The sequence below is a fragment of the Photorhabdus kayaii genome (assembly GCF_025384895.1).
Taxonomy (GTDB): Bacteria; Pseudomonadota; Gammaproteobacteria; order Enterobacterales; family Enterobacteriaceae; genus Photorhabdus; species Photorhabdus kayaii.
On record NZ_JAJAFZ010000003.1, the window covers coordinates 57,672 to 148,719 of the forward strand.

The 91,048-nt window shown below is 44.1% G+C and carries 72 protein-coding genes, 3 tRNA genes and 1 riboswitch (1 of these 76 running past the window's edge); of the genes, 44 read left to right on the forward strand and 31 right to left on the reverse strand.

The genetic code is table 11. The features are described 5' to 3' along the window. Nucleotides 1–571, forward strand: the 3' portion of a protein-coding gene (gene nhaR / locus LGZ98_RS02100; protein ID WP_112876440.1) for a transcriptional activator NhaR. 344 nt of this gene lie to the left of the window's left edge; only the last 571 of its 915 coding nucleotides appear in the window; the start codon falls outside the window, past its left edge; the stop codon is at nt 569–571. 74 nt (nt 572–645) lie between these two features. Here the strand turns inward: nhaR and rpsT are convergent, their stop codons facing one another. Beyond that, complete coding sequence (gene rpsT / locus LGZ98_RS02105; protein ID WP_112876441.1) at nt 646–906, reverse strand: 30S ribosomal protein S20; 261 nt, start codon at nt 904–906, stop codon at nt 646–648. A gap of 350 nt (nt 907–1,256) precedes the next feature. Here rpsT and ribF point away from each other — a divergent pair, with 350 nt between their 5' ends. The 8 genes from ribF to carB all read left to right on the forward strand — a co-directional run bounded on the left by ribF (nt 1,257) and on the right by carB (nt 12,862). Then, nucleotides 1,257–2,201, forward strand: coding sequence for a bifunctional riboflavin kinase/FAD synthetase (gene ribF / locus LGZ98_RS02110; protein ID WP_112876442.1), 945 nt, complete (start codon nt 1,257–1,259; stop codon nt 2,199–2,201). A 24-nt stretch (nt 2,202–2,225) separates the two neighbouring features. Beyond that, the gene (gene ileS / locus LGZ98_RS02115) at nt 2,226–5,039 is read left to right on the forward strand and encodes an isoleucine--tRNA ligase (protein WP_262977633.1); all 2,814 of its coding nucleotides are present in this window, start codon (nt 2,226–2,228) and stop codon (nt 5,037–5,039) included. Beyond that, entirely contained in the window at nt 5,039–5,542 is a 504-nt protein-coding gene (gene lspA, locus LGZ98_RS02120; RefSeq protein WP_011144971.1) for a signal peptidase II, read from the forward strand. Before ileS ends, lspA begins: the two co-directional genes overlap by 1 nt. A gap of 5 nt (nt 5,543–5,547) precedes the next feature. Further along, a complete protein-coding gene (gene fkpB / locus LGZ98_RS02125) occupies nt 5,548–6,018 on the forward strand; it encodes an FKBP-type peptidyl-prolyl cis-trans isomerase (RefSeq protein WP_113041532.1) in 471 nt (156 codons plus the stop codon). Then, on the forward strand, nt 5,999–6,952 hold the full coding sequence (ispH, locus tag LGZ98_RS02130; protein ID WP_113041533.1) for a 4-hydroxy-3-methylbut-2-enyl diphosphate reductase: 954 nt from the start codon (nt 5,999–6,001) through the stop codon (nt 6,950–6,952). Before fkpB ends, ispH begins: the two co-directional genes overlap by 20 nt. A 250-nt stretch (nt 6,953–7,202) precedes the next feature. Further along, entirely contained in the window at nt 7,203–8,024 is an 822-nt protein-coding gene (dapB, locus tag LGZ98_RS02135; RefSeq protein WP_113041534.1) for a 4-hydroxy-tetrahydrodipicolinate reductase, read from the forward strand. Between the two features lie 434 nt (nt 8,025–8,458). Continuing rightward, entirely contained in the window at nt 8,459–9,622 is a 1,164-nt protein-coding gene (gene carA, locus LGZ98_RS02140) for a glutamine-hydrolyzing carbamoyl-phosphate synthase small subunit (protein WP_112894956.1), read from the forward strand. A gap of 15 nt (nt 9,623–9,637) precedes the next feature. Next, on the forward strand, nt 9,638–12,862 hold the full coding sequence (gene carB, locus LGZ98_RS02145) for a carbamoyl-phosphate synthase large subunit (protein ID WP_112894955.1): 3,225 nt from the start codon (nt 9,638–9,640) through the stop codon (nt 12,860–12,862). A 41-nt stretch (nt 12,863–12,903) separates the two neighbouring features. Here carB and LGZ98_RS02150 read toward each other — a convergent pair whose 3' ends face one another. Beyond that, nucleotides 12,904–13,518: a LysE family translocator gene (locus LGZ98_RS02150; RefSeq protein WP_262977634.1), complete on the reverse strand. Its 615-nt coding sequence runs from the start codon at nt 13,516–13,518 to the stop codon at nt 12,904–12,906. Nucleotides 13,519–13,697: 179 nt separating this feature from the next. Here LGZ98_RS02150 and folA point away from each other — a divergent pair, with 179 nt between their 5' ends. After that, the gene (gene folA / locus LGZ98_RS02155) at nt 13,698–14,183 is read left to right on the forward strand and encodes a type 3 dihydrofolate reductase (RefSeq protein WP_262977635.1); all 486 of its coding nucleotides are present in this window, start codon (nt 13,698–13,700) and stop codon (nt 14,181–14,183) included. A 43-nt stretch (nt 14,184–14,226) separates the two neighbouring features. On the opposite strand, the gene apaH is transcribed toward folA, so the two are convergent. From apaH to LGZ98_RS02190, 7 genes are all read right to left on the reverse strand, one after another. Beyond that, complete coding sequence (gene apaH / locus LGZ98_RS02160; protein ID WP_262977636.1) at nt 14,227–15,054, reverse strand: bis(5'-nucleosyl)-tetraphosphatase (symmetrical) ApaH; 828 nt, start codon at nt 15,052–15,054, stop codon at nt 14,227–14,229. A 2-nt stretch (nt 15,055–15,056) separates the two neighbouring features. After that, nucleotides 15,057–15,434: a Co2+/Mg2+ efflux facilitator ApaG/CorD gene (gene apaG, locus LGZ98_RS02165; protein ID WP_113041537.1), complete on the reverse strand. Its 378-nt coding sequence runs from the start codon at nt 15,432–15,434 to the stop codon at nt 15,057–15,059. A gap of 12 nt (nt 15,435–15,446) precedes the next feature. Continuing rightward, nucleotides 15,447–16,265, reverse strand: coding sequence for a 16S rRNA (adenine(1518)-N(6)/adenine(1519)-N(6))-dimethyltransferase RsmA (gene rsmA / locus LGZ98_RS02170; protein WP_113041538.1), 819 nt, complete (start codon nt 16,263–16,265; stop codon nt 15,447–15,449). Then, nucleotides 16,258–17,250: a 4-hydroxythreonine-4-phosphate dehydrogenase PdxA gene (gene pdxA / locus LGZ98_RS02175; RefSeq protein WP_191214786.1), complete on the reverse strand. Its 993-nt coding sequence runs from the start codon at nt 17,248–17,250 to the stop codon at nt 16,258–16,260. Before pdxA ends, rsmA begins: the two co-directional genes overlap by 8 nt. Continuing rightward, entirely contained in the window at nt 17,237–18,538 is a 1,302-nt protein-coding gene (gene surA, locus LGZ98_RS02180) for a peptidylprolyl isomerase SurA (protein ID WP_262977637.1), read from the reverse strand. Before surA ends, pdxA begins: the two co-directional genes overlap by 14 nt. Before the next feature lie 79 nt (nt 18,539–18,617). Further along, nucleotides 18,618–20,942, reverse strand: a complete 2,325-nt coding sequence (gene lptD / locus LGZ98_RS02185; protein WP_262977638.1) for an LPS assembly protein LptD — start codon at nt 20,940–20,942, stop codon at nt 18,618–18,620. A 6-nt stretch (nt 20,943–20,948) separates the two neighbouring features. Further along, a complete protein-coding gene (locus tag LGZ98_RS02190; RefSeq protein WP_262977639.1) occupies nt 20,949–21,215 on the reverse strand; it encodes a hypothetical protein in 267 nt (88 codons plus the stop codon). 35 nt (nt 21,216–21,250) lie between these two features. On the opposite strand from LGZ98_RS02190, the gene djlA reads away from it, so the two are divergent. Then, entirely contained in the window at nt 21,251–22,072 is an 822-nt protein-coding gene (gene djlA, locus LGZ98_RS02195; RefSeq protein WP_113025553.1) for a co-chaperone DjlA, read from the forward strand. A gap of 235 nt (nt 22,073–22,307) precedes the next feature. Here the strand turns inward: djlA and rluA are convergent, their stop codons facing one another. The 10 genes from rluA to thiB all read right to left on the reverse strand — a co-directional run bounded on the left by rluA (nt 22,308) and on the right by thiB (nt 34,646). Continuing rightward, nucleotides 22,308–22,958 carry a bifunctional tRNA pseudouridine(32) synthase/23S rRNA pseudouridine(746) synthase RluA gene (rluA, locus tag LGZ98_RS02200; RefSeq protein WP_112876462.1) on the reverse strand — a complete coding sequence of 217 codons (651 nt, stop codon included), beginning with the start codon at nt 22,956–22,958 and terminating at the stop codon, nt 22,308–22,310. A 96-nt stretch (nt 22,959–23,054) separates the two neighbouring features. Then, complete coding sequence (rapA, locus tag LGZ98_RS02205; RefSeq protein WP_262977640.1) at nt 23,055–25,967, reverse strand: RNA polymerase-associated protein RapA; 2,913 nt, start codon at nt 25,965–25,967, stop codon at nt 23,055–23,057. 195 nt (nt 25,968–26,162) lie between these two features. Next, nucleotides 26,163–28,511, reverse strand: coding sequence for a DNA polymerase II (locus LGZ98_RS02210; protein ID WP_262977641.1), 2,349 nt, complete (start codon nt 28,509–28,511; stop codon nt 26,163–26,165). A 14-nt stretch (nt 28,512–28,525) separates the two neighbouring features. Then, the gene (locus tag LGZ98_RS02215) at nt 28,526–28,675 is read right to left on the reverse strand and encodes a hypothetical protein (protein WP_228899896.1); all 150 of its coding nucleotides are present in this window, start codon (nt 28,673–28,675) and stop codon (nt 28,526–28,528) included. 546 nt (nt 28,676–29,221) lie between these two features. Then, on the reverse strand, nt 29,222–29,407 hold the full coding sequence (locus LGZ98_RS02220) for a hypothetical protein (RefSeq protein WP_229015745.1): 186 nt from the start codon (nt 29,405–29,407) through the stop codon (nt 29,222–29,224). Between the two features lie 451 nt (nt 29,408–29,858). After that, the gene (locus tag LGZ98_RS02225; protein ID WP_228899913.1) at nt 29,859–30,602 is read right to left on the reverse strand and encodes a hypothetical protein; all 744 of its coding nucleotides are present in this window, start codon (nt 30,600–30,602) and stop codon (nt 29,859–29,861) included. Between the two features lie 2 nt (nt 30,603–30,604). Further along, nucleotides 30,605–31,084: an Hcp family type VI secretion system effector gene (locus tag LGZ98_RS02230; protein ID WP_113041546.1), complete on the reverse strand. Its 480-nt coding sequence runs from the start codon at nt 31,082–31,084 to the stop codon at nt 30,605–30,607. 295 nt (nt 31,085–31,379) lie between these two features. After that, entirely contained in the window at nt 31,380–32,087 is a 708-nt protein-coding gene (gene thiQ, locus LGZ98_RS02235; RefSeq protein WP_113041547.1) for a thiamine ABC transporter ATP-binding protein ThiQ, read from the reverse strand. Further along, a complete protein-coding gene (thiP, locus tag LGZ98_RS02240) occupies nt 32,074–33,684 on the reverse strand; it encodes a thiamine/thiamine pyrophosphate ABC transporter permease ThiP (protein WP_262977642.1) in 1,611 nt (536 codons plus the stop codon). Before thiP ends, thiQ begins: the two co-directional genes overlap by 14 nt. Next, nucleotides 33,660–34,646, reverse strand: a complete 987-nt coding sequence (thiB, locus tag LGZ98_RS02245) for a thiamine ABC transporter substrate binding subunit (RefSeq protein ID WP_387490450.1) — start codon at nt 34,644–34,646, stop codon at nt 33,660–33,662. The genes thiP and thiB overlap by 25 nt, the downstream gene beginning before the upstream one ends. A 99-nt stretch (nt 34,647–34,745) precedes the next feature. After that, nucleotides 34,746–34,850, reverse strand: a riboswitch (TPP riboswitch). A 113-nt stretch (nt 34,851–34,963) separates the two neighbouring features. Here thiB and rppH point away from each other — a divergent pair. The 21 genes from rppH to LGZ98_RS02350 all read left to right on the forward strand — a co-directional run bounded on the left by rppH (nt 34,964) and on the right by LGZ98_RS02350 (nt 67,832). Further along, nucleotides 34,964–35,494, forward strand: a complete 531-nt coding sequence (gene rppH / locus LGZ98_RS02250; RefSeq protein WP_112876470.1) for an RNA pyrophosphohydrolase — start codon at nt 34,964–34,966, stop codon at nt 35,492–35,494. Nucleotides 35,495–35,503: 9 nt separating this feature from the next. Then, entirely contained in the window at nt 35,504–37,750 is a 2,247-nt protein-coding gene (gene ptsP / locus LGZ98_RS02255) for a phosphoenolpyruvate--protein phosphotransferase (protein WP_262977643.1), read from the forward strand. 75 nt (nt 37,751–37,825) lie between these two features. Then, nucleotides 37,826–38,701: a prolipoprotein diacylglyceryl transferase gene (gene lgt, locus LGZ98_RS02260; protein ID WP_262977644.1), complete on the forward strand. Its 876-nt coding sequence runs from the start codon at nt 37,826–37,828 to the stop codon at nt 38,699–38,701. Further along, nucleotides 38,698–39,492: a thymidylate synthase gene (gene thyA / locus LGZ98_RS02265; RefSeq protein WP_262977645.1), complete on the forward strand. Its 795-nt coding sequence runs from the start codon at nt 38,698–38,700 to the stop codon at nt 39,490–39,492. The genes lgt and thyA overlap by 4 nt, the downstream gene beginning before the upstream one ends. A 127-nt stretch (nt 39,493–39,619) precedes the next feature. After that, on the forward strand, nt 39,620–39,886 hold the full coding sequence (locus tag LGZ98_RS02270; protein ID WP_011145000.1) for a hypothetical protein: 267 nt from the start codon (nt 39,620–39,622) through the stop codon (nt 39,884–39,886). Continuing rightward, the gene (locus LGZ98_RS02275; RefSeq protein WP_262977646.1) at nt 39,883–40,215 is read left to right on the forward strand and encodes a type II toxin-antitoxin system RelE/ParE family toxin; all 333 of its coding nucleotides are present in this window, start codon (nt 39,883–39,885) and stop codon (nt 40,213–40,215) included. The genes LGZ98_RS02270 and LGZ98_RS02275 overlap by 4 nt, the downstream gene beginning before the upstream one ends. A 680-nt stretch (nt 40,216–40,895) precedes the next feature. Continuing rightward, nucleotides 40,896–41,399, forward strand: coding sequence for a prepilin peptidase-dependent protein (locus tag LGZ98_RS02280; protein ID WP_262977647.1), 504 nt, complete (start codon nt 40,896–40,898; stop codon nt 41,397–41,399). Nucleotides 41,400–41,441: 42 nt separating this feature from the next. Beyond that, nucleotides 41,442–42,029, forward strand: a complete 588-nt coding sequence (locus LGZ98_RS02285; RefSeq protein ID WP_113041555.1) for a prepilin peptidase-dependent protein — start codon at nt 41,442–41,444, stop codon at nt 42,027–42,029. A 5-nt stretch (nt 42,030–42,034) separates the two neighbouring features. After that, nucleotides 42,035–42,502: a YgdB family protein gene (locus LGZ98_RS02290; RefSeq protein WP_262977648.1), complete on the forward strand. Its 468-nt coding sequence runs from the start codon at nt 42,035–42,037 to the stop codon at nt 42,500–42,502. Further along, nucleotides 42,499–42,870: a prepilin-type N-terminal cleavage/methylation domain-containing protein gene (locus LGZ98_RS02295; protein ID WP_113041556.1), complete on the forward strand. Its 372-nt coding sequence runs from the start codon at nt 42,499–42,501 to the stop codon at nt 42,868–42,870. The genes LGZ98_RS02290 and LGZ98_RS02295 overlap by 4 nt, the downstream gene beginning before the upstream one ends. Further along, entirely contained in the window at nt 42,863–46,252 is a 3,390-nt protein-coding gene (recC, locus tag LGZ98_RS02300; RefSeq protein WP_262977649.1) for an exodeoxyribonuclease V subunit gamma, read from the forward strand. The genes LGZ98_RS02295 and recC overlap by 8 nt, the downstream gene beginning before the upstream one ends. Before the next feature lie 15 nt (nt 46,253–46,267). Continuing rightward, nucleotides 46,268–49,162, forward strand: a complete 2,895-nt coding sequence (gene ptrA, locus LGZ98_RS02305; RefSeq protein WP_262977650.1) for a pitrilysin — start codon at nt 46,268–46,270, stop codon at nt 49,160–49,162. Beyond that, the gene (gene recB, locus LGZ98_RS02310; RefSeq protein WP_262977661.1) at nt 49,162–52,767 is read left to right on the forward strand and encodes an exodeoxyribonuclease V subunit beta; all 3,606 of its coding nucleotides are present in this window, start codon (nt 49,162–49,164) and stop codon (nt 52,765–52,767) included. The genes ptrA and recB overlap by 1 nt, the downstream gene beginning before the upstream one ends. Next, entirely contained in the window at nt 52,767–54,620 is a 1,854-nt protein-coding gene (recD, locus tag LGZ98_RS02315; RefSeq protein ID WP_262977651.1) for an exodeoxyribonuclease V subunit alpha, read from the forward strand. Before recB ends, recD begins: the two co-directional genes overlap by 1 nt. A 748-nt stretch (nt 54,621–55,368) precedes the next feature. Continuing rightward, nucleotides 55,369–57,504 (forward strand): type I secretion system permease/ATPase, encoded by a 2,136-nt coding sequence (locus tag LGZ98_RS02320; RefSeq protein ID WP_262977652.1) that lies wholly within the window; start codon nt 55,369–55,371, stop codon nt 57,502–57,504. A gap of 141 nt (nt 57,505–57,645) precedes the next feature. Beyond that, nucleotides 57,646–59,061, forward strand: a complete 1,416-nt coding sequence (locus LGZ98_RS02325) for an HlyD family type I secretion periplasmic adaptor subunit (RefSeq protein ID WP_262977653.1) — start codon at nt 57,646–57,648, stop codon at nt 59,059–59,061. Between the two features lie 109 nt (nt 59,062–59,170). Beyond that, nucleotides 59,171–59,692: a DUF5625 family protein gene (locus LGZ98_RS02330; protein WP_262977654.1), complete on the forward strand. Its 522-nt coding sequence runs from the start codon at nt 59,171–59,173 to the stop codon at nt 59,690–59,692. Between the two features lie 48 nt (nt 59,693–59,740). After that, entirely contained in the window at nt 59,741–60,262 is a 522-nt protein-coding gene (locus tag LGZ98_RS02335; RefSeq protein ID WP_262977655.1) for a DUF5625 family protein, read from the forward strand. 48 nt (nt 60,263–60,310) lie between these two features. Then, on the forward strand, nt 60,311–60,829 hold the full coding sequence (locus LGZ98_RS02340; RefSeq protein WP_262977656.1) for a DUF5625 family protein: 519 nt from the start codon (nt 60,311–60,313) through the stop codon (nt 60,827–60,829). 48 nt (nt 60,830–60,877) lie between these two features. Next, on the forward strand, nt 60,878–61,399 hold the full coding sequence (locus LGZ98_RS02345; RefSeq protein ID WP_262977657.1) for a DUF5625 family protein: 522 nt from the start codon (nt 60,878–60,880) through the stop codon (nt 61,397–61,399). 49 nt (nt 61,400–61,448) lie between these two features. Then, nucleotides 61,449–67,832, forward strand: a complete 6,384-nt coding sequence (locus tag LGZ98_RS02350; RefSeq protein WP_262977658.1) for an SPM autocatalytic domain-containing protein — start codon at nt 61,449–61,451, stop codon at nt 67,830–67,832. Between the two features lie 219 nt (nt 67,833–68,051). Here the strand turns inward: LGZ98_RS02350 and argA are convergent, their stop codons facing one another. Then, a complete protein-coding gene (argA, locus tag LGZ98_RS02355; RefSeq protein WP_113041569.1) occupies nt 68,052–69,386 on the reverse strand; it encodes an amino-acid N-acetyltransferase in 1,335 nt (444 codons plus the stop codon). Nucleotides 69,387–69,630: 244 nt separating this feature from the next. On the opposite strand from argA, the gene amiC reads away from it, so the two are divergent. Beyond that, nucleotides 69,631–70,875: an N-acetylmuramoyl-L-alanine amidase AmiC gene (amiC, locus tag LGZ98_RS02360; RefSeq protein ID WP_262977659.1), complete on the forward strand. Its 1,245-nt coding sequence runs from the start codon at nt 69,631–69,633 to the stop codon at nt 70,873–70,875. A 76-nt stretch (nt 70,876–70,951) separates the two neighbouring features. Here the strand turns inward: amiC and LGZ98_RS02365 are convergent, their stop codons facing one another. From LGZ98_RS02365 to LGZ98_RS02385, 5 genes are all read right to left on the reverse strand, one after another. Next, a complete protein-coding gene (locus LGZ98_RS02365) occupies nt 70,952–71,251 on the reverse strand; it encodes a helix-turn-helix domain-containing transcriptional regulator (protein ID WP_113041571.1) in 300 nt (99 codons plus the stop codon). An 11-nt stretch (nt 71,252–71,262) separates the two neighbouring features. Next, entirely contained in the window at nt 71,263–71,565 is a 303-nt protein-coding gene (locus tag LGZ98_RS02370) for a type II toxin-antitoxin system RelE/ParE family toxin (RefSeq protein WP_262977662.1), read from the reverse strand. 194 nt (nt 71,566–71,759) lie between these two features. Beyond that, a tRNA-Met gene (locus LGZ98_RS02375) sits at nt 71,760–71,836 on the reverse strand. A 29-nt stretch (nt 71,837–71,865) separates the two neighbouring features. Next, nucleotides 71,866–71,942: transfer RNA gene (locus LGZ98_RS02380), tRNA-Met, on the reverse strand. A 90-nt stretch (nt 71,943–72,032) separates the two neighbouring features. Then, nucleotides 72,033–72,109 (reverse strand) — tRNA-Met (locus LGZ98_RS02385). 223 nt (nt 72,110–72,332) lie between these two features. On the opposite strand from LGZ98_RS02385, the gene mltA reads away from it, so the two are divergent. Continuing rightward, the gene (gene mltA / locus LGZ98_RS02390; protein ID WP_113041573.1) at nt 72,333–73,430 is read left to right on the forward strand and encodes a murein transglycosylase A; all 1,098 of its coding nucleotides are present in this window, start codon (nt 72,333–72,335) and stop codon (nt 73,428–73,430) included. Between the two features lie 48 nt (nt 73,431–73,478). Further along, nucleotides 73,479–74,291, forward strand: a complete 813-nt coding sequence (gene tcdA, locus LGZ98_RS02395; RefSeq protein WP_228899950.1) for a tRNA cyclic N6-threonylcarbamoyladenosine(37) synthase TcdA — start codon at nt 73,479–73,481, stop codon at nt 74,289–74,291. A 66-nt stretch (nt 74,292–74,357) separates the two neighbouring features. On the opposite strand, the gene csdE is transcribed toward tcdA, so the two are convergent. Together csdE and csdA are read right to left on the reverse strand one after the other, a co-directional pair. Further along, nucleotides 74,358–74,867 (reverse strand): cysteine desulfurase sulfur acceptor subunit CsdE, encoded by a 510-nt coding sequence (gene csdE, locus LGZ98_RS02400; RefSeq protein ID WP_262977660.1) that lies wholly within the window; start codon nt 74,865–74,867, stop codon nt 74,358–74,360. 20 nt (nt 74,868–74,887) lie between these two features. Continuing rightward, the gene (gene csdA / locus LGZ98_RS02405; protein ID WP_262977663.1) at nt 74,888–76,126 is read right to left on the reverse strand and encodes a cysteine desulfurase CsdA; all 1,239 of its coding nucleotides are present in this window, start codon (nt 76,124–76,126) and stop codon (nt 74,888–74,890) included. Between the two features lie 428 nt (nt 76,127–76,554). Between csdA and LGZ98_RS02410 the strand changes: the two genes are divergently transcribed. Genes LGZ98_RS02410 through rlmM form a run of 3 tightly spaced genes read left to right on the forward strand, consistent with a single transcriptional unit; the run spans nt 76,555 to nt 79,024 of the window. Further along, nucleotides 76,555–77,475: a transcriptional regulator GcvA gene (locus LGZ98_RS02410; RefSeq protein ID WP_112876495.1), complete on the forward strand. Its 921-nt coding sequence runs from the start codon at nt 76,555–76,557 to the stop codon at nt 77,473–77,475. A gap of 60 nt (nt 77,476–77,535) precedes the next feature. Next, nucleotides 77,536–77,931, forward strand: a complete 396-nt coding sequence (locus LGZ98_RS02415; RefSeq protein WP_112876496.1) for a DUF423 domain-containing protein — start codon at nt 77,536–77,538, stop codon at nt 77,929–77,931. Then, entirely contained in the window at nt 77,924–79,024 is a 1,101-nt protein-coding gene (gene rlmM, locus LGZ98_RS02420; RefSeq protein ID WP_113041575.1) for a 23S rRNA (cytidine(2498)-2'-O)-methyltransferase RlmM, read from the forward strand. The genes LGZ98_RS02415 and rlmM overlap by 8 nt, the downstream gene beginning before the upstream one ends. Nucleotides 79,025–79,414: 390 nt before the next feature. Here the strand turns inward: rlmM and LGZ98_RS02425 are convergent, their stop codons facing one another. Beyond that, complete coding sequence (locus LGZ98_RS02425; RefSeq protein ID WP_158536512.1) at nt 79,415–79,552, reverse strand: hypothetical protein; 138 nt, start codon at nt 79,550–79,552, stop codon at nt 79,415–79,417. A 752-nt stretch (nt 79,553–80,304) separates the two neighbouring features. Between LGZ98_RS02425 and prtA the strand changes: the two genes are divergently transcribed. The 5 genes from prtA (at nt 80,305) to LGZ98_RS02450 (ending at nt 86,779) form a co-directional block, all read left to right on the forward strand. Beyond that, nucleotides 80,305–81,759 carry a serralysin gene (prtA, locus tag LGZ98_RS02430; RefSeq protein ID WP_267483517.1) on the forward strand — a complete coding sequence of 485 codons (1,455 nt, stop codon included), beginning with the start codon at nt 80,305–80,307 and terminating at the stop codon, nt 81,757–81,759. Nucleotides 81,760–81,812: 53 nt separating this feature from the next. After that, nucleotides 81,813–82,217 carry a protease inhibitor Inh/omp19 family protein gene (locus LGZ98_RS02435; RefSeq protein WP_113041577.1) on the forward strand — a complete coding sequence of 135 codons (405 nt, stop codon included), beginning with the start codon at nt 81,813–81,815 and terminating at the stop codon, nt 82,215–82,217. A gap of 60 nt (nt 82,218–82,277) precedes the next feature. After that, entirely contained in the window at nt 82,278–84,008 is a 1,731-nt protein-coding gene (locus LGZ98_RS02440) for a type I secretion system permease/ATPase (RefSeq protein WP_113041578.1), read from the forward strand. A gap of 66 nt (nt 84,009–84,074) precedes the next feature. Further along, the gene (locus LGZ98_RS02445) at nt 84,075–85,403 is read left to right on the forward strand and encodes an HlyD family type I secretion periplasmic adaptor subunit (protein WP_191214784.1); all 1,329 of its coding nucleotides are present in this window, start codon (nt 84,075–84,077) and stop codon (nt 85,401–85,403) included. Beyond that, complete coding sequence (locus LGZ98_RS02450; RefSeq protein ID WP_113041580.1) at nt 85,403–86,779, forward strand: TolC family outer membrane protein; 1,377 nt, start codon at nt 85,403–85,405, stop codon at nt 86,777–86,779. Before LGZ98_RS02445 ends, LGZ98_RS02450 begins: the two co-directional genes overlap by 1 nt. Here the strand turns inward: LGZ98_RS02450 and xni are convergent. The 3 genes from xni to queF all read right to left on the reverse strand — a co-directional run bounded on the left by xni (nt 86,776) and on the right by queF (nt 89,936). After that, on the reverse strand, nt 86,776–87,534 hold the full coding sequence (gene xni / locus LGZ98_RS02455; protein ID WP_113041581.1) for a flap endonuclease Xni: 759 nt from the start codon (nt 87,532–87,534) through the stop codon (nt 86,776–86,778). The genes LGZ98_RS02450 and xni overlap by 4 nt on opposite strands. Nucleotides 87,535–87,597: 63 nt before the next feature. After that, complete coding sequence (gene ppnN, locus LGZ98_RS02460; protein ID WP_113041582.1) at nt 87,598–88,965, reverse strand: nucleotide 5'-monophosphate nucleosidase PpnN; 1,368 nt, start codon at nt 88,963–88,965, stop codon at nt 87,598–87,600. Between the two features lie 122 nt (nt 88,966–89,087). Further along, nucleotides 89,088–89,936: an NADPH-dependent 7-cyano-7-deazaguanine reductase QueF gene (gene queF / locus LGZ98_RS02465; RefSeq protein ID WP_113041583.1), complete on the reverse strand. Its 849-nt coding sequence runs from the start codon at nt 89,934–89,936 to the stop codon at nt 89,088–89,090. 139 nt (nt 89,937–90,075) lie between these two features. Here queF and syd point away from each other — a divergent pair, with 139 nt between their 5' ends. Beyond that, complete coding sequence (gene syd, locus LGZ98_RS02470) at nt 90,076–90,630, forward strand: SecY-interacting protein (protein WP_113041584.1); 555 nt, start codon at nt 90,076–90,078, stop codon at nt 90,628–90,630. Nucleotides 90,631–91,048 lie beyond the last annotated feature (418 nt).

A 91,048-nucleotide genomic window follows, 5' to 3' on the forward strand; every position in this document is an offset into this window, starting at 1 on the left:
AACGGCGGTTGTGGAACATGAGCAGATTCATCTACGTTGTTTTGAATCAACCCATGAGTTGTTGCTGGAACAACTCAGCCAGCACAAACTCGATATGATATTGTCTGATTGCCCGGTGGATTCTTCCCAACAGGAAGGGTTGTTCTCGGTAAAACTGGGTGAATGTGATGTGAGTTTCTTCTGCCGACAACCTATCCCGGAAAAACCTTTCCCCGAATGTTTGGAGGAACGTCGTTTATTGGTTCCAGGGCGTCGCTCTATGTTGGGGCGTAAGTTGTTGACTTGGATACGTAATAAAAATCTTCAGGTTGAAGTATTAGGTGAGTTTGATGATGCTGCGTTAATGAAAGCGTTTGGTATGTATCATAATGCGATTTTCGTGGCGCCATCTTTGTATACCAATGATATTTTTACAGATAATGATATTGCCGAGATTGGTCGGTTGGATGCCGTGCAGGAAGAGTATTATGTGATTTTTGCTGAGCGAATGATTCAACACCCGGCTGTTCAAAGGGTATGTAATAAAGATTTTTCTGCGTTGTTTAATGTGCTATCTAAGAAGCGTACTTAAAAAATAATTGATAGTAACTGCAAACACAAAAAAACCGGCGCAGGCCGGTTTTTCAGTAACTCAAACGCAAATTATTACATTGCGTTGATTTGCGCTGTCAGATTAGATTTATGACGTGCTGCTTTGTTTTTGTGGATCAGACCCTTACAGGCGTGGCGATCGACAATAGGTTGCATGTCATGAAATGCTTTCTGCGCAGCTTCTTTATCGCCAGTAGCGATAGCAGCATATACCTTCTTGATAAAGGTACGCACCATAGAACGACGGCTAGCGTTATGCTGACGACGTTTTTCAGACTGTATGGCGCGTTTCTTAGCTGATTTGATATTAGCCAAGGTCCAACTCCCAAATATATTCTATCGAGGACAATTCAAAGGCCGAGGAATATGCCTGTTCAACCTTCTTTTGTCAATGGATTTGTGCAAATAAGCGCCGTTGTACCGCGGCAACTTGTTTCGTTGTGATGGCGCAGGATTTTATCAGTTTACTTAGTGGGAATACAGTCTTTCACAATAAAAATCTCATTGAATAGTCCAGATAGAAATAAAATGAATATTTTTCGGGATTCCTGCTCGTTTTTGTTGTATGAATCAGGGCTATTGATTTAAATCATCTTATGATGGTGGGTTAACCTTGAGCTTTGTACAAGGTATAATTTGGTAATTTCCAGGGTATTGAGCCAGCTATGGAGCTAATTCGCGGTATACGTAATATCCGGACATGTCACCGCGGTTGCGTGTTGACGATTGGTAATTTTGATGGTGTCCACAGAGGTCATCAGGCACTACTGAAACACTTAAAACACGAAGGGCAGCGTCTGGGATTACCAGTAATGGTCATGATTTTTGAACCACAACCTTTGGAGTTTTTTGCTAAGGGTAATGCTCCTGCGCGTCTAACGAGATTGAGGGATAAAGCCAAATATCTCGCCCAATGTGGAGTGGATTATTTATTATGCGTGAAATTTGATAGAAATTTTGCGGCAAATACGCCAGAAGCCTTTGTTTCACGGTTGCTGGTGGAAAAATTGGGTGTTAAGTTTCTCGCTGTAGGAGACGACTTTCGTTTTGGTCAATCTCGCAGTGGTGATTTTGCCTTTTTGCAGCGAGCCGGTGAGACATACGGCTTTGATGTGACCAGCAGTGAAAGTTTTTGTGATGATGGTTTACGGATTAGCAGCACAGCTATCCGTCAAGCACTGCAAGATGATGATTTGGTATTAGCCGAAACATTATTGGGACATCCATACAGCATTTGTGGCCGGGTCGTTCATGGTAAGCGACTAGGGAGCACTATTGGTTTTCCAACAGCAAATTTGCCGTTAAAACGATTAGTGGTTCCGGTACACGGCGTTTATGTTGTTGAAGTCTATGGTTTGGGAGACCAGCCTTTACCGGGTGTTGCCAATATTGGTACACGTCCAACAGTCTCTGGTCAGGGTCAACAACTTGAAGTACATCTAATTGATACCCAAATGGATCTCTATGGGCGTTATATTGATGTGGTGTTACGCAAAAAATTGCGTAATGAACAGCGGTTTGCTTCCCTTGATGCACTCAAGCAGCAAATTGCGAATGATTTGGTTGCTGCGAAGGAATTTTTTAAGCAGCTACCTGTGTCATGTATCTAGCGGAAAATTGGAATTGAGAATCGAATGAGTGACTATAAAAACACCCTGAATCTGCCAGAAACAGGGTTTCCAATGCGCGGAGATTTAGCAAAGCGCGAACCAGATATGTTAAAACGTTGGTACAAAGATGAGTTGTATCAGGTAATTCGTAAAGCAAAAGCCGGTAAAAAAACATTTATTCTGCATGACGGCCCTCCTTATGCGAATGGCAGTATTCATATTGGTCACTCAGTCAATAAGATTCTCAAAGATATTATTATTAAATCCAAAGGAATGGCGGGATATGATTCGCCATATATCCCTGGTTGGGATTGCCACGGTTTACCCATTGAGCTTAAGGTTGAGCAGATTATTGGTAAGCCGGGGGAAAAATTTTCCGCCGCTGAATTTCGTGCCGAGTGCCGCAAATATGCCAAAGAGCAAATCGAAGGTCAGAAGAAAGACTTTATCCGTCTGGGCATATTAGGTGATTGGGAACGGCCATATTTGACTATGGATTTTAAGACCGAAGCTGACATTATTCGCGCATTGAGCCGTATTATCGCTAATGGTCATTTGTTGAAAGGTGCCAAGCCTGTTCACTGGTGTACCGATTGCCGTTCATCACTGGCCGAAGCTGAAGTTGAGTATTACGACAAAATTTCGCCATCGATTGACGTGCGTTTTAATGCGGTTAATGCAGCTGCCGTTTGTGAGAAATTTGGTGTGCAGGCACCAGATCAACCGGTCTCTTTGGTTATCTGGACAACCACGCCGTGGACGTTGCCGGCTAACCGAGCGATCGCTTTGCATGCTGAATTTAGCTATCAATTAGTACAGATTGAGGGTGAATGCCTGATCCTGGCTGCTGATTTGGTAGAAAGTGTGATGCAGCGTGCGGGTATAACCTCGTGGACAGTGCTAGGGAATTGTGCGGGTGCTGCGTTGGAGTTATTGCGCTTTAAACATCCATTTATGGGTTTTGATTCACCGGTTGTACTGGGTGATCACGTGACTTTGGATGCAGGTACCGGTGCTGTGCATACGGCCCCAGGTCACGGCCCGGACGACTTTGTTCTCGGTCAGAAATATGATTTGGAAGTTGCAAATCCGGTTGGACCTAATGGTTGTTATCTACCCGGTACTTATCCTTCTCTGGATGGCATGTTTGTCTTTAAGGCGAATGATATTGTGCTGAATATCCTGAGTGAAAACAATGCATTGTTGCATTTGGAAAAATTACAGCATAGTTACCCCTGCTGCTGGCGTCACAAGACACCTATCATTTTCCGTGCTACGCCGCAGTGGTTTGTCAGCATGGATCAAAATGGTCTGCGTAAACAATCGTTGCAAGAGATCAAAGGGGTTCAGTGGATACCGGGTTGGGGTCAGGCCCGTATTGAGGCAATGGTTGAAAACCGTCCTGACTGGTGTATTTCACGTCAACGTACTTGGGGTACGCCGATGTCTCTTTTTGTCCATAAAGAGACGGAAGAGCTTCATCCACGTACTATCGAATTGATGGAAGAAGTTGCAAAACGTGTTGAAGTTGACGGTATTCAGGCGTGGTGGGATCTGGAGCCAGCCGAACTGTTAGGTGATGATGCGGCTAACTATGTCAAAATTTTTGATACGTTGGATGTCTGGTTCGATTCGGGATCAACCCACGCATCGGTGGTTGATGTTCGCCCTGAATTCCAAGGTAATGCTGCGGATATCTATCTTGAAGGCTCAGATCAGCACCGTGGCTGGTTTATGTCTTCCCTGATGATCTCAACGGCAATAAAAGGTAAAGCACCTTACCGTCAGGTGTTAACGCATGGTTTCACTGTGGATGGTCAGGGCCGTAAGATGTCTAAATCTATCGGTAATACCATCAGTCCGCAGGATGTCATGGATAAATTAGGGGCAGATATTCTGCGTCTATGGGTTGCTTCTACCGATTACACCGGTGAAATTGCGGTATCCGATGAGATCTTGAAACGCTCTGCTGATGCATATCGTCGTATCCGTAACACGGCGCGTTTCCTGCTGGCAAACCTGAATGGTTTCGATCCTGAACAGCATAGGGTTAAACCAGAAGAGATGGCTGTGTTGGATCGTTGGGCTGTGGGGCGTGCTCAAGCGGCGCAGGCGGACATTACCAAATGTTACGATAGATATGATTTCCACACCGTTGTTCAACGTATGATGCAATTCTGTTCGGTGGAGATGGGATCGTTCTATCTCGATATCATTAAAGACCGTCAATACACCGCTAAGAGCGATAGTTTGGCTCGTCGCAGTTGTCAGACTGCGCTGTATCATATTGCGGAAGCATTGGTTCGCTGGATGGCACCTATCCTCTCCTTTACTGCTGATGAAGTTTGGAATGAGTTGCCTGGCAAACGTGCTCAATATGTATTTACCGAAGAGTGGTACGACGGTTTGTTTGGTCTGGCCGCAGGAGAACCAATGAATGATGTTTTCTGGGCTGATTTGTTGGCTGTGCGTGGTGAGGTTAACAAAGTGCTGGAGCAGGCACGTGCAGACAAACATATCCGTAGTTCACTGGAAGCCGCAGTGACGCTGTACGCCGATAATGAATTGGCGGACAAACTGAATAGCCTCGGAGATGAATTGCGTTTTGTTCTGCTAACATCTCAGGTTGTTGTTGCAGATTATGAGCAGGCTGGTGAAGATGCGCAACAAAGCGAAATCGGTAGTCTGAAAATTGCTTTCCGCAAAGCGGATGGCGAAAAATGTCCTCGTTGCTGGCATTACGCTAAAGATGTGGGATTGGTGGCGGAACAAGCAGAACTTTGTGGCCGCTGTGTAACTAATGTTGCCGGTAACGGCGAAGAGCGTAAGTTTGCCTGATGAATAAACCCATTTGCTCCACCGGCCTTCGCTGGCTTTGGTTAGTTGTTGTGGTATTGATTTTGGATCTGGGTAGTAAGCAGCTAGTGTTGCAACACTTTCATCTGTATGAATCCGTTCCATTGATACCTTATTTTAATCTGACTTATGCCCAGAATTTTGGGGCGGCTTTCAGTTTCCTTGCAGAGAAAGATGGTTGGCAGCGTTGGTTCTTTGCATTCATTGCCGTTGCTATTTCAGTTGTACTGATGGTGATGATGTATCGTGCCAGTGCAAAGAAGAAACTGAGTAATATCGCTTATGCCCTGATTATTGGTGGAGCATTGGGTAATCTGTTTGACCGGTTGGTTCATGGTTTTGTCATCGATTTTATTGATTTTTATGTCGGTGATTGGCACTTTCCAACTTTTAATATCGCTGATATGGCGATATGCATCGGGGCTGGATTGGTTATCATTGATAGCTTTCTAAGCCCGGATGAAAAGACCATCAAAGTGGGATAAGTAATATGTCAAACCAGGTGCAGGCGAATAGTGCAGTTTTACTGCACTTCACTTTAAAACTGCAAGATGGCTCTATTGTCGATTCCACTCACACTCAGGGCAAACCTGCATTATTTCGTTTAGGTGATGGAACCCTTTCTTCACCTTTGGAACAGCAGCTTACTGGGCTAAAAGACGGAGATAAACATACCTTTACTCTGGCTGGTGAGAATGTATTTGGTAAACCAAATCCTGATCTGATCCAATATTTTACTCCGCGTGATTTTGCTGAAACGGGTATTCCTGAAATTGGCACTATAATGTTATTTACGGCAATGAATGGCAGTGAAATGCCGGGCATAGTCAAAGCCGTAACAGAAGAATCTGTGACTGTTGATTTCAATCACCCGTTAGCTGAGCAGAACGTCACGTTTGAAATTGAAGTGTTGGAAATTGATCCACGATTGGAGGAAAACCATGCAGATATTGCTGGCTAACCCCCGCGGTTTTTGTGCCGGTGTTGACCGTGCTATCAGTATTGTAGAGCGCGCACTGGAATTATATGGTGCGCCGATCTACGTTCGTCATGAAGTTGTGCATAACCGTTATGTTGTAGATAACCTGCGCAAGCGGGGTGCTATCTTTATTGAAGAAATTTCAGAAGTACCGGATGATGCGATTCTGATTTTTTCGGCACATGGTGTTTCACAGGCTATTCGTGCTGAAGCGCGTTCTCGCAATTTGACAATGTTGTTCGATGCGACTTGTCCTCTAGTGACTAAAGTCCATATGGAGGTAGCAAGAGCCAGCCGCAAGGGCAAAGAAGCTATTCTGATTGGTCACGCTGGACATCCCGAAGTTGAAGGTACAATGGGTCAGTACAACAATGCGGAAGGTGGAATGTATCTGGTTGAATCTCCGGAAGATGTATGGAACTTGAAAGTCAAAGATGAAGACAACATATGTTTTATGACTCAAACCACATTATCTGTTGATGATACTTCAGAAGTGATTGATGCACTTAATGCACGATTCCCAAACATCGTTGGTCCCCGTAAAGATGATATCTGCTATGCGACGACTAACCGCCAGGAAGCGGTACGGGATCTGGCGTCTGACGCCGATGTTGTCTTGGTTGTGGGTTCGAAGAATTCATCTAACTCTAATCGCCTTGCTGAGTTAGCTCAGCGGGTTGGTAAACCTGCTTACCTGATAGATTCCGCTGAGGATATTAAAGAAGAGTGGATTACCGGCATCTCTTTGGTTGGCGTAACTGCGGGCGCTTCGGCACCGGATATTTTAGTTCAGCAAGTTATTGAACGCCTGAAATATCTTGGTGCTGATTCCGTCCAAGAATTACACGGTAGAGAAGAAAATATTGTATTTGAAGTGCCAAAAGAGTTACGTGTTGAAGTTAAAGAAATTAGCTAAATTATCAATATATACCCTATGGATTTCAAGATGGATCGCGACGGCAAGGGAGTGAATCCCCGGGAGCATAGATAACGATGTGACCGGGGTGAGCGAGTGCAGCCAACAAAGAGGCAACTTGAAAGATGACGGGTATAAATAAGGATAAAGTATTGCAAATATTCTTTATTTAAAACATTTTATTTAAAATATTCATCTGACTGATCATTGTGTTAAATCAGGAAAAGGACTAACTTCATAGTGAGGGCTTATGGCTGATACAGATATTCGTGTTGCTATTGTTGGCGCTGGTGGGCGTATGGGACGTCAGTTGATTCAGGCCATATATCAAATAGATGGTGTTGCTCTTGGTGCAGCTTTGGAACGCTCCGGTTCTTCTCTGATTGGCGCAGATGCCGGAGAGTTGGCGGGTATTGGTCATACCGGTGTGACTGTTTGTGATGACCTGAAAAGTATCGTTGATGATTTTGATATCCTTATCGATTTTACCCGCCCGGAAGGAACGTTGACTCATCTTGAAATTTGTCGCCAGAACGGTAAAGCGATAGTGATCGGTACAACTGGCTTTGATGAGGCTGGTAAACAGGCAATTAAAGAGGCTTCTGCTGATATCCCGATTGTATTTGCCGCGAATTTCAGTGTTGGTGTAAATCTGGTGCTTAAATTATTGGAAAAAGCAGCGAAAGTGATGGGCGAGTATAGTGATATCGAAATTATTGAAGCACATCACCGCCATAAAGTGGATGCACCATCAGGAACAGCTTTAGCAATGGGGGAGTCCATTGCTCATGCTTTGGGGCGGGATCTTAAAGCGTGTGCTGTCTATGCCCGTGAAGGTTATACCGGTGAACGTGATCCGAAAAGTATTGGTTTTGCGACTATCCGTGCCGGGGATATCGTGGGTGAGCATACCGCTATGTTTGCAGATATTGGGGAGAGAGTAGAGATAACTCATAAGGCTTCCAGTCGGATGACGTTTGCAAATGGCGCGGTAAAGGCTGCTCTATGGCTAAGTGGTAAAAATAGTGGCCTTTTTGATATGAAAGATGTACTAAATCTCGATTTACTTTAAAAAGCTATTTTTGTAACTTATTGATATCGCATAATTAAATATTTTATTGTGCGATTTTTAATTTCTTTGTTTAATCCTATTGTTTTTTGGTTTATTTCTTCTATTTTTGTCTTATTTATAACCTTAACTTTCTGCTTTCTTCTCCTTTTTGTGATTATTTTCAACTTTTCATCTGAAAATCAAATCTTCTATGCTAATTACCATTTTATAAATTAACTTTATTGCTATTTTCAGTCTTATTTCATTGGTCTGTCTGGCGAAGTGTGCAAAAAAATAAGAAAAGTAACATTTTTTGTAGACAACTCTCCCTCTCATCATTAGAATGCGCGCAATTTGCCAAAATTTTGCCTAAAAAGCAGCTTTTGCATTGATTTTGAGGAATAAATCTGAATTAATATGCACTAATTGCGAGTAATTATTCTTTGGAGGGTGTTTTGATTAAGTCAGCTATATTGGTTCTGGAAGATGGAACCCAATTCCACGGTCGTGCCATAGGTGCGGAAGGGGCGGCAGTTGGGGAAGTGGTTTTCAATACCTCGATGACCGGATATCAAGAAATTCTCACAGACCCTTCCTATTCCCGCCAAATTGTCACTCTTACTTATCCCCATATTGGTAATGTCGGTGTTAACTCAGTCGATAAAGAATCACTAAAAGTACAAGCCCAAGGGCTAGTGATTCGTGATCTACCACTGTTGACCAGTAACTTCCGCTGCGAAGAAACGCTTTCCGATTACCTTAAACGTCATAATATTGTTGCGATAGCAGATATCGATACCCGTAAACTGACGCGTTTGTTAAGAGAAAAGGGTTCACTGAATGGTTGTATTATAGCAGGTAAACAGATTGACGCTCAGGTTGCACTGGAAAAAGCACAAGCGTTTCCGGGGCTGGAGGGGATGGATTTAGCAAAAGAGGTGACAACTAAACAGATTTATCCGTGGTTACAGGGGAGCTGGAAGCTGGCGGGGGGATTACCGGAAGATAAGCAAGAACAGGATCTGCCTTATCATGTTGTTGCTTATGACTTTGGTGCAAAACGTAATATCTTGCGAATGTTGGTGGATCGTGGCTGCCGCCTGACAGTTGTTCCTGCCCAGACATCGGCGGAAGATGTACTGAAACTGAATCCGGATGGTATTTTCTTGTCCAATGGGCCAGGAGATCCGGCGCCTTGTGGTTATGCAATCGACGCAATCAAAACCCTGCTTGAGACAGAAATTCCGATTTTTGGTATCTGTCTTGGACACCAATTGTTGGCGTTAGCCAGTGGCGCTGAAACGATGAAAATGAAATTCGGCCATCATGGTGGTAACCATCCGGTGAAAGATCTTGAATGTAATGTTGTAATGATTACTGCACAAAACCACGGCTTTGCCGTGGATGAAAAATCACTGCCGTCAAATTTGCGCGTTACTCATAAATCTCTGTTTGATGGCACGTTGCAAGGGATTCATCATACCGATAAACCTGCATTTAGCTTCCAGGGGCACCCAGAAGCTAGCCCCGGTCCACATGAGACTGCATCGTTATTTGATCACTTTATTGAACTCATTGAGCAGTATTGTCAGAAAAATAATCGTCATAACACCAAGTAATCAGGAGAAAATAAAATGGCAAAACGTACTGATATTAAAAGTATCCTGATCCTGGGAGCGGGTCCAATTGTTATTGGTCAGGCTTGTGAATTCGACTACTCAGGAGCACAAGCTTGTAAAGCGTTACGGGAAGAAGGTTATCGTGTCGTTCTGGTGAACTCGAACCCTGCTACTATTATGACTGATCCAGAAATGGCCGATGCCACTTACATTGAGCCGATCCACTGGGAAGTGGTACGTAAAATCATTGAAAAAGAGCGTCCCGATGCGATTCTGCCAACAATGGGCGGACAAACTGCACTCAACTGTGCGCTAGAACTAGAGCGTCAGGGAGTACTGGAAGAGTTTGGCGTTACCATGATTGGCGCTACCGCAGATGCGATTGACAAAGCGGAAGATCGCCGCCGTTTCGATATAGCAATGAAAAAGATTGGCTTGGAAACTCCGCGTTCTGGTATCGCTCATTCAATGGAAGAAGCGCTGGCAGTTGCTGATCAAGTCGGTTTTCCTTGTATTATCCGTCCTTCCTTTACTATGGGCGGAAGCGGTGGTGGTATTGCCTATAACCGCGAAGAATTCGAGGAAATTTGTGAGCGTGGCCTGGATCTTTCACCAACCAACGAACTCTTGATTGATGAATCTCTGATTGGTTGGAAAGAGTATGAAATGGAAGTTGTGCGGGATAAAAACGATAACTGCATTATCGTCTGCTCTATTGAAAACTTTGATGCAATGGGGATTCACACCGGTGATTCCATCACGGTCGCCCCGGCGCAAACGCTGACGGATAAAGAGTATCAAATCATGCGTAACGCTTCGATGGCGGTATTGCGTGAAATCGGTGTAGAAACTGGGGGATCTAACGTACAGTTTGCGGTGAACCCAAAAAATGGCCGTTTAGTTATCATCGAAATGAATCCACGCGTTTCTCGCTCTTCTGCGCTGGCTTCGAAAGCGACAGGTTTCCCGATCGCTAAAATTGCCGCTAAATTGGCTGTGGGCTATACCCTTGATGAATTGATGAATGATATCACTGGTGGTCGCACGCCAGCTTCCTTTGAACCTTCTATCGACTACGTAGTGACTAAAGTTCCTCGCTTTAATTTCGAGAAATTTGCTGGAGCCAATGATCGTCTGACAACCCAGATGAAATCTGTTGGTGAGGTGATGGCGATTGGTCGCACTCAGCAAGAATCTCTGCAAAAAGCATTGCGTGGTTTGGAAGTGGGGGCAACCGGTTTTGACCCGAAAGTCAGTTTAGATGATCCAGAAGCATTGACTAAAATTCGTCGCGAATTAAAAGATGCAGGTGCTGAGCGTATCTGGTATATCGCGGATGCTTTCCGTGCGGGTATGTCTGTTGATGGTGTTTTTAACCTGACTGATATTGATCGCTGGTTCTTAGTGCAAATTGAAGAACTCGTGCGATTGGAAGAGCAAGTAGCAGAGCAGGGCATTAACAGCTTGACGGCCGACTTCCTGCGCCATCTGAAGCGTAAAGGTTTTGCTGATGCACGTTTGGCGAAACTGGTCGGTGTGGCCGAAAAAGAGATCCGCAAACTGCGCCACAAATATAATCTGTATCCGGTTTACAAGCGAGTTGATACCTGTGCGGCAGAATTTGCCACTGATACTGCATACATGTATTCCACTTATGAAGATGAGTGTGAGGCTAATCCGAATAGTGACAAGCCAAAAATCATGGTATTGGGTGGTGGCCCTAATCGTATTGGGCAGGGGATTGAATTCGACTATTGTTGTGTTCATGCGGCCTTGGCACTGCGTGAAGATGGGTATGAAACCATCATGGTGAACTGTAACCCGGAAACCGTTTCAACAGATTACGATACTTCGGACCGTCTCTATTTCGAACCGGTGACTTTGGAAGATGTTCTTGAGATTGTGCGTGTTGAGCAGCCAAAAGGGGTGATTGTTCAATATGGTGGGCAGACTCCGCTGAAATTAGCTCGTGAACTGGAAATTGCCGGTGTTCCCATTATTGGTACCAGCCCGGATGCGATTGATCGTGCGGAAGACCGTGAACGTTTCAAACAGGCGGTAAATCGCCTCGGCCTGAAACAACCCGAAAATGCCACAGTGACCACGATAGAACGGGCAGTTGAGAAGGCAAATATTCTGGGTTATCCGTTGGTGGTTCGTCCATCCTATGTTTTGGGTGGCCGTGCGATGGAAATCGTATATGACGAAGTTGACCTACGTCGTTACTTCCAGACGGCGGTCAATGTCTCTAATGATGCCCCAGTATTGCTTGATTGTTTCCTTGATGATGCAGTAGAAGTGGATGTTGACGCTATCTGTGATGGTGAGCGTGTATTAATCGGCGGCATTATGGAACATATTGAACAGGCCGGTGTGCATTCCGGCGACTCAGCTTGTTCACTGCCTGCTTACACCCTAAGTCAGGAAATCCAGGATGTCATGCGTCAGCAGGTAGAAGAACTGGCGTTTGAATTGGGTGTACGTGGCTTGATGAATGTCCAGTTTGCTGTCAAGAATGACGAAGTTTATCTGATTGAAGTCAATCCGCGTGCGGCTCGTACTGTGCCATTTGTTTCTAAAGCGACCGGTTTACCACTGGCGAAAGTTGCGGCTCGTGTGATGGTTGGTCAATCTCTGGTTGAGCAAGATGCAACTCAGGAGATCATTCCACCATACTATTCAGTGAAAGAAGTTGTATTGCCTTTCAACAAATTCCCTGGTGTGGATCCGATTCTTGGGCCTGAAATGCGGTCAACTGGAGAAGTGATGGGGGTTGGGCGTACATTTGCCGAAGCTTTCTCAAAGGCACTATTGGGATGTAACGCCAGAATGCCGCAAAATGGTAGAGCACTTTTGTCCGTGCGTGAAGGTGATAAAGGCCGGGTTGTGGATTTGGCCGCTAAGTTGCTGAAACAGGGCTTTGAACTGGATGCGACTCACGGTACTGCGGTTGTGCTAGGTGAAGCGGGGATTAACCCTCGTCTGGTGAATAAAGTTCACGAAGGGCGTCCGCATATTCAGGATAGAACCAAAAATGGTGAATATAGCTATATTGTAAACACGACTGCGGGTCGTCAGGCGATTGAGGATTCCAAACTTATTCGCCGTAGTGCACTGCAATATAAAGTGCATTATGACACCACATTAAATGGTGGATTTGCTACAACAATGGCACTGAGTGCCGATCCAACTGAGCAGGTGATTTCTGTACAGGAAATGCATGCGATGATTAATAGTTAGTCTCTGACCAGACCCCAGCAGTGGCTGGGGTTATGATTTATTTATCCCAGTGCCACTTTGACACCTAAACCAATCAAAACAATGCCAAGTAGTTTATCGATGATCTTCTGAGCCTTAGCTAATCTGCGGCGTACCGGTGTGCTTTGGATCAATATGACTAACAGTGGCCAATAGATGACCGACAATCCCCAGATAATAGAGGCATACCACAATTTTTCGTTAACACCAGAATTGATATTTAGCAACTGAGTAAATATTGCCAGGAAGAACAACGTTGCTTTGGGATTGAGCAAATTACATAAAAACCCCTGCATAAACGCTTTTTTGAAAGTGATAATCTGTCGTGGCTGATTGTCTAGGAGAATGCTATTGCCTCCGCGAGAAAGCAAGCTATTGATCCCGATCCAAATAAGATAAGCCGCTCCGGCATATTTCATCAGATTAAATAGCCACGGCGTTGTGGTGATAACAATAGCCAACCCGGCGACACAGTAAGCCATATGACAAGTGATAGCGGCGATTAAGCCCGCAACTGTCATCATGGCGGCAGAACGTTGATAACGTATGGCATTTTTGACTACCAGAAAGAAATCGGGGCCGGGAGAGAGCATACCCAACGTTGAGATAATGATGACGACTAGTGATGTTTCCAGCATAATGTACCCTATGGTTAATATTAGCTTTGTTATTATTTTGATCAATAAATGTCTTAAGTAATAAACCAAGTATAAATTAATCTTTTGTACTTAAGAAAGCGTTGAGCCTATCGACTGGGTACATCCCTTTCCGTATAGTGTCATCAATTTTTATACTATTTGCCTATTAAGGTGGCTTAATGAATATCAGCTTGATCGCTGCTTTAGCTATGGATCGGGTTATCGGCATGGAGAATAAAATGCCGTGGAATCTACCGGGGGATCTAGACTGGTTTAAACGTAATACATTGAATAAACCCGTTATTATGGGGAGGGTGACTTATGAATCCATAGGTCGCCCGTTACCCGGCCGACTCAATATTGTATTGAGTAGTCAGCTGGGTAATGACGAGCGTGTAACTTGGGTCAGTTCAGTTGATGAAGCACTGGCTGTAGCAGGTGATGCAGAAGAGGTTATGGTCATGGGTGGTGGTAAAGTTTATGGCCAATTTATTTCACGAGCGAGTCGTATGTACCTGACTCACATCGATGCAGAAGTGATAGGTGATACACATTTTCCTGACTATGAACCGGATGAATGGGATTCTGTATTTACTGAGTACCATGATGCCGATGAATTAAATTCTCACAGCTACTGTTTTGAGATTTTGCAACGTCGTCTCTAATTGATAGAACACGCCGATGAGCTTTTTTCACGGCGTGTCTGGCTTAATGCTGTTTTACTGCCGGTAACGATGATTGTGTAAAATATTGCTTATCTTCCCAACGCAACATCGTCAGTTGTCCTCCCCAACAACAGCCTGTATCTAATGCATAAAACCTTTCGGGTGTTCCCTGGCCTTCCAATGATGCCCAGTGACCAAAAACGATGGCATACTCTGATGGGATCTGACGTTCCAGTTCAAACCAAGGTCTTAGCGGCGCAGGCGCGTTTTCGGGCTTATCTTTGCACAACATGTCTAACTGACCATTTGGAAAACAGTAACGCATACGTGTCAATGCATTAGTACTGAAACGTAAACGTGCCAGCCCAGAGAGTTCTGGTGACCAGTTGTTTGGCATATCCCCATACATGGAATTGAGAAACAGAGGGTAACAGCTACTGTTGAGCATGGTTTCAACTTCGCTGGCACACATTTTGGCTGTTTCCAAATCCCATTGAGGCGTAATACCGGCATGTGTCATGAGCAGTTTTAGATCATCATCGAACTGTAGTAATGGTTGTTTACGTAGCCAATTAATTAATTCATCGGCATCTGGTGCAGATAGTAACGTATCAATTTTATCTTTAGGTTTATTACGGCTGATCCCGGCATAAACGCCCAATAAATGGAGATCGTGATTACCTAATACCATTCTTACGGCTGAACCTAACTGTTTAACATATCGGAGAACTTTAAGAGAGTTTGGGCCTCGGGCAACTAAATCCCCTGTTAACCACAATGTATCCTTTTTAGGATCAAAATTAGCATTCGTTAATAAAGCACGTAATTCACGGTAGCAGCCATGAATATCACCAATGAGATATGTAGGCATAATCAATTAATTAGCGTTGGGATAGCCAGACGGAAAACCGGAATGGCAACGCGAAATGGTTCGCCATTGTGGTCAACCATTTCATAATGGCCTTCCATAGTACCCAAGGGTGTTTCCAATATCGCGCCGCTGGTGTAACGGTATTCGGTACCTGGCTGGATTATGGGTTGCTCACCAACAACACCTTCCCCTTGAACTTCCGTTTGATGGCTATCGCTATTGGTAATCAGCCAGTAACGATTAATTAACTGAACCAGTTCACGCCCAAGATTTCGAATAGTAATTGTATAGGCAAAAACGAAACGCTGTTGATCGGGACACGATTGGCTTTCTACATAAACACTTTGTACCTGAATAGAAACCCTGGGCGTATTAATCATAATTGACTCCTGTTATGACTGCATTTCAGGTTGTTCTGATAGCCAGTTTGCCATTTTACAGTACTGCTCAACAGAAATATTCTCTGCACGAGTACTTGGATCGATACCAAGTTCTGTTAGCTGCTCTACAGTAAAAAGATCACCGAGGCTGTTACGGATAGTTTTACGCCGTTGGTTGAAAGCTTGAGTCGTGATCCGGCTCAGCATACGAATATTTTTGACGGGGTGAGGTATGCTTTTGTGCGGTATCAGACGTACAACGGCTGAATCGATTTTAGGTGCGGGAGTAAACGCGGTTGGCGGTACTTCCAGCACAGGGATAACCTGACAATAATATTGGGCCATGACACTCAAACGCCCGAAAGCTTTACTTCCGGGGCCAGATACCAGACGGTTTACCACCTCTTTTTGTAACATAAAATGCATATCATCAATAGCATCAGTATAGCTGAAAAGGTGGAACATTAACGGCGTGGAAATATTATAAGGTAAATTACCAAAGACGCGTAGCGGCTTCCCTCTTTGCTGAGACAATTCGCCAAAATTAACCGTCATGGCGTCTTGCTGGATGATGGTCAGTTTATCTTTTAATTGTGGATGAACTTGTAGACGTGCGGCTAAATCGCGGTCGAGTTCAACCACGGTCATTTTATCCATACGTTCGCCGACCGGTTCTGTCAATGCACCAAGACCGGGGCCAATTTCTAACACTGCTTGGCCGGGTTGTGGATTGATAGCGGCAACAATACTATCAATGACAAATTGATCGGTTAAGAAGTTCTGCCCGAAACGTTTACGGGCAAAGTGCCCTTGGTGGACTCTGTTATTCATTACTGTTTTGTATCATTTTAATTGCTAAATTTAATGCGGTGATAAAGCTTCCCACATCAGCTTGACCTGTCCCGGCCAGTTCCAGTGCTGTGCCATGATCGACCGAAGTCCGGATGAACGGCAGGCCCAATGTAATATTCACTGCTCTGCCAAAACCTTGGTATTTTAACACGGGTAATCCCTGGTCGTGATACATCGAGAGTACGGCGTCTGCATGTTGAAGATATTTAGGTTGAAACAAAGTATCTGCCGGTAAAGGGCCTTCCAGCACGATGCCTTCTGCTCTCAGACTGGCTAACGCAGGAATAATAACATCAATCTCTTCCCGTCCCATATGGCCGCCTTCTCCCGCATGAGGATTCAGACCGCAAACATAAATACAGGGTTTTGCCAGGCCAAACTTTGTTTTTAAGTCATGGTTAAGAATAGTAATCACTTCTCGCAGACTATCGAAAGTGATGGACTTTGGTACATCAACAATGGGTAGATGCGTGGTTGCCAGGGCAACTCGAAGTTCTTCTGTCGCAAGCATCATGACGACTCGTTGGCATCCGCTGCGATCGGCAAAGAATTCGGTATGGCCGATAAAAGGCACGCCGGCATCATTGATATTCCCTTTATGAACTGGTCCTGTGACTAATGCTGAAAATTCCCCGTTTAAACAACCGTCACAAGCTTGTGCCAGTGTTTCGGTGACATATCTACCGTTTTCTTGATTCAATTCGCCAGCGATTGCGGGTACATGAAGAGGAACTGGCAGTATTGTCAACGTCCCGGCAGCCTGTGGTTCGGGGGTTTTGTCAGCAGAATATTCTTGTAGTTGCAAAGGTAAATTAAGTTGTCTGGCTCTGTCGAGAAGCAGGTTGGGGTCTGCGCAAGCGACCAATTGCATTGGCCAACTTTGTTGAGCAAGAGCCACTGTTAAATCAGGCCCAATCCCGGCAGGCTCGCCGGGGGTAATAACAATCGGTTTATTGTTGTGCATCGCTGCCATCTAAAATTTTCACATAAGCTGAGGCGCGTTGTTCCTGCATCCAGCTTTGTGCTTCTTCGGTGAATTTACGGTTGAACAACATACGGTAAGCACGATCTTTCTGAGCGACATCTGTTTTATCAACTTTGTGAGTGTCCAGCAGTTGGATCAGATGCCAACCAAAAGATGAGTGAACTGGCTGGCTGATTTCACCTTTGTTCAGTCGCATTAATGCGTCACGGAAAGCAGGATCGTAGATATCAGGGGTAGTCCAGCCGAGATCACCACCACGCAGGGCGGAGCCTGGATCATCTGAAAACTCTTTGGCGGCATCGGCAAAATCAGTTTTTCCACTGCGAATATCACTGGCGATTTGCTGCAACTTGGTACGCGCTTGATCATCGGTCATGACAGGAGAAGTTCTTAATAGAATATGGCGGGCATGAACTTCAGTGACGGCGATGGTTGGATTACCGCCACGGATGTCATTAACTTTGAGAATATGGAAGCCAACACCGGAACGAATTGGGCCAACAACGGCACCTTTCTGAGCTAATTGCAGTTGTTCAGCAAACAGAGTTGGTAACTCCTGAAGCCTACTCCAACCCATATTACCGCCTTTCAGCGCTTGTGGATCGGCAGAATAGGCGATAGCCAATTTACCGAAATCAACACCATGTTTAAGTTCAGACATAATTTTCTGCACTACCGTCATGGCTTTTTCCATTTGTGCCTGATCAGGATTTTCTGGCAATGGGATCAGAATGTGACTGATATTCAGTTCAGTATCGTTAGTATTCTGGCTGCTAATTTGTTTAACTAAGGCATCGATCTCTTGAGGCAAAATGGTGACACGACGGCGGACTTCATTATTGCGCACTTCTGCTATCAGCATCTCTTTACGGATCTGATCACGGTAAGTATCGAAACTCATTCCGTCAGCAGCAATGCGATGTTTCATTTGATCCACTGTGATGTGGTTCTGGGCTGCAATATTGGCAATTGTAGAATCCAATGCTTGATCAGGAATGGTGATCCCCATCTGTTTTGCCATTTGTAGCAGGATATTATCTATAATCAGACGCTCAAGGATCTGATGACGTAGCGTTTGTTCATCTGGTATTTGCTGGCCAGCATGTTGCGCATCCAGTTTGACAGATTGTAAGCGGTTATTGATGTCGCTCTCCAGTACCACCCCGTTATTAACGACCGCAGCAATTTTATCCATTTGCTGAGGCGCAGCGAAGGCAGTACTCACTGAAAACATCAATCCGAAAATGAGAGTTCTCCAGTTCTTCATACTTTTCCCATCATATGTAGGTTCCGCAATAGCGGATTTATCATGTTTAATATCAAAATGAAATCCATAGGGTATAGCATCAGAATGCACGTTGGTATGGCATGATGCCAGACTGCAACATTTTTTTGCTACCCAAACTATGATTGTTACTTAAGCCACGAAGTTCAAAGTTAAATGACCATTTGTTGTCATATTCGCTATTGTTGTCTTTCCAACCAACGATCTTACGTTCATAGCCAACGTTAATTGCCCAGCAACAAGTGTTGTACTGCAAACCCACTAACTGACTTGCTGGTTGCTGTTCTTTAGTATCGTAATAGTAAGCACCTACTAAACCCCAGCGATCACTTAACGGCCAACTTGCAACCAGACCAACTTGAGAAATCCCTTGCTGGAAAGCCGGAGCACTCTTAGCTGTAGCTTGGATATAATCTCTGTCAACAAAACGATAGTTCAACTGTACAAGTCGGTCTTCATCACGGCGATATTCTAGTACTGCATTTCCCATCGTTACGCTACTCAGGCGAGTATCGTACTGCATACCCCCTTTCAAGCCCCAGGAATCATTAATTTTCCAGTAAGTATCACCTGCCCAGGTCATCATGCCGGTACTATCTTTACTGTTGATGATGGTTTCTTTACCGGTGCGTGGACGTTCAAAGTAATAGATTTGACCTAATGACAGGTTAAAACGTTCAACCAAACCTTCATCATAAATACGGGTAGTGAGACCGGTAGTCACTTGATTGGCCGATGAAATACGGTCCAGGCCACCATAAAAGCGGTCACGGAACAGGCCGCTGTAGTCAGTTTGCAGTAAAGATGAGTCGAAGTTATTGATATTATCTTGGTCTTTGTATGGCACATACAGATACTGAACCTGCGGTTCTAGCGTTTGGGTGTAATTGTTGTTCAGATACGTTGAACGCTCAAATACCATTTTGGCTTCGCTTTTGAACTGTGGCAGAACCCGGTTAACAGATTCTTTATATTCAGCATTCTCGGTAGCTTTGGGAATATCCTGCTGATAGTGAGTCGCCATCAGCTTAACTTCATTATTCATACTGGCCCAGCCATTGGAGAGTGGCAGGTTAATGGAGGGTTCCAGATGCCAGCGGGTTGCTTCCGGGTTATTTTTACCTACACTGGTAAATTTCGCCGCCTGACCATAAACTTTAAGGTCAAATGGCCCCAGATCGTTTTTGTAATAATTCAAATCTAACTGAGGTTCTGCTCTGTAAGCTTTTCTACTGGTATCTTTAGAAAAAATTTGGAACTGTTTAGTTGATAGCGTGGCATTCCAGTTTTGTTGAGCATAGCCCAGACTGAATTTTTGTGTGGCATAGCCATCGGTGGTGGAACCATATTGAGAGCTGAAATCAGAAAAATATTCGGGATCACTGACTTTGGTATAGTCGATATTAAAACGCCATACCCTATCCATCACACCACTGTGTCTCCAATAAAATAACCAGCGATTATCACTTTCTCTGGCGGTACGTGTGTTTGCCTTTTTGTCTTTGACATACTGTTCGTCGTTATTCAGCCAGTCGAGAGCAAGGGTTCCTGTGCCTGCTTTGGTCAAGTAACGGAATTCATTATCCAGTTTTAAACCACGTTTACTGATATAGTGCGGTGTAATCGTGGCATCATAATTTGGTGCAATATTCCAATAATAAGGCAGCAGAAATTCAAAGCCGTCATTTTTGGAATAGCTGGCGTTAGGAATAAGAAAACCGGAACGGCGTTTATTACCGATCGGTAATTGAAGATACGGACTGTAAAATACGGGAACGTTAGCCACTCTGAAACGGGCATTCCATATTTCTGCCACTTCTTCTTCGCGATCAAGAATGACTTCGGAGCCGACAACGCTCCAGCTATTATTACCCGGCAGGCAGGAAGTAAAAGTACCGTTATCCAGAATGGCATAACGGTTTTCACCACGCAGTTTCATTTTGTCTGCGGTGCCGCGTCCTTGACGCCCGACCATCTGATAATCACCTTGATACATATCGGTATCTTTATTATTTAAATTAGACCAAGCGCGTGGACCTTTCAGAATAATCAGGGGATCATCATAATGGACATTGCCCGTTGCAGTTACGGTTCTTAACGGAACTTTATCTTCTGTTTGATCAAGTTGTACCTGATCGGCGGTCAGGGTTTTATTACCCTGTTTAATATTAACATTACCGATAAATTTAGCAGAACGCGGATAATCTGCGCGTGAATCATCTGCCAGAATATTGATAGGAAGTTGATTTAAATCGCCATTAATGATTGGCTGATCATAAACAGGTATCCCCAACATACACTGCGCTGCGAGATCAGCATGTGCATGCTGACCATAAAGTGCGGCCCATACCGTTGTGGCCAGCAAAGTTGGATAACATTTCTTCATAGATATTTATGCGGTTCCGTCATCAGTGGCATTATGCCGGGCAAACCTCAAGAGACTAGCGTACTCGATGAATATACGCCAGTGTAAAGTCATACCTTTACTTATCCCGTCATCTTTCAAGTTGCCTCTTTGTTGGCTGCACTTACTCACCCCGGTCACATAGTTACCTATGCTCCCGGGGATTCGCTCTTTTGCCGTCGCGATGCATCTTGAAATCCATAGGGTATATCTTGCCGTTAGGCACAGAGCTGAATGAATAGTATGATAATGCAAAACTACACTCAGAGCATTGGTGAATTGAGGAGTATATGCATTATTGGGGAAAATTGCTTGGGCTGATCTTTGGTGTTGTGTCTGGAGCAGGCTTCTGGGGTATTGTCATTGGTCTATTTATTGGCCATATGCTTGATAGGGCCAGTGTACGGAGAAACCAAGGTTTTTTTGCAAATAATCAGTCTCGCCAACTGCTATTTTTCAGCAGTACTTTTCAGGTGATGGGCCATATTACTAAATCAAAAGGGCGGGTGACTGAAACAGATATCCGGCTTGCGAGCCAGTTAATGGAACGAATGCAACTTCACGGGCAAGCCAGGATTGCGGCACAGCAGGCTTTTCGTGAAGGTAAAGAGCCCAATTTTCCTTTGCGTGAGACACTAAGACAATTGCGTCGAGCCTGTTTTGGCCGGTCTGACTTAATTCGCATGTTTTTGGAGATCCAGTTACAGGCGGCATTTTCTGATGGTCAATTGCATCCGAACGAGAGGACGGTGTTGTTTATTATTGCTGATGAACTTGGGATCTCTCGTAACCAATTCGAACAATTCCTTGCCATGATGGAAGGTGGCCGCAATTTCGGTGATGGAGGCGAGTGGCAGCAACGGCAGTATGGCGGTTATCAGAAGGCTGCGCAGGGGCCAACACTCGCGGACGCCTGTAAGGTGTTGGGGGTGCGTGAAAAGGATGATGCGACGACAATTAAACGTGCCTATCGTAGATTGATGAGTGAACATCATCCGGATAAGCTGGTAGCAAAAGGTTTACCACCGGAAATGATGGAGATTGCTAAACAAAAGGCCCAGTCAATTCAGGCTGCCTATGATCTCATTAAAAAAGAGAAGGGTTTTAAATAGCCCATTTTTTATTTTTAAAAACATGCCACTAAATGTATAGGGGAATAACATCCCCTACGGCTGTTGAGTTTATTTTTTATTCCTCTAAAATATTAGAATATTTTATGTTTTATTTTGTTTTAACTTAGGAGGAATGCAAAAAATGGCAAATATCCGTGTTCTTTTGGCTTGTTGTGGCTTGGCCTTGTGTCTGATATTGGCTTCATTGGATTCGGTTACTGTATTTGTCTATTAATTAAAAATCGGCTTTACACTGAAAATGCATTGGCGTTCCATAGACCGGATGTGTGATATATAACTCTTGTGCATGTAATTGCAGGCGAGGTGCCATTGCTCTTGCCTGCTGATGAGCGTAAAACCGGTCTCCCAAAATTGGGTGTTCAAGTGCTAGCATATGCACCCTGAGCTGATGTGAACGACCCGTTATCGGTGAGAGTTTTATGCGAGTTGCCTCATCTTCGTAAGCGAGTACTTCGTATTCAGTCTGGGCTGATTTCCCGGTTTCAAAACACACTTTCTGCTTTGGCCGGTTCGGCCAGTCACAAATCAGCGGTAAATCGACAAGACCCGTTTCTGGTTCCAGACGTCCCCAAACCCGCGCAATATAGGTTTTTTCCGGTTCTCGTTCACGGAACTGACGTTTCAGTTCACGCTCTGCATCTTTGGTCAGTGCAACTACCATTACGCCGCTGGTTGCCATATCCAGCCGATGAACAGATTCTGCCGCTGGAAACTGTTGTTGTATCCGCGTCATAATGCTGTCTTTATGTTCTTCTGCCCGACCGGGAACAGATAGTAGCCCACTGGGTTTATTGACCACAATGATATATTGATCCTGATAGAGCACATGTAACCAGGGATCGGTAGGAGGATTATAAGCTTCCATTAAGGCTCCGGTAGCTGAATATCAGGGGAGGTGCGGGAATGGGGTTCTTAGTAAAGGTTACCCTATCCCGGACCAGCCTCCAGGTATTGCTAATATTTACTGGTGTGTAACGACAACAAGGCGAATAGCATCCAGACGCCAACTTGCCTGATTTAAGTTAAGCAGTGACTGTTGGCGATTGGTTTCAATGGCTTCCAATTCATCATCACGAATATTTGGATTGACCGCCTTCAATGCTTCCAAACGGGAAAGTTCAGCAGCAAGATTTTCATCTGCTTCCTGTTTTGCTTGTTTAATCAATGATTTTGCCTGAGTTTCTACTAAACCTTCGGCCTGTTGCAAAATAGCGTGAACTTCTTTTTGTACCGCATTGACCAGTTTACTTGCAGTATGACGATTCACTGCATTAAGCTGGCGGTTAAAGCTTTCAAACTCCACTTGACCCGCCAGATTATTGCCTTTTAGGTCCATCAGTATCCGCAATGGCGTTGGTGGAAGGAAACGGGTCAATTGCAGGCGTTTAGGGGCTTGTGCTTCAACTACATAGATCAGCTCTACCAGCAGAGTTCCAACAGGTAATGCTTTATTTTTCAAAAGGGATACCGCACAGCTACCTGTATCACCGGAAAGGATCAGATCCAACCCATTACGGATAATTGGGTGCTCCCAACTGATAAACTGGGCATCTTCACGGGACAGTGACTGTTCACGATCAAAAGTGATAGTACAACCATCTTTTGGTAATCCAGGAAAATCTGGGACCAGCATATGATCGGATGGTGTCAGCACTATCATATTGTCATTGCGATCTTCCTGATTGATACCAACGATATCAAATAGATTGAGAGAGAAGTTCACCAAATCAGTATCATTGTCATACTCTGAAATTTTTTCTGCCAGCCGCAAACCATGCTCGCCGCCATTGGAGTTCATTTCCAGCAGCCGGTCACGGCCTTGCTCCAGTTGCTGTTTGAGTTGCTCATGTTGCTGACGGCACTGATCAATAAATTCACCAAATTTTTCCTGCTCCTGGTTATTGGGTTTGGCAAGATAGTTCAGCAGAGTTTCATAATAGTGATCGTAAATAGTACGACCCGTTGGGCAGGTATGCTCGAATGCATCCAAACCTTCGTGATACCAGCGAATCAGGACTGCTTGGGCGGTATTTTCCAGATAAGGCACACTAATTTGGATATCACGGCTTTGGCCGATACGATCCAGACGTCCGATACGCTGTTCCAGTAAATCCGGATTGAATGGTAAATCGAACATCACTAATTGGTTGGCGAACTGGAAGTTGCGGCCTTCTGAGCCAATTTCGGAGCATAGTAATACCTGAGCGCCTTCTTCTTCGGAAGCAAAATAGGCTGCGGCGCGATCACGTTCAATCAGTGATAGACCTTCATGGAAAACAGCACCACGAATCCCTTCTCGCTCACGTAGTACCTGTCCCAATTGCAGAGCAGTGGTTGCTTTCGCACAAATTACCAGCACTTTTTCATGGCGATTTGCCATCAAAAAACCGAGTAGCCATTCTACGCGGGGATCAAAGTTCCACCAGGTAGCGTTTTCGCCTTCAAACTCTTGATAAATTTGTTCTGGATAGAGCATATCCCATGCGCGTGCTTCCAGCGATTTTTTAGCGCCCATAATATCGGAGACTTTAATGGCGGTCTGATATTGGGATGGCAGAGGCAACTTTATCTGGTGCAATTCCCGATGGGGGAAGCCTTTCACACCATTACGGGTATTACGGAACAGAATACGACTGGTGCCGTGGCGATCCATCAGCATGGAAATCAGTTCACGTCGTGCAGTTTCACTTTCATCACTATTACTATTGGCGGCTTGCAACAGCGGCTCAATATCCTGCTCACTAATCAACTCACCCATTAGGTTTAATTGATTATTATTAAGTTGTTCACCTGATAACAGCAGTGTGACAGCATCGGCAACTGGACGATATTTTTGTTGTTCGTCAATAAAAGTTTGATAATCGTGGAAACGGTTTGGATCAAGTAGGCGTAGACGGGCAAAATGACTTTCCTGTCCTAGCTGCTCTGGTGTTGCAGTCAATAGCAGTACACTTGGGATCTGTTCAGCTAATTGTTCGACAACCTGATATTCACGGCTAGGTGCATCCTCGCTCCAGGCCAGATGGTGAGCTTCGTCCACCACCATCAAATCCCAGCTGGCTTCAAGCATATGCTCAAAACGCTGTTTATTACGGCGGGCAAAATCCAGTGAACAGAGTACTAATTGTTCTGTTTCAAATGGATTGTCACTGTCATGCCGTGCTTCGATATAGCGGCTATCGTCAAACAGGGCAAAGCGCAGATTGAAACGGCGCAGCATTTCTACCAGCCATTGATGTTGAAGGCTATCCGGCACAATCACCAGAACACGTTCAGCACGACCGGCCAGCAATTGCTGGTGGATGATCATCCCGGCTTCGATGGTTTTACCCAAACCGACTTCATCGGCCAATAGAACTCTTGGTGCGTAGCGCTTGCCGACTTCATTTGCGATGTGAAGTTGGTGAGGTATCAAGCTTGCGCGGATACCCCGCAAACCACTTTCAGCCAGTTTAAATTGTTCGCTTTGGTATTTACGGGCGCGAAAACGTAAGGCAAAGCGGTCCATACGGTCAATTTGACCAGCAAACAGGCGATCCTGTGGTTTGTTGAAGGTAAGTTTACTGTCAAGTAACACTTCGCGCAGACTGATATTTTCTTCCAGAGTATCAAGTCGTGTGCCTGTATAAATCAGCAGGCCATTTTCTTGTTGGATTTCATCTACTTTGAGTTGCCAGCCTTCATGGCTGGTGACAACATCCCCCGAGTTAAACATAACACGGGTAATAGGAGAATCATTGCGTGCATAGAGGCGGTTTTCACCGCTGGCAGGAAAGAGCAAAGTGACCATTCGTGCGTCCAGTGCAACAACGGTTCCTAATCCAAGTTCGCTTTCTGTATCGCTGATCCAGCGTTGACCGAGGGTAAATGGCATAAATTTTAACTCAGTTTCTGTTAGATAATGTTATTCATAGGTGGAGGACGACAGCTTTTTATTTGATCTAACGGAGATAATGGGTAGACAACAAGACACCCCGTCAATCCCCTTATCACTCGTCAAAGGGGCGATATGTTAATGGAAGCAAAGCCGGTCGTCACCTGCAAAAAATAGTAATTAGCCAAATAGTAATTAGCCAAAAGGCATTACCATCTGTCCGGTGAGTAAAGTTATAAAATCATCCTGTAAAAACGGCAGGATAGCATCAGCGATAGGCTGAAGTTGCTTATTGATATAGTGATCATAGTCTGGTGATGAATGCAGATTTTCCAGTGGTTCCGGCCCGGATTGTGTCATGACATAGCTTATCCACCCCCCATTTTGGTACTGCAAGGGCCGGTTATGTTGCAGATTGTATTCATCTGCCAGCCTTGCTGCCCTCACATGGGGTGGTACATTGCGCTGATAGTCAGACAACTTACGGCCCAACCTTTTACGGTAGATTAGTTTATCATCAAATTTTCCTTTTAGGGTACTGGTAACATAACCACGGATAAACTCTTGATAAGGCTGTTCATGAAAAATCAGTGAATACAGTTGCTTCTGGAAATTTTGCGCCAGAGGTGTCCAGTCAGTGCGTACTGTTTCCAGACCTTTATAGACCATGCGGTCACCACTCAGACCGGCATAACGCTTTTTACTGCCTTGTTCAGCCCCACGGATGGTTGGCATCAGAAAACGGCGATAGTGAGTTTCAAATTCCAACTCAAGGGTGCTTTTAAGCCCAAAATGTTCTTGCAGGTGTTTTTGCCACCATTGGTTAACGAATCGCGCAAGTTTTTTGCCGATACTGAGAGCCAGTTCTTCTTCATGCGCCTGTTTCAGCCATATAAAGATAGAATCTGTATCACCGTAGATAACTTGATAGTTTTGAGATTCAATCAGCTTTCTGGTCTGGAGCATAATTTCGTGGCCGCGCATAGTAATGGAAGACGTCAGGCGTGGGTCGAAGAAACGACAGCCCTCTGCCCCAAGAACGCCGTAGAAAGCGTTCATGATGATCTTCAATGCTTGTGACAATGAGGCGTTATGCTGTTTTTTTGCTGCGTCACGTTCATGCCAGATTTGCGTCACGATATCAGGCAGACAGTGCTGAGTACGGGAAAAGAAGGCATTGCGAAAACCGGGAACCGCATGCTCGCTGTCCGGCTGTGCCAGACCTTCCACCATACCGACAGGATCGATAAGAAAAGTGCGGATAATCGAGGGATACAGACTTTTATAATCCAGCACTAGCACTGAATCATACAAGCCGGGGCGAGAATCCATCACGAAACCACCGGGGCTGTTATCTTCAGACTTCCCGCCTGGATTTGGGGCAACATAACCGATGCGGTGCATTTTTGGCATGTAAAGATGGGTGAAAGCGGTGACTGAACCGCCACTGCGATCTACGGCGAGACCGGTAACTGTTGCCCTTTCCAACAGGAACTTCATTAAGTGGGTTTTATCGAAAATCTGGTTTACCAGAATACAGTCTTGCAGATTATATTGTGCCAGTGCGGGCTTATCTTGCTGGAAACGGCGGTCAATCTCATCCATACGCTGATAGGGTGTATCAATGGCTTTGCCTTCGCCCAATAGTTCTTGCGAGACATATTCCAGACTGAAATAAGGAAAATTCCAGGTGGCGGTTTTCAGTGCTTCAATACCATCAATAATCAACCGACCGGCCGTGGAAGCGAAAAAGTGCCCCGGTTTAAAGCCGTGCTCCCGCCACTCTAGTAACCCTCCGGCCCGTCCAAATTTCAGTGGAACACCGTAACGTTCAGCATGTTTTTGTAAAATCCGCAGATCGAACTGAATCAGGTTCCAGCCAATAATGGCGTCAGGGTCATATTTTTCCAGCCACTCGTTGAGTCTTTCCAGCATTTGCGGACGACTTGTTACATATTCCAAATCAAAATTTACCGGGTGCTCATTACCGTTAGCAGGGCCAAGCATAAATACTTTTTGCTGATCACATCCTGCTAATCCAATGGAATAAAGTTCTCCATGCTGGCTGGTTTCAATATCCAAGGATACCCATTTCAATGTTGGGCGATAAGCCGGGTTAGGTTTTATCTGATAGCTACCATTAGGTGCCTGACTGAACCAGATGGGAGCAGTGATAAAACGTTCCATCATAAACCTGTCTGGTGGACGGATATCTGCTTCATAAACCTGAATTTCCTGTTGCTGTAGCACTTTCTCAATCCGTTGTAATTGGCGATATTGCTGGCAATAAAGCGCGGCAACAGGCTGGCGATTGAAATCTTTCAATGAAAGTGGGCGGAGATGGTAGTTGCGCTCTTGCGCCAGAATTTTTTCCACCTGCGGCATATTAGCTTGCAAGATAAAAGCAACAGCTTGTTGGTGAAGAATTTTTATATGACGTGGCCCCTGATCTGTCACCAGCCAGTATTCCACCTCAATACCCGAGGGAGTATCCCGCCAATGGCGTGTCAGTATAAAACCTTGTTCAGCATGGTTCTGTTGCATATAGAGGCAGGCGCTTATATTTGTTGAAAATAACTATATCCGTCATCTTTCAAGTTGCCTCTTTGTTGGCTGCACTCACTCACCCCGGTTTCATAGTTATCTATGCTCCCGGGGATTCGCTCCCTTGCCGTCGCGATGCATCTTGAAATCCATAGAGTATACAATTATAGCATTAAATCATGGTTATTTATACAGTTGCCTAATCTCACTATATTGTGATGTAGCGCATAAATGATAATCGAAACATTGCCGAAACTATCTCTTTATTGCAAAGAATGGAAAATAAAATAGCTCTAATGAGATAGGCAGGTATTATTGAATATATCTATAAGAGTATAGTCGTAGAAAACGTATTTCATTCGTTATTAGTAATATGTTTTTAATATTATCTAGCTTTATTCTTAATTGTATTTATATAATTACATACTACCAAGAATTAAAGTTACAGTAATGATGGATAATAACGTAGTCCATGTGATAATAGATGCCATTGCCTCATGGTCACCACCCATTTGTCTAGCTAATATATAAGCATTGCCGGCATAAGGTACGGTGGAATATAGAATAGTAATATTCGCAGGCATGCCTGACGAACCTAAATATTTAATACTCTAAATAACTATTTATTTAAATTGTTAAAAATCATGGTTATTAAAATGTGGTTATTATTAGTAGAAAAATTGTTTGGGAATATTTATACCCTATGGATTTCAAGATGCATCGCGGCGGCAAGGGAGTGAATCCCCGGGAGCATAGATAACTATGTGACCGGGGTGAGTGCAGCCAACAAAGAGGCAACTTGAAAGATGACGGGTATAGATCTTATCTGACGAGTAACCCATCCGGTAACGTTCGAGAGAGTGGCTGGCTTTATGGGTAGGAATAAAGTGTTCCATTTTACGAAAATTCGTCAGAGATGAGTTATGGATGATAATCTACTATGGATAATTCCTATTGAGATAGGTTTTTATATTTCATAACTTAACCAGAGCTATTTTTCTTATCTTATCTAACAATAAAACATAAATCTAGCGTAGTAAGTATAGAACCAATAAAGAACAAAGACAGCGGAAAAAACGAAGTAAATCACAGATCTGACTTTGTTTTTTTTAAATAAAACGAATGACTTGTAGAAACATGCAATATAAAAAGGGAGAAGCGGAGTTAAAATAAATAAAGGAGTTATTATATCAATGCCGCCTTCTTTATATTGCCAAAGTTCACAATCAACATAACCAAAATCGAAATAAGGCTCCTTAATATTAAAGGCAAATCCGTTAATAATAAGAAAAGATAAGAATGACAATACTACGAATGTTATAATGTCTGTAAATTTTATTTTCATTTTTATCTATTTAATAAATTATCTATATGATCTAGTCGATTATATACAGCTTCTCCGTATGAGACCCATTCATCTTCAGCTAATGTCCTTTGCTCTTTTGATTTGTAAATTGCTTTAATAAAATCGTCTTTTTTTCTTGTTATTCCTCGATTATATCTAGAACCCACCATAATATACTGTTCTTTTGTTAAGTTTCTAGTATCTGCATTAGGATAATCATAGAGAATTAAATCTTTTAAATGTCGAGCGACCATTTTAATATTAAATTCATCAAGTTGTAGGCAAGTTGCAATTTCTAACTGATCCCTAGTGGTTAATGTGTTTGAATCAAACCCCATCATATCGGCTACATGTCTTATCTGCATTGCAACTATACCAGTAGAGGTTTCATTTGAACCTTTATGGCGAGTTTTATTAATATTAAAAACCTGCTCGTTCCATTGCCTCATTGCAATAGTATTTAATTTCCACATATCCGGTTTACCGCCTGCTTCTATTCTAGAAACAGCAGCCAAAAGATTCGTTGGTATTTGTTCTAAATGAGAATATTTTAAAATAAGTTGCTGATTATATTTAACGTATGCATCTTTATAACTGTCTATATATCTATTTTTGTTTCTTAGAAGATGTTTATCGACTTGCCACATAACAAGATCAAGTTCATCCCATCGCCTAAAAGATGGCCTGGAACTTGGGTTATATGTACAAAAATTATTACTTAATACCCTGTCACGCAATTTATTCATTCTTAATAAACCTCATCATCTCTGATGCTATAAGCAGAAGTACCAGCAATGTGATGACTCCACGTTATATTTTGATAAATGACAGAGATACTCTCTTCTGGCTGATTTTCTGCATGAGTTAAAGAGTGGGGGTAATTAGTATTAAAAGCATTTATTTTTGCTTTTGTTAATTCTATTGAATAAAACTTTTCTTGAGCACCTTCTGATGAAGTTCTATAAAAATCTAACAGGATATGAAGTTCTTCGTTGTTTGAAATTGCTAGTCCAAGTAAAGGAGAGGATTTATCGATGGGTTTTATGATATTAAAAGGATGATGGCTTACATGTTGTATTCGAGTTAAAGAATGTGTAGCGGAGTAAACTAGTATTTGATCCCTGTGGTTCTCTTGATATTTATTACCAATAGAATCAAAAGTAGAACAGCCTGCTGAAATTAACCCTTGGTTCTTTCCTTTTATGGTCGCATAAATCAAATTAGACATTATTAAATCCTTTATGGAAAATTAACACATAAAAAACACTTATAACAAAAAAGATTTATATTGCCCAGTTTTATTTTTAAAATATAGACTTTGGTCACAGAAGGAAATAATCGAAATACTAAGCTATATCCTATGGATTTCAAGATGCATCGCGACGGCAAGGGAGTGAATCCCCGGGAGCATGGATAACTATGTGACCGGGGTGAACGAGTGCAGCCAACAAAGAGGCAACTTGAAAGATGACGGGTATATATCCTGTTCCCGTTTATTTTGATAGCGATGACATTAATAACACTTAAATAGAAGCGACTTTCCTCCCCAAAATAGCAGCTTCAGAAACAGTACCGGCAACCAGTGCATTTGTTGAACCGTCATAATGAATATTGCCATCAACAATTAATAAAGCGCGATCAGCTATACGAGCGGCATCATCCAGATTATGGGAAACCATCAGTAATGTAAGTTGGCGTTCATGGCAAACTTGTTCCAGTAATACCAGCATTTCATTACGCAGTGCCGGATCTAGGGCTGAAAAAGGCTCATCAAGTAATAAAATCGGTTGCTGGCGTACTAGGCAACGAGCTAATGCTGCCCGCTGCCGTTGTCCACCAGAAAGTTGAGCTGGCAGACGTGTTAGACAATTTTCCAACGAAACTTGAGAGACTATTTGCTGTAGTGTCTGTTTCTGCATGCTATTAAGGCGTAATCCAGGATGTAAACCTAGCCCGATATTTTGCTCAATTGTCAAATGAGAGAAGAGATTATTTTCTTGAAATAACATGGAAACCGGGCGTTGAGCAGGTGACGTACTGGTATGATTTTCCCCGTTCAGCCATAGGGAGCCTTTTTCTGCTGTTTGAAAGCCGGCGATTAAGTTCAGGAGTGTACTTTTACCCGCCCCACTAGGGCCTAGGATTGCGATACGTTCTCCGGCCTGAATTTGCAAGTCAAAGCGCATCACCAGATGTTCATAGCGGTAAGTCAGATTTTCAAGTTTGAGCATTACGTGGTCTCGGTAAGCGTTCAAGTAAACTAAACAGCATAAAACATAACAATAACAGCAATAAAGCAGTGATCGCGCCATCCTGACTACGATAAGCCCCAATTTGCTGATAGAGGTAGAAGGGCAGGGTACGGAAATCTTCATTACCAAACAGCGCGACAACGCCAAAATCTCCAATGGAAAGGACACAAGCAAAGGCCAGCGCTTGTGCCAGCGGAACTTTTAGTGCTTTTAGTTCAATCCAGCGCAGTCGGTTAATACCTTGAATATTCAGGGAGCGACACAGTGGATTATAGCGAGCCGCCAGATCTTTCATTGGATTATCCAGAACTTTCAGTGCATAGGGAATTGCCATCAGTGCGTTGGTTAAAATCACTAAACCGTAGGGTGAACGGGGCAGGCCGACGGTATCATTGAGCAACAGAAAGAATCCTGTTGCCAATACAATGCCTGGCATAGAGAGGATTAACAAACCACTCATCTCCATTGCTTGTCCCCAGTGAGGAGAATAACGCAGGTACAGCTCACGGCTGCTCCACAGCAGCATCATAGTGAATAAAACACATAATAACCCCGCGCCTAAAGCAATCACCGCTGAGGTGATAAATGCTTGCCACAATGCAGGCTGGCGCAATACGTTAAGCAACCCGCTGTTAAGGCCATCCACGACAACCGCCAGCAATGGTGGCACGAGTAGTAATAATGCTGTGATAATTAACAGGCTGTCGCAGATTTTTCTCAACAAAGTATCCTGTGGATTACGCCATTGCTGTTGGTTGCTGTAGCCGACAGATAGAGCGCTGCTAAGTTTCTGACTGAGGAGCACAAGGCCAAGGCAGCAGGTAATCTGAATTAACGCCAGTAACGCGGCACGGTTAAGATCGTAGTCATAGCTTAACGCTTGATAGATTGCCAGTTCGACAGTTGTTGCAGCAGGTCCTCCACCTAACGCCAGCACAGTAGCAAAACTGGCGAAACAGAGCATAAAAATCAGTGCGCCAGTGGGCAGGATCTGGCGGCGTAGATAAGGCCATTCAACAAAACGGAAATGTTGCCATTCATTCATACCTAGCTGCGCCGCTAATTGCCGTTGTTCCACTGCAATGTTTTCCAGCGATTGCAGTAAAAGCCGTGTTGCCAGCGGCATATTAAAGAAAATATGTGCCAGCAAAATGCCTGGTAAACCGTAAGGGATGAAATGGTAATCGATGTCGATCCATTGGCAGAACTGAGCCAGCCAGCCGGCTCTGCCATAAACCGTCAGAATGCCGAATAGAGCGACTAGCACGGGCAAAACCAGCGTCATAGCGCACAGGCGCAGAAAGAGGGTTCGGCCTGGAAAATGACGGCGATAGAGTGCCCTGGAAAGAAAAATAGCCGGAATAACAGAAAATAGTGCTGATAAAAAGGCTTGCCAGAATGTGAAGCGTACCACGTGCCACAAATAGCGATCTTCTATCAATAAATGCCAGTCACTTGCAGGTGAATTAAACCAGAGCGTTCCGAATGCCAGTAAGGCGACCAACAGTAAAAAACCGGCGGCAATCGCCCCCGGTAACAGCCATCCGGCTATCAGCGGCTGACAGCGCTTTGCCATGTACGAATCCATTGGTTACGGTATTTTGCGACTTCTTCCGCGCGATATTGAAGAGATTTTGCGGGTATGGAAAGCTGCAAATATACTTCCGGGAGTGGGATATCAATGACCGGATACATCCAGTTGGTGGTTGGAATTTCCTGTTGGAAAGTTGGAGTCAGCATAAACTGCATAAATTTCTGGGCAAGTTCCGGTTGCTTGCTGGAGGCCAGTTGTGCGGCCACTTCGATTTGAAGGTAATGACCTTCACTGAATGTAGCCGCAGCGTAATTGTCATTCTTCTCAGATAACAGGTGGTAACCCGGTGAAGTGGTGTAACTCAGCACTAAATCGCCTTCTCCTTTGAGGAACAGGCCATAAGCTTCGCTCCAGCCCTTGGTAACGGTCAGCGTTTTCTTGGCCAGTTTTTGCCAGGCTTGTGGGGCATCATCACCGTAAATTTTCTGCATCCATAACAGCAAACCTTGCCCCGGTGTGCTGGTGCGAGGATCTTGGTAGATCACTTTCCAGTTATTGTGGCTGTTGATTAGCTCATCCATGCTTTTTGGCGGGTTTGGTAAAGTCTTTTTGTTGTAAATGAAGGCAAAATAGCCATAGTCATAAGGAATGAATACCTTGTTATTCCATGACACCGGCAGTGTCAGTTTGCTGGTATCCACTTGACTTTCGGTAAACAGCCCCGTTTGTTGGGCTGCTTGAATCAAGTTGTTATCCAACCCAAGAATAATATCGGCAGCAGTACGCTTGCCCTCCATTCTTAGGCGATTGAGCAAGGAAACACCGTCTTCCAGAGCAACCAGTTTCAGTTCACAGTGACATTCAGCTTCAAACGCTTTTTTAATTGCGGGTCCGGGTCCCCATTCAGTGGCAAAAGAATCATAGGTATAGACCGTTAATACTGGCTTGGCCTGTACAATTTGACTTAATAGCAACGCAGGAGCTGATAGGACTGTCAGTACGATTAATTTGGAAAATAACGTCTTAAACACTTTGCTCTCCTTAAATTAAGAGGATTGGCAAAGGATTTGAGGAAGCGCTAAACGGCGAGATAACGTCTGTGAAATAGTTAGCAGCTCAAATCCCTACGCCGGTATTAGCCGGATCAGGTTCGGCGGGTTTACTCTCAGCAAGGCTGTTTTAAACAGCCAGCACCCCGTTGAGATGGCGCTATTGTAGAGATTTAGCTAGCGACTGCAAAGTCCAATGATAGAGGTTTACCACTTGAGGGTAGTGTGAAACAATTAGTCATCTTTCAAATTTAGTTTATCGAGGTAGTCTGGTGATCGATGATGATGGCTACCGCCCGAATGTAGGAATTGTAATTTGTAATCGGCAAGGCCAGGTTTTGTGGGCCCGGCGTTATGGGCAGCATTCCTGGCAATTTCCTCAAGGGGGAATTAATCCGGGGGAATCACCAGAACAGGCTATGTACCGGGAACTGTATGAAGAAGTGGGGTTAGGTCGGAAAGATGTACGCATTCTGGCCTCTACTCGTAATTGGTTACGTTACAAATTACCCAAGCGTTTGGTGCGTTGGGATACACGACCTGTCTGTATTGGTCAAAAGCAGCGATGGTTTTTATTACAACTGCTCTGTAATGAAGAAGATATTAATGTGCAACACAGTAATACCCCGGAGTTCGATGGTTGGCGTTGGGTCAGCTATTGGTATCCTGTTCGGCAGGTAGTCTCTTTTAAGCGTGATGTTTATCGGCGCGTGATGAAAGAGTTTGCTTCGGTTGTAATGCCAATGCAGGAAAGCGTATCTCTGCCACGTTCTTCGTATTTTTACCGTCGCAAAAGAAGTTAGGTGAGTTCCATGCTCATGCGTTTACGGGAAATTGTTGAAAAAGTTGCTATGGCAACCAATCTGGCCGAAGCGCTTGAGCTATTGGTGAACGAGACCTGTCTGGCAATGAGCACGGATGTCTGTTCTATCTATCTTGCTGATCATCAACGGCGGTGTTATTACCTGATGGCAACCCGAGGGTTGAGAAAACCCCGAGGAAGGACTATCAGTTTGGCTTTTGGTGAAGGAGTTGTCGGGCAAGTTGGTCAATTGTCTGAACTGATTAATCTGGCGGATGTCCGCAGCCATCCAAGTTTCAAATATTTGCCTCAAGTTAAAGAGGATAGCTTTCGCGCTTTTTTGGGCGTTCCCGTGGTTTACCACCGTCAGTTGCAAGGTGTTTTGGTCGTTCAGCAGCAGGAACAACGCTTGTTTAATGAAACCGAAGAGTCCTTTATGGTGACGCTTGCGACACAACTCGCGGTGATCCTTGCTCAAGCTCAGACTAAAGGCTTGTTTGGTCGATATCGGCAGACCAGAATTAAAGCATTGGCCATTTCCAATGGCATCGTGATGGCTCAGGGATGGCAAGATTGCTCCCAACCCTCACTTGACCAAATTTTTGAAGCCTCAACCCTTGATCATGCAGCAGAACGTTCTCGTTTAATTCAGGCACTGGAAGATGCAACAGCAGAATGTCGTCGGCTCAGTAAACGTTTTACCGCGGGTTCTCAAAAAGAGAGCGCCGCGATTTTTGATCTTTATTCCTACCTTTTGAATGATCCCCAGTTGAAACAAGATCTGTTCTCCTGTGTTGAACAGGGCTCTGTTGCGCAATGGGCTGTTAAACAAGTTATTGAGAAATACGCAGAACAATTTTCCTGCTTGCAGGATGCTTATATGCGGGAAAGAGCATCAGATTTACGGGCACTTGGACAGCGATTATTATTTCATCTGGATGATTCACTTACTGCCAGCCATCAATGGCCTGAATGGTTCATTCTGGTTGCAGATGAACTGAGTGCTAACCTATTGGCAGAAATGCCGCAGGAAAGATTAGCAGGGGTTATTGTTCGTGATGGCGCCACTCATTCACACTCTGCCATATTGGTTCGAGCAATGGGTATTCCGGCCATTATGGGGGCGGATATCCAGCCGGAACTCCTGAACAATCGTATGCTAATTCTTGATGGTTTCCGTGGGGAAGTTTTCATTGAACCTGAGCCACTGATTTCGCAGGAATATAAACAGATTATCGAAGAAGAAAAAGCACTTAGCAGACTGGCTGAGGGAGATGTTGAGCAGGAAGCACGGTTAAAAAGTGGCGAGCGCATTTTGGTTCAGCTTAATGCGGGTTTGAGCCTGAAATATGAGTTGCGGATCAGTAATAGTATTGATGGTGTTGGACTCTATCGCACCGAAATACCCTTTATGCTGCACTGTGGTTTCCCATCAGAAGATGAACAAAAAGCGCGTTATCAGGAGATGTTACAATTATTTCCCGATAAGCCAGTGGTATTGCGTACACTTGATATTGGTGCGGATAAACAACTGCCTTATATGCCGATCAGCGAAGAGAACCCTTGTTTGGGATGGCGTGGTATACGAGTGACGCTGGATCAACCGGAGATTTTTCTTATCCAACTGCGGGCAATGCTCCGAGCTAACGCTGATATGGGTAATCTGAAAATCCTGCTGCCAATGGTAACAAGTGTAGAAGAAATTGATGAAGCTAAGCGATTGGTAGACAGAGCGAAAGAGGAAGTCGAGCAAATGTTGGCGCGCCAAATATCTATGCCTCAGCTCGGTGTCATGATTGAGGTTCCTTCGATGATTTTTCTGTTGCCACAACTCAAAAACAGAGTCGATTTTGTGTCTATTGGCACCAATGACCTAACACAATATCTATTGGCAGTGGATCGGAATAACACTCACGTCGCTTCTCTTTATGATTGCTTACATCCGGCGGTGATTCGAGCATTAAAACTGGTATTTGAAAATAGCCAGCGGGCAGGTCTTACGATCAGCATTTGTGGTGAAATGGCAAGTTTCCCTATGGGAGCGCTATTATTGATTGGTCTTGGCTATCGCAGTTTGAGTATGAGTGGTTGTAGTGTGCCAAGAATTAAGTATTTATTACGTCATCTGGAGTTGGCTCAGGTTGAAAAATTAATGACCGAAATACTACAAGTTGAAACCAGCCTAAGAGTAAAGGAGCTGTCAGCAACGTTTATGGAGCAGCATGGGGTGGGCGGTTTGGTCAGAGGTGGCATTTAATCCGTTTAACGGCCTGTGCTATGATTCTCAATCACTTGCCTTAGGGCATTAACGCTAAATATTAAGTGGGGAAAGATGAGTAACAGCTACCTGGCATTTCCTAATATTGACCCGGTCATTTTTTCAATAGGTCCAATAGCCCTCCATTGGTATGGTTTCATGTACCTGGTTGGGTTTGTATTCGCCATGTGGCTAGCGACACGCAGGGCAGCGAAACCCAATAGTGGTTGGACAAAAAACGAAGTAGAGAACTTGCTTTATGCGGGGTTTGCTGGCGTATTTGTCGGTGGCCGTCTAGGTTACGTCCTGTTTTATAATTTCCCGGCATTTCTCGATAACCCCCTTTATTTGTTTAAAGTTTGGGATGGTGGGATGTCTTTCCACGGTGGTTTAGTGGGGGTTATCTGCGCAATGTGGTGGTTTGGCCGCAGAACGAAACGCCATTTCTTACAAGTTGCTGACTTCATTGCCCCGTTAGTCCCTTTTGGTTTAGGCATGGGGAGAATCGGTAATTTTATTAATGGCGAGTTGTGGGGACGTGTCACATTGGATACGCCGTGGGCGATGTTATTCCCAAGCTCCCGTGCTGAAGATATTGCACTGGCTGCAACAGATCCCTCACTGTTATCAGTACTTGAACAATATGGTGTTCTGCCACGTCACCCTTCACAGCTTTATGAAATGGCGTTGGAAGGGATCATTCTGTTCATTATTTTGAATTTATATATCCGTAAACCTCGCCCGATGGGCAGTGTTTCCGGTTTATTCTTAATTGGCTACGGTATTTTCCGAGTGATAGTCGAGTTCTTCCGCCAACCAGATGCACAACTGGGCTTATTCGACGGGATCAGTATGGGGCAAATTCTTTCTATACCAATGATTTTGGCGGGAATATTAATGATGATATGGGCATACAAACACCAAGGTAATAAGGTACAAGAGGTAAAATGAAACAGTATCTGGACTTAATGAAAAGAGTGCTTGCAGAGGGCACTCCGAAAGCAGACCGCACTGGGACGGGAACACTCTCGATTTTCGGGCATCAGATGCGTTTCAATTTACAGGATGGTTTTCCGCTGGTCACAACTAAACGTTGCCATATCCGCTCAATTATTCATGAACTTCTCTGGTTCCTGAATGGTGATACCAATATTAAATATCTGCATGAAAATGGAGTGACTATTTGGGATGAATGGGCGGATGAAAACGGTGATTTAGGGCCGGTATATGGTAAGCAATGGCGTTCATGGGGAGCCGCAGATGGTCGCCAGATTGACCAATTGAAAACCGTATTGGAACAGCTTAAAAGCGATCCAGATTCACGTAGAATCATCGTTTCGGCTTGGAACGTTGGTGAATTGGATAAGATGGCATTAGCGCCATGCCACGCTTTCTTCCAGTTTTATGTTGCGGATGGCAAACTTTCCTGTCAGCTTTACCAGCGCTCCTGTGACGTATTCCTTGGCTTACCGTTCAATATTGCCAGCTATGCATTGCTAGTTCATATGATGGCGCAACAGTGTGATTTGGAAGTAGGCGATTTTGTCTGGACCGGTGGTGATACGCACCTTTATAGCAACCATATGGAGCAGACAAAATTACAACTCAGCCGTGAACCGCGTTCACTACCAAAACTGGTGATAAAGCGTAAACCGGCATCACTTTTTGATTATAAATTTGATGACTTTGAAATAGTTGATTATGACCCACATCCAGGAATAAAGGCCCCGGTTGCTATTTAGCGGTTGCGGTTAAAATAGTGCTTCTATGTTCGTCGACAATCTGGAGGAACAATTTATAATAAATTGTTCCTCTTTTCATTTTGATGATATAATATACAGATACGTAGAAATTAAGAGGAAAAAGACCATGAATACTATTTCCCAAAAAAAAGCTAGGGATCTGCTTAGTAATCCAAAGCATTTCGAGGGTGGTGTGTTTATTACCAAAAACGGGATATCTGAATTGTTTATTCAACCAATGGCAGAACGTGAGAGAGAGTTGGCCGAAAGAGGCGTAGAACGACAGGCGATAGCATTGCTTAAAATCGCGATGTTGTCTAAGAAAGATACTATAGAAGGTAGAAAAATGACACTTGAAGAAGCACTTCGTAGGCGCAAGGAACGTCGGGTGTGATATATAAAGTTCAAATTACCGAAACAGCCTACCAGACACTTTCTATTATTGAAGACTACAAGGCTAATACTATAGGGTTGGAAGCAGCTCAGAATTTGGTGGATGATTTATTAATTGAATCATCGGAACGGATAGGGGAGAACCTGTTAGCATACGGTTATTGTTCAATGTTGCTGGATAAAGGAATGCAATTTCACCAATGGCTTTCCAAAGATCGGCAATTTCGTTTTATTTATGATGTAGTTGGGGATGAAATTCAAATATTGGCATACGCAAGCACAAACCAAGATTTAATTGCCCTCTTGTACCAACTACTGATCATACACTGATATACCCGTCATCTTTCAAATTGCCTCTTTGTTGACTGCGCTCACTTACCCCGGTCACATCGTTATCTATGCTCCCGCGGATTCGCTCCCTTGCCGTCGCGATGCATCTTGAAATCCATAGGGTATATATTTAAAACATTGAACGCTATACTTACTGCCTATCCCAATAGGGCTATTTTATTTGCCATTCTTTGCCATAAAGAGCGAACCTGGGCAGTGCTCAAAATCCTCACGTACTACGTGTACGCTCCGGTTTTTCCGCGCTGTCCGTGTTCTCTGTTCATTGATAAGAATGGCCTGCAACAATTACGCTTATTGGGATAAGCTCTTAATAAAATATTCTCAATTAATTATTTTCTGGTCTGATATTATTTATCTTTATAGAATAAATTAATAGTAATAACATCCTCATGTCAAGCACTCAATCTTTTCTTTATTATGTTCATGAAGATTCTTCCTCATAGCCATATAATCTTACAATGCATGACAATAATAATAAATAAAAATCGCTATTCTTATTGGTTTTTGCGAAGTTCTACGCAATTTAAATGTAATAATGATAAACTATTATTTTTTTATTGATGCACTCTCGCATAAAATTCAATTATGTATTTACTCTGTGTTTAAAATGAATAAAATGTTTTACGAAAGGAAATAAGTAATTATCAATGGTAAATAATATGAATATAATCGGTCATTATAATATTGATAATCAATCAGGTTTTTCTTTATTGGAATTGATGATCGTTATTGTTTTGGTTTCAATATTTTCCTTATGGGGTGTGCAGGAATGGGGCGATCACCAGGAAAGAGCCAGGTTACAGGAATCAGCGCAGAAGATATTGACATTTATATCCAGACAACAATCTTTGGCAAATTATTTGAACAAAAGGGTGATATTGTGGTTGAAAACTGGAAAAAACTGGTGCATAGCGCTCTCTAATTCGGTATTGGCTAATTGTGATTTAGAAAATGTTGAGGGAATAAGTTCCCCCTATCAGGATGTTATTATTAGTTCAGCAACTAAGGATCAGATAGAGTTTCATGGAATAAGAAACACCATGATACCTGCGAGTTTTACTTTGGCGAATTCCGCAGGTGAAATATCCATTATTTTTTCTTCACGAGGTAGGATGAGATCATGTAGTAATAATAAGTTTAATCAAATTCCAGCTTGTGATTAATTATACTTTTTCTACTAAAATAATTGATACTTTATTGGAATAATGAAAAATAAAAACCAATCTGGAATGACATTATTAGAGGTTATTGTAGCAATGGCTATTGGTAGTATTATCTTACTAGCGATTGCTAAAAGTTATCCTATTTTAACTAAACAAGTCATGGAGTTATATCAGAGATATCGTTTAGGTTATTTTATTAAACAAACATTACATATTATAGAAAAGGATATTCGCCGTGCTGGATATTGTCAGCATTATTGTGATGGAAAGCCAATATTCATCGATAATAAAAGTGATGAGAGTGAGGATTCATGCCTGATTATTGCATACGATCTTAATATAAATAACCAATGGGAGCCGCCAGAGCACGGTGAATCAGAATTCTTTGGCTATCGTCTTAGCAATAAGTCAGTAGAGTGGAAAAGGGGGGCGGGTAACTGTCAGGAAAATGGTTGGGAAAGGCTGTTTGATCCAAATGAAATAGTGGTAGATTCCTTTAAAGCTGAAAAATTACCGGCAAAAGATGGCTTAGTTTTTATTAAATTGGTGCTTATTGCACATTGGTTTAAACATCCATCGATAAACTACCAATATCAGTCAGTAATACGTTTGCGCAATATCAGGGGATAAGTACCGTGGCTGAGCATTCTCCACATGTCTGTTTTCAATATCAGCAAGGTAATGTATTGCTCATTTCAGTGCTGATATTACTGGCCATTAGCCTGATGATGTTAAAGGCTTTGCATCATCATCTGGATAACGCTTTAATCATGATGGTCGATGAACGCAGATATCTAAAAGCTTTTCAGCAAGCAGAATCTTCATTGGCATGGGGAATTGCTCAGTCATGGTCACTTGATAGTAATAAAACAGAAGAGTGGTATTGCCAGCAACAACAAGAATTTCATTTGACCAGTTGTTTAAAAAGGCAATCGAGTCATTTTTTTCTACTGAAAGGTATGGCTGATGTGGCATCCGGGCAATCTGTTGGATTATATCAATGGATGAAATTACACTCATCTGGTGGAAGTGATTCCCTTATTCCGGTAGAGAGTGGTTGGCTGGATTTTTGTCCTGAGGTAGATGTGGGATTTTGTTCATGAAGTCAGAGCCTTTTTATGAGCATCAAGCAGGCATGAGTTTGCCCGAAGTAATGATTGCTGTTATGGTCTTTTCGGTCTCTTTATTGGGATTAATGCGTTATCATCAGGCGTTATTATTTGGGTTTCAGCAACATTGGCAGCAATCAAAGGCGGATAAATTATCTTATGGATATCTGGAACAATATGAATTAATTGCAGGTCAAAATGCTTTACCAGAAATAACATTGCCACCGGGATGGCATGCTGAATTTCAGACGGCCTATCCGTTGTCTAGCTGCTATCAGATTACAGTTATAGTGACAACGCCTTATAATCAGCAAAGTAAAGCAAGCCGATTGATTTGTTCAAATGGGAGTTCTGATGTTTAAGGTTTATCATTCTAATCAATTAGATCTTCTTAAGGAATTGATAGCAATATTGATCGGGGGTAACCCACTGACTGATCCATTTGCGCAGGAAGTCATTTTGGTACAAAGCCCAGGTATGTCACAGTGGCTGCAAATCCAACTGGCCGAAAGAATAGGCATATCAGCTAATATTTCATTTCCGCTTCCCGCTACGTTTATTTGGGATATGTTTACCAAAGTATTGCCTGATATTCCTAAAGAGAGTGCTTTTAGTAAAGATGCCATGACATGGAAATTGATGGCGTTATTGCCTCAATTGCTGCCGGAAGCGGAGTTTGTCGCACTCAGGCACTATCTTGATCAAGATTTTGATAAACGGAAAATTCATCAATTAGCTGGACGGGTTGCTGATCTGTTTGACCAATATCTCGTTTATCGTCCGCAATGGTTGGAAAGTTGGCAGCAAGGTCAGCTGATTGATGGCTTGAGTGATAATCAGTTGTGGCAGAAAAGATTATGGCTGGAACTGACGAAATATACTCATCAGTTACAACAACCCCAATGGCATCGTGCTAATTTGTATCAGCGTTTTATTTCGATACTGGAAAATAGTACTGAACTGGAAAATAGTACTGACTTTTCAGTTTGTTTACCGAAACGGGTATTTATCTGTGGTATTTCTGCCTTACCACCAGTCTATTTACAAGCTTTACAGGCATTGGCACGGCACATTGATATTCACCTGATGTTTACCAATCCATGTAAATATTATTGGGGAGATATTCAGAATTATGCTTTTTTGGCAAAACTGAGTAGCCGTAAACCACGTCATTATAAGAGCGAACAGGAGTTGGAATATTTTAAAGATCCTGGTAATGCTCAATCATTGTTTAACGGTGACGGTGAACAAGATGTAAGTAATCCCTTGTTGGCATCGTGGGGACGGTTGGGCCGTGATAATCTCTATTTATTGTCGCAGCTTGAGCAGAGTTCGGATATTCACGCTTTTGTTGAATTAGAACAGGATAATCTATTACATCAATTGCAAAGGGATATTCTCTATCTGGAAGATCATGCCCAAATTGGTTCAACAAAAGAAACATTTGAAAACAGTTTGAAAAAAAGAGTACTTGATCCGTTGGATCGTTCTTTATCTTTCCATGTTTGCCATAGCCCTCAACGTGAAGTGGAAGTTTTACAGGATCAGCTATTGAGATTATTGGAAGATAATCCATCGCTGACGCCAAGGGATATTATTGTGATGGTCGCGGATATTGACAGTTATACTCCCTATGTTCAGGCAGTATTTGGTAATGTCTCTGTTGAACGCTATATTCCATTTGCTATTTCTGATCGTAAGGCCCTCCAGGCACATTCGATTTTACAGGCATTTATTACACTGCTTGATTTACCTCAAAGCCGTTTTACGACAGAACAGGTTTTAGCATTGTTGGAAGTACCCGCGCTGGCGAATAAATTTGACATACATGAAAATGGTTTGCGTTTATTAAGACGTTGGGTTGAAGAATCAGGCGTTCGTTGGGGGTTGGATGACGATAATGTCGAAGAGCTATCTTTACCGGTGACAGGCCAGCATACATGGCGTTTTGGACTGACTCGAATGTTATTGGGTTATGCAATGGATAGCCGATCGGGCCCTTGGAAAGAGGTATTGCCTTATGATGAATCCAGTGGTTTAGCCGCGGAGCTTGCCGGCCAATTGGCTGAATTTTTAATGCAATTAAGCTACTGGCGCAAAATTCTTGCTGAGAGCCGGACATTAACGGGTTGGTTACCTGTCTGCCAGCAGTTGCTGGAAACATTTTTTGTATCAGATAATGAGACTGAATTAGTACTGGCAATGATAGAACAGCAATGGCAGAAAGTCATAGTCAATGGCTTGAATGCCCGTTATCAGGAAAGTGTGCCATTGGTTTTATTGCGAGATGAATTGGCACTTCAGTTTGATAATGAAAAAATCAGTCAGCGTTTTCTCGCCGGATCTGTCAATTTTTGCACTCTAATGCCGATGCGTTCTATTCCCTTTAAGGTTGTCTGTTTATTGGGAATGAATGATGGTATCTACCCCCGTTCAATTCCACCGCTTGGATTTGATCTGATGGCGGAAAAAGGTCAGAGGGGAGACAGAAAACGGCGGGATGATGACCGTTATCTATTCCTCGAAGCCTTGATATCTGCCGAACGGTTTCTCTATATCAGCTATATTGGTAAGTCTATTCGTGATGATACGGAATGTAATCCTTCTGTGTTGGTGAATGAATTACTGGATTATGTTTGCCAAAGTTTTTGTTTACCGGGAAATGAAAAACTGAATGTTGATGAAAGTGCTACCCATGTTAGAAAACATCTGTTGTATCTTCATGCCCGCGTTCCATTTGCACCGGAAAATTTTATACCGGGCAGTTATCAGCAAAGCTATGCCGGAGAGTGGTTCCCGGCGGCAACTGAGCAAGGTGCAGCATACGCTGAATTTTGCCAATCTATTGAAATGGCGCAAATTCAAGAAATTACACTTGATAATTTGAGCAGTTTTTACCGCCATCCCGTTCGGTTTTTTTTCCAACGTTGCTTGAAAGTAAATTTCGTTATTGAAGAAACGGAATTACCAGAGGAAGAACCTTTCGTTTTAGATAATCTTCAACGTTATCAGTTTAATCAGTTATTGTTGAATGCGTTAATTGAACAGCAATCGCCTGAACCCCTTTTCAATCGGCTGCGTGCTGCTGGAGGATTACCTTTTGGTGCTTTTGGTGAGGTTTATTGGTTAAGACAGCAAAAAGAGATGCAGCCTTTGGCGGATAAAATTCGTGAACAACAAATGGAAACTTTATCTGTCGATTTACATCATGATTTAGGCCAGGTGATTCTGATGGGGCGTATTAATAAGGTGCAACCGGATGGTTTGCTACGTTGGCGGCCTGCCAGTTTGACAGCCAATGATGGTATGCAATTGTGGATTGAGCATCTGGCTTATTGTCTGACAGGTGGTGAAGGTGAAAGTCGCAGCTATGGGCGTGATGGCAACGAATGGCGTTTTGCTCCTGTACCTTCAGATCAAGCTAAAGATTATCTGAATCAATTGATTGAAGGCTATCAGCGAGGAATATCTGCGCCTTTGCCGCTGTTTTGTAAAAGTGGTTGGGCGTGGCTTTCAGCATGTATGAATAAAGAGACTGGTGAGATTGATGATAGTGATGAAATTCAATCAAAAGCTGAAAGCCAGTTATTGAAAGCATGGCTTGGAGATCAAGGACGCAGAGGCGAAGGGGATGATCCTTATATTCAACGAGCTTTCAGGCAAGTGGATAAATCATTTTTGGCAAAACTTAAACAGGAAGCGCTCAGTTATTTATTACCGATAGCGCGATATCAGAATACATAGGGAGAATATCAGATAATGCATAAACATTTTGTTCGCATGATTACTGTGATGTTCCTGCTTTTTTGGGGAACGACGAGTTATGCGCAATCACCACAACTACAGTGGCAGCTACTGCAAGAGACAATTTATAAAAGCGAGAGTGATCATCGTCAGTATCAGGGAATCAAACTGGCAAACAATATGACGGTCTTGCTGGTATCTGATGAGAAAGCAACCAAATCTCTGGCAGCGGTAGCAATTCCGGTTGGTAGTATGGAAAACCCTGACAGCCAGCTCGGGCTTGCACATTATCTGGAACATATGGTTCTAATGGGATCTGAACATTATCCACAATCAGGTGATTTATCTGAATTTTTGCAAAAACATGGTGGTAGCTATAATGCCAGCACGGCTTCTTACCGCACGGCTTTTTATCTTGAAGTAGAAAATGAAGCGTTAGCTCAAGCCACAGATCGTCTGGCTGATGCACTGGCTGAGCCGTTACTTGACCCAGTGAATGCAGATCGGGAGCGAAACGCTGTTAATGCAGAGCTGACAATGGCGCGTTCGCGTGATGGGATGCGGGTTGCTCAAATACGGGCAGAAACCTTGAATCCTAAGCATCCCAATGCTCGTTTTTCTGGTGGTAATCTAGAAACATTAAAAGATAAACCGGGGAGTAAATTACAGACAGAACTGGTGGATTTTTATCAACGCTATTATTCAGCCAACCTGATGAAAGGTGTCATTTACGGTAATCAGCCTATCGATAAACTGACTCAAATTGCCGTTGATACTTTTGGTCGGATACCGGATAGAAAAGCGAGTGTGCCGGTGATTACTGTGCCGGCAGTAACGGAAAAAGAGAAAGGGATTATCATCCATTATGTTCCTGCCCAACCGCAAAAGGCATTGCAATTGGAATTCAGTATTGACAATAACAGTGCTGATTTCCGCAGTAAAACCGATGAATATCTCGGTTATATAATAGGCAATCGTAGCCTGAATACATTATCAGATTGGCTACAAACTCAAGGACTAGCAGAAAGTATCAGTGCCGGTGCGGAGCCTATGGTTGATCGCAACAAAGGTATCTTTTTTATTTATGTGACGTTGACAGACAAAGGGCTTGCACAACGGGATCAGATTGTTGCGGCTATTTTTGCTTATATTAATTTATTGAAACAGAAAGGTATTCAGAAAAGTTATTTTGATGAAATCGCGAAGGTTTTGAATCTATCGTTCCAGTATGGCTCTATTGTTCGTAATATGCATTATATCGAATGGTTATCGGATGCTATGTTGCGGGTTCCTGTTTCCAATGTACTTAATGCCGGTTATCTGGCTGATGACTATAACCCGCAAGCTATTGCCAGCCGACTTGATGAGTTGACTCCTGAAAATGCGCGTATCTGGTATATCAGCCCAAAAGAGCCGCACAATAAACAGGCTTATTTTGTTCAGGCGCCTTATCAGGTTGATCGAATTACATTGCAGCAACGAGTTAAATGGCTGCAATTAGAGGAGCAGATGAGCTTTTCTCTGCCCGCACCAAATCCTTATATTCCTGATGATTTGAAGCTGATAAAAGCCGGTAAAAGTCAAAAACATCCAGAAATGATCCTTGAACAGCAGAATGTCCGCCTGTTCTACATGCCGAGCCAATATTTTGCTGATGAGCCTAAAGCCAGCATTACGCTTGATTTGCACAACGCAGAAGGTTTGAATAGCGCTCGTGAGCAGGTCACTTCCTCTTTACTTGATTATTTGGCAGGGCTTTCCCTTGACCAGCTTAGTTATCAGGCTTCTGTTGCAGGAATGAATATTTCTACGGGTTCATCCCAGAGGCTGCAATTGGGAGTAAGTGGTTACACTCAGAATCTGCCAGCGCTTTTAACCTCTTTAATCAGTAATTACATGACATTCACGCCAACTGAGGAGCAACTGGCACAGGCTAAGTCCTGGTATCGTGAGCAGATAGCGGTTTCTAATAACGCTAAAGCTTATGACATGGCTATGCAGCCATTGAAGCGCCTTTCTGTGGTGCCTTACACTGAACAATCCACTCGCCTGGAAGCGCTGGAGACTATCACGGTTCAGGATATTGTTACGTATCGTCATGAAATGATAAAAAACGCTGCCTTGCAGATGATGATCATTGGGAACTTGACCGAACAGCAGAGCAAAGTGATTGCTGAATCTGCCCATAACCAACTGGCTAATCAAGGAACAGGCTGGTGGATTGGGAATAAGGTGGTGATTGATAAAAATTACCCGGTTAATTTCCAGCGTGTTGGCAGCAGCACAGATGGTGCTTTAGCAGAGGTTTATATTCCGACAGGTTATAACCGTATAGAAGGTTATGTTTATTCTAGTTTGTTGAGCAATATGCTCCAACCGTGGTTCTATGATCAATTAAGAACAACAGAGCAACTGGGGTATGCGGTGTTTGCTTTCAATACCAGTGTGGGGGAACAGTGGGGGTTGGGGTTCCTGTTACAAAGTAATAGTAAGCAACCAAAATATTTGAATCAGCGTTATCAAGATTTCTATCAGAACGCTGGTAATAAATTGAAAGCAATGTCTCAAGCTGATTTTGAACAGTACAAGAATGCGCTGATTAATGAAAAGCAGCAACCGCCACAAACTTTCTATGCCGAAGTTGCTCGCTTCTCTGGTGATTTCAGTCGCAATAACTTTAATTTTGATAGCAGAGATAAAATGCTTGAGATTCTAAAGAAAACTACACAGCAGCAACTGATTAATTTCTATCGGAATGCGGTAATCAAACATCGGGGGCTGTCATTAATTTCACAAGTGATTGGTAAATCAGGAAACTTGGATGGATATGCGAAATTGAAAGGTTGGAAAACCTATCAGAATGTGACTGAATTTCAGAAACGGTTACCTGTTGAGGTAAGAGAGCAGTGATCACAGAGATATCTGTTCACAGGCTTAATGTATTAACTCTGCCGCTGAATGGTCAGCGGCTGATCGAAGCATCGGCCGGGACGGGTAAAACCTACACCATTGGCATTTTATATCTGCGTCTTCTACTTGGACTGGGGAAAGATGCCGCTTTTTCACGACCTTTGAGCGTGGAAGAGATTCTGGTGGTTACTTTTACTGAGGCAGCAACAAATGAGTTACGTGGGCGTATCCGTGAAAATATTCATAAACTTCGCCTCGCTTGTATTCGAAACGAAGTAGAAGATGCAGAACCAGCCTATCAACAGCTATTGGATGAAATCCCAGATAAAGGGAGGGCGGCTATCTGGTTACTGGCCGCAGAGCGGCAAATGGATGAAGCCGCGATTTATACCATTCATGGTTTTTGTCAGAGGATGTTGGCGCATAATGCTTTTGAAGCTGGGATCTTGTTTGAACAGACATTAATTCAGGATCAACATCCATTAGAACGACAGGGGTGTGCCGATTTCTGGCGGCGCCATTGTTATCCATTGCCGTTATCAATGGCACAGGTAATCAGTCAGGAGTGGAGTGGGCCGGAAGCTCTGATGGCTGAATTACATCCTTATTTACAAGGGGATATTCCATATATTGTTAATGCGCCGGACAGTGATGAAACGTTGTTAAGTCGCCATGAAAAAATTATCCAGTTGATCAGCGATGTTAAATACCAATGGAATGAAGTTGCTGGAGAATTGCACGATTTAATTGCGGGCTCTGGTGTTGATAAAAGAAGTTACAGTAGTAAGCACTTACCAAATTGGTTGAATAGTGTCTCGGATTGGGCTCAAGCGCCTACAGAGGATTATCTGTTGCCAAAAGCATTGGAAAAATTCCGACAGTCGGTATTGGCAGAAAAGACAAAAAAAGGTGAGGTGCCTGAACATTCACTTTTTGTTGCGATAGATGATTTATATAAGCAACCACTTACTTTACGTGATTTGATTATCTCCAAGGCTATTATTGAGATTCGCCAATCAATCTGTCAGGAAAAATTAACGCGTGGTCAGATGGGATTTGATGATTTATTAACCCGCCTAGATGATGCTCTGAGAGGCCCTGGCAGTGATTTGCTTGCTGAGACAATTCGCCGACGCTATCCGGTTGCGTTGATCGACGAATTTCAGGATACCGACCCACAGCAATATCGGATTTTTCATACCATCTATGGCAGTCAGTCTGAAAATGGGTTGCTGTTTATCGGCGATCCTAAACAAGCTATTTATGCATTTCGCGGCGCAGATATTTTCACTTATATTCGTGCCCGTTCTCAGGTAAGTGCTCACTATACTCTGGAAACAAACTGGCGCTCAGCCTATTCAATGGTACAGGCAGTAAATAAGCTATTTATGCGTTCGGAAAACCCATTTTTGTTTGAGCAGATCCCTTTTATTGAGGTTTCCGCGGCAGAGAAAAATCGAGGACTCTCTTTTCGTTATGACGGCGAAGGACAGGCTGCATTAAATTTCTGGTTACAACCAGGAGAAGGTGTTTCTACTGGAGATTATGAGCAAACGATGTCACGGCTCTGTGCTGCGCAAATTCGTGATTGGTTGCAGGCAGGTAATGAAGGGCGGGCTTTATTACATAAAAGTGAAGGTTCTCGACCTGTGACGGCTGCTGATATTACGGTTTTGGTGCGTAGCAGAAAGGAAGCTACACTGATCCGTAATGCACTTAACCTGTTGTCTATTCCTTCTGTATTTCTTTCTAACCGAGAAAGTGTATTTGCTACCGCGGAAGCCAAGGATATTCTCTGGTTATTACAAGCGGTGTTATCACCGGAAAAAGAACGGGTTTTGAGAAGTGCGTTGGCGAGTGGTTTATTTGGTCTAACTGCCAGGCAGATAGACATGTTGAATCATGATGAAAAGACATGGGATCAGTTAGTTGATGAATTTGATGGTTACTTCCGTCTGTGGCAACGCCGTGGTGTGTTACCTATGTTACGAGCGGTAATCGCCAACCATCATATTGCTGAGAATTTGCTTGCCAGTTATGACGGTGAACGGCGTTTGACGGATGTGATGCATATTGGTGAGTTGTTGCAGGAAATATCTTTACAACTTGATAGTGAACATGCAGTCACCCGCTGGCTGGCTCAGCAAATTTCTCATCCTGATCCACAATCTGAAAGCCAGCAGATGCGGCTGGAAAGCGATCGTCATTTGGTGAAAATTTGCACTATCCATAAATCTAAAGGTCTGGAATATCCGCTGGTATGGCTGCCATTTGTCTGTAATTTCCGGGAGCAGAAGCAGGCGATATATCATGATCGGACAAGCTTTAATGCTTGCCTCAATATCTTTCCTGACGACGAGGCGATTGAGCTGGCAGAACAAGAGCGATTGGCAGAGGATTTGCGTTTACTCTATGTCGCATTGACGCGTTCTGTTTACCATTGCAGTGTCGGCGTGGCTCCGCTGATAAAAGGCAATAAGAAAAAGGCCGGGGATACTGATCTGCATCAGTGTGCTCTGGGTTACCTGTTGCAAAAGGGAGTTAAAGGGGATGCTGATTTTCTGGCGACATCACTTAAAGAATTAAGCGGGGATGGCATCGTTGTATCGTTAATCAATGATACTGACGATCATCCTTGGCAGTCGCCAAGTAAAAATGATTTAGTCCTGTCGGCCAGGCAATTTAAACGCAGAGTCCAGGATGATTGGCGTATTACCAGTTATTCTAGTTTACGGAACTCTATGGTTCATCGTGGCAGTGCTTCCGCTTATTTTGCTGGAGAAGAATCTATTGACGTAATTGTCCAGTCTATTGCGCCAAAGCTTGATGTTGATGCTAGTGGTGAAAAGCAGTTAGCAGAACAACCTGAAATGACACCCCATACATTCCCTCGGGGAGCTTCCGCGGGGACTTTTTTACACGCTATTTTAGAAGAACTTAGTTTCAGCCAATTACCTGATGAGAAATGGTTGGCAGAACAACTGCAATCAGCCGGATTTGATGAACGCTGGAGTGGGACATTACAGCAATGGATGGTCGATATTTTTACTATTCCATTGAATGATGAAGGAGTGCAATTGGCAAAAATTCCGCTACATCATCAACAGGATGAAATGCAATTTTATCTGCCGGTTGAACAACTTTTGCGATCTCAGATGTTGGATACACTGATACGTCGTTATGATCCAATTTCTGCTCGCTGCCCCCAACTGGAATTTCAGCAGGTGAAAGGAGTGTTGAAAGGGTTTATTGATTTGGTCTTCTGTTGGCAAGGTAAATTCTACCTGCTGGATTACAAATCAAACTGGTTGGGAGAGGAGAGTCGGTTTTATACTCGCCAGGCAATGGAAATAGCTATGATTGAGCATCGTTATGATCTGCAATATCAACTTTATACACTGGCATTGCATCGTTACTTGCGTCACAGGCTGGCTAATTATGATTACCAACAACATTTCGGCGGCGTGATTTATCTGTTTCTGAGGGGAATAGATAAACAACAGCCGGGGAATGGTATTTTCAATTGTCGGCCATCGGCTGAATTTGTTGATGCTTTGGATCTGCTTTTCAGTGGTAGTGAACAGCTTGAGAAAGAGAAAAATTGATGATTTCGTTATTACAACAAGCAGTAAACCTCAGGCTTTTGCGTTCATTGGACTTACAGTTTGCTCATGTATTGATTGAGGATAAAGATCCTGTTTTGTTGTTGGTGATGGCGCTGTTAAGCGCTGAAACCGGTACCGGCCATGTTTGCCTGCCGGTTAATCGGATAACGCCTGAATATTTTTTTGATGGGCGACATCGTGAATTTGCCGAACAGTTATGGCAGGTTGCGGGAAAACCTGATGAGCAGCGTTTGCGGATAGCACTGGAAAATTGTGCTGCGGTTAGTGATGGATTTCAACCCACGCCTGTTGTGCTTTCCCATGATCGGCTTTATTTGCAGAGAATGTGGCAAAGTGAATGTCAGGTGGCGGCTTTTTTTTCCGGCAATCAACCAATCGATAATATTCAGGAACAGCAACTGAGAGTTGTTTTAGATGAATTATTCATGCTATCTGAGGAAATGGTGGACTGGCAAAAAATGGCTGCGGCTGTCGCGGTGACTAGCAGAATTTCGGTTATCTCTGGCGGACCAGGAACCGGGAAAACTACCACCGTTGCTAAGCTGTTGGCTACCTTAATTAAACTTGAACCTGATAAAAAGCGGGTTATCCAACTGGCGGCTCCGACCGGAAAGGCGGCCGCCAGATTGACCGAATCTCTTAATAGTGCGGTCAGAAAATTGCCTCTGACGGAGGAACAATTTGCATGTATGCCGGATCAGGCGCAGACGATTCATCGCTTGCTAGGAGCGCAGCCTGATAGCCAGCGCTTGCGCTATGATCGAGATAATCCACTGAACCTGGATGTGCTGGTGGTGGATGAAGCTTCAATGGTGGATTTACCCATGATGGCTAGGTTGATTGATGCATTGCCACCGAAAGCGAAAATTGTTCTGCTTGGTGACCGAGATCAATTGGCATCAGTGGAAGCAGGCGCGGTGTTGGGTGATATTTGCCGTTTTGCCGAACTCGGATATAGCGTAACGAGGGCGCAACGGCTAAGCAGATTGACGGGATGCCGGTTAGTTGCGGGTGATCAGCAAAATATCCCAGAGGTTCGTGATCGTTTGTGTCTTTTACGTAAAAGTTATCGTTTTAATGTGGATTCGGGGATTGGTCAATTGGCGACGGCCGTTAATCAGGGAAAGAGTCGACAAGCTCTCGCTATTTTGCAGCAACCGTTGAAGGATATCTGTTTTTACCCATTGTCTGACGATGAAGATTATCAGCGGTTGTTGGCAGAAACGGTATCGGGTTATTACCTTTACTTGCATCTGGTGGCAAAACAGGCACCAGTCAAAGAGATTTTAGATGAATTTAACCGCTATCGTTTGTTGTGTGCACTTAGAGAAGGGCCGTTTGGTGTCAGTGGGCTTAATGAGCGTATAGAACAGCTATTACATCGTCAGGGGCTTATTCGTCGTCCAGTCGGGACTTTCAGCCGTGGTTATGCAGGGCGGCCCATCATGATATCGCGTAACGACAGCACATTGGGCCTATTTAATGGTGATATTGGTATTATGCTCAGAGACGAAAATCATGAACTGCGTGCTTATTTTCAACTGCCTGACGGGCAGATTAAGGGAATCCAGCCAAGTCGTTTACCACAACATGAAACTGCGTATGTGATGACCGTACATAAATCGCAGGGCTCAGAATTTGAACATACCGCTTTGGTATTGCCAACGCAATTTGTGCCGGTTGTCAGCCGTGAACTGGTTTATACAGCGATAACCCGTGCCAGAGAAAAACTGACTCTTTATGCACATGAAGCGGTATTGCGTCAGGCAATCCAGACGCCAACTCAAAGGCGAAGCGGGTTAGCAGAGCGGCTTAGCTTACAGGTGGATTAGCGCTTATTCTGATAGACTAACTTGTGCAAAAAAATTTATATATTAATGATGTTGCCATATCTTCTCTGACATTTTTTTGATCGTTATTTGTTCGGTTGTTGGATGGGCTTTTAAGCCCGACAATCAGATCATTAATCCCTTTAATGAGATTTCTGATTTGCCGTGCTGACTTCGGTAAATATCCCTTTTCAGTTTTGTAAAAAGTTCTCGATTGGGTGATTGAAAAATTCTCGTACAGTGAGTTATATATTATATTGATATATGCAAGATAAATTTATATTAAAACTGCCCATATGCCAAATTTTGGTTATTTTACAATTGAAATATCTTTTCTTAGTCCTTCATGTTGATTGATTGTGAGCCGTAATCGTTCAGTCAGCAATGCCGAGTAGTTTCATCGTGGTGGCTACATACTGATCGATATCTTAATTTCACCGATTCAAAAGATTCAAAAATAGTTGCAATGACTGAATCAAATTGTTGATGTTTATATTTTGTTATAAATGTAAACAATAAAATTATAAATTTAATAAATTTTAATATTATTGTGTGGTTAATGTCACACTTTGTGAATATATTAAATGAAATTTATTATTATTTGATGATATAAACGCCTAATTATATGAATTGTGATTTGTTTACTAAACGGATTGCGGAATTGCGGATATGTCTGGATAGCTTGCTAGGGGTGAGATGAATATCCAGATTTTTGATTTAAGGATTAAGTTGTCTGATGCAGGATAATGAAATGAGTACTGAGTCACCCCATTCTTCCCCGGAGCTGGACACCGGCCTGATTTGCCTGGCTATGTTGGCTAGGTTTCACAACATCGCTATATCGACTGAACAACTTTCACACGAATTTTCCACTTCCAGCCAAGGTCTTACCCTGAAAGAGCTGCTGCTGGCTGCTCGTCATTCAGGGCTAAAAGCCAAGGCTGTACACACAACACTTGCCAGACTTGAACATACTCCCTTGCCCGCTATTGCTATTGACCGAGATGGGAAGTTTTTTATTTTGGCTAAGCTGGATAAAGAGCAGGCTCTGATTCAGGACCCACGTTCGGCTCGCCCAGAAGTTATCAGCTTCGAGCAACTTGAGCAGCGTTGGACAGGGCAATTGGTGCTCGTGCGTTCCAGTAACAGTCTGTCTGGAGAGACTTCTCGTTTTGACTTCACTTGGTTTATCCCGGCTATCGTCAAATACCGCAAGTTGTTGGGTGAAGTTTTGCTGGGGTCTTTTGCCTTGCAGTTGTTTGCCTTGGTGACTCCGCTGTTCTTTCAGGTGGTCATGGACAAAGTACTGGTGCACCACGGCCTAACCACACTGGATGTGGTCGCGGCGGGATTGCTGGGCATCATGCTGTTCGAGTCGGCTCTGAGCGGTCTGCGTAGCTATGTGTTTGCCCATACGACCAGCCGTATTGATGTGCAGTTGGGATCGAGTCTGTTTCGGCACTTGATTAATCTGCCGCTGGCTTACTTCCAGGCCAGGAGAGTCGGTGATTCTGTGGCTCGTGTACGCGAACTGGAAAACATCCGCAGTTTTCTTACCGGCAACGCCATTACCCTGATGCTCGACGTGCTTTTTTCTCTGGTGTTCATCCTCGTGATGTTCTATTACAGCGGCTGGTTGACCCTCGTTGTGGTGTTATCATTGCCGCTCTATGCACTCGTCTCGGTGTTGGTTACGCCTCTCTTGCGTAAGCGATTACAGGATAGCTTCACACGCAATGCCGAGAACCAAGCATTCCTTGTCGAAACGGTAAATGGAATCGATACCCTAAAGTCAATGGCGGTTGAACCGCAGGCTATCCGCAAGTGGGACAACCAACTGGCGGCTTATGTTGCCGCAGGTTTCAAAACACAGACCTTATCCACCCTCGCCAATGAAAGCGTCTCGCTTATCGGCAAGTTAGTGACGGTTGCCACACTCTGGCTCGGTGCCCGCCTCGTGATAGACGGGCAGCTATCGGTGGGGGAACTGATAGCATTCAATATGCTGGCTGGCCGTGTCAGCGGCCCTATCATGCGTTTGGCGCAACTGTGGACCAGCTTCCAGCAGACCGGGGTCTCAGTGCAGCGCCTGGGAGATATCCTCAATTCCCGTACGGAATTGTCTCAGGCTACACGTAGCACAGTACCGCCGCTCAAGGGGCAGGTAGAGTTCGAACAGGTGCATTTTCGTTATCGGGCTGATGGTTCTGAGGTGCTGCGCGGCGTCAATCTGGTCATTGGCGCGGGAGAAATCATTGGTGTGGTGGGCCGCTCCGGTTCCGGCAAAAGCACTCTGACCCGCTTGTTGCAGCGGCTCTATGTTCCGGAGCGCGGACGGGTCATGGTCGATGGCATGGACTTGGCATTGGCTGATGTGTCCTCGCTGCGCCGGCAGATCGGCGTGGTGTTGCAGGACAATATGCTATTCAACCGCAGCATTCGCGAAAACATTGCCTTGAGCGATCCGGGTGCGCCGCTCGAAGTGGTCATGCACGCCGCCCGCATGGCTGGAGCTCATGAATTCATCCTTGAACTGCCCGAAGGTTACGACACCATTGTGGGAGAACACGGCGCGTCACTTTCAGGCGGTCAACGGCAACGGGTAGCCATTGCCCGCGCCTTGATCGGCAATCCTCGCATTTTGATTTTCGACGAAGCGACCAGTGCGCTGGACTACGAGTCTGAGCGGGTGGTTCAGCAGAACATGCAAAGCATTTGCAAGGGGCGCACGGTCATCATTATCGCTCATCGGTTGTCCGCTGTACGCGACGCGCATCGTATCCTTGTAATGGATCGCGGGCAGATCGTTGAACAGGGCGCCCACGCCGAGTTACTGGCACGTCAGGACGGCCACTATTCACGACTGCATCGAATGCAGCAGGGATGACAGGCTTCCATTTCTGGAAAGTACGATCAAAACGGCTAATCACGCAATCAATGGTTAATAACATAATCAATGGTTAATAACACCATCAGAGGCAGATGTGACCAAGATAAACATACTCCGATTCAAGGAAAATAATTTCAAATGAGCGCTACCCTTTCGTTATTGCAGCGTTATCGTCACGCGTGGCGTGAGTCTTGGCACCAACGTAAAAACATGGACGTGTCGCCGCGACTGGCTCATGAATTACAGTTTTTACCGACGGCTTTGGAGTTGCAGGAAACACCGGTTCACCCAGCACCGAGAATTTTCACCTGGACCATTCTGGGTTTTGCTGTATTGGCGTTGCTCTGGGCCTACATCGGCAAAATCGAGGTAGTGGCTATCGCCCCGGGAAAGGTCGTTCCCAATGGCAAGACCAAGTTGATTCAATCCAGTGAAACGGCGGTGGTCAGAGCGATCCACGTCAATGACGGCCAGTCGGTGAAAGTTGGCGAGTTGTTGGTTGAGCTCGACCCGACGGCGGCGAGCGCCGATGTCAGCCGGATCCAGAGCGAGCTGCTGGCTGCTCGTATCGACAGTGCGCGGAGTGCCGCCATGCTCGACGCGATCAATCAACAAAAGTCGCCGGCGTCGCTGGTAGGAACGATTGACAACGCCAACCCTGAGCAGGTACTCAGTGCCCAACGCTGGCTTCAAGGACAATATCAGGAATACCGCAGCAATCTGGAGTTGGTGGATGCAGAAATCCTCCAACGCAGCGCCGAAATCCAGTCAGCCCAGGCCCAGGTGGCTAGCCTGCGAAAAACGCTACCGATTGCGACACGATTGGCCGAGGATTACCAACGGTTATTGAAGAAACAGTATGTGTCGCGGCATGAATATCTGGAAAAAGAGCAGACGCGATTGGATCTGCAACGTCAGTTAAGCGTACAGCAGGCCAGTGTCTTGCAGCACGCCGCCGCTCAGGACGAGGCGCGACGTCGGCGTGAGGCTGTTGTTGCGCAGAATCGCCGCGCCATGCTCGACCTGCAACAGGAAGCCAACAAAAAGGCAGCGACCCTGCTTCAGGAGCTGGCGAAGGCCCGTTATCAAGAAACTTTGACCAGCCTCAAAGCCCCGGTGGCCGGCACAGTTCAGCAACTTGCTATCCATACTGTCGGTGGTGTGGTGACACCCGCTCAGCCGCTGATGGTCATCGTCCCCGCAGACCAATCGGTAGAAGTGGAGGCAAGGCTGGAAAACAAGGATGTGGGTTTTGTCCATGTTGGTCAACCGGTCACCGTCAAAGTGGAAACTTTTACTTTTACCAAGTACGGCACCGTTGACGGCGAAGTGCTCAACGTATCGAACGACGCCATCGAGGACGAAAAGCATGGGCTCATCTATAGCAGCCGTATTCGTTTGAAGTCTGATCACGTTCTGGTCAATGGTCAGCGAGTTGCGCTGTCTCCGGGCATGTCGATCACGGCAGAAATAAAAACCGATCAACGTCGAGTGATCGATTACTTCTTGAGCCCATTACAGCAACATATGGATGAAAGTCTGAGAGAGCGGTAGGTTGTGAGGGCAGCTCTGTGAACTCGGCTCGCCATACTCACCGTTTTCCGGGTTTGAGATAAATGACCGTTAATGTTTTTCGCCGCCTTACTTTATTTGGAGTGATGAAATGAAAGTATTACGTATACATGAAAGGTTTAAAAACTGGCGCAATATGATTATTTTCATGAGCTGTACATTATTAATGGCCTGCTCTAAGTACATTGATATATACAGACCGATTGACGTATCGAAGTCTGGTCAATCAGTCAAAATTGATTTTGAAATCAGCAAGGAAGGAAATTATCAGTTTGCCTTACTGTTTGAAACTGGGGAGGGTTATGATGAAATGGAAAAGCGGTTTAAGTTTTTTGGGAGAGCTGATAAAGATGGAGTAATAATCCCTGTTTCACTCTATATCGTTAAAGATGGCAAGATTTTTTTTGATAAGAAAATAAACGCTTCAGGGTCCGAAGGAGGGCGTGTCTTCAATTACGAAGAGAGAAGTATAAATACGGCTGTGAGAGAAATTAAAACATTTTCATTACCTCCCGGACGCTACTCTGCGGTAATTACCACCCTGGAGGATGTACCTGTTTTTAATGATATTGAGAGTTTTGTTGAATTCACCTATTACGATCCGAAGATTTAAAATGGTATCAGTATAAACAAAGGAAATATAAAAATTTGGAGTGACGAAATGAAATTATTACGTATACATGAAAGATTTAAAAACTGGCAAAGCATTATTGTTTTTATGAGTTGTACCTTATTAATGGCATGCTCTAAGTTCATTGATATATACAGACCGATTGACGTATCGAAGTCTGGTCAATCAGTCAAAATTGATTTTGAAATCAGCAAGGAAGGCAATTATCAGTTTGTCCTGCTGTTTGCTACTACGGATGATTACGATGAAATGGCAAGGAGGTTTGAGTTGTTTGGGAGAGTTTATAAAAACGGAGTAATAACCCCCGTTTCACTCCATATCGTTAAAGATGGCAAGATTTTTTTTGACAAGAAAATAAACGCTGCGGGATCTGAAGGAGGGCGTGCTGTCAATTACGAAGAGAGAAGTATAAATACGGCTGTGAGAGAAATTAAAACATTTTCGTTACCTCCCGGACGTTACTCTGCGGTAATTACCACCTTGGAAGATGTCCCTGCTTTTAATGGTATTGAGAGTTTTGTTGAATTCAATCATTACGATCCAAAGATTTAAAATGGTATCAGTATAAACAAAGGAAATATAAAAATTTGGAGTGACAAAATGAAAGTATTACGTATATATGAAAGGTTTAAAAATTGGCGAAATATTATTATTTTTATGAGCTGTGCCTTATTAATGGCCTGCTCTAAGCACATTGATATATACAAACCGATTGATGTGTCTAAGTCTGGTCAATCAGTCAAAATTGATTTTGAAATCAGCAAGGTTGGAGATTATCAGTTTGCTCTGCTGTTTGATAAAGGGGATGACGATGAAATGAAAAGGCGGCTTGAATTATTCGGTTATATTGATAAGGACGGAGTTATAACCTCCGTTTCGCTTCATTTGGTTAGAAACGGCGAGGTTTTTTTTGACGAGAAAATAAACGCAGGGGGACGTAGCTGGGGACGTAGCTTTGATTTCGAAGGGAGAAGGATAACTACGGCTGTGCGAGAAATTAAAACACTTTCGTTACCTCCTGGGCGTTATTCTGCTGTCATTACCACCTTGGAGGATGTCCCCGCTTTTAATGGCATTGAGAGTTTTGTAGAGCTCACTTATTTCAAGCCGAAGATTTAAACGGGTATTAATATAAACAAAGGAAATATAAAAATTTGGAGTGAAGAAATGAAAGTATTACAGGTACACGAAAGATTCAAAAACTGGCGCAACATTATTATTTTTATGAGCTGTGCCTTATTAATGGCCTGCTCTAAGTTCATTGATATATACAGACCGATTGACGTATCGAAGTCTGGTCAATCAGTCAAAATTGATTTTGAACTCAGCAAGGAAGGTAATTATCAGTTTGCCTTACTGTTTGAAACTGGGGAGGGTCATGATGAAATGGCAAGGCGGTTTAAGTTTTTTGGGAGAGCTGATAAAGATGGAGTAATAATCCCTGTTTCACTCCATATCGTTAAAGATGGCGAGATTTTTTTTGACAAGAAAATAAACGCTTCAGGGTCCGAAGGAGGGCGTGTCTTCAATTACGAAGAGAGAAGTATAAATACGGCTGTGAGAGAAATTAAAACATTTTCATTACCTCCCGGACGCTACTCTGCGGTAATTACCACCCTGGAGGATGTCCCTGTTTTTAATGATATTGAGAGTTTTGTCGAATTCACCTATTACGATCCAAAGATTTGATTTATGTAGAAAAAACAAAGAGAAATAACAACTGGAGGAAATAATAAGTATGGAAAAGAAATACACTGTAACCTATAAAGTTGCTCCGATGGGGGCTAAGTATGTTTATCAGGAAGATAAGGGAAAGAGCAAAGCGGGGGACATACACAAGTCGTCCGGCGGTCATATGTGGTATGTGATAAATGACGGTAACGGAAATGAAAGAAGTGTCGGTTTCGAGTCAAAGGAAGGTGTGCCGGTTGGAGCAGGAAATATAACTCGTCATGATAATGCGGCCTACCAAGAGACCACTTATGAAGTCACCATCGCGTTGACTGAGAAACAGTACAACGCGTTAAGCGACTTCTCAGATGATCCAAAGTCAGGTGGATTTAATCCTGAAACCTATTGGGTGAATTCCAACAGTTGCGTAGATTTCGTGTATTACTCATTACAATCTATTGGGTACAATCGAAAGAATTTCCTAGGAAAGATTTTTGAAGGAAATGTGGTTCCCAATACTAATCGTGCTATGTTGAAAGCTATGCTTACATCTAATGGAGCTCAAATCATTCGGGACGACCTCATGCGTAATGGTGATCATTATGAAAAAAGAGTTGCTCCATGGTCTACCCCTGAATGGCTTAAACCGGTAGGTACCGAGGGTACACTTCCCAGCCCACCAAAAAGCTTAATTAATATTGATATCAATTCCTCCCCACAACCGCAGAAGCATATTCAGGGCGAAAACAAAGCGCAGCAGGATGTTGCTAACGGGTTTATACAAAATTCTGCAACACATAAAATATCTGCCGTTGGGGATATGCTCAATAAAACAGACTTCGCCTCCACCCAGATGGTGGGTCTTGCCACCGGTGGTATTCGTCCCGGTGAAATGCAGCTCGACCCCAATGTCCGACCTAACACTTATCTGTCGGAGTTCTACAAGCCTTTCTACCAACCCGGAGACACTAGCAAGCTGGACTTCGGCCTGCGCAACGCCGTGACGTTGAACGGCTTATCGGCAATGACGACGTTCAACACCTATGTTGACCCGCTGTTATTGGATCTGAGCGGCAATGGTGTGCATATGACTGATATCCGTGACGGCGTGCTGTTCGACATGGACAACAGTGGCACGCTTAAGCGCAGCGGCTGGGCGGATCGCAATACCGGAATATTGGTGATCGACGATGGTAGCGGTCAGATAAAAAATGCCGGCCAGATGTTTTCCGAATACTACGGTGGTAAGGCCGGAATAAACGGATCCGCGGGCGAAAAAAAATTCAATAATGGCTTCGGTGCTTTAGCCAGTGAAGATGCCAACAAGGATGGAGTGATTGATCCGACTGACCCGATCTGGAGCAAGCTGCGGGTCTGGGTCGACAGCACACACGATGCAAAAGTTGATGCGGGCGAACTCAAGACACTGGCGGAATTGGGTATTACTCAGATAAGCGTCCGAGCTTCGAACAAAACAGACGTCCGTGATGGGAATAAAGTTGTTGCCAGTGGGTCGTTTACTATCAATGGTAAAGCTCAGGAAGTGCTGGCCGTCGACTTTCTTGGTGACCCCGTTAGTAATACCTTGAGTACTCAGGGAGCAGGCACACGAGTGACCTCCACTCACAACGATATCACAACCACGGCTTACGCCAGCCAGAGTGAAACAGATGAAACCTTAGATGCGGGGCAACTGGGGGTGAGCAATCTGTATGGTGGCAGCGGCAATGATACGTTGATTGCGGCAAAAACTGGTAGTTGGCTGGTCGGGGGCGCAGGGAGCAATACCTATGTCGGTGGTACCGGCGATGATGTTTTTGTTATCAGCGCTTCTGACGATACGAAAAATATTCACGGCAATGGCGGGCACGATACGGCGATCATTGTCGGTAACCAAGGCGTGGCACTGGACATGGATCGGGCAGGTTTAACTATTGCCCAAGGCGGGAGTGGCAACGATACTATCATAAGTGGCGGTGTCAACGGTGTCTTTATCAAGGGCGGTTCCGGCAATTCGACTCTGATAGGTGGCATGGGTAACGACGTCTTGGTCGGCGGCAGTGGGCACAACACCATCGTTGGTGGCACTGGTAAGTCGGTTATCTATGCCGGTCCTCAGGGCGACACAATTTACGCCTCCAAGGACGGCAGCATCATTCACGCTGGCGGCGGCGATGATAAGATTTTTGGCGGCTTTGGTGACGACGTGATCGAAGTGGGTCACGGCAATGCTACGATTGATGGCGACGGAGGGGTCAATATCGTCAGCCTGCACGGTAACCACGGCGACTATCGAATCACCCGTACCGACAGTGGGTATGTGGTGGCCGATAAGGTCGCCGGGCGTGACGGCACGGTTACGCTGAAAAATATCCAAAAACTCAATTTTTCAGATATTTCGGCGGTTGATTTACAAACACCCAATGCGATGCCTGTCGAGGATGTCCTTACCCACGACAAGGACGGCAAGGTTTTTGATCGTACTCAGCCACATCTGATTGCCGCAGAAAGTCTGCTGGCTAACGATCAACACCTTAACAGTCAGGGTGCCCTGCGCATTGCCAATGTTGGGGATGCGATAGGCGGTACGGTCAAACTCACAGCCCAGGGCGATGTCTTGTTTACGCCGGATGCAGATTACACAGGTGTAATTAGCTTTAAATATGGTGTAACTGACGCAGCTGGTAATCCGTCAGCATCGGTAGTCGATCTGAGTAGTGGGGAAACAGCGCCGATGCGCGCCGTTGCTACATTATTGACCCCGGAAGTCCCGCTCGATCCATTGGCTGCTCAACAATGGTATCTGAGCGATGCCAACATTCTGCCGGTCTGGAAGGACTACACCGGCAAAGGGGTACGCATTGGTCAGTTCGAGCCGGGCGGTAAGTTTGCTACCGCGCCTGAAATATTTGATGTCAATCACCCCGACCTTGCGGCGAATGTTGACAAAGCTTGGTTGCAGACTCAACAAACCAATGGCACTTTGCCGAACGTGGTGTCGAACCACGCGACAATGGTGGCGGGTGTGATGGTCGCGGCGAAAAATAATAGAGGTGGCGTCGGGGTTGCCCATGATGCTACGTTGGGCGGCTATTATCTGGCCAATGACGGTGCCGATCTTGCGGGACTGGGACATATGGTCAGTTTTGACGTTGCCAACAATAGCTGGGGATTTGCCAACGATTTCGTACTCAGCAGCTTTCAGGACGGCTCTATAGATACTGCCGCGTCGCTGAGCATGAATGCGCAGTACGCGGCGGCCAATGGTCGTGGCGGATTGGGTACCGTCATCGTGGCGGCGGGCGGCAACCACCGTGCAGAAGGCGGCAATGCCCAAGGGTCACTGACCAATAACAACCGCTTTTCGGTGGAAGTCGGTGCAATCAACGCACAGGGCGATTTGTCGACGTTGCAGATTGGCTCCTCTCCGTTCTCCAACCCGGGAGCCAGCTTGTTGGTTTCGGCACCGGGCAGCAATGTCGTGTCTACCAGCTATATGCTGAAAACCGAACGTGGTTCAACTTTCGGCAATGACTACACCAGCATGCAAGGCACCAGCTTTGCCGCTCCGATAGTCTCCGGTGTTGTTGCGTTGATGCTTGAGGCCAACCCGAACTTAGGCTATCGGGATGTGCAGCAGATCCTTGCTCTATCCGCTCGCAAGATCAATGACCCCTCTACCGCATGGAGCGATAATAACAGCCATAGCTGGAATGGCGGCGGCATGCATACCAGCAACGATTACGGTTTCGGTCAAATCGATGCGCGAGCCGCTGTTCGCTTGGCTGAGTCTTGGATGACTCAAAGCACCGCTGCCAACGAGTTCGTCTATAGCGCATCCAGCGGCCCTTTGGGGAAAACCTTGGCAGCAGGTGAAACGCTGACGTCATCCATCGCCATGAATGCCGGTCTGAATGTCGAACATGTCGAGATCGATTTTGACGCTCAGGTAGGCCGTCTTGGCGATCTGACGCTCAAACTGATCTCTCCTGATGGCACTCAGAGCATATTGCTCAATCGTCAGGGTAAGGTTCCAGACGGCATGCCGGGCGCGAGTGCGACTGATCTAGGTAGTAGCCAGTCGGGGACGTTCAAATACAGCTTTATGTCGACCCATGATTTTGGTGAACGCTCGGCTGGCAACTGGACCCTACAGGTGAGCGATGCGAATTCCGGCCTGCCGGTCACATTAAATGCCTGGTCGCTACGTTTGTACGGCAGCAAGAGCACCTCGGATGACACTTACTTTTACACCGACGAATATATCCAATCGGTGGTCGGGCAGGCCAACCGCGCGGTGTTGGATGATGCGGCGAATGGCGTGGCGGGAGGGCGTAATACTCTCAATGCGGCGGCTGTTTCGCGGGATACCTCGGTCAACTTGCTGACTGGCGTTGCCAACATTGGCGGCACAGCGTTGACAATAAAGAATCCGTCGGGCATTCAGAACATTGTCACCGGCGATGGCAACGATACGTTAGTCGCTGGTAATACCGACGCATTGCTTGATGGCGGGCGTGGAAACAATACACTGGCAGGCGGTGCGGGCAAGGACTTCTTTGTGGTCCACCGCCGTGAGGCGGGTAGCGATATCATTAGCAACTTCGAGGCGGCTCATGGCGAGATCATCGATCTGGTCGGATTTCGTGGAAAAACGTTTGCCGATCTGTTGCTGACGCAGCAGGGGGCGGATGTTAAGGTCGATCTGGGTAAGGGGCAGAGCATTGTCCTGAAAAATCAGACACTCGCCGGGATCGGTGCGGCGAACTTCAAGTTCCAGGACACCTTTATCGCCCCGGTGGCTTATACGAGTAGCGACGCCTCAACGCTCCAGCCACAAGAAGGCTTGGGAACCGTGATCCTTAAGGGCGGCGGCAAGGGCGTCATGCTCACTAGCGATGCTCAGGGTCAGATGAAATTTAGCTTGAATGGGACGATCTATAGTCATGACAGTGCGGCGTCAGACGTTTTTGTGGTGGCAGCCCAATTGGGCGTCAAGGACTACAAGAATGCATTACGTGGGTTCCGTCACGGCATTGATAAAATTGATTTGAGTCAAACCGGAGTCACTGATTTCAGCCAACTCACAATTGCTAAGAGTCATCGTGGCACGATCAACGGCCTGTCACAAATTCATGGCGTTGAAGTTATCTTTAATGGGGCCAGCGGTACTGATTCAAACGTGAAGTTGCTGTATCTCGATACCCTGGATATTTCGCAGGTCGATGCGGCCGACTTCCTTTTTGCGGAGCTTACGCCGGATTTGGTCCCAACGGTCAAGCCAGTGGTGACGCAATCTCTTGATAAACCGACGGTGACTGTACCGGGTTCATTGACACCAATTGTCGACCCTCTTGGCGTTGATAAGCCTTTACCACTTTCCCCTATCGACCTGAAGCCGATTAGTATTCCCCCAAGGAAGCCGGTTAGCATTCCCCTTATTGACTGGAATCTGACTAAAATTTCTTCTATTGATATTGACCGGGATATGATTAAAGTTACCCCTGTTGAGCTGAATCCGACCAGAATTAACACTGGCCTTGTCGACCTGAGGTCGCGTTTTGACCAGAATGTTGACCGGATGTCACTGATTGACCGGAAGCCGATTAGCACTCCTCCTGTTGAGCCGCGCACAACGCTTAACGTTCCGAAAATTGAGCCAGCAGTGGAACCTACACCGGTGACCACTGACCCTAATTCCATTACGGTCCAAAAAACTTTTGGCGAGGTTACCTTGGGGGACGAGAGTAAGACTGTCAATGTGAAAGCCGTGGGCGTCAAAATGGTTGCGGGTAACGGTGACAATACAGTCAATGTGGCAGAATCGATGTCAAATATTACGCTGGGTAATGGTAATAACGTCATTGTCGGAGATATCGACAAACTAACAGTCGGACATGGTAACAATAGTATCACTGATACAGGAGGGAGGGCGACAATGAAGGTAGGGGACGGTAATAACCATATAGTGTCTAGTGGTACTATGTCGCGAGTGGAAGTAGGGAATGGTGATAACCATATCGTGACCAGCGGTACTATGTCGAAAGTGAAAGTCGGGGATGGTAATAACCATATTGTGACCAGTGGTACTATGTCGACGGTAGAAGTCGGGCATGGGGACAACGATTTGGAATTTAGTGGTAAGATGGGGAATTTAGTGTTCGGAAAGGACATCAGCCCTGAGCGTCTGTGGTTCCAGCATGAAGGGCAGGATCTGCAAATTTCGGTCATTGGCAGCAAGCAGGAGGTCACACTGCATAATTGGTATGCCAGTTCTTCCGAACGACTAGGTAGCATCATGGCGGGTGACGATCATCGGTTGACGGACCGTAATGTCGAAAATCTTGTCCAGGCGATGGCTGCCTTCGCGCCGCCGACACCTGCGACCACAATGCTCGGCGATGTCGAGCAACAGCGGCTGCAACCTGTGCTGGCAGCCAACTGGCACTGATCGGTAACAAGGCCCGCGATGGTTATCGCGGGCCTTTATAATAAATAGGTGAATCGCGCCGTTTAAATGTAAGCGCCCCAGATGAGGACGCCTGTCTTTCGACGGGCAAAATGTTCAACTTTTGGGGCGCACTTCAATTGGGCTAGGGTTTACGGGGTAATTGTTAAAAACAGATGGACGTCGGGTAATTGATTATTTTATCAGTCCGTTGCAGGTTTATCACTGTGGTTCCAAATTCAGCATAAGAATCTTAGAACGGCGCTGATAGTTATATAACACTTGTTTCTGAATCGGTAGCATTGAGAGTTCTGCGGGTTCAAAACCTCGCTCTTGGAACCAATGAATGCTGCGGGTAGTCAGAACAAACAGTTTTTCTAGTCCGAACTGTTTGGCGTGTTCCGCAATGCGATTCAGTAATACTTCACCTCTTAAAGAGCTGCGGTATTTAGGATGAACCGCTAAACAAGCCATTTCGCCAATTTTCTCCTCAGGATAAGGGTAGAGCGCAGCACAGGCGATAGTCAGGTTGTCGCGTTCGATAATGATGAATTTATCAATTTCTCTCTCAAGTTGTTCTCTTGAACGGCGAACCAGAATACCTTGTTGTTCCAGTGGGCGAATAAGTTCGAGAATACCACCAATATCATTGATGTTAGCGCGGCGTATTTGTTCTGCACTTTCCATCACTATTTGAGTGCCAATACCATCTCGGGAGAATAATTCTTGAAGTAGAGAACCATCTGCCTGATAACTTAATAAATGGCTGCGACGAACGCCACGACGGCAAGCTTTTACTGCACTTCGTAAAAAACGGACTGTACCTGAATAGTAGTCACCTTTGACTTCTTGCTCTTTAATCAGTTCCGGTGCTTGATTAAGAAAAATTTCCGATAGAATTTTTCCGTCTTTGTCTTGTACGCCTTGAGTAGAACAGAAACCAATCAGTTTTTCAGCCTGTAGTTTGATAGCCAACTGAGTAGCAACATCTTCAAATGCCAGATTAAAACTCTCTCCGGTAACAGAAACCGCAACAGGGCCAATTAGCACGATTGCGCCATTGTCTAATTGGCGATTTATGGCATGTTCATCGATACGGCGAATTTTTCCGCTGTGGCAATAATCCACACCATCATCAACGCCAAGAGGTTGAGCAATAATGAAGTTACCGCTGACAACACTAATATTGGCTCCTTGTAACGGGGTATTATTCAGGTTCATAGAAAGACGTGCGGTAATATCCAGTTGCAGCAAACCAGCAGATTGTTTGACTAATTCTAATGTTTTATTATCGGTTACACGGGTATGTTTGTGGTAAATCGGTTTGTAATGATGGTCTGCAAGATTTTGTTCAATTTGAGGTCTGGCGCCATAAACGACGACCAGGCGGATACCCAAACTATGCAGTAACCCTATGTCGTTGATAATATTGGTAAAATTTTCATGAGCAATAGCCTCTCCACCAAGCATAATAACAAAGGTTTTACCACGATGTGCATTGATGTACGGAACAGAATGACGAAATCCTTCAACTAATTCGGTGCTGCGTTCTTTCATAACAGACTCTCGATTGAATTTTTATTCGTAATTTATGCTTTTTTATTCCTTTTGAGAGAAAATGGCAAGAGGCAATTCAGATAAAAACATTTTCATATACCTGTAGACGTTAATAATTTGCAAAATATAAGATGCTGTTTATTGATGACAGCATAATGCCGATTGGTTAAAGTTTTTAATTCGATCGTTTCTTTGGTGAATATCACCCTGAGTGTTTGTATTTTATGAATGGAATATTAAGTAGATGAGTCATTCAGATCATAATCTGTCACGACGTCGTTTGTTGCAGGGAGCCGCAGCGATGTGGTTACTTAATGTTAGCCAGGTGGGTTACGCAGCGTCAGCAAATGTTATAGCGGTACGTATTTGGCCAGCATCCAGTTATACCCGTGTGACTCTTGAATCCAATATTCCACTCAAATATCGCCAGTTTGTGTTAAAAAATCCAAATAGAATTGTGGTTGATCTTGAAGGTGTACAACTGAATCATACTCTAAGCGGGATGGGGGAGCAGATTCAATCCCGTGATCCTTATCTTAAACTGGTGAGGGTAGGGCAGTTTAATCCTAAAACTGTTCGCTTGGTGTTCGAAGTTAAGCAATCGGTCAACCCACATATGTTTACGTTGAAACCAGTGGCGAAATTTAAACATCGTTTGGTATTGGATATTTATCCGGCAGCGAGGGTTAATACGGATGATGATCCATTACTTGCTCTACTTGAAGAGTACAATAAAGGTCATTTAGCAGAAGATTTACCAGTGGAAAAGCCAAAGTCAGGTAAAGCAGGTAAAGACAGGCCGATCATTATCATGCTTGACCCTGGACATGGCGGGGAAGATCCTGGCGCTATTGGCAAATATAAAACTCGTGAAAAAGACGTTGTTTTGCAAATTGCCCGTCGATTAAAAACGCTTATTCAGCGTGAACCGGGTATGAAAGTTTATATGACCCGTAATGAAGATGTGTTTATCCCGCTAAAAGTCCGGGTGGCAAAAGCGCGTAAAATGCGAGCTGATCTCTTTGTTTCTATTCATGCTGATGCCGTTACTAACCGAGTTGCCCGTGGTTCTTCGGTTTTTGCACTCTCGACTAAAGGTGCAACCAGTAATACCGCACGTTTTCTAGCCCAGACGCAAAACGAAGCTGACCAAATTGGCGGAGTAAGTAAAAGCGGTGATAAGTATCTGGATCATACGATGTTTGATTTGTTACAAACTGCGACAATCAATGACAGCCTTAAATTTGGTAGCGAAGTGCTTAAGCGTATGGGCAAAGTGAATAAATTGCATAAAAATCGGGTGGATCAAGCTGGATTTGCGGTACTGAAAGCACCAGATATCCCTTCGATTCTGGTAGAGACTGCGTTTATTAGCAATTTGGAAGAGGAGCGGAAACTGAGAACCGCACGTTTCCAGCAGCAAGTCGCAGAGTCAATTTTTGCGGGTATCAAAGCTTATTTCAAGAATGGTGGTAATTTGGCAATTTGAGCTTGCCGCTATGGGTAATTTTTGCTGTTAAACAGGGAAGGAGGCTATTTTCCTTTAGCCTATACTCCCCCCCTATTTAGTGGGTAGTGATAGGTTGAACTGCCAGGCGCAAGCCCATGACACGCAGAATCGCGCTTAGACTTCTAACTTCCGGGTTGCCCTCGGCTGACAAGGTGCGATAGAGCTGGTTCGGATTCAACTCAGCTTCCTTGGCCACGTTACGAACTCCGCCGAAAGCCTTGGTCATTTGGCGAAGGGCAATCAGTAACTCGGCTTGTTCGCCATCTTCAAGGATGCTGTTTAGTAGCTCAATCGCGTAAGCCGGGTCTTTGCGGAACACCTCGGCCATTGTGTCGTCGTGTGATCTATCTTTCATTACTTGTTCTCCTATCTGTTTCTACTCTTCCATTCACGCCAGTATTCACATGCTTTGGCTATGTCTGCGTTTTGCTTACGTTTGTCGCCGCCACAGAGCAGAAGAACTACAGTTAAGCCAGATTTGGCGTAATAGACACGATACCCCGGCCCTATGTCAATGCGCAGTTCCCAGACACCTTCGGACAAGGGGTTGTGATCGCCAAAGTTACCCAGTTCCATGCGCATAATGCGTCGGTCAATGGCAATTTGAGCCTTGGTGTCACGTACTTGTTCTCGCCATTCTTCAAAGACATCACGTCCGTTGTTGTCGATATGTTGTTGTCGATATAGTGTCGTATCTCATTCATGGCTTTGTTATCGTTTATAAACGATAAATCTGTCAAGCCAGAAATGACTATATGTGGATATTTATCATTAAACTGAGAGCAGATACGATGGCGACAAAATTATCTAAAAGTCATTATGAAGTTGCTTTTGGAGTTTGTATGCTGAAATGCATAAAGAATTGGTTGCGGGGGCCGGATTTGAACCGACGACCTTCGGGTTATGAGCCCGACGAGCTACCAAGCTGCTCCACCCCGCGTCCGTATAGATATTCTGAGTAGCGAAAATTGGTTGCGGGAGCCGGATTTGAACCGACGACCTTCGGGTTATGAGCCCGACGAGCTACCAAGCTGCTCCATCCCGCGTCCGTATTAGAACCTACTTTGTATTTTCCTGCATCACTAGCGCCTGCTGGAATCGGTTCCATTCGCAAATATTGAACTACTTTATAGTATTGGTTGCGGGAGCCGGATTTGAACCGACGACCTTCGGGTTATGAGCCCGACGAGCTACCAGGCTGCTCCATCCCGCGTCCGATGCGGGCACTATACTCAGGATAAGATCTGTTGCAAGTTTTTTTATTAATTATTGTTTGTTTCGTTACGTTTTTGATTAGTTACTCTGCGTATTGATGTTTTTCTATTCGTTTGTGTCGTTGTTTTGTTAAGTTATTTTTTTTATGGTAAGTTTCATCGTTTCTATTGGTTTAGTATTTTGTTCGCCACAGAGTTATGTTGGTAAGAGAGAAAACAACAATGAAATACTGGGGTAAGTATCTGTTGTGTGGAACCGTGATTTCACTGTTGGTTGGATGTCATTCTCGCCCAACAGAACAGGGCCAACAATATAGAGATGGTCATATTGCTCAGGATTTACGGCTGGTTAATCAACCTAATGCGCAGGGTAAGCCAGTTAATGCAAAGGATTTTTCAGAGCAGGTTGCGCTGATTAGTCAGTCTGCTCCTCGTCTGTATAATCGTAATAGTTTAACTTTTGACGCTGTTCAAAACTGGATGCTAGCGGGTGGTGAAACCAGTAAGTTGAATCTGTTTAATTTACGCGCTTACCAGATGGAAGGTGTGGATAATTACGGTAACGTCCAATTTACCGGCTACTATACGCCAGTGTTACAAGCTCGTCGTGTTAAACAGGGGGAATTTAAATATCCTCTGTACCGGATGCCGCCTAAGAGTAAATACCGTTTACCAAGCCGAACTGAAATAGACAATGGCGCTCTTAGCCCCAGTCTGATTATTGGTTATAGTCGTTCACTGATTGATAATTATATTATGGAGGTACAAGGGAGTGGTTATGTCGATTTTGGTGATGGTGAGCCACTGACTCTTTTGGGTTATGCCGGTAAGAATGGGCATATTTACCGGAGCATTGGCAAGTTGCTGATTGAGCGCGGAGAAATTGCGCAGGAAGATATCTCTATACTGGCGATTCGTAAATGGACAGAATCTCACAGTGAGGCAGAAGTCCGTGAGCTGTTGGAGCAGAACCCATCATTTGTTTTCTTTAAACCTGAAAACTATGCGCCGGTACGAGGTGCGAGTAGTGTTCCTTTAATTGCAAAAGCTTCTGTGGCCGCTGATAAAATGCTTATTCCACCAGGAACAACCCTGTTAGCAGAGATACCTCTGTTGGATAGAGAGGGTAAATTTACCGGTCAGTACCAGATGCGGCTGATGGTTGCATTGGATGTTGGTGGGGCGATAAAGGGACATCATTTCGATATCTATCATGGTATTGGTGGGGCGGCGGGTATAGCGGCCGGTTTCTATAACCACTATGGTCGGGTTTGGGTGTTAAAAAAAGCGCCGCCGACCATGTTGATGGTAAATCAGTGATTGCTTTTCATAAATTTTATAACAGGTTTTCAGGATTGATATTCAGTAATGCAAACTTCTCTTTCTGATGCATATATGCAGCGCTTTGCGGGGACTGCCCGTTTATATGGTCAAAAAGCGCTCTCTTTGTTTTGCCATTCTCATGTTTGTGTCGTGGGTATCGGTGGTGTTGGCTCCTGGGCGGCTGAGGCTTTGGCTCGTACAGGAATCGGTGCGATCACCTTGATTGATATGGATGATGTTTGTATCACCAATACCAACCGCCAATTACATGCTTTAAAACAGCATATTGGGCAACCAAAGACTGAGGTGATTGCCGAGCGTATTCTGGCAATTAATCCAGAGTGCAAAGTGACTTGTGTTGATGATTTTCTCACACCCGATAATGTTGAAGAGATGATGGCGGTTGGATTTAGTTATGTGATTGATGCTATCGATAGTGTCAGGCCGAAAGCTGCGCTGTTGGCTTATTGCCGCCGCCATAAAATTCCGCTGGTGACAACCGGTGGAGCAGGAGGGCAACTTGATCCTACACAGATTCAGGTTGTTGATTTGGCAAAAACGGTTCAGGACCCTTTAGCGGCTAAACTGCGAGAAAGGCTGAAATCTGATTATCGTGTTGTGAAGAATGGCAAAGGTAAATTGGGCATCGATTGTGTGTTTTCAACCGAGCAATTGGTTTATCCGCAGAGTGATGGTTCTGTTTGTGCCGCGAAAAGTACCGCAGAGGGAGCTAAGCGTATGGATTGCGCTTCTGGTTTTGGTGCCGCAACGATGGTCACGGCGACATTTGGATTTGTTGCGGTTTCCCATGCCTTGAAAAAAATGGTGGCTAAAGCGCAACGTCAGGGTGATCTTTGATATACCCGTTATCTTTCAAGTTGCCTCTTTGTTGGCGGCACTCGCTCACCCCGGTCACATAGTTACCTATGCTTCCGGGGATTCACTCCCTTGCCGTCGCGATCCATCTTGAAATCCATAGGGTATATAAGATGTTGCGGCGTTCTGCACAGTATTGATTAGCGATTTGACGCCGTTTAACCGTGAGCCACTTATCTGTTGTTCCAGCCCTAGTTGGTGGAACAGTGCCAATAGGTTAGTTGCTAAAACTTGTTCCGGTGTTTTGCCTTCTACGGCAGTTAAGATTACCGCCAGCAGGCCTTTTACAATGCGGCCTTCGCTGTCACCATAAAAATGTAAATCGCCATCTGGTAGTAATTGATGCCCTAACCAAACCCGGTTTTCACAGCCGGACATTTCAGTGTCTTGCTGTTTCAAGTTCTCTGGTAATGCGGGCAGTTTCTTTGCCAGTAAGATTAACTGGCGATAACGATCTTCCCATTGGCGGCATTGGTCAAAGGTTGCAATGAGCTGTTGTTGGCTGATTTCCCGGCCAAATGGGTGTGGTGCAATCCGGTTTTCAGCGGTTTGAGTCATAATGTCATTCGTCCTGTAATTCATTCATCCTGTAATAGAGAAAGGCCAAATTTTACTGCCTGAATTAAAGCATCGGCATCCTGTTGGTTGTTGTAAGGCATAAAGGAGGCGCGCAAACAGCCGCTGATGCCTAACGCTTCGATCAAGGGTTGAGCGCAATGCTGACCGGAACGTAAAGCAATATTTTGTTCTGCCAGAATGGCGGCCAAATCACTGTGATGGATGTCGGTAAAATTAAAAGCCAATAAGCTGGAACCGGCAATGCGATAGCTGATAAATCCGGGTAAAGCGGAGAGTTGTGCTTCGGTATAATCAGCAAGTGCGACTGCATGGGTTTCGGCTTTGGCAATATCAATATCTTTCAACCATTCCAGCGTGGCAGAAAAACCAATAATACCTGCAACATTCGGTGTGCCCGCTTCAAACCGGAAAGGTACCGCTTCGGGTATAAAACCGCTGAATGAAGTGTGGGAAAGCATTTTTCCGCCACCTTGCCAAGGAGACATAGCATTAAGAAGCTCACTTTTGCCGTAAAGTATACCAACGCCGTTCGAACTATAGAGTTTATGAGCAGAGAATGCGTAGAAATCGATATCTGATTGTTGAACATCAATGGGATTATGAACAACGCCTTGGGCACCATCCACAACGACCAGGCAACCATGTTGGTGTGCTATTGCAGTTATTGCAGCGAGATCAACTGCTCCGCCAGTCACATTGGACATCTGGCTGATGGCTATCAATCGGGTGTGTTCGTTTAGCAGTTCAGGCAAAATGTTGATATCAGGCAATTTGTCATTGCCTAAAGGCCATTTAATAACCTTGGCACCGATTTGCTCTGCCAACATTAACCACGGTATCAGATTGGAATGGTGTTCCTGCTCACTCACGATAATTTCATCATCGGGCTGGAGATGAGGGCGGAAATAACTTTGAACAACTAGATTGAGGGATTCTGTTGTTCCTTTTGTCCAGATAATATTTTCAGCTTTTGGGGCGTTAATGAATTCAGCAACTCGTTGCCGGGCCTGTTCATAGCGGGATGTAATTTCCAGTGCTGCTTTGTGTTGGCTACGATGTACGGTAGCGTTACTGTTTCGATAATAATCTTGAGTTGCCTTTATCATGGCTTGTGGTTTGAGTGCAGTGGTTGCACTATCCAGAAATACCGTCTGTTGTTGTGATGGAAATTGTTGTGATGGAAATTGTTGTAGCGCTGGAAATTGCTGGCGGAACTGTTCTGGTTCGAACTTTTTCATAGATGTATTAATTTTGTTTTGGTGGTGATGGGGCTTAACCATTTGTTTCTGGCTGAAAATGGATAGGTTATTACATGGAATAATATTGCCACGTTCCACGCCTTATGCCAAAAAAAAGCACCGCAACTGCGGTGCATTAAAAAATCACTATGGACAGACAGGGTAAATGTACAGAAAGTGAAAAAAACAGTAGCTTGAGCTACAGGGTCCGGTTTCCCAGACAACTTGCAAACACAACATCACAACCACAAAGCCAAAAGTTTCATAGCGTTAAGCTGATTCACTTTTCGTTCCGGCTTAGGAAGTGGCGCCACTATAGGGATTTACTGGTGTATCCTCAATGGACAATTTATAATGATTCGGATTACAAAAACTAATAACTAAATATAAAGAGTTACCGGTATCGCCAACATTACATAAGGGCTCACATGTCCAAACGTTTACCTCCACTTAATGCGTTGCGGGTTTTTGATGCCGCAGCGCGCCATTTAAGTTTTACTAAGGCGGCTGAAGAGTTATTTGTGACGCAGGCCGCAGTTAGCCACCAGATGAAAAGTCTGGAGGATTTTCTTGGATTGAAGTTGTTTCGTCGTCGCAATCGATCACTATTGTTGACTGAAGAAGGTCAAAGCTACTATCTGGACATTAAAGAGATATTCACGGCGATAAATGAAGCAACACGTAAACTTCAAGCTCGAAGTGCCAAAGGAGCTTTGACGGTTAGCCTTTCACCTAGCTTTGCTATCCAGTGGTTGGTTCCAAGGTTGTCCAGCTTTAATTTAGCTTATCCCGGCATTGATGTCAGAATACAGGCGGTAGACAGAGAAGAAGATAAGCTTGCTGATGATGTTGATGTTGCCATATTTTATGGTCGTGGAAATTGGCCGGGGTTACGCACTGATCGTCTTTACGCAGAATATTTGCTTCCCGTTTGTTCTCCTTCGTTATTGACTGGAGAAAATCCTTTGAAGACCCCCGCAGATTTGGCGCGTCATACGTTGTTACACGATTCTTCTCGTCGTGACTGGCAAGCGTATGTACGCCAGCTTGATATGCAGCAGCAGATAAATGTTCAGCAAGGACCGATATTTAGCCATAGTGCAATGGTGATCCAAGCCGCTGTTCATGGGCAAGGTATTGCACTGGCAAATAATGTCATGGCTCGGACTGAAATTGATGCGGGGCGCTTAGTTTGCCCATTTAATGATGTGTTAGTGAGTAAGAATGCATTTTACCTTGTTTGTCATGACAATCAGGCTGAATTGGGGAAAATTGCCGCATTCAGACAATGGGTTTTGGCACAGGCAGCCAGTGAGCAGGAGAAATTGGGCTTTATTACCAATGAGTAAGAGCGGAATAAGGCATTCGAGCTGTAAGAGCTCTCAGATAGAAGAAAAAGGAAGATAACAGTGAATAGTCGCTTAATGCTTATCTTTGCTGGCTTCAGTGGGTTTTTCTATGTGGCGTTTGGTGCTGTAGGGTCACATTTATTATCTCCGATGATGGAAAAATATCAGATAAGTTGGATTGATCTCGGTCTGCAATATCAGGGGATTCACACTCTGGCAATGATGGCGATGTCTGCCATGCTAATGCGTAAAGTTGTGCTCTGGTTTTACTGGAGTGGCGTTTTTTTTGCAGTAGGTATTTTGTTGTTTAGTGGCAGTCTCTATTGTATGGCTTTATTGCAGGTTAAATTTTTCGCTTATATTACGCCAGTTGGAGGATTTAGCTTTCTTATCGGCTGGTTTTTAGTATTAATTGGCGCTTTGCGTCTAAGGAAATCGGCGCTTCGCCATGAATAAAATTGCTTTATATTGCCGCCCTGGTTTTGAAAAAGAGTGTGCAGCAGAAATCACTGATAAGGCGGGTCAAAAAGAGATTTACGGTTTTGCCCGGGTGAAAGACAACAGTGGTTATGTCCTGTTTGAGTGTTATCAATATGAAGATGCCGATCGGCTGATTCGTGAGATCCCATTTCGGGAGCTGATTTTTGCCCGCCAGATGCTGGTCGTGGGTGAATTATTGCGAGATTTACCTCCTGAAGATCGGATAAGCCCGATTGTCGGTATGCTGCATGGTGTCATTGAGCGTGCAGGTGAATTACGGGTTGAGGTGCCTGATACTAATGAAAGTAAAGAGTTATTAAAATTCTGTCGAAAATTTACTGTTCCGCTGCGTAATGCTATGCGTCAGGAAAAGATCTTGCAGATTCGGGAAAACGTTAATCGCCCGGTGATACACGTTTTCTTTATCGCTCCGGGTTGCTGTTATGTTGGTTATTCTTACAGTAACAATAATTCGCCATTTTATATGGGTATTCCTCGGTTGAAATTTCCTTCGGATGCACCAAGTCGTTCAACATTAAAACTGGAAGAAGCCTTTCATGTTTTTATCCCACATGACGAATGGGAAGAGCGGTTGGCTAGCGGTTTGTATGCGGTTGATTTAGGTGCATGCCCTGGTGGTTGGACTTACCAACTGGTGAAACGTAGTATGATGGTTCATGCGGTAGATAATGGCACGATGTCGAAAAGTTTGATGGATACGGGGCAAGTTAAACATCACAAAGTTGATGGTTTTAAGTTTGAGCCTTCGACAAAAAACATTTATTGGCTGGTATGCGACATGGTGGAAAAACCAGCAAAAGTGACGCAGTTAATGGCAGATTGGTTAGTTAATGGCTGGTGCCGGGAAGCTATTTTTAATCTTAAATTACCCATGAAAAAGCGTTATGAAGAAGTTGCTCATAATTTGCATAAAATGAACTTGCAATTAAAAGAGGGGGGTATAAATGCACAAATTCAGGCAAAACACCTTTATCATGACAGGGAAGAAATAACGGTTCATGTTCGTCGTATTTGGTCTGCTTATGCAGCTAGCCGGAATGATTACTGATTCACTATTGTTCATCATCATTCTGGAATAACTCATAAAATAAGATTTCCTAAATCGCCTCAGCTATATCCTGAGGCGTTTTTTTTCAGTATTGAATAGCATTATTGCATTTTATCTCTTATTACCGTGCGAAGTAAAATGAGTGTATTAGAATGATTTAATTAATTTTTTAGCTAAGAAAGTATTACATAATACTCTATGTGTGTGGTGATTATGATTTAATGTAACAATGAATATTGTATGATTTATGTCGTAAAATTGTTGATTTTTTTACTTCATTTAAGGTAAATATAAAAATAAATATATTATTATAAGCGTTTAATTAAACGTGAAATTAATGTGAAATAATTCAATAAATTAAGATTATAAAATGGAAAATAATGCAATAGATTATTTTTTAATTGGTTTTATTAATGTTTTAAATATGGGGTTTAATTGTAATGTTAAATATAAATAATGTTTATTTGATATATACCCGTCATCTTTCAAGCTGCCTCTTTGTTGGCTGTACTCACTCACCCCGGTCACATAGTTATCTATGCTCCCGGGGATTCGTTCCCTTGCCGTCGCGATGCAACTTGAAATCCATAGGGTATAGATTTAAATTGCTGTTTTATATTTAATATATTTATGAATTAACCAGCTATGTTGATATTATTATTTTATATTCAAAAACCAAAAATATAATTTAATTATATTATGATGGAGTGCTTTATAATAAATGAAATATTAACTACTCTGTGATATATGTTTTTTATTTATTTAATCAAGTTGTTATTAATTTATTGATTCGTTAATTTATTAATAATATATAGGTGTTTACTGATTTAGGGCCTTTTCATATGAGTCATATCGTTCAATATTGCAGTCAAAGGTGGTCGATTATTCTGATTTTGTCTATTTATATAACGGCTTGGGATAATCTCAGATTAAAATTATTAATAATAATGTTATAAATTTTTTAAAGTTTACTTCATAGATAGTTAGATAAATAGATAATTAATTCGTAAGAAAATACCGCTAAGAAATTAGCGGTATTTTTTTCGCCTTAAAGAGTTATGTTATATAAAACAATCGTTTATTTGTTTTATGTTATTTTTATCACGTTTATATTAAAAAAATATGTTAATTGCTTTTTACATAATTAACTTTAGTGTTACGTTTATGTGAAAGGGATTTTAGTTGTTAATTTGTATGACCAAGGGCGGTCTGTTGTTTTCAGGTTTTATTGACTTGTATTTAATTAAATAAAAAGAATTTTACATCTAAGTCCTGAATTTATGGAGAAATATATGTCTTTAAAGAAGAAAATTTCATACTCGGAAGACGTTAGCGGTTCAGAAAAAGCAAATGAGTTGCTGAAATGGTTACAGGCTTATATACCAGGTAAAGATTCTAATATTGTCGTTGAGCATGAGCCTAGTAAAGATGCTGCTAAAGAATTAATCCGGGGTGATTATCGTTGGGGGCATCAGGACGACGATAAATCTAACGCTTTCCAATTAAAGTATACTTTCCTGGAGAGTAAGCCGGATAATATGCCGTGGCATATTTCTGAATTTTCAGCATTTAATGAAGAACAAAAAGCGGCTGCAAAACTGTCAATACAATCTTGGGCTGATGTTGCTAATATTAATTTCGTTGAAACCACTGATGTCAAAGAGGCAAATATCACCTTTGGATTCTTTGATGTTAGCTTGACGGGGAGCTATGCGTTTGCTTATCTGCCAACCCCCGAGAAGACACAGATAGGAACTTGGTATAACGCGAAAAGCCGTACTTTCTTAAACAACGATATCGACGTGAATGGTTATGGCCGTCAGACGTTTACGCATGAAATTGGCCATACTCTAGGGTTGCAACATCCGGCTGATTATAATGCGTCTGATAAGGTCAGCCCGTCTTATAAGAACAGCGCTACTTATTTTGAAGATAGCCGTGCTTATACCATCATGAGTTATTTTGGTGAGAAAAATACGGGTCAGGACTTTAAAGGTATTTATTCTTCTGCACCCTTACTCAACGATATTTCTGCCATTCAGGCGGTATACGGCGCGAATAGTACCATCCGTGCTGATGACACAGTATATGGTTTTAATTCCAACACAGATCGTGACTTCTATACCGCAAAAGATGAGAACAGCAAACTGTTGTTCACCGCTTGGGATACAGGGGGTAATGATACGTTTGATTTCTCTGGTTTTACTCAGGATCAACGTATCAATCTGAATGAAGCTTCTTTCTCTGATGTCGGTGGGCTGAAAGGAAACGTCTCTATTGCCCGTGGTGTCACGATTGAAAATGCGATTGGTGGCAGTGGTAATGACGTTTTAATCGGGAATGATGCCGCCAATACTCTGAAAGGTGGCGCGGGTGATGACATCATTTACGGTGGCTTGGGAGCAGATAATCTTTGGGGTGGGGAAGGCAAAGATACCTTTGTCTACCTGAGTGCCAAGGAATCACCTCCTCTTGAGCGTGATTGGATCCATGACTTTGTTTCCGGTGAAGACAAGATTGATGTATCACTGTTTGATCTGGGTGACGCCGGGAAGGGTGGCGTTAAATTTGTAAGGGAATTCACGGGGGAAGTCGGAGAAGCTGTGCTTCGTTATAACACGGTTGATAAGGTGAATGATTTCGCCATTAATTTGGGCGGTAAATTTTCCTACGATGATTTTTGGGTGAAGATTGTTGGAGAACCCATATTAGAGTCTGATTTCATCCTTTCGTAACACAACAACACAACCGCATCTGACTTAGATGCGGTTATTTGTTTGGAGGCGGCATGGTTTTTGCAGCTTGGTATCTGAAATTTGCATTCTTTGTTGCTCTGACATTCAGCATTAGCGGAGGAAGTATGGCTGGTAGTCTTGATCTCCCACACGCGAGTGAATTGAAAGGCGTGTGGCAATTGTCGGATAAACATCAACAATGCGATGTGTTATTGACTGACCATCCCTTACCAGAGGGATCAATTTGGTCACTTAATGGTAATAACGATTGTTTAGCGTATATGTTTGGCGAAGTGCCTGCCGGTTGGCGGCCAACTCCAGATGGACTCACAATTACTGATGAACAGGGGAGTGGTTTGGCTTTTTTTGCTCATGAGCCAGATGGTTGGTTTGCCCGCTTTGCCGATGGTCGGGAATTAATGATAAAGCCCAATAAGACTAATAAGAAAAATGAATAAGAAAGGAAACATTAACATCAGATAGTTATATTTTTAAAAAAATAAAAATAAGGAAATAGTGTGAAACTACTGCTCCCGAAGGATGAAATTACTGATGTCATTCGTGCTCGTAGCCGGGTATTCTGGGCTATCGGGTTGTTCACTGCTTTTATTAACTTGCTGATGTTAGTTCCGTCTGTTTATATGTTGCAGGTTTATGACAGAGTATTGCCGTCGGGCAATGAAATCACTTTGCTGATGTTGACTCTGATTACCCTCGGCATGTTTGCCATGATGGGAATGCTGGAATATATCCGTAGCATGATTGTTATCCGTATTGGCAGCCAGCTTGATATGAAGCTGAATAACCGGGTTTATACCGCATCTTATGAATCGAATCTGAAAAATGGCACTACTGATGCTGGTCAGATGCTCAATGACTTGGCCAATATCCGCCAGTTTTTGACGGGTAACGCCTTGTTTGCCTTTTTTGATGCCCCTTGGTTTCCAATCTATCTGCTCGTTATTTTTCTTTTTAACCCCTGGCTTGGTCTGTTGTCACTGGGCGGTGCACTGGTATTGATTGCCTTGGCTGTATTGAATCAGTGGTTATCAAGTCAGCCGTTATCCGAAGCCAGTAAACTCTCTCTACGTTCAGCAAGTCTTGCTAGCACTAATTTACGTAATGCCGAAGTCATAGAGGCGTTAGGTATGTTGCCGGTGCTACGTCGGAGATGGTTTGGATTACATGAGCGTTTCCTGGATTTCCAGCGCATTGCTAGTGAGCGGGCTTCAGTGATTAATTCAGTCACTAAAACAGTGCGTTTGGCTTTGCAGTCACTGATCCTTGGATTAGGGGGCTGGTTAGCGATTGGTGGGCATATTACGCCGGGTATGATGATTGCGGCTTCAATTTTGATGGGACGTGCACTTTCACCGATTGAGCAACTGATTCAAGCCTGGAAAGGCTGGAGTGGTGCTCGTTTGTCATGGCAACGGTTAACCAACCTGTTGGAACAACAACCGGAACGTAAACCGGGAATGTCATTGCCGGCGCCAAAAGGAAGTTTAGCCGTGGATAAAGTTTCCGCAGCGCCGCCGGGAAGAAACAGTAAGGTTGTTTTACAGGATATTAGCTTTTCGTTGGATGCCGGTGATGTGATGGGATTAATTGGTCCCAGTGCGTCTGGGAAATCGACTCTTGCCCGGTTACTGGTTGGAATATGGCCGGCACAGGAAGGCGTTGTTCGTCTGGATAATGCAGATATTTATCAGTGGAATAAAGATGAACTGGGCTCCTCAATCGGTTATTTACCGCAAGATATTGAGTTGTTTGGTGGCACTATTGCTGAAAATATTGCTCGTTTTAATGAAGTGGAGCCAGAAAAGGTGGTACAGGCGGCAAGGAAAGCGGGCGTTCATGAGCTGATATTAGCACTTGATAAGGGCTATGACACCGTGATTGGTGCTGGCGGAGTTGGATTATCTGGTGGGCAGAAACAGCGAATTGGCCTTGCTCGTGCATTATATGACGAGCCGTCATTGGTCGTGTTGGATGAGCCTAATTCTAGCTTGGATGAGGCAGGGGAAAGAGCATTGAATGAGGCGATTTTTCAGTTAAAAGCACAAGGAAAGACAGTGATTGTGATTACTCACCGCACCTCATTGCTATCACAGACAAACAAAATATTGCTACTGGTTCAGGGGAAAATGAAGATGTTCGGTTCATCTCAACAGGTGATGGCCGCTTTATCACAAAGGAATAATAGTCAGGAACATTCTGCGACTAAGGCAGTCCCACAGGCATCATAGGTAAATGTGCATTTAATGATAATAATATCAAATAGCTGAGACGGAGATTTCTGTCCGGGAGTGGATATGTCTGATCAGATTACGCCGGTAAGAGATGAAAAAGGATTGTTGCCTTTGGAAGAAAGGCATTTTTTACGACTAGGATGGTTAGTGATTGGTGTGGGGATACTGGGATTTCTCATTTGGGCCGCGTTAGCACCGTTGGATAAAGGGGTTGCATCTTCAGGTGTGGTGGTTGTGGATGGTAATCGTAAAACAGTTCAGGCCCCGGCAAGCGGTATCATCAGCCAGATTAAGGTTGTTGAAGGAGAAACAATAAAAGCGGGTCAGACACTCGTCCAGCTCAGTCAGGTGCAGGCAAAGGCACAGGTCGATGCACTTCAAGATCAACTGTATACCACGCTGGCAACGGAAGCCCGTTTATTAGCCGAACAGCATGGTGATGAAGCGTTAATTTTCCCCGACATATTACAGCAATTACAATCTGAACCACGGGTGAATGAGATTATCGAACTGCAAAAACAACTTTTTGTATCACGCCGTGAAGTACTGAGAAGCGACTTGGCAGGGCTTGAGCAATCTGTCGAAGGAATAGATTTCCAAATTAAAGGGCTGAAATCTTCTTTTCTCAGTAAACGCATGCAGCAGGCGGCGCTTAAAGAGCAAATAACTAATCTGAAATCTTTAGCGGATGAGGGCTATTTTCCGCGTAATCGTTATCTGGAACTTCTGCGTGAGCAGGCTGAACTCAACAGCAGCATAGCGGAAATGGAAGGACGAGCGGGTCAGCTTGAAAAGCAATTACAGGAAACACAGCAGCGTATTATTCAGCGCAAAGCAGACTATCAGCGGGAAGTGCGCACACAATTAGCAGAGGTGCAGGTCTCTGCCAGTGAATATAGAAATAAGCTAGATACAGCCCAGTTTGAACTGACTCATACTTCAATTGTTGCGCCGGTTGACGGCACGGTGGTGGGATTAAATATTTTTACCCAAGGTGGGGTTGTTGCTCCTGGCGAAAAACTAATGGAAATTCTGCCGGACCAGATGGCGTTTGAAGTGGAAACTCGTGTTGCGGTTAATTTGGCAGATAAGATTAGTAAAGGGTTGAATGTGGATCTGATGTTCACCGCTTTTAACCAGAATCGGACGCCAAAAGTTGAAGGAAAAGTTGCCGTGATTTCCGCAGATAGGTTGGTCGATCCAGCAACCAGTCAACCTTATTATCAGATGAGAGTGGTTGTCTCTCCTGAGGGAATGGAAAAACTGAAAGGGTTGGATATCAGGCCAGGGATGCCGGTTGAGGTCTTTGTCAAAACGGGTTCCCGCTCTCTGTTAAGTTATCTGTTTAAGCCATTGTTGGATCGGGCTTCAACATCGTTGATAGAGGAGTGATGATGAAACTGAATAATGCTTCTTTATCAAGTGGTTTGCTGATTTTTTTCTGTGTCGGCTTGTTCTCTTTTCCTGCATGGGCATTGAGTTTGACTGAAGCCTATGCGCTGGCGTTAGAAAATGATCCTACTTTTCTTGCCGCAGCGAAAGAGCGGGAAGGCGGTGAAGAGTATGAAAAGCTCGGCAGAGCTGACTTGTTACCTAAAGTAATAATGTCTTACCAAAATTCACCGCGGAATTGGCAACATATGGAGTCTGTTGGGTATGACTTCTGGGGTAGGAAGACAACTAGCAGTCGGGATCGCCAATATAGCAGTTATAACGCGGCTGTTGTGTTGACTCAGCCGTTGATCGATTTTGAAATATGGGCTCGTTATAAAGCCAGTCAAGCTCACACCTTGATGAGTAATGAGCGTTTTCGGGCAGATTTTCAGCAATTGGCTGTTCGGGTCGTGAATGCTTACGTAGATGTGGCTTATGCACAGGATCAGATTGATTTAGTCATACGGCAGAAAATGGCTTATGAAAAACAACTGGAACTGAATAAAAAGTTGTTTATTTCTGGTGAAGGGACACGTACTGATGTGGTGGAAACACAATCTCGTTACAGTCAGGCGATTGCTGATGAGATAGCAGCTAAAGACGATTTGGATGCGGCAATCCGAAGTTTACAGCTCATTGTGGGTGTCTCTCTCCCTGTTGATTTACCGGTGCAACGGTTGTCAAATAAAAAACGATTCCAGATATTGAAGTTGTTACCTGAACGTTATGAGGCGTGGGAAGAATTGGCATTAGCCAACAATCCGGTCCTGGCCGCTTCGCGTCAGGAGGTGAAAGCCGCGTACCATGAAGTACAGCGTAATCGGGCAGGCTATTTACCTAAGCTGGAGTTTTATGCTTCCCATTCTGAAAACGAATCCAGCAGCGATAATACCGTAGATCAAAAATATCGAACCGATACCATTGGCTTACGGATGAGCATGAATATCTATAATGGTGGTGCTACGTCTGCCTCTGTACGTCAGGCGGCGGCCAACTATGGCAAGACTAAATATGATCTTGATGCTCAGGCTGGAGAAGTCCTCAATGCATTACGCCGCAATTATAATCAGTACTTAAATAGTGAAAAACGGATTAGTGCTTATGAAATGGCGGTTGAATCAGCTAGCTTACAGGTAGATGCGACCAGTAAAAGTGTTGCGCTTGGGCAGCGGGTTAATGTGGATGTCTTGAATGCTGAACAGCAGTTATATACTGCTCGACGCGATCTCTCACAAGCAAAATATAATTATATTAAGGCTTGGATCGGCCTGCTTAGTGAGGCCGGAGAATTAAAAGGCGAACATCTGGATAAGATAGCGAAGTATTTTCGTTAGGTTGCTGTTGTCAGTCGGAGTTGTTGCAGATTACCATTTAAAGCCAGATCGGTACGTAATGATGCAACTTCCCGGCTGATAAACGCCATTTCTTGATTTGATTCTAGTTTATTGCGCCATTTATCGGGTTGTTGGTCGAGGTTCTGGAACAGATTATCCAGTGTACCGGCCTGTTGCAGTAAAGTGGCAGCGGTTTTCGGCCCGATCCCCTGAATCCCCGGAATTTTACTGCTACTTATCCCCGCCAGCCCCCAATAATCAGGCAGTTGTTCTGGTAAAACGCCAAACTCTTGTTGAACAAATGGCATATCCAACCAGCGTTTCTGGAAGTAGTCACGGATACGGATATTGGGTGAAAGTAATTGGCAATAACCTTTATCAGTAGAAACAATCGTCACGTTGTGACCAGCGGAAGTCACTTTTACGGCTAGTGTTGCTGCCAGATCATCAGCTTCATGCCCTTTGGCATGCCAGCAGGTGACCCCTTGTTGTTCAAATGATGCTCTGATTTGTGGCATTTCTTGTTGCAGATTGTCAGGCATGGGCGAACGGCCGGCTTTGTAGTCAGGTAATATCTGGTGACGCCAACTGTGACTGCGATTCTCTTCATCGAATACTGCAACGGCATGCGTGGGATGAGTATGTTGGATAAGTTGCCGTAGCGCATGTTCACAAGCAGGAATGCATGGACTACCCTGTACAGCATGAATGCGTCGGATAAGGTTAAGAGCGTCAACAATGAGAAGGTGTATCATATGGGATCACTTTAAATAGCATAATGCTCCATCCGTGGAGCGCAGGTATTTTTTCAGGTAATTTTATTTGATGATTTCGTAGCAAGGTTCGTAGGCAGTACCTCCCGGTAGTTTCATTCGGTACTGTTCCACAAAGTCTTTCAGTAGCTTATCCATATGGCGCATTATCCTAGCATCACCGTGGATTTTGAATGGACCCTGTTTTTCAATCGCTTGAATACCTACCTCTTTTACATTGCCTGCAACAATTCCAGAAAAAGCCCGGCGTAGTGATGCTGCCAGTTTTTCAGGGGGTTGATCAGGATAGAGATTAAGATCCGCCATGTTTTCATGAGATGGTTCAAACGGCTGTTGCAAATCATAATTGATTTTCATTGACCAATTAAAACTATATGCATCACCGGTACTGTGGCGGCTATCTCTCACTAATGGCATCGCTTCTTTCATTATTCTGGCAACTTCAGGCGCATTATCAATGATAATGTGATAGTAGCGTCGTATATCTTCGCCCAATGTATGAACAATAAATTCGTCCAGAACCTGGAAATAGTTTTCACTCTCTTTCGGTCCGGTAAGAATCAATGGCAGTATTTGCTCCTGATTTTCTGGATTCATCAGAATACCTAGCAAATAAAGCAATTCTTCTGCTGTACCGACACCTCCTGGAAAAATAACGATACCATGAGCGATACGAACAAAAGCTTCCAGACGTTTTTCGATGTCTGGCATGATAATCAACTCGTTCACTAATGGATTTGGGGGTTCAGCCGCAATGATTGATGGCTCGGTAATACCAATAAAACGGCTATTTTTGTAATTCTGTTGGGCATGGCCGACAGCCGCACCTTTCATCGGTGCTTCCATTGCTCCGGGACCACAGCCGGTACAGATATTCAGTCCACGTAACCCAAGCTGATTACCGACTTTACGGCCATACTGATACTCTTGCTTACTAATTGAGTGGCCTCCCCAACAGACGATCATGTTGAGATCTTCATCGGTATGCAGTGCTCTGGCGTGGCGCAGAATAGAGAATATTCTGTTGGTGATATGCGCGCTATGCTCTGAATCGGAATAATCCTGTTGTTCTGGATCGGTAATCTGTGTATGAACAAACAAGATATCCCGCAGCACTGCGAACAGGTTAGCTTGTAGTGAATGAATAATTTTTCCATCAACGAATGCATCTTCTGGTGGATCCACCAGTTCCAGTTTTACTCCGCGCTCACGGCGCAATACGTTAATCTCAAAATCGGTGTATTTAGAGAGCAGCTCTTTGCTATTATCGGTTTGGCTACCTGAATTGAGCACGGCCAGTGAGCAATTACGGAACAGGCGATACAGATCACTTTTTGCGGTACTCTTTAGCATATCTACTTCAAGTTGAGATAATAAATCCATCGAGCCGAGTGGGTTGATATGTGTGATCAAGAATGACTCCTTGTATACCGTGTATGGATTACATATCAATATCACTAAACTGAATGTATTACATGCCCTATTTCAGCTTATTTTTCACGAATTGCGTTTAGGAAAGCAGATTTAGAACGGATTTATTGACGTGCCAATCTGCCTGTTTCTGGAACAAAGCCTTCACTATTTGTACGCCACGGATTGATATCTAATCCCCCACGACGGGTATAACGAGCGTAGACTGAGAGCTTTTCTGGTGCACATAATTGTTGTAAATCGCTGAAGATACGCTCGACACATTGCTCGTGAAACTCATTGTGATGCCGGAATGATATCAAGTAACGTAACAATGCTTCCCGATTGATTTTTAACCCTTTGTAGTGAATCTGGACAGATCCCCAGTCAGGTTGATGAGTGATCAGGCAATTAGATTTCAGCAGATGGCTAACCAAAACTTCTTCTACCAGCGGGCCTTGTGCTGCATCTTGCAGATAATGACGATTGAAATCATATTCAGTCACTTCAATGTCCTGATCGTCAATACATTCACCTGTAAAAGCGGAGATTGGCTGGTTATTGAAATGATCTAAGTGATAGAGTGACACTTCCACCTTGCCTTCAGCACAAGCAGCCAGATCGCGCTGTAGTGTTTCTTCGACGGCTTGCCAGTTTTCAAAACGAGTTTGGTTAAAGCTGTTCAGATAGAGCTTAAAACTTTTAGATTCAATCAGGTTTTTACTTATTGCATTTAAACTAACATGTCCGATAGCAACTTGTGGCAAACCGCGGCTATTCAGCCATGATAGTTCATACAGTGTCCAGATATCAGCGCCATGAAATGGCAAATTATCAGGGAAAATTTCCAGCGGTTCACGGTTCATATTACGGGGTACAGCTTGCAATAAGCTGGCATCATATTGGTCACGATATAAAGTGGTTTTACCCAGAGTAAGTTGCTCAAGAGCTTGGTGATCCCGATATAACGACATGTTATTCCTCAAAATCTGATAATAGTGGTTGCTTAAGTTTAGCAAGTTAGCGCGTTTGTCTGAATTTTATTTGTTCGCTCATTTTTGGTTTACTATAAAATTGCTAAGTACACCCTAACAGTTACTGGTTGAAAATAATATGATTTCTAATGTTACAGAAGCGTTGTCTAATTTTACCCGTTGTTATGTTGATTTGTGGCAGAAGGAAACCGGAACCCCTCCTGCAAGCCGTGAACTTTATGGTGTACCATCACCTTGTATTACCCAAACTGGTGACAACGAAGTTTATTGGCTTCCTCAGCCTTTTCCTTTAGAGGATAAGCTGAATAGCGTCGAAGTTGCACTGGATATACAATTGCAGCCAGCAATTCATGATTTTTATACATCACAATTGGCCGGTGATATGACGGTAACGTTTGAAGGTCAACGGCTTAGTTTGATTCAGGTTTGGAGTGAGGATGACTTTATCCGTTTACAGGAAAACTTGATAGGACATTTGGTGACACAGAAACGGCTGAAACTGTTGCCAACGGCGTTTATTGCGCCGATGGAATCAGATGATATGGGTATCATTTCTCTGTGTAATTTGACCGGTGAAGTGATCTTGGAACAGTTTGGCAGTCATAAACGAAAGCGCTTATTTACCGACTTAATTGGGTTTCTTGGCGCAATTGAACCTGCCTTTATGCGTTAGGCCCCGATTTTTAACGCTGCCTTTGTGAGATATCTCTTACACTTCATGTAAGAGATATCATTGTTTACTTTTGTAAGTTTCACATTAGTTTATTATTTTCATTTTATTTCAATAGTCTATAAATAATCACAGATTTTATTCTTTGCCCTGACTTACTAGTTCCATTATGTGTAGCTTGTTTCATCGAACGAATTAATTCATTCTGTCCTCAGCAGGAAAGGAATCATTGCGCACAATTTCTCAAGGACAGATGAGTGATGATGGTCAGGATGACAAATGCATAACAGGATCGTATGCAACATAAATAAAATGATGGGTAACGGATAACCAACTAGGGACAATTTGTCAAGGAGTGAGCAGGGAGCATATTATTAGCGGGACTGCTATAAAATCAACTTAAGGGGAGCGCTTGTGCGCT

What these genes read in the sequence shown, in the direction of transcription:
- lptD (WP_262977638.1), bottom strand. Translation starts at nt 20,942, where the DNA reads ATGAAGAAATGTTATCCAACTTTGCTGGCCACAACGGTATGGGCCGCA.
- LGZ98_RS02210 (WP_262977641.1), bottom strand. Translation starts at nt 28,511, where the DNA reads ATGCAACAGAACCATGCTGAACAAGGTTTTATACTGACACGCCATTGG.
- LGZ98_RS02225 (WP_228899913.1), bottom strand. Translation starts at nt 30,602, where the DNA reads ATGAATAAATTGCGTGACAGGGTATTAAGTAATAATTTTTGTACATAT.
- LGZ98_RS02325 (WP_262977653.1), top strand. Translation starts at nt 57,646, where the DNA reads ATGAGCGCTACCCTTTCGTTATTGCAGCGTTATCGTCACGCGTGGCGT.
- csdE (WP_262977660.1), bottom strand. Translation starts at nt 74,867, where the DNA reads ATGACTCAAACCGCTGAAAACCGGATTGCACCACACCCATTTGGCCGG.
- csdA (WP_262977663.1), bottom strand. Translation starts at nt 76,126, where the DNA reads ATGAAAAAGTTCGAACCAGAACAGTTCCGCCAGCAATTTCCAGCGCTA.
- LGZ98_RS02340 (WP_262977656.1), top strand. Translation starts at nt 60,311, where the DNA reads ATGAAAGTATTACGTATATATGAAAGGTTTAAAAATTGGCGAAATATT.
- fkpB (WP_113041532.1), top strand. Translation starts at nt 5,548, where the DNA reads ATGTCAAACCAGGTGCAGGCGAATAGTGCAGTTTTACTGCACTTCACT.
- LGZ98_RS02285 (WP_113041555.1), top strand. Translation starts at nt 41,442, where the DNA reads ATGAAAAATAAAAACCAATCTGGAATGACATTATTAGAGGTTATTGTA.
- LGZ98_RS02270 (WP_011145000.1), top strand. Translation starts at nt 39,620, where the DNA reads ATGAATACTATTTCCCAAAAAAAAGCTAGGGATCTGCTTAGTAATCCA.
- LGZ98_RS02350 (WP_262977658.1), top strand. Translation starts at nt 61,449, where the DNA reads ATGGAAAAGAAATACACTGTAACCTATAAAGTTGCTCCGATGGGGGCT.
- pdxA (WP_191214786.1), bottom strand. Translation starts at nt 17,250, where the DNA reads ATGCACAACAATAAACCGATTGTTATTACCCCCGGCGAGCCTGCCGGG.
- ribF (WP_112876442.1), top strand. Translation starts at nt 1,257, where the DNA reads ATGGAGCTAATTCGCGGTATACGTAATATCCGGACATGTCACCGCGGT.
- LGZ98_RS02220 (WP_229015745.1), bottom strand. Translation starts at nt 29,407, where the DNA reads ATGGAACACTTTATTCCTACCCATAAAGCCAGCCACTCTCTCGAACGT.
- surA (WP_262977637.1), bottom strand. Translation starts at nt 18,538, where the DNA reads ATGAAGAACTGGAGAACTCTCATTTTCGGATTGATGTTTTCAGTGAGT.
- thiP (WP_262977642.1), bottom strand. Translation starts at nt 33,684, where the DNA reads ATGGCAAAGCGCTGTCAGCCGCTGATAGCCGGATGGCTGTTACCGGGG.
- LGZ98_RS02335 (WP_262977655.1), top strand. Translation starts at nt 59,741, where the DNA reads ATGAAATTATTACGTATACATGAAAGATTTAAAAACTGGCAAAGCATT.
- prtA (WP_267483517.1), top strand. Translation starts at nt 80,305, where the DNA reads ATGGAGAAATATATGTCTTTAAAGAAGAAAATTTCATACTCGGAAGAC.
- ispH (WP_113041533.1), top strand. Translation starts at nt 5,999, where the DNA reads ATGCAGATATTGCTGGCTAACCCCCGCGGTTTTTGTGCCGGTGTTGAC.
- recC (WP_262977649.1), top strand. Translation starts at nt 42,863, where the DNA reads ATGTTTAAGGTTTATCATTCTAATCAATTAGATCTTCTTAAGGAATTG.
- tcdA (WP_228899950.1), top strand. Translation starts at nt 73,479, where the DNA reads ATGCAAACTTCTCTTTCTGATGCATATATGCAGCGCTTTGCGGGGACT.
- LGZ98_RS02295 (WP_113041556.1), top strand. Translation starts at nt 42,499, where the DNA reads ATGAAGTCAGAGCCTTTTTATGAGCATCAAGCAGGCATGAGTTTGCCC.
- LGZ98_RS02435 (WP_113041577.1), top strand. Translation starts at nt 81,813, where the DNA reads ATGGTTTTTGCAGCTTGGTATCTGAAATTTGCATTCTTTGTTGCTCTG.
- ptsP (WP_262977643.1), top strand. Translation starts at nt 35,504, where the DNA reads ATGCTCATGCGTTTACGGGAAATTGTTGAAAAAGTTGCTATGGCAACC.
- ileS (WP_262977633.1), top strand. Translation starts at nt 2,226, where the DNA reads ATGAGTGACTATAAAAACACCCTGAATCTGCCAGAAACAGGGTTTCCA.
- rsmA (WP_113041538.1), bottom strand. Translation starts at nt 16,265, where the DNA reads ATGAATAACAGAGTCCACCAAGGGCACTTTGCCCGTAAACGTTTCGGG.
- xni (WP_113041581.1), bottom strand. Translation starts at nt 87,534, where the DNA reads ATGATACACCTTCTCATTGTTGACGCTCTTAACCTTATCCGACGCATT.
- syd (WP_113041584.1), top strand. Translation starts at nt 90,076, where the DNA reads ATGATTTCTAATGTTACAGAAGCGTTGTCTAATTTTACCCGTTGTTAT.
- thiQ (WP_113041547.1), bottom strand. Translation starts at nt 32,087, where the DNA reads ATGCTCAAACTTGAAAATCTGACTTACCGCTATGAACATCTGGTGATG.
- rluA (WP_112876462.1), bottom strand. Translation starts at nt 22,958, where the DNA reads ATGGAAGCTTATAATCCTCCTACCGATCCCTGGTTACATGTGCTCTAT.
- mltA (WP_113041573.1), top strand. Translation starts at nt 72,333, where the DNA reads ATGAAATACTGGGGTAAGTATCTGTTGTGTGGAACCGTGATTTCACTG.
- LGZ98_RS02445 (WP_191214784.1), top strand. Translation starts at nt 84,075, where the DNA reads ATGTCTGATCAGATTACGCCGGTAAGAGATGAAAAAGGATTGTTGCCT.
- LGZ98_RS02450 (WP_113041580.1), top strand. Translation starts at nt 85,403, where the DNA reads ATGATGAAACTGAATAATGCTTCTTTATCAAGTGGTTTGCTGATTTTT.
- LGZ98_RS02230 (WP_113041546.1), bottom strand. Translation starts at nt 31,084, where the DNA reads ATGTCTAATTTGATTTATGCGACCATAAAAGGAAAGAACCAAGGGTTA.
- djlA (WP_113025553.1), top strand. Translation starts at nt 21,251, where the DNA reads ATGCATTATTGGGGAAAATTGCTTGGGCTGATCTTTGGTGTTGTGTCT.
- dapB (WP_113041534.1), top strand. Translation starts at nt 7,203, where the DNA reads ATGGCTGATACAGATATTCGTGTTGCTATTGTTGGCGCTGGTGGGCGT.
- thyA (WP_262977645.1), top strand. Translation starts at nt 38,698, where the DNA reads ATGAAACAGTATCTGGACTTAATGAAAAGAGTGCTTGCAGAGGGCACT.
- folA (WP_262977635.1), top strand. Translation starts at nt 13,698, where the DNA reads ATGAATATCAGCTTGATCGCTGCTTTAGCTATGGATCGGGTTATCGGC.
- LGZ98_RS02330 (WP_262977654.1), top strand. Translation starts at nt 59,171, where the DNA reads ATGAAAGTATTACGTATACATGAAAGGTTTAAAAACTGGCGCAATATG.
- lspA (WP_011144971.1), top strand. Translation starts at nt 5,039, where the DNA reads ATGAATAAACCCATTTGCTCCACCGGCCTTCGCTGGCTTTGGTTAGTT.
- carB (WP_112894955.1), top strand. Translation starts at nt 9,638, where the DNA reads ATGGCAAAACGTACTGATATTAAAAGTATCCTGATCCTGGGAGCGGGT.
- rapA (WP_262977640.1), bottom strand. Translation starts at nt 25,967, where the DNA reads ATGCCATTTACCCTCGGTCAACGCTGGATCAGCGATACAGAAAGCGAA.
- recD (WP_262977651.1), top strand. Translation starts at nt 52,767, where the DNA reads ATGATTTCGTTATTACAACAAGCAGTAAACCTCAGGCTTTTGCGTTCA.
- LGZ98_RS02280 (WP_262977647.1), top strand. Translation starts at nt 40,896, where the DNA reads ATGAATATAATCGGTCATTATAATATTGATAATCAATCAGGTTTTTCT.
- apaH (WP_262977636.1), bottom strand. Translation starts at nt 15,054, where the DNA reads ATGCCTACATATCTCATTGGTGATATTCATGGCTGCTACCGTGAATTA.
- LGZ98_RS02320 (WP_262977652.1), top strand. Translation starts at nt 55,369, where the DNA reads ATGAGTACTGAGTCACCCCATTCTTCCCCGGAGCTGGACACCGGCCTG.
- amiC (WP_262977659.1), top strand. Translation starts at nt 69,631, where the DNA reads ATGAGTCATTCAGATCATAATCTGTCACGACGTCGTTTGTTGCAGGGA.
- argA (WP_113041569.1), bottom strand. Translation starts at nt 69,386, where the DNA reads ATGAAAGAACGCAGCACCGAATTAGTTGAAGGATTTCGTCATTCTGTT.
- LGZ98_RS02365 (WP_113041571.1), bottom strand. Translation starts at nt 71,251, where the DNA reads ATGAAAGATAGATCACACGACGACACAATGGCCGAGGTGTTCCGCAAA.
- lgt (WP_262977644.1), top strand. Translation starts at nt 37,826, where the DNA reads ATGAGTAACAGCTACCTGGCATTTCCTAATATTGACCCGGTCATTTTT.
- apaG (WP_113041537.1), bottom strand. Translation starts at nt 15,434, where the DNA reads ATGATTAATACGCCCAGGGTTTCTATTCAGGTACAAAGTGTTTATGTA.
- LGZ98_RS02345 (WP_262977657.1), top strand. Translation starts at nt 60,878, where the DNA reads ATGAAAGTATTACAGGTACACGAAAGATTCAAAAACTGGCGCAACATT.
- LGZ98_RS02150 (WP_262977634.1), bottom strand. Translation starts at nt 13,518, where the DNA reads ATGCTGGAAACATCACTAGTCGTCATCATTATCTCAACGTTGGGTATG.
- ptrA (WP_262977650.1), top strand. Translation starts at nt 46,268, where the DNA reads ATGCATAAACATTTTGTTCGCATGATTACTGTGATGTTCCTGCTTTTT.
- queF (WP_113041583.1), bottom strand. Translation starts at nt 89,936, where the DNA reads ATGTCGTTATATCGGGATCACCAAGCTCTTGAGCAACTTACTCTGGGT.
- rlmM (WP_113041575.1), top strand. Translation starts at nt 77,924, where the DNA reads ATGAATAAAATTGCTTTATATTGCCGCCCTGGTTTTGAAAAAGAGTGT.
- LGZ98_RS02410 (WP_112876495.1), top strand. Translation starts at nt 76,555, where the DNA reads ATGTCCAAACGTTTACCTCCACTTAATGCGTTGCGGGTTTTTGATGCC.